General features: G+C 72.5%; 88 protein-coding genes and 2 pseudogenes. 40 read left to right on the forward strand and 50 right to left on the reverse strand.

The window, feature by feature from the left end; all coding sequences use genetic code 11:
• Together IEZ01_RS15735 and IEZ01_RS15740 are read right to left on the reverse strand one after the other, a co-directional pair.
• Positions 1-209 (reverse strand): annotated as a pseudogene (locus IEZ01_RS15735) (DUF4097 family beta strand repeat-containing protein); the annotation flags it as partial.
• Between the two features lie 219 nt (positions 210-428).
• Entirely contained in the window at positions 429-1550 is a 1122-nt protein-coding gene (locus IEZ01_RS15740) for an ADP-ribosylglycohydrolase family protein (RefSeq protein WP_019887150.1), read from the reverse strand.
• A gap of 191 nt (positions 1551-1741) precedes the next feature.
• Here IEZ01_RS15740 and IEZ01_RS15745 point away from each other — a divergent pair, with 191 nt between their 5' ends.
• Positions 1742-1936: a hypothetical protein gene (locus tag IEZ01_RS15745; RefSeq protein WP_019887151.1), complete on the forward strand. Its 195-nt coding sequence runs from the start codon at positions 1742-1744 to the stop codon at positions 1934-1936.
• Here IEZ01_RS15745 and IEZ01_RS15750 read toward each other — a convergent pair.
• A complete protein-coding gene (locus tag IEZ01_RS15750; RefSeq protein WP_189202206.1) occupies positions 1933-4542 on the reverse strand; it encodes a bifunctional FO biosynthesis protein CofGH in 2610 nt (869 codons plus the stop codon). The genes IEZ01_RS15745 and IEZ01_RS15750 overlap by 4 nt on opposite strands.
• A gap of 181 nt (positions 4543-4723) precedes the next feature.
• On the opposite strand from IEZ01_RS15750, the gene IEZ01_RS15755 reads away from it, so the two are divergent.
• On the forward strand, positions 4724-6370 hold the full coding sequence (locus IEZ01_RS15755; protein WP_229832983.1) for a CocE/NonD family hydrolase: 1647 nt from the start codon (positions 4724-4726) through the stop codon (positions 6368-6370).
• A 22-nt stretch (positions 6371-6392) separates the two neighbouring features.
• Here IEZ01_RS15755 and IEZ01_RS15760 read toward each other — a convergent pair whose 3' ends face one another.
• Positions 6393-7217, reverse strand: coding sequence for a TIGR03619 family F420-dependent LLM class oxidoreductase (locus IEZ01_RS15760; RefSeq protein ID WP_019887154.1), 825 nt, complete (start codon positions 7215-7217; stop codon positions 6393-6395).
• A gap of 88 nt (positions 7218-7305) precedes the next feature.
• Between IEZ01_RS15760 and IEZ01_RS15765 the strand changes: the two genes are divergently transcribed.
• Positions 7306-8772, forward strand: a complete 1467-nt coding sequence (locus IEZ01_RS15765) for a CehA/McbA family metallohydrolase (RefSeq protein ID WP_189202208.1) — start codon at positions 7306-7308, stop codon at positions 8770-8772.
• A gap of 116 nt (positions 8773-8888) precedes the next feature.
• Here the strand turns inward: IEZ01_RS15765 and IEZ01_RS15770 are convergent, their stop codons facing one another.
• The 6 genes from IEZ01_RS15770 to IEZ01_RS15795 form a co-directional block, all read right to left on the reverse strand.
• Positions 8889-10472, reverse strand: coding sequence for an APC family permease (locus IEZ01_RS15770; protein WP_028797647.1), 1584 nt, complete (start codon positions 10470-10472; stop codon positions 8889-8891).
• Between the two features lie 227 nt (positions 10473-10699).
• Complete coding sequence (locus IEZ01_RS15775) at positions 10700-12166, reverse strand: aldehyde dehydrogenase family protein (protein ID WP_189202210.1); 1467 nt, start codon at positions 12164-12166, stop codon at positions 10700-10702.
• Positions 12163-13890, reverse strand: a complete 1728-nt coding sequence (locus IEZ01_RS15780; RefSeq protein WP_019887161.1) for an N-acyl-D-amino-acid deacylase family protein — start codon at positions 13888-13890, stop codon at positions 12163-12165. The genes IEZ01_RS15775 and IEZ01_RS15780 overlap by 4 nt, the downstream gene beginning before the upstream one ends.
• Before the next feature lie 111 nt (positions 13891-14001).
• A complete protein-coding gene (locus IEZ01_RS15785; RefSeq protein WP_019887163.1) occupies positions 14002-15123 on the reverse strand; it encodes an LLM class flavin-dependent oxidoreductase in 1122 nt (373 codons plus the stop codon).
• Positions 15124-15219: 96 nt separating this feature from the next.
• Entirely contained in the window at positions 15220-15981 is a 762-nt protein-coding gene (locus tag IEZ01_RS15790) for an SDR family NAD(P)-dependent oxidoreductase (RefSeq protein WP_189202212.1), read from the reverse strand.
• A 10-nt stretch (positions 15982-15991) separates the two neighbouring features.
• Positions 15992-16915, reverse strand: a complete 924-nt coding sequence (locus IEZ01_RS15795; protein WP_189202214.1) for an LLM class F420-dependent oxidoreductase — start codon at positions 16913-16915, stop codon at positions 15992-15994.
• A 178-nt stretch (positions 16916-17093) separates the two neighbouring features.
• Here IEZ01_RS15795 and IEZ01_RS15800 point away from each other — a divergent pair, with 178 nt between their 5' ends.
• Together IEZ01_RS15800 and IEZ01_RS15805 are read left to right on the forward strand one after the other, a co-directional pair.
• Positions 17094-17315, forward strand: coding sequence for a type II toxin-antitoxin system VapB family antitoxin (locus IEZ01_RS15800; RefSeq protein ID WP_019887168.1), 222 nt, complete (start codon positions 17094-17096; stop codon positions 17313-17315).
• A complete protein-coding gene (locus IEZ01_RS15805) occupies positions 17312-17722 on the forward strand; it encodes a PIN domain-containing protein (RefSeq protein WP_019887170.1) in 411 nt (136 codons plus the stop codon). The genes IEZ01_RS15800 and IEZ01_RS15805 overlap by 4 nt, the downstream gene beginning before the upstream one ends.
• Before the next feature lie 44 nt (positions 17723-17766).
• Here the strand turns inward: IEZ01_RS15805 and IEZ01_RS15810 are convergent, their stop codons facing one another.
• A complete protein-coding gene (locus IEZ01_RS15810) occupies positions 17767-18993 on the reverse strand; it encodes an amidohydrolase family protein (RefSeq protein WP_189202217.1) in 1227 nt (408 codons plus the stop codon).
• A 180-nt stretch (positions 18994-19173) separates the two neighbouring features.
• Between IEZ01_RS15810 and afsR the strand changes: the two genes are divergently transcribed.
• The 3 genes from afsR (at position 19174) to IEZ01_RS35660 (ending at position 22961) form a co-directional block, all read left to right on the forward strand.
• Positions 19174-22125, forward strand: a complete 2952-nt coding sequence (gene afsR / locus IEZ01_RS15815; RefSeq protein WP_189202219.1) for an SARP-family global regulator AfsR — start codon at positions 19174-19176, stop codon at positions 22123-22125.
• 246 nt (positions 22126-22371) lie between these two features.
• A complete protein-coding gene (locus IEZ01_RS15820; RefSeq protein ID WP_189202221.1) occupies positions 22372-22596 on the forward strand; it encodes a hypothetical protein in 225 nt (74 codons plus the stop codon).
• A 239-nt stretch (positions 22597-22835) separates the two neighbouring features.
• Positions 22836-22961: a hypothetical protein gene (locus IEZ01_RS35660; protein WP_019887174.1), complete on the forward strand. Its 126-nt coding sequence runs from the start codon at positions 22836-22838 to the stop codon at positions 22959-22961.
• Here IEZ01_RS35660 and IEZ01_RS15825 read toward each other — a convergent pair whose 3' ends face one another.
• Entirely contained in the window at positions 22962-24518 is a 1557-nt protein-coding gene (locus tag IEZ01_RS15825) for a FadD3 family acyl-CoA ligase (protein WP_189202224.1), read from the reverse strand. It abuts the gene before it with no gap.
• A gap of 88 nt (positions 24519-24606) precedes the next feature.
• Between IEZ01_RS15825 and IEZ01_RS15830 the strand changes: the two genes are divergently transcribed.
• From IEZ01_RS15830 to IEZ01_RS15840, 3 genes are read left to right on the forward strand one after another with little or no spacing between them, the layout of a single operon-like run.
• Positions 24607-25755 carry a lipid-transfer protein gene (locus tag IEZ01_RS15830; RefSeq protein ID WP_019887176.1) on the forward strand — a complete coding sequence of 383 codons (1149 nt, stop codon included), beginning with the start codon at positions 24607-24609 and terminating at the stop codon, positions 25753-25755.
• Between the two features lie 10 nt (positions 25756-25765).
• A complete protein-coding gene (locus IEZ01_RS15835) occupies positions 25766-26197 on the forward strand; it encodes a Zn-ribbon domain-containing OB-fold protein (RefSeq protein WP_019887177.1) in 432 nt (143 codons plus the stop codon).
• Positions 26194-26976 carry an enoyl-CoA hydratase/isomerase family protein gene (locus IEZ01_RS15840; RefSeq protein ID WP_189202226.1) on the forward strand — a complete coding sequence of 261 codons (783 nt, stop codon included), beginning with the start codon at positions 26194-26196 and terminating at the stop codon, positions 26974-26976. Before IEZ01_RS15835 ends, IEZ01_RS15840 begins: the two co-directional genes overlap by 4 nt.
• Here IEZ01_RS15840 and IEZ01_RS34955 read toward each other — a convergent pair.
• On the reverse strand, positions 26973-27290 hold the full coding sequence (locus tag IEZ01_RS34955) for a hypothetical protein (protein ID WP_019887180.1): 318 nt from the start codon (positions 27288-27290) through the stop codon (positions 26973-26975). The two genes, IEZ01_RS15840 and IEZ01_RS34955, sit on opposite strands and share 4 nt — an antisense overlap.
• Here IEZ01_RS34955 and IEZ01_RS34960 point away from each other — a divergent pair.
• Both IEZ01_RS34960 and IEZ01_RS15850 read left to right on the forward strand, forming a co-directional pair.
• Entirely contained in the window at positions 27268-27417 is a 150-nt protein-coding gene (locus IEZ01_RS34960; RefSeq protein WP_019887181.1) for a hypothetical protein, read from the forward strand. The two genes, IEZ01_RS34955 and IEZ01_RS34960, sit on opposite strands and share 23 nt — an antisense overlap.
• Before the next feature lie 265 nt (positions 27418-27682).
• Complete coding sequence (locus IEZ01_RS15850; RefSeq protein WP_019887183.1) at positions 27683-28240, forward strand: hypothetical protein; 558 nt, start codon at positions 27683-27685, stop codon at positions 28238-28240.
• A gap of 10 nt (positions 28241-28250) precedes the next feature.
• Here IEZ01_RS15850 and IEZ01_RS15855 read toward each other — a convergent pair whose 3' ends face one another.
• Positions 28251-30587: an outer membrane protein assembly factor BamB family protein gene (locus IEZ01_RS15855; RefSeq protein ID WP_019887184.1), complete on the reverse strand. Its 2337-nt coding sequence runs from the start codon at positions 30585-30587 to the stop codon at positions 28251-28253.
• A 113-nt stretch (positions 30588-30700) separates the two neighbouring features.
• Complete coding sequence (locus IEZ01_RS15860) at positions 30701-31525, reverse strand: VOC family protein (RefSeq protein ID WP_019887188.1); 825 nt, start codon at positions 31523-31525, stop codon at positions 30701-30703.
• 303 nt (positions 31526-31828) lie between these two features.
• Here IEZ01_RS15860 and IEZ01_RS15865 point away from each other — a divergent pair, with 303 nt between their 5' ends.
• Complete coding sequence (locus IEZ01_RS15865; protein WP_040875145.1) at positions 31829-32476, forward strand: TetR family transcriptional regulator; 648 nt, start codon at positions 31829-31831, stop codon at positions 32474-32476.
• A gap of 201 nt (positions 32477-32677) precedes the next feature.
• Here IEZ01_RS15865 and IEZ01_RS15870 read toward each other — a convergent pair whose 3' ends face one another.
• The 3 genes from IEZ01_RS15870 to IEZ01_RS15880 all read right to left on the reverse strand — a co-directional run bounded on the left by IEZ01_RS15870 (position 32678) and on the right by IEZ01_RS15880 (position 34784).
• Positions 32678-33160 carry a nitroreductase family deazaflavin-dependent oxidoreductase gene (locus IEZ01_RS15870; protein WP_189202228.1) on the reverse strand — a complete coding sequence of 161 codons (483 nt, stop codon included), beginning with the start codon at positions 33158-33160 and terminating at the stop codon, positions 32678-32680.
• The gene (locus tag IEZ01_RS15875; RefSeq protein ID WP_189202230.1) at positions 33160-34335 is read right to left on the reverse strand and encodes an acyl-CoA dehydrogenase family protein; all 1176 of its coding nucleotides are present in this window, start codon (positions 34333-34335) and stop codon (positions 33160-33162) included. The genes IEZ01_RS15870 and IEZ01_RS15875 overlap by 1 nt, the downstream gene beginning before the upstream one ends.
• Positions 34336-34412: 77 nt before the next feature.
• On the reverse strand, positions 34413-34784 hold the full coding sequence (locus IEZ01_RS15880; RefSeq protein WP_189202232.1) for an iron chaperone: 372 nt from the start codon (positions 34782-34784) through the stop codon (positions 34413-34415).
• A gap of 33 nt (positions 34785-34817) precedes the next feature.
• On the opposite strand from IEZ01_RS15880, the gene IEZ01_RS15885 reads away from it, so the two are divergent.
• Positions 34818-35990: a thiolase C-terminal domain-containing protein gene (locus IEZ01_RS15885; RefSeq protein WP_189202234.1), complete on the forward strand. Its 1173-nt coding sequence runs from the start codon at positions 34818-34820 to the stop codon at positions 35988-35990.
• A gap of 104 nt (positions 35991-36094) precedes the next feature.
• On the opposite strand, the pseudogene IEZ01_RS34965 reads toward IEZ01_RS15885, so the two are convergent.
• Positions 36095-36199, reverse strand: a pseudogene (locus IEZ01_RS34965) (SAM-dependent methyltransferase); the annotation flags it as partial.
• Between the two features lie 47 nt (positions 36200-36246).
• On the opposite strand from IEZ01_RS34965, the gene IEZ01_RS15890 reads away from it, so the two are divergent.
• Positions 36247-36930, forward strand: coding sequence for a pyridoxine/pyridoxamine 5'-phosphate oxidase (locus tag IEZ01_RS15890; protein ID WP_019887194.1), 684 nt, complete (start codon positions 36247-36249; stop codon positions 36928-36930).
• A gap of 611 nt (positions 36931-37541) precedes the next feature.
• On the opposite strand, the gene IEZ01_RS15895 is transcribed toward IEZ01_RS15890, so the two are convergent.
• Entirely contained in the window at positions 37542-38288 is a 747-nt protein-coding gene (locus IEZ01_RS15895; RefSeq protein WP_019887195.1) for an SDR family NAD(P)-dependent oxidoreductase, read from the reverse strand.
• A gap of 103 nt (positions 38289-38391) precedes the next feature.
• Here IEZ01_RS15895 and IEZ01_RS15900 point away from each other — a divergent pair, with 103 nt between their 5' ends.
• Both IEZ01_RS15900 and IEZ01_RS15905 read left to right on the forward strand, forming a co-directional pair.
• Positions 38392-39024 (forward strand): TetR/AcrR family transcriptional regulator, encoded by a 633-nt coding sequence (locus IEZ01_RS15900; protein WP_019887196.1) that lies wholly within the window; start codon positions 38392-38394, stop codon positions 39022-39024.
• Positions 39025-39059: 35 nt separating this feature from the next.
• A complete protein-coding gene (locus tag IEZ01_RS15905) occupies positions 39060-39308 on the forward strand; it encodes an SCO4226 family nickel-binding protein (RefSeq protein ID WP_028797650.1) in 249 nt (82 codons plus the stop codon).
• A 15-nt stretch (positions 39309-39323) separates the two neighbouring features.
• Here IEZ01_RS15905 and IEZ01_RS15910 read toward each other — a convergent pair whose 3' ends face one another.
• A complete protein-coding gene (locus IEZ01_RS15910; protein ID WP_189202236.1) occupies positions 39324-39728 on the reverse strand; it encodes a Zn-ribbon domain-containing OB-fold protein in 405 nt (134 codons plus the stop codon).
• Positions 39728-40177 (reverse strand): hypothetical protein, encoded by a 450-nt coding sequence (locus IEZ01_RS15915; RefSeq protein ID WP_019887201.1) that lies wholly within the window; start codon positions 40175-40177, stop codon positions 39728-39730. The genes IEZ01_RS15910 and IEZ01_RS15915 overlap by 1 nt, the downstream gene beginning before the upstream one ends.
• A gap of 148 nt (positions 40178-40325) precedes the next feature.
• Between IEZ01_RS15915 and IEZ01_RS15920 the strand changes: the two genes are divergently transcribed.
• The 3 genes from IEZ01_RS15920 (at position 40326) to IEZ01_RS15930 (ending at position 44882) form a co-directional block, all read left to right on the forward strand.
• Positions 40326-41510, forward strand: a complete 1185-nt coding sequence (locus IEZ01_RS15920) for a flavin-containing monooxygenase (protein WP_189202238.1) — start codon at positions 40326-40328, stop codon at positions 41508-41510.
• Between the two features lie 263 nt (positions 41511-41773).
• Entirely contained in the window at positions 41774-43996 is a 2223-nt protein-coding gene (locus tag IEZ01_RS15925; protein WP_019887203.1) for an acetate--CoA ligase family protein, read from the forward strand.
• A gap of 61 nt (positions 43997-44057) precedes the next feature.
• Positions 44058-44882, forward strand: a complete 825-nt coding sequence (locus IEZ01_RS15930; protein WP_189202239.1) for an enoyl-CoA hydratase/isomerase family protein — start codon at positions 44058-44060, stop codon at positions 44880-44882.
• Positions 44883-45102: 220 nt separating this feature from the next.
• Here IEZ01_RS15930 and IEZ01_RS15935 read toward each other — a convergent pair whose 3' ends face one another.
• Positions 45103-45720: a phosphoribosylanthranilate isomerase gene (locus IEZ01_RS15935; RefSeq protein WP_189202241.1), complete on the reverse strand. Its 618-nt coding sequence runs from the start codon at positions 45718-45720 to the stop codon at positions 45103-45105.
• A 209-nt stretch (positions 45721-45929) separates the two neighbouring features.
• Here IEZ01_RS15935 and IEZ01_RS15940 point away from each other — a divergent pair, with 209 nt between their 5' ends.
• The gene (locus IEZ01_RS15940) at positions 45930-46520 is read left to right on the forward strand and encodes a flavin reductase family protein (protein WP_189202391.1); all 591 of its coding nucleotides are present in this window, start codon (positions 45930-45932) and stop codon (positions 46518-46520) included.
• 25 nt (positions 46521-46545) lie between these two features.
• Here the strand turns inward: IEZ01_RS15940 and IEZ01_RS15945 are convergent, their stop codons facing one another.
• Complete coding sequence (locus IEZ01_RS15945; protein WP_189202243.1) at positions 46546-47400, reverse strand: hypothetical protein; 855 nt, start codon at positions 47398-47400, stop codon at positions 46546-46548.
• Positions 47401-47514: 114 nt separating this feature from the next.
• The gene (locus IEZ01_RS15950) at positions 47515-48843 is read right to left on the reverse strand and encodes an MFS transporter (RefSeq protein ID WP_373287621.1); all 1329 of its coding nucleotides are present in this window, start codon (positions 48841-48843) and stop codon (positions 47515-47517) included.
• Between the two features lie 71 nt (positions 48844-48914).
• Between IEZ01_RS15950 and IEZ01_RS15955 the strand changes: the two genes are divergently transcribed.
• On the forward strand, positions 48915-49952 hold the full coding sequence (locus IEZ01_RS15955; RefSeq protein WP_189202245.1) for a GlxA family transcriptional regulator: 1038 nt from the start codon (positions 48915-48917) through the stop codon (positions 49950-49952).
• Here the strand turns inward: IEZ01_RS15955 and IEZ01_RS15960 are convergent.
• The 4 genes from IEZ01_RS15960 to IEZ01_RS15975 all read right to left on the reverse strand — a co-directional run bounded on the left by IEZ01_RS15960 (position 49848) and on the right by IEZ01_RS15975 (position 54478).
• Positions 49848-51104 carry an MFS transporter gene (locus IEZ01_RS15960; protein ID WP_040875510.1) on the reverse strand — a complete coding sequence of 419 codons (1257 nt, stop codon included), beginning with the start codon at positions 51102-51104 and terminating at the stop codon, positions 49848-49850. The genes IEZ01_RS15955 and IEZ01_RS15960 overlap by 105 nt on opposite strands.
• Before the next feature lie 71 nt (positions 51105-51175).
• On the reverse strand, positions 51176-52225 hold the full coding sequence (locus IEZ01_RS15965; RefSeq protein WP_189202247.1) for a Zn-dependent alcohol dehydrogenase: 1050 nt from the start codon (positions 52223-52225) through the stop codon (positions 51176-51178).
• Positions 52222-53370, reverse strand: a complete 1149-nt coding sequence (locus tag IEZ01_RS15970) for an acyl-CoA dehydrogenase family protein (RefSeq protein WP_019887219.1) — start codon at positions 53368-53370, stop codon at positions 52222-52224. The genes IEZ01_RS15965 and IEZ01_RS15970 overlap by 4 nt, the downstream gene beginning before the upstream one ends.
• 199 nt (positions 53371-53569) lie before the next feature.
• Entirely contained in the window at positions 53570-54478 is a 909-nt protein-coding gene (locus IEZ01_RS15975) for an SDR family oxidoreductase (RefSeq protein WP_189202249.1), read from the reverse strand.
• Positions 54479-54561: 83 nt separating this feature from the next.
• On the opposite strand from IEZ01_RS15975, the gene IEZ01_RS15980 reads away from it, so the two are divergent.
• Positions 54562-55488 carry a cyclase family protein gene (locus tag IEZ01_RS15980; protein ID WP_019887221.1) on the forward strand — a complete coding sequence of 309 codons (927 nt, stop codon included), beginning with the start codon at positions 54562-54564 and terminating at the stop codon, positions 55486-55488.
• Between the two features lie 187 nt (positions 55489-55675).
• Here IEZ01_RS15980 and IEZ01_RS15985 read toward each other — a convergent pair whose 3' ends face one another.
• The 4 genes from IEZ01_RS15985 to IEZ01_RS16000 all read right to left on the reverse strand — a co-directional run bounded on the left by IEZ01_RS15985 (position 55676) and on the right by IEZ01_RS16000 (position 59778).
• Positions 55676-56146, reverse strand: coding sequence for an ATP-binding protein (locus IEZ01_RS15985; protein WP_028797654.1), 471 nt, complete (start codon positions 56144-56146; stop codon positions 55676-55678).
• Positions 56147-56552: 406 nt separating this feature from the next.
• Positions 56553-57455, reverse strand: coding sequence for an acyl-CoA dehydrogenase family protein (locus tag IEZ01_RS15990; RefSeq protein WP_019887223.1), 903 nt, complete (start codon positions 57453-57455; stop codon positions 56553-56555).
• A complete protein-coding gene (locus tag IEZ01_RS15995) occupies positions 57455-58588 on the reverse strand; it encodes an acyl-CoA dehydrogenase (RefSeq protein ID WP_019887224.1) in 1134 nt (377 codons plus the stop codon). Before IEZ01_RS15995 ends, IEZ01_RS15990 begins: the two co-directional genes overlap by 1 nt.
• Positions 58588-59778: an amidohydrolase family protein gene (locus tag IEZ01_RS16000; protein WP_019887225.1), complete on the reverse strand. Its 1191-nt coding sequence runs from the start codon at positions 59776-59778 to the stop codon at positions 58588-58590. The genes IEZ01_RS15995 and IEZ01_RS16000 overlap by 1 nt, the downstream gene beginning before the upstream one ends.
• Before the next feature lie 143 nt (positions 59779-59921).
• On the opposite strand from IEZ01_RS16000, the gene IEZ01_RS16005 reads away from it, so the two are divergent.
• Entirely contained in the window at positions 59922-61430 is a 1509-nt protein-coding gene (locus tag IEZ01_RS16005; protein WP_019887226.1) for a class I adenylate-forming enzyme family protein, read from the forward strand.
• Between the two features lie 6 nt (positions 61431-61436).
• Here the strand turns inward: IEZ01_RS16005 and IEZ01_RS16010 are convergent, their stop codons facing one another.
• Together IEZ01_RS16010 and IEZ01_RS16015 are read right to left on the reverse strand one after the other, a co-directional pair.
• Positions 61437-61955 (reverse strand): EF-hand domain-containing protein, encoded by a 519-nt coding sequence (locus tag IEZ01_RS16010; RefSeq protein ID WP_019887227.1) that lies wholly within the window; start codon positions 61953-61955, stop codon positions 61437-61439.
• A 65-nt stretch (positions 61956-62020) separates the two neighbouring features.
• Positions 62021-62395: an STAS domain-containing protein gene (locus tag IEZ01_RS16015; protein WP_189202251.1), complete on the reverse strand. Its 375-nt coding sequence runs from the start codon at positions 62393-62395 to the stop codon at positions 62021-62023.
• 235 nt (positions 62396-62630) lie between these two features.
• Here IEZ01_RS16015 and IEZ01_RS16020 point away from each other — a divergent pair, with 235 nt between their 5' ends.
• Positions 62631-63209 carry a sigma-70 family RNA polymerase sigma factor gene (locus tag IEZ01_RS16020; RefSeq protein ID WP_019887229.1) on the forward strand — a complete coding sequence of 193 codons (579 nt, stop codon included), beginning with the start codon at positions 62631-62633 and terminating at the stop codon, positions 63207-63209.
• Between the two features lie 149 nt (positions 63210-63358).
• Positions 63359-64849, forward strand: coding sequence for a maleylpyruvate isomerase N-terminal domain-containing protein (locus tag IEZ01_RS16025; RefSeq protein ID WP_444545487.1), 1491 nt, complete (start codon positions 63359-63361; stop codon positions 64847-64849).
• Positions 64850-64910: 61 nt separating this feature from the next.
• Here the strand turns inward: IEZ01_RS16025 and purU are convergent, their stop codons facing one another.
• Positions 64911-65762 carry a formyltetrahydrofolate deformylase gene (gene purU, locus IEZ01_RS16030; RefSeq protein WP_019887231.1) on the reverse strand — a complete coding sequence of 284 codons (852 nt, stop codon included), beginning with the start codon at positions 65760-65762 and terminating at the stop codon, positions 64911-64913.
• Positions 65763-65829: 67 nt separating this feature from the next.
• Positions 65830-66276: an SCO4402 family protein gene (locus IEZ01_RS16035; RefSeq protein WP_019887232.1), complete on the reverse strand. Its 447-nt coding sequence runs from the start codon at positions 66274-66276 to the stop codon at positions 65830-65832.
• A gap of 169 nt (positions 66277-66445) precedes the next feature.
• Here IEZ01_RS16035 and IEZ01_RS16040 point away from each other — a divergent pair, with 169 nt between their 5' ends.
• The gene (locus IEZ01_RS16040) at positions 66446-67726 is read left to right on the forward strand and encodes an ABC transporter substrate-binding protein (RefSeq protein ID WP_028797655.1); all 1281 of its coding nucleotides are present in this window, start codon (positions 66446-66448) and stop codon (positions 67724-67726) included.
• Positions 67727-67784: 58 nt separating this feature from the next.
• Here IEZ01_RS16040 and IEZ01_RS16045 read toward each other — a convergent pair whose 3' ends face one another.
• The 6 genes from IEZ01_RS16045 to IEZ01_RS16070 form a co-directional block, all read right to left on the reverse strand.
• Positions 67785-69266 (reverse strand): hypothetical protein, encoded by a 1482-nt coding sequence (locus IEZ01_RS16045; protein ID WP_189202255.1) that lies wholly within the window; start codon positions 69264-69266, stop codon positions 67785-67787.
• Between the two features lie 124 nt (positions 69267-69390).
• Positions 69391-70575, reverse strand: a complete 1185-nt coding sequence (locus IEZ01_RS16050; RefSeq protein WP_189202257.1) for a 3-hydroxybenzoate 6-monooxygenase — start codon at positions 70573-70575, stop codon at positions 69391-69393.
• Between the two features lie 81 nt (positions 70576-70656).
• The gene (locus IEZ01_RS16055) at positions 70657-71850 is read right to left on the reverse strand and encodes an MFS transporter (protein WP_189202260.1); all 1194 of its coding nucleotides are present in this window, start codon (positions 71848-71850) and stop codon (positions 70657-70659) included.
• Between the two features lie 121 nt (positions 71851-71971).
• Positions 71972-73528, reverse strand: a complete 1557-nt coding sequence (locus IEZ01_RS16060; RefSeq protein WP_189202262.1) for a class I adenylate-forming enzyme family protein — start codon at positions 73526-73528, stop codon at positions 71972-71974.
• Positions 73525-74508: an amidohydrolase family protein gene (locus tag IEZ01_RS16065; protein ID WP_189202264.1), complete on the reverse strand. Its 984-nt coding sequence runs from the start codon at positions 74506-74508 to the stop codon at positions 73525-73527. The genes IEZ01_RS16060 and IEZ01_RS16065 overlap by 4 nt, the downstream gene beginning before the upstream one ends.
• 273 nt (positions 74509-74781) lie before the next feature.
• Positions 74782-76173, reverse strand: a complete 1392-nt coding sequence (locus IEZ01_RS16070) for an NsdA family TPR-like regulatory protein (RefSeq protein WP_028797656.1) — start codon at positions 76171-76173, stop codon at positions 74782-74784.
• A gap of 436 nt (positions 76174-76609) precedes the next feature.
• Between IEZ01_RS16070 and IEZ01_RS16075 the strand changes: the two genes are divergently transcribed.
• The 6 genes from IEZ01_RS16075 to IEZ01_RS16100 all read left to right on the forward strand — a co-directional run bounded on the left by IEZ01_RS16075 (position 76610) and on the right by IEZ01_RS16100 (position 81433).
• Positions 76610-77296, forward strand: a complete 687-nt coding sequence (locus tag IEZ01_RS16075; RefSeq protein ID WP_019887241.1) for a bifunctional DNA primase/polymerase — start codon at positions 76610-76612, stop codon at positions 77294-77296.
• Positions 77297-77343: 47 nt separating this feature from the next.
• A complete protein-coding gene (locus IEZ01_RS16080; protein WP_019887243.1) occupies positions 77344-78159 on the forward strand; it encodes an ABC transporter ATP-binding protein in 816 nt (271 codons plus the stop codon).
• The gene (locus tag IEZ01_RS16085) at positions 78156-79799 is read left to right on the forward strand and encodes a hypothetical protein (RefSeq protein ID WP_019887245.1); all 1644 of its coding nucleotides are present in this window, start codon (positions 78156-78158) and stop codon (positions 79797-79799) included. Before IEZ01_RS16080 ends, IEZ01_RS16085 begins: the two co-directional genes overlap by 4 nt.
• A 118-nt stretch (positions 79800-79917) precedes the next feature.
• On the forward strand, positions 79918-80448 hold the full coding sequence (gene crcB / locus IEZ01_RS16090) for a fluoride efflux transporter CrcB (protein WP_019887247.1): 531 nt from the start codon (positions 79918-79920) through the stop codon (positions 80446-80448).
• Complete coding sequence (locus IEZ01_RS16095; RefSeq protein WP_189202266.1) at positions 80445-80819, forward strand: fluoride efflux transporter FluC; 375 nt, start codon at positions 80445-80447, stop codon at positions 80817-80819. Before crcB ends, IEZ01_RS16095 begins: the two co-directional genes overlap by 4 nt.
• A gap of 59 nt (positions 80820-80878) precedes the next feature.
• Positions 80879-81433 (forward strand): isochorismatase family protein, encoded by a 555-nt coding sequence (locus IEZ01_RS16100; protein WP_040875515.1) that lies wholly within the window; start codon positions 80879-80881, stop codon positions 81431-81433.
• A gap of 75 nt (positions 81434-81508) precedes the next feature.
• Here IEZ01_RS16100 and IEZ01_RS16105 read toward each other — a convergent pair whose 3' ends face one another.
• Complete coding sequence (locus IEZ01_RS16105; protein WP_019887251.1) at positions 81509-82372, reverse strand: alpha/beta fold hydrolase; 864 nt, start codon at positions 82370-82372, stop codon at positions 81509-81511.
• A gap of 294 nt (positions 82373-82666) precedes the next feature.
• Here IEZ01_RS16105 and IEZ01_RS16110 point away from each other — a divergent pair, with 294 nt between their 5' ends.
• Positions 82667-82822: a hypothetical protein gene (locus IEZ01_RS16110; protein ID WP_019887252.1), complete on the forward strand. Its 156-nt coding sequence runs from the start codon at positions 82667-82669 to the stop codon at positions 82820-82822.
• An 88-nt stretch (positions 82823-82910) separates the two neighbouring features.
• On the opposite strand, the gene IEZ01_RS16115 is transcribed toward IEZ01_RS16110, so the two are convergent.
• Positions 82911-83603, reverse strand: coding sequence for an iron-dependent transcriptional repressor DtxR (locus tag IEZ01_RS16115; protein WP_019887253.1), 693 nt, complete (start codon positions 83601-83603; stop codon positions 82911-82913).
• A gap of 176 nt (positions 83604-83779) precedes the next feature.
• On the opposite strand from IEZ01_RS16115, the gene IEZ01_RS16120 reads away from it, so the two are divergent.
• Entirely contained in the window at positions 83780-84535 is a 756-nt protein-coding gene (locus IEZ01_RS16120) for an SIS domain-containing protein (protein ID WP_019887254.1), read from the forward strand.
• 150 nt (positions 84536-84685) lie between these two features.
• Positions 84686-84976, forward strand: a complete 291-nt coding sequence (locus IEZ01_RS16125; protein ID WP_189202268.1) for a hypothetical protein — start codon at positions 84686-84688, stop codon at positions 84974-84976.
• A 236-nt stretch (positions 84977-85212) separates the two neighbouring features.
• On the opposite strand, the gene IEZ01_RS16130 is transcribed toward IEZ01_RS16125, so the two are convergent.
• On the reverse strand, positions 85213-85464 hold the full coding sequence (locus IEZ01_RS16130) for a hypothetical protein (protein ID WP_189202270.1): 252 nt from the start codon (positions 85462-85464) through the stop codon (positions 85213-85215).
• 399 nt (positions 85465-85863) lie between these two features.
• On the opposite strand from IEZ01_RS16130, the gene IEZ01_RS16135 reads away from it, so the two are divergent.
• Positions 85864-87225 carry a PAS domain-containing protein gene (locus IEZ01_RS16135; RefSeq protein ID WP_028797659.1) on the forward strand — a complete coding sequence of 454 codons (1362 nt, stop codon included), beginning with the start codon at positions 85864-85866 and terminating at the stop codon, positions 87223-87225.
• Positions 87226-87443: 218 nt separating this feature from the next.
• Entirely contained in the window at positions 87444-87827 is a 384-nt protein-coding gene (locus tag IEZ01_RS16140; protein WP_189202272.1) for a hypothetical protein, read from the forward strand.
• 84 nt (positions 87828-87911) lie between these two features.
• On the opposite strand, the gene pdxH is transcribed toward IEZ01_RS16140, so the two are convergent.
• On the reverse strand, positions 87912-88541 hold the full coding sequence (gene pdxH, locus IEZ01_RS16145; protein ID WP_028797661.1) for a pyridoxamine 5'-phosphate oxidase: 630 nt from the start codon (positions 88539-88541) through the stop codon (positions 87912-87914).
• Between the two features lie 350 nt (positions 88542-88891).
• Between pdxH and IEZ01_RS16150 the strand changes: the two genes are divergently transcribed.
• On the forward strand, positions 88892-89992 hold the full coding sequence (locus tag IEZ01_RS16150) for a citrate synthase 2 (protein ID WP_019887259.1): 1101 nt from the start codon (positions 88892-88894) through the stop codon (positions 89990-89992).
• Between the two features lie 14 nt (positions 89993-90006).
• Here IEZ01_RS16150 and IEZ01_RS16155 read toward each other — a convergent pair whose 3' ends face one another.
• The 3 genes from IEZ01_RS16155 to IEZ01_RS16165 all read right to left on the reverse strand — a co-directional run bounded on the left by IEZ01_RS16155 (position 90007) and on the right by IEZ01_RS16165 (position 92825).
• Complete coding sequence (locus IEZ01_RS16155) at positions 90007-91053, reverse strand: isopenicillin N synthase family dioxygenase (RefSeq protein WP_019887260.1); 1047 nt, start codon at positions 91051-91053, stop codon at positions 90007-90009.
• 465 nt (positions 91054-91518) lie between these two features.
• Positions 91519-92112 carry a TetR/AcrR family transcriptional regulator gene (locus IEZ01_RS16160; protein WP_189202274.1) on the reverse strand — a complete coding sequence of 198 codons (594 nt, stop codon included), beginning with the start codon at positions 92110-92112 and terminating at the stop codon, positions 91519-91521.
• Positions 92100-92825 carry an enoyl-CoA hydratase family protein gene (locus IEZ01_RS16165; RefSeq protein ID WP_189202276.1) on the reverse strand — a complete coding sequence of 242 codons (726 nt, stop codon included), beginning with the start codon at positions 92823-92825 and terminating at the stop codon, positions 92100-92102. Before IEZ01_RS16165 ends, IEZ01_RS16160 begins: the two co-directional genes overlap by 13 nt.
• Between the last annotated feature and the right edge of the window lie 70 nt (positions 92826-92895).

Genomic DNA, 92895 nt, shown 5'->3' on the forward strand with positions numbered 1-92895 from the left:
GTCTTCGCCTCGGGGGCCTCGATCCGCAGGACGCCGTCGGTGTAGGTGACCTTCATCTGCTCGGCGGCCTTCACGTCGCGGCTCTTGGAGGCGTCGGCGGGACGGATCTCGACGGTGGTGTCGGTGCGGTCGGCGGCGATGAGCTGGATACGCCCCGAGGGGATGTCGAGGACGGTGGAGACCGGGGCGGGGGTGGCGAACGTCTGCATGGTGTTTCTCCTTCATCGGTGCTGCGGGCCCCTTCGGCCCGCTGCTTTCTGACAGGAGAAACGCTACGTTGCATTCGCAGGTCTGACAACGACCTTGTTGCGCGCGATCGACATAACAGCAGGTCAAGTACCAGAGATCGTTGCAGTGTTGATGACGCGTAACGCAACAACACCACCCCGTTCATTGCAATGAACTGGAAGTGAACGCTATGACCCGGGTCAGCCCCGCGGGTAGCGGGCCAGCCAGCCCGGGGCCGAGGCGGCCGGGCCGTGGAGGGCCGGGCCCTGGGTCATCTCCATGGCGAAGTCGTCGGCGAGTTCGAGGACGGTCGGGCGGCCCTCCAGGTCGGCCAGCCAGGCCGGTGGGAGCGCCGTCTCGCCGTGCAGGGCACCGAGCAGCGCGCCGGTCAGTGCCCCGGTCGTCGCGGAGGGGCCGTCGTGGTTGACGGACAGCCGCAGACCGTGGCGTACGTCCTCGCCGACGAGGGCGCAGTAGACGGCGACGGCCAGGGTGTGTTCAGCGAGGGCGGGGTCGCCGCCGCAGAGGGCGGCGATGCGGCCGGGGCCGGGGATGCCCTGCCGCACGGCGCCGAGGGCGTGCTGAAGCGCCTCGGTGACGGGCTGGTGGCCGGGGCGCGGGGCGAGTTGGACGAGGGCCCGCTGTACGGAGCCGTCCACGGTCTCGCCCCGGGCCAGCCCGTGCACGATCACCGCGAAGGCCCCGGCGGCCAGGTACGCGGCGGGATGACCGTGGGTCTGGGCGGCGCACTCGACGGCGAGCTGGCACACCAGCTGCGGCTCCCAGCCGACGAGCAGCCCGAAGGGCGCCGAGCGGACCATGGCGCCGGAGTCACGGGCGCCGGGGTTCTTGGGGGCGTCGAGGGTGCCGAGGATCTCGTCGCCGAGGCCGGTGAGGCAGGCGCGGGCGGGGTCGCGGCGGGCGTAGAGCCACTCCTCGCGGGCGAGCCAGCCGTTGTCCTTGCGGCGCTCGTCGGGGCCCCAGTCCCGCTGGGTGGCCGCCCAGCGCAGGTGGGCGCGGTGGACGTCGGTGGGCGGATGCCAGGCGCCGGTGTCGCGGCGGACCTGGGCGCGTATGAGCCCGTCGACGGTGAAGAGGGTCAGCTGGGTGGCGGCGGTGACGGCGCCGCGCCGGCCGTAGGCGGGGGCGGGGTCGGCAAGGCCCTCCGGGCCGTGGGCGGCCCGGATCTCCTCCAGCGTGAGGCGGTCGACCGCGGCCCCGAGGGCGTCGCCGACGGCCCCGCCGAGGAGGCAGCCCCGGACCCGGGACCGGAAGTCCTGCTGCTCGGCACGGCCCCAGACGGCCGTGGCTGCTGTGGTCACTGCGCGCCCCCTCCGAGGTACGTAGGTCTGGCCGCACTGTAATGGACCCGTCCGTACGCGCGTACGCCTCCGGGAGGACCCCGGCTCGGCCGCGCGGCGGAGGCGGACGGGACCGGCGGCCGACGTGGGCCGGCTCCTCGCGGAGCCACGATCGGGGGCAGTCCATGCCTCCTCCCGATCGGAGATCCCCCATGCTGAAGACGACCCTCCGGGCTGCCGCCCTGCTGGCGCTGGTCGCCGCCGTCGCGGCTCCGGTGGCCGTGGCGGCCCCCTCACCGGCGCCGGCGCCGCCTCCGGCCGCGATCACGGCGTCCGTCCTGAAGGGCGAGGGCCGGCTTGACTACCCCGTACGGGACCAGGAGGTCCGGGTCGCCGCCACGAACTAGTCCGCCGGCCGGTCCACCAGCGGCAGCAGCTGCGGAAGATGCCCGTCGGACGCCCGGGCCGCCGCCACCCGCTCCGCCGGGACCTCGCCGTAGAGCGTCGTGCGCGGCCGGGACGGGCGGCCCGCCGCCTCGGCGATGGCGGTGAGGTCCTTGACCGAGCGGTACGAGCCGTAACTGGAGCCCGCCATCCGGGAGATGGTTTCCTCCATCAGCGTCCCGCCGAGGTCGTTGGCGCCGGAGCGGAGCATCTCCGCCGCGCCCTCGGTGCCCAGCTTCACCCAACTGGTCTGGATGTTGGGGATGTGCGGATGGAGCAGCAGCCGGGCCATGGCGGTCACCGCGCGGTTGTCGCGGTCGGTCGGGCCCGGCCGGGCGATGCCGGCGAGGTAGACGGGCGCGTTGGTGTGGATGAAGGGGAGCGTCACGAACTCGGTGAAGCCGCCGGTCTCCTGCTGGACGGCGGCCAGCGTGCGGAAGTGGCCCAGCCAGTGGCGGGGCTGGTCCACGTGCCCGTACATCATCGTGGAGGAGGAGCGGATGCCGAGCTCGTGGGCGGTCTTCACGACTTCGATCCAGGTCGCCGTCGGCAGCTTGCCCTTGGTGAGGACCCAGCGGACCTCGTCGTCGAGGATCTCCGCGGCCGTGCCCGGGATCGAGTCGAGTCCGGCCTCCTTGGCGGCGGTCAGCCACTCCCGGATGGAAAGACCCGTGCGGGTCGCGCCGTTGACGACCTCCATCGGGGAGAAGGCGTGGACGTGCATACCGGGGACGCGGGACTTCACCGCCCGGGCGATGTCGAAGTACGCCGTGCCGGGCAGGTCCGGGTGGATGCCGCCCTGCATGCACACCTCGACGGCGCCGACATCCCAGGCCTGCTGGGCGCGGTCGGCGACCTGGTCCAGGGAGAGGGTGTAGGCGTCGGCGTCCGTGCGGCGCTGCGCGAAGGCGCAGAAGCGGCAGCCGGTGTAGCAGACGTTGGTGAAGTTGATGTTCCGCGTGACGATGTACGTGACGTCGTCGCCGACCGCCGCCCTGCGGACGTCGTCGGCGATCCGGGTCAGCGCGTCGAGGGCGGGACCGTCCGCGTGGAGCAGGGCGAGGGCCTCGTCGTCGGTGAGCCGGGTGGGGTCGTCGGCGGCCGTGGCGAGCGCGGAGCGTACGTCGGTGTCGATCCGGGACGGCACCATGCCGGGCGCCGCCCGCTCGCGCAGGGCCTCCCAGTCGCCGTACACCTCGTCGAAGTCGTCGCGCCGGTCGGAGGTGCGGCCCTCGGTGTCGATGGTGCGGTGCAGATCGACACGGCCGGTGGCGGTGAAGCCCTCGTCCGGCTCCTGCCAGGGCAGGCCGCGTACGGGCGCGTCCGGGACGGCCAGGCCGGTGTCGGGGTCGGCGAGCGCGCGGACGTGCGGCAGCAGACGGGGGTCGAGCCAGGGCTCGCCGCGCTGCACGAACTCGGGGTAGACGCAGAGGCGTTCGCGCAGCTCGAAGCCGGCCGCCGCGGACCGCTCGGCGAGGGCGTCGATCTGGGGCCAGGGCTGCTCAGGGTTGACGTGGTCGATGGTGACCGGCGAGACACCGCCCCAGTCGTCGATGCCGGCGCCGATGAGCCGGACGTACTCTCCGTCGACGAGGTTGGGCGGGGCCTGGAGGTTGCCGGCGGGGCCCATGATGTGGCGGGCGACGGCGACGGTGGCGACCAGGTCGTCCAGCTCCGCGTCGGGCATGCCGCGCATCGCCGTGTCCGGCTTGGCGCGGAAGTTCTGAATGATCAGTTCCTGGATGCCGTGGTACGCGCGGGCGGTGCGGCGCAGCGCGAAGAGCGAGTCGGCGCGCTCCTCGTAGGTCTCGCCGATGCCGATGAGCAGTCCGCTGGTGAAGGGGACGGAGGAGCGTCCGGCGTCCTCCAGGACACGCAGCCGTACGGCCGGTTCCTTGTCCGGTGAGCCGTGGTGCGGGCCGCCAGGCTCGGACCACAGGCGGGTGGCGGTCGTCTCCAGCATCATGCCCATGCTCGGCGCGACGGGCTTGAGGCGCTGGAAGTCGGTCCAGGTCATGACCCCGGGGTTGAGGTGCGGCAGCAGCCCGGTCTCCTCCAGGATCCGGATCGCCATGGCCCGTACGTACGCGATGGTGTCGTCGTAGCCGTGCGCGTCCAGCCATTCGCGGGCCTCGGGCCAGCGGTCCTCCGGCTTGTCGCCAAGGGTGATGAGGGCTTCCTTGCAGCCCAGTTCGGCGCCGCGGCGGGCGATGTCGAGGACCTCGTCAGGGGACAAGAAGAGGCCGTGCCCGGCCCGGCGGAGCTTGCCGGGGACGGTGGCGAAGGTGCAGTAGTGGCACCGGTCGCGGCACAGCCGGGTGAGCGGAATGAAGACGCTCTTGGAGTATGTGATGACCCCCGGGCGGCCCGCCGCCGCCAGGCCCGCGTCCCGCACCCGGGCCGCCGAGGCGGTGAGGTCGTCGAGGTCCGCGCCGCGCGCCTGGAGCAGTACCGCCGCCTCGGTGACGTCGAGCGCGACGCCGTCCCGCGCGCGCCTGAGCGCGCGCCGCATGGCGTTCGCCGTGGGGGCGTTCGGCCCGGTCGGGGACCCGGTCGGGATAGTTGTCATTCTTCAGAGCATACGAGCGCGTCCCGTCGGCGGAACCGGTGGCGTCTTCCGGCCAATGTACGGAAGAGCCGCAGAAGTCTGCGTACTCCGCGACCCATACTGAATGCCGCTCCGGGCCCAGAGCAGTGGAACTCCTCGCATGCCTTCCATGTCGCCCATCGACGGAATGGACGGATCCGCCATGACTTCTCCCGTGCAGGGCTCGCAGCCGGAGAGCCTCTACCCCGAACTCGACGAGGCCGCCCTCGCCCAGTACTTCGCCGCCCTCACGGGTGACGAGACCGCCCCTCTCGCCCCCGCCCGGGCCGCCGAGGTCGCCGAGGCCCGCGCGCTGGTCGCCCCGGTCCCGGTCCGGATCCCCGGGGCCGGCCAAGACCTGCTCGACGGCGTCTTATGGACGCACCTGACCGGCGACCGGGCCCGGCCCGCGATCGTGATGCCCTCCCCGTGGACGGACCTGGGCTGGCTGGCGTACGCGGTGCAGGCGACGCGCTTCGCGTACAGCGGCTACAACGTCCTCGCGTACACGGCACGCGGCTTCGGCCGTTCCGAGGGCGAGGTGGAGGTCGGCGGGCCGCTGGACATCGAGGACGGCAGCAGGGCCCTGGACTTCCTGATCGAGCGCACCGGCGGCGAGCCGACCCGGGTCGGCTTCCTCGGTGACTCCTACGGCTCCGGGATCAGCCAGCTCGTCGCCGCCCACGACCACCGGGTGGACGCCGTCGTGGCCCTGTCGACCTGGGGCGATCTGGGGGAGGCGTTCTACGAGAACACCACCCGGCACACGGAGGCGGTGCGCAAGCTGCTCGCCGCCGCGCAGAACGCCCGGCTGAGCAAGCGCACCCAGCAGGTCTTCGACGACGTGCTTGCCGACCGGAACGTGGACGAGACGCTCCAGTGGGCGGCCGAGCGCTCGCCGTACACCTATGTCGCCGCGCTCAACAGCCGCCAGGTGCCGGTGTTCTTCGCGCACGCCTGGCACGAGACGCTGTTCCCGTCCAACCAGACGCTGAGGATGTTCCACGCGCTGACCGGCCCCAAGCGCATCAACATGTCGATCGGCGACCACTCGGGACCGGAGATGACCGGGATCGTCGGGCTGCCGAACCGTATCTGGACCGATGCCCACCGCTGGCTCGGCCACCACCTCCAGGACGACGACAACGGCATCGACACCGAGGGCCAGGTCGTCAGCCAGATCATGTGGAACAAAGCCCTGGAGTCCCGCCCGACCTGGGCCGCCGTCACCGGCTCCACCCAGCGGCTCTATCTGGCCTCCCCCGGCGCGACCGGGGACCACACCCTCGCCGACGGCCCGGACACCGGCTGGAGCCTGTCCATCCAGACCGGCGCGGACACCCCGGCGACCGTCGCCGACGAGATCATCCTGACCGGCTACGACGAGATGGCCGGCAATCCGAAGGTGTACCCGACCGCTGCCATCAGCCGCGCCGACGCCGGGGTGTGGGTGACCGCCCCGCTGCCCGTCACCACCGGCCTGCGCGGCGTTCCCCGGCTGCGGCTCACCTACACCCCGAGCGCGGACCGCTCGACGTTCGTCGCGCACCTCTTCGACGTGGCGCCCTCGGGCAGCGCGCACATCGTCACGCACGCGCCGTTCACCCGCCTGGACGGCGAGCCCGGGGTGGCGGTGACGGCCGACATCGAGCTCCAGGCCACGGGTTACGACGTCCCCGCCGGGCACCGCCTGATGCTGGTCATCGACACCAGGGATCCGTTCTACGGCGACGCCAACGCACCGCGCGCCACGCTCACCCTCTCCTCCCCGGCGGCCGACCCGTCCCACCTCGAACTGCCCCTTCGGTAGGGGCTCAGAGGTACCGGGCGTATCAGAGGTACTGGGCGTAGTCGTCCAGGACCCGCAGCACCTCCGCCTCCCCGGCCGGCGGAAGCTGCAGCACCACCTCGTCGATGCCGAGCCCCGCGTAGTGCGCGAGCTTGCCGGGGTTCGGCATCACGGCGTACGGCACGACCTGGAGGGCCTCCGGGGCGCGTCCCGCCTTCTCCCACACCTCGCGCAGCACGGGCACGGACTGCGTCAGCCCGCGCCCGCCGATGGGCAGCCAGCCGTCGCCGTACTCCGCGATGTGGGAGAACAGCGTGGGCCCGGCGGCGCCGCCGATGAGCGTGCGGGGGCCGCTGACCGGCTTGGGGAAGGCGTACGAGGCCCGTACGGACCCGAACTCGCCCTTGTACGCGGTCGGTTCGGGCGCCCACAGGGCGCGGATGAGCGCCATCCGGTCGCGGCCGAGCTCGCGCCGCCTCGACCACTCCACTCCGTGGTCGGCGGCCTCTTCCTTGTTCCAGCCGAAGCCGATGCCGAGGGTGAAGCGGCCTCCGGAGAGATGGTCGAGGGTCGCGATCTGCTTGGCGAGGGCGATCGGATCGTGCTGGGCGACGAGGGTGATGCCGGTGCCGAGGGCCAGCCGTTCGGTCACGGCGGCGGCCTGGGCGAGGGCGACGAACGGGTCGAGTGTGCGGCCGTATTCGCGCGGCAGCTCACCGCCCGCCGGGTTGGGGGTGGCGCGTTCGACCGGGATGTGGGTGTGCTCGGGGAGGTAGAGCCCGGCGAAGCCGCGCGCCTCCAGTTCGCGGGCGAGGCGGACGGGCGTGATCGTCTCGTCGGTGAGGAAGATCGTGGTCGCGATGCGCATAGGGGCAAGGTAGGGCGTGCGGCGGTGATTTCCGAGAGATGCGGCAGGCGTTGTTCCGTCGTTCACGGCCCGCCACCACAGTGGCGGTATGACGAGCAGACGGGCACTTCTGGTGACGGGCGCGGCATCCGCGCTTACGTTGGGAACCGTGAGCTTCGCCGAGGCGGCCGCTGGGGAGGGTGACCGGACGGAAGTCGTCCGGGGCACCCTGCCGCCCGGCTCCCCCGACTTCGTGTACCTGCCGGTCGAGGTCCCGCACGGGGTCCGTGAGCTGCATGTCGCCTACGCCTACGAGCGTCCCGCCGTCCCCGCCGGCACGGCCGGGAACGCCCTGGACATCGGGGTATTCGACGAGCGCGGCTTCCGGGGCTGGTCGGGCGGGGCGCGCACGGAGTTCTTCCTGCGCTCGGACGCGGCGACGCCCGGCTATGTGGCGGGGCCGGTACGGGCCGGGACGTGGCGGATCGCGCTGGGGCCGTACACGGTCGCGCCGCAGGGGCTGGCGTACACGGTGACGATCACGCTGCGGTTCGGGCCGTCGGAGCCGGTGGTGCGGCCGGTGTATCCGCCGGAGCGGGCGCGGGGCCGGGGGCGGGACTGGTACCGCGGCGACTGCCATCTGCACACCGTGTACTCGGACGGGCGCCGGACCCCGGCGGAGGTGGCGGCGCTGGCCCGTGAGGCGGGGCTCGACTTCCTGACCACGACCGAGCACAACACCCATGCGGGGCATGGCGCGTGGGCCGGGCCGGCCGGGGACGATCTGCTGATCCTGCTCGGCGAGGAGGTCACCACCCGCAACGGCCATGTGCTGGCGCTGGGCACGGACCCGGGGACGTTCGTCGACTGGCGCTACCGCGCCCGGGAGAATCGTTTCGGCCGCTACGCCAGGGAGATCCGGCGCGCCGGCGGCCTCGTCGTGCCCGCGCATCCACACGCCACCTGTATCGGCTGCGCGTGGAAGTTCGGCATGGGTGAGGCGGACGTGGTGGAGGTCTGGAACGGCCCGTGGACCGCGGACGACGAGGTCTCCCTCCAGGCCTGGGACTCGGCGCTCGGCCGGGGCCGGTGGACCCCGGCGATGGGCAACAGCGACGCGCACCGCGACCCCGACCGGGTCGGCACCCCGCAGACGGTCGTCCTCGCCGACGACCTGTCCCGGACGGCGATCCTGGCGGGCCTGCGGGCGGGGCGCAGTTACGTCGCCGAGTCCTCGGCGGTGTCGCTGTCGTTCACGGCCGGCGACGGGCGGGGCCGTACGGCGGACATCGGCGAACGCCTCGCCGCGGCGCCGGACACCCCGGTGACGGTCCAGCTGACGGTGACCGGAGCCCCGGACTGCACGGCCCGCCTCGTCACGGACCAGGGCACGCTGCACACGGCCCCGCTGCCGCCCGCGGGCGAGGGAACGGTGGAGTGGCGCACGACCCCCGCCTACGCCACCTACGTCCGCGCGGAGGTCCGCCGGGCCCCGGTCGTGCCGGGCCTTCCGGGACCGCTGGTCGCGTTCACCAATCCGGTGTTCCTGGACGGCTCCGCGGCCTCGACAGCATGAGCGGCCCGTGACCCGGACAGGCGGTTCGTCGGTCGTGCCGCCTTCAGCGGGCTTCGGCCGGAACGCGGGCACGACGATGCCCCATGCCCCCGTCCGGGCATGGGGCATCCTCACTGTCAGTCGGTGACGACCAGGGACGGCGTCTCCTTGGTGAGGACCTCGCCGCGGAAGAAGGCGGGGCTGCGGCGGCTCATCACCAGCATGATCACTCCGCCGAGGAGCAGCAGGCCCACGCCGATCACGAAGACCGAGCCGACGCCGAGGACCGAGGAGCCTGAGCCGTAGGCCGGGTCCCACATGTCGTAGAGCGTCTTGGCGAAGACCGCGGTCAGCATCAGGCCGCCGAGGACCGGGAAGACGCCCTTGTAGACGAGGTCGCGGCCGGAGCGGAAGATCTCCTTGCGGAAGTACCAGGCGCAGGCGAACGCGGTGAGCGAGTAGTAGAAGCAGATCATCAGGCCGAGCGCGTAGATCGTGTCGATCAGGACGTTCTCGCTGACCAGGGTCATCGCCGTGTAGAAGACGCCCGTCGCGGCGCCCGCGGTGACCGTCGCCTTGCCGGGGACCTTGAAGCGGGGGTGGACCTTGGCGAAGGACGCCGGCAGCGCCTCGTACGTCGACATCGCCAGCACTGTGCGGGCCACCGGGATGAACGTGGTCTGGAGGCTGGCCGCGGCCGACGCGAGGACGGCGACGAAGAGGGCGATGCCGAGGACCGGGCCCATGACGGGGCCGGCGAGCGCGGCGAAGACGTTGTCGGAGGTCTCCGGGTTGGCGAGGCCGAGGCCCTGGTCGCCGGAGCCGACGGCCATCTGGGCGGCGACGCCGGTGGCCAGGTAGGAGCCGACCAGGACGACCATCGCGATCAGCGCGGCGCGGCCGGGCGTCTTGGCCGAGCCCGAGGTCTCCTCGTTGGTGGACAGGCAGGCGTCCCAGCCCCAGTACATGAAGATCGAGAGCGACAGACCGGCGGTGAAGGCGGCGAAGGACTGGACCGCGAACGGGTTCATCCAGGTCCAGGAGAAGTCGATGCCGGTGTCGAAGGCGCCGCTGCCCGCCTTCTGGAAGGCCATGGCGACGAAGACCACGAGTACGACGAGCTGGAGGCCGACGAGGGCGTACTGCACGTCCTTGGTGGCGGTCATGCCGCGGTAGCTGATCGCGGTGGCCAGGGCGATGAGCGTGAGGCAGGTCAGGATGTGGACGGCCTTGTTGTCGTCGAGCCCGGCCACGTACTCGCTGCCCGAGATCTCACCTGCGAGGAGCCAGAAGTAGGAGGTCGCGACGCCCGCGAGGTTGGAGAGCACGATGATCGTGGCGATCACCAGGCCCCAGCCGCACATCCAGCCGATCTTGGGGCCGAAGGCCTTCACGGTCCAGGTGAAGGAGGTGCCGCAGTCGGGCATGGCGCGGTTGAGCTCGCGGTACGCGAAGGCGACCAGGAGCATCGGCAGGAAGCCGGCCAGGAAGATGGCGGGCATCTGCAGCCCGACCTCGCCCGCGGTGGAGCCGAGCGTCGAGGTCAGACAGTAGACGGGGGCGACTGTCGAGATGCCGATGACGGCACTGCCCATGAGCCCGACGGAGTTCCCGCCCAGCCCTTTGGTACGTACGCCATGCGTGTCGCCCGTGGCGTTGACGCCCCTTACCGTGTCTCCACCCTGGGGCCGAGCCCCGGGCTGCGCATCAACCTGAACCATGAACAGGACGTTAAATGCTGCGGTTTCCTTATCCGGAGGCTTGAAATCCGAATACGAGGCCGATCTTCACCTTGGTTTTCCAGGCACGCCAGCAGCCTCCATCGATGATTGAAAGATCGACCACCGGCCGCGCCGACCGATCGGCAGGCGCAGCCGGGGAACCGTCCGATATGCGGGAACCGCAGCACTGACCGTTTTGTCCGTTTTCAAATTTTCCCGCGCCGTTTTCAGCCCGGCCACACCACCGCCTGGATCTCGCTGTACGCGTGCAGCGCGTACGAGCCCACATCCCGCCCCACACCGCTCTTCTTGAAGCCGCCGAAGGGCGCCTCCATGTTCCGGCCGACGGTGTTCACGCCGACCCCGCCGGCCCGCAGCCGGCCCGCGACCCGGAAGGCCCGCGCCACGTCGCCGGACCACACGTAGTCGAGGAGGCCGTAGTCGCTGTCGTTGGCGAGCGCGATCCCCTCCTCCTCGTCGTCGAAGGGCACCACCACCACGACCGGCCCGAAAATCTCCTCCCGCACGATCCGCATGTCGGCGGTGCAGTCCGCGAAGAGCGCCGGGGCGACGTAGAAGCCGCGCGGCAGGCCGGCGGGCCGCTCCCCGCCCGCGACCAGCCGGGCGCCCTCCTTGCGGCCCAGCTCGACGTAGGACTCGATCCGGTCCCGGTGCGCCGCCGAGATCACCGGGCCGACCACGGTGCCCGGCTCGGCCGGGTCGCCGACCTTCATGTACGCGAGGTAGCCGGTCAGCTTCTCGATCAGCTGCCCGTAGATCCCGCGCTGGGCCAGCACCCGCGTCGGGGCCGTACAGATCTGCCCGCTGTAGAACGCGAAGGTGGTGCCGATGCCCATGACCGCCGCGTCGAGATCGGCGTCGTCGAAGACGAGCGCCGCGCCCTTGCCGCCCAGCTCCATCAGCTGCCGCTTCAGGGTCCGCCCGCACACCTCGCCGATGCGCTGCCCGACGGCGGTGGAACCGGTGAAGGACACCATGTCCACCTCGGGGGCCTCGACCGCCGCGGCACCGACCGCCGGCGAGGAGCCGGTGACCACGTTGACCACCCCGGGCGGCGCACCCGCCTCCTGGAGGGCGCGCGCCATCGCGTAGACCGAGAGCGGATCCTGCGGGGCCGGTTTCACCACGACCGTGTTGCCCATGGCGAGGGCCGGGGCGACCTTGCCGGCCGGGTTGGCCCAGGGGTTGTTGTACGAGGTGATGCAGGTGACCACGCCGACCGGGCGCCGCACCGCCACGGCCCCGAACACGCCCGCCCTGCCCATCGGGCCGGCCTCGTTGATCTGCGGCGGCAGCGCCTGCTCGACCGGCTCCAGGGCGCCGCGCGCGTACCGCCGGAACCGCGAGATCCCGACCGCGACCTGCATCCCGCGCGCCGTCCCGGTCGTGGCGCCGGTCTCGGCCTGGGCGAGGACGGTGTTCGGCCCCGCGTCCCGGGCCATGAGGTCGGCCGCCCGGTCCAGGATCGCGGCCCGCTCCTCCGGCGCCGTACGGGACCAGGTGGCGAAGGCGTCAGCAGCGCAGCTGGCGGCCGCGAGGACCTGCGCCCGGCTCGCCTCGGGCGCGAGCCCGACGGTCTCCTCCGTCGCGGGGTTGATCACCTCGTAGTGCCCGCCGTCGGGCTCGACCCATTCGCCGCCGATGAACAGCCGCTCGGTCAGCCGCTCGGTCACCGGGTGCTCACCGTCCTGGTGTCCCGGCCCGAGCGCAGCACCCGGCCGGGGATCGCGCCGGTCACCTCGTCGTCCCGGACCGTCTCGACGCCGTTGACCCGCACGGAGACGATCCCGACCGCGCGCGAGTCGAGCCGGGGGCTGTCCCCCGGCAGGTCGTGGACGAGGGTCGCCGGGCCCGCGTCGATCCGCTCCGGGTCGAAGAGGACGAGGTCCGCGTGGAAGCCCTCGGCGATCCGGCCGCGCTCGCGCAGCCCGAAGAGCCGGGCCGGATCGTCGGTGAGCATCCGTACGGCCCGCTCCAGCGGCACCAGCCTGCGGCCCCGCAGACAGTCCCCGAGGAAGCGGGTGGTGTACGGGGCGCCGCACATCCGGTCCAGGTGCGCGCCGGCGTCCGAGCCGCCCAGCAGCACGTCCTCGTGCTCCCAGGTCTCCCGGCGCAGCGCCCAGGAGTCGGGGTCGTTGTCGGTGGGCATCGGCCACAGGACCGTACGCAGCTCGTCGTTGGCGCAGATCTCGACGAGGCAGTGGAAGGGGTCCTGGCCGCGTTCGGCGGCGATGTCCGCGACGACCCGGCCGGTGAGGCCTTCGTTCGCCGGGGAGTACGTGTCGCCGATGACGTACCGGGCGAAGTGCGCGAGGCGCCGGAAGACGCCCGCCTCCTTGGAGTCGGCGCGGCGCAGCATCTCGGCGCGCACGTCCGGGTCGCGGAGCCTGGCGATCCGCTCGGGGACGGGCAGGGCGAGGATCTCGCCCCAGCCGGGGATGAGGTTGAGCGCGCAGAAGGTGCCCAGCGACATGTTCATGGGGGTGAGGATCGGCATGGTGAGCGCGACGATCCGGCCGCCGGCCTTCCGCGCGCGTTCGCTCGGGACGAGCTGGCGCGGGACGCGTTCGGGCACGGCGGCGTCGATGGTGAGGACGTTCCAGTTGAGCGGCCGGCCGGCGGCGGCGCTCATCTCCACGAAGAGGTCGATCTCCTCGTCGCTGAACTGGTCGAGGCAGCCCGCGAGGATCGCCTCGATCTGGGTGCCCTCGTGTTCGCCGACCGCCTTGGACAGGGCGAGGAGTTCGGCGGGGGTCGCGTGGCGGGAGGCGACGGGCCGGCCGTCGCCGTCGGAGTGGGTGGCGGACTGGGTGGTGGACAGTCCCCAGGCACCGGCGTCCATCGCGTCGTGGAGGAGGGCGGTCATCTGCTCCAGCTGCTCCGCGGTGGGCTGCCCGCCGACGGCGTCGGCGCCCATGACGTACCGGCGCAGGGCGCAGTGGCCCACCATGAACCCGGCGTTGACGGCGATGCGCCCTTCGAGGGCGTCGAGGTACTCGCCGAAGCTGTGCCAGTTCCAGGGGGCGCCCTGCTCCAGGGCGACCAGGGCCATGCCCTCGACCTTGGACATCATGCGGCGCGTGTAGTCGGCGTCCTCGGGCCGGTCCGGGTGGAGCGGGGCGAGGGTGAAGCCGCAGTTGCCGCCGGCGACGGTGGTGACGCCGTGGTTCATGGAGGGGGTGGCGAAGGGGTCCCAGAAGAGCTGGGCGTCGTAGTGGGTGTGCGGGTCGACGAAGCCGGGGGCGAGGACGAGTCCGGACGCGTCCTCGCTGGTACGGGCTGCCGCCCCGGCCTCGGGGAAGACGATCCGCCCGTCGCGTACACCTACGTCGGCGGTGAAGGCGGGGGCGCCGGTGCCGTCGACGACGGTGGCGCCCTTGATCAGGTGATCGAGCATGACGGTCCTTTCTGCGCGTGGACACGGGCGTGCCCCGGCCGGGGCCGCCGCGGAACGGCCTCCGGCCGGGGCCGGTACGGGACGGCGGTCCGGGAAGACGCCGTCCCCGCTCTACTGCGCCGCCTGCCGGAAGCGGGTCGTGCGGTGGACCGGGTCCGTGTCGATCTTGGGGATCACGTGGTCACCGATGAGCTTGATCGTGTTCATCGTGTCCTCGTACGAGACGCCGATCGGCAGCCCGAACGACAGCTGGTCCGCGCCCGCCTGCTCCCACCGCTTGCACTGGCGCAGCACCTCGTCCGGGTCGCCGCAGATCATCAGCTCCTCGGCGATGAGGAGCTCGATGATCTCCTCGGAGTACTCGGGCAGCAGCTCGGGCCACTCCGGGATGCCCTCGGGCCGGGGGAAGGTGTCGTGGTAGCGGAAGAGCAGCGACTGGAGGTAGTTCAGCCCGCCGCCGACCGCGATCTCGACCGCCTTCTGGTGGGTCTCGGCGCAGATCGCCGTCGAGGTCACCATGACGTTGTCGTTGACGAAGTCGCCGACCGCCCGGGCCTCCTTCACCGCGGTCTTGTAGGAGTCGACGACCCACTCCATGTCGGAGACCTTCTGCACGCTGAAGCCGAGGACGCCGAGGCCCTTCTTGCCGGCCATGGCGTACGAGGACGGCGATCCGGCCGCGTACCACATCGCCGGGTGGGACTTCCCGTACGGCTTGGGCAGGACCTTGCGCGGCGGCAGGGACCAGTGCTTGCCCTGGAAGCCGGCGTACTCGTCCTGGAGCCACATCTTGGGGAACTCGGCGATGGTCTCTTCCCAGATCTCCTTGGTGTGGTTCATGTCGGTGATGCCCGGCATGAAGCCGAGGATCTCGTGCGAGCCGGCCCCCCGTCCCGACCCGAACTCGAAGCGCCCGCCGGAGAGGTGGTCGAGCATGGCGACCTTCTCGGCCACCTTGACCGGGTGGTTGACCGGGGCGAGCGGGTTGAAGATGCCGGAGCCGAGGTGGATGCGGTCGGTGGCGTGGGCGAGGTACCCGAGGAAGACGTCGTTGGCGGAGAGGTGGGAGTACTCCTCCAGGAAGTGGTGCTCGGAGGCCCAGGCGTACTTGAAGCCGGACCGGTCCGCCTGGATGACGTACTCCGTCTCCTCCATGAGCGCCTTGTGTTCCGCCTCGGGATCGGTCTCGGCACGCTTTCCGACGTATCCCTGAACAAAGATCCCGAATTCCAAGGTCTTCTCCTCCGGGGGTATTTCTGACGAGCCGTCAGATCTCGATGAGGTCGACTGTGACACCGCGCCCGAGGGCCGTCAATACCTGACGAAGCGTCAGAAGAGGCTGACCCCGGCCAGCCAGCCGCCGTCGATGACGAACGGCTGCCCCGTGATGTACGAGGAGTCGTCGCAGCTCAGGAAGAGGGCCAGGGCGGCCACCTCCTCCGGCTCGCCGACCCTCCCGAGCGGCACGAGCTTGCGGTACAGCTCATCGACCGCGCTGCGCTCGACCCCCTCGGGCCGGCTCATCGGGGTGTCGACGGCGCCCGGGCAGACGGCGTTGACCCGGATGCCCTTCGCGGCCAGCTCCACCGCCGCGACCCGGGTCAGGCCGAGGACGGCGTGCTTGGTGGCGGCGTACGCGCCCACGCCCGCCATACCGGTCAGCGCGGTGTACGACGCGGTGTTCACGATCGTGCCGCCGCCGGCCGCCTCGATCTCGGGCGCCAGCGTCCGTATCCCCAGGAAGCAGCCGACCTGGTTGACCTGGACGATCGCCTGGAACTCGGCGAGCGGCGTGGACACCAGCTCGTTGAAGCGCAGGATCCCCGCGTTGTTCACCAGGCCCGTGACGGGTCCGAAGGCGTCCTTGGCGGCGGCGACGGCCTCGGTCCAGTCCGCCTCGCTCGTCACATCGAGGTGGACGTAGCGCGCACGGTCCTCGCCGATCTCCTTCGCCAGCGCCTCGCCCTGCTCGTCCAGCACGTCCGTGAGGACGACCTTGGCCCCTTCGGCGGCGAAGAGCCGCGCCTCCTGCTCCCCCTGTCCGCGCGCCGCGCCCGTGACGACGACGACCCGCCCGTCCAGCTTGCCCATGCCGTACTCCCTAGCCTTGAAGGTGCGGAGCCACATCGGCGGCGAAGGCCGCCATCTGGTCGGTCAGTTCGCTGCGGCTCCGGGAGCGGAACCGCACCTGGATCTGGTGCACGCCCATCGCGCCGTACGCCCGCAGCGACTCGGCGAGCGCCTCCGGGTCGCCGGTCAGGGTGCGCCGGCCGGTGTCCCAGGACGCCTCGCCGACGTACAGCGGCTCGGTGATGGCGCCGACGGTGAGCGGATCGGTCACCCCGGCCTCCTCCCGCAGCTGCCGGAGCCGGGCGATCTGGCCCGGCAGCCGGTCGCGGGGATCGCCCTGCGGCAGCCAGCCGTCCCCCTTGAGCGCGGCGCGCCGCACGGCGGCCGGTGAGGAGCCGCCGACCCAGACGGGCACCCGTTCCTGGGCGGGCCGGGGCCGCTGCCCGAGGTCCTTGAAGGCGAACCGCTCCCCGGTGAAGGCGGGGTACTCCTCCGGCCCGAGGGCCGCCTTCAGCGCGTCGATCGTCTCGTCGAGCACCGCCCCGCGCCGGGCGAAGTCGGCCCCGACGGCATCGAACTCCTCCTGTACGTGCCCGGCCCCGACCCCGAGGACCAGCCGGCCGCCGGAGAGGTGGTCGACGGTGGCGTACGCCTTGGCGGTGACGAGCGGATGGCGCAGCCCGACGACGGCGACATGGCTCAGCAGCCGGACGCGCGAGGTGGCGGCGGCGAGGAAGGAGAGGGTGGCGACGGGGTCGTACCAGACCGTGCTCATGGCCCCCGCCAGCCTGCGGGGTATGGCCACATGGTCGCAGCAGGCGAGGTAGCCGAAGCCGCAGCGGTCGGCGACCTCGGCGATCTCGACGAGATCCATGGGCCCGGCCCCGGCCTCCCAGGGCTCGGCGTAGATGCTGCTCTGCGACTGGACCGGGAGCTGCATCCCGTACATCACCATGAATCCACCCCTCACCTGACGGCCCATCAGATACTTGCGGGCCCATCGTCGCCGTCGGCGCACGGTGGAGCAAGAGTCGCGCCGGAACCCCTTGGCGCGATCCGGGGCATCCGACTCGCGCGCCAATGTTGTTGACGTACAATTCTTTGTACATCCCCCACATCGACGGAGGTGTGACATGGGCGTGACCCAGATCGACATAGACGATGACGCACTGCGACGAGTCATGGCCCTGTCCAAGGCCAGGACCAAGAAGGAGGCCGTCAATCTCGCCCTCCGCTTCTACGCCGACCGGCAGGAACGCGCGGCACGCATCGGCCGTCACTTCGAGCGTGCGCGCCAGTGGGGGGCCGTCGAGGACGCGGAACGTCTGCATCGGGCGGAGAAGGACAGTCGGTGATCTACCTGCTCGACACCTCGGGCCTCGTCCGGCTGCTCAGCACCCCGGCCCTGCAGTCGGCCTGGTACGACGCGATCGACGCCGAGGCGATCGCGTCGTGCTACCCGCAGCGCGCCGAGTTCCTCTACAGCGCTCGGAACAGTCGCGAGTACGACGAGATCGCGGAGATGTTCACCGACCTGTACCCCGACGTGGCGGTACCCAAGAACGCCGGGCGCTGGATCGGTTCGGTGCAGCAGCGGATGGCGCGGGACGGCGAACACCGCAGCGCCTCGGCCGTCGACCTGATCATCGCGGCGACCGCGGCCCATCATGGGCTGACCGTCCTGCATGACGACGCCGACTACCGCACCATCGCCCGGCACGCGGCCGACCTGAGCGAACACAGCATCCGCGACATCCCGTGAGGAGAGCGGGCCCGGGCCGGAAGCCGACGGGCCCGACCCGGCCGTCACGCCCCGGGCCCCGCCCACAGCCCGTCCGCCGTGAGCCCGAGCAGGTCGATCGCGTTTCCGCGGACGATCCGCTCCACCACCTCCGGGTCGACGTGCCCCATCTGCGCCTCGCCGACCTCCTTGGACTTGGGCCAGGTCGAGTCGGAGTGCGGGTAGTCCGTCTCGTAGAGGACGTTGCCGACCCCGATCGCGTCGAGGTTCCGCAGGCCGAAGGCGTCGTCGAAGAAGCAGCCGAAGACATGGCCGGCGAAGAGCTCGGACGGCGGGCGGTGGACCTTGTCGGCGACCCCGCCCCAGCCGCGGTTCTCCTCCCAGACGACGTCCGCGCGCTCGAGGATGTACGGAATCCAGCCGATCTGGCCCTCGGCGTACATGACCTTCAGGTTCGGGAAGCGCTCGAACTTGCCGCTCATCAGCCAGTCGACCATCGAGAAGCAGCAGTTGGCGAAGGTGATCGTGGAGCCGACCGCCGGCGGCGCGTCCGCCGAGGTCGACGGCATCCTCGACGAGGAGCCGATGTGCATGGCGACGACCGTGCCGGTCTCGTCGCAGGCGGCCAGGAAGGGGTCCCAGCAGTCGGTGTGGATCGAGGGAAGCCCCAGGTGGGGCGGTATCTCGGAGAAGGCGACGGCCCGTACGCCACGGGCCGCGTTGCGGCGCACCTCGGCCGCCGCCAGCTCGGCGTCCCAGAGCGGGATCAGGGTGAGCGGGATGAGCCGGCCGTGCGCCTGGGGCCCGCACCACTCCTCGACCATCCAGTCGTTGTAGGCGCGCACCCCGAGCAGTCCGAGCTCGCGGTCGCCGGCCTCGGTGAACGTCTGACCGCAGAATCGCGGAAACGTGGGGAAACACAGGGCGGACTGGACGTGATTGACATCCATGTCCGCGAGCCGGTCGGGCACGCTGTACGACCCGGGCCGCATCTGTTCGTAGGTGATCACTTCGAGTTTGATCTCGTCGCGGTCGTATCCGACGGCGGTGTCGAGGCGGGTGAGGGGGCGGTGCAGGTCCTCGTAGACCCACCAGTCGCCGATCGGCCCTTCGTCCCCCTTCGCGCCCATGACCGGGGCGAACTTGCCGCCGAGGAAGGTCATTTCCTTCAGCGGGGCCCGGACGATCCGGGGTCCGACGTCGTGGTACTTCGACGGGAGCCGGTCCCGCCAGACGTTGGGGGGCTCCACCGTGTGGTCGTCCACCGAGATGATCTTCGGGAAGGTCTCCATGCCTTCCACGGTAGCGCTGATCTGACGGTCCGTCAGCTCCGTGGTAGCCGGATCCTGTCATGACCTTGTGCAGAGAGTCACCCGATGCTGACGCGCCCGCTCCGGACAAGGCAGACTGTCGGGGGCGAAACCAGCGACAAGACCAGGGACCAGGGACCAGGGGTGCGAGCAGGGGGAGCTATGGACCGCGACAACGGGCCACGCGTACCGGAGCAGCGGGCTCCGCTCACAGGTCACGGAAGTGACCTGCGCTTCGGTGTGCTCGGCCCGGTCCGCGCATGGCGGGACGGCGAAGCCCTGCCCTCCGGCTCACCGCAACAGCGCGCCCTGCTGGCCGCGCTGCTGCTCCGCGACGGCCGCACGGCGACCGCCGCCGAGCTCATCGACGCCATCTGGGGCGACGAACCCCCCTCGCAGGCGCTCGCGGCCGTCCGGACGTACGCCTCGCGGCTGCGCAAGGTTCTCGACCCCGGGGTCCTGGTCAGCGAGTCAGGTGGCTACGCCATCCGCACCCGCGCCGACTCCCTCGACCTGCACGTCGCCCAGGAGCTCGTCGCCGAGGCGGAGAAGGCCCGCGCCGCCGGGGACCGCACCCAGGCCCGCGTCCTGATCAACAAGTCCCTGGGCCTCTGGGACGGCGAGCCGCTCGCCTCCGTCCCCGGCCCGTACGCCGAGACCCAGCGGACCCGCCTGGAGGAGTGGCGGCTCCAGCTCCTGGAGTCCCGCCTCGACCTGGACCTGGATGTCGGCTCGCACGCCGAGGCCGTCTCCGAGCTGACCGCGCTCACCGCCGCGCACCCCCTGCGCGAGCGGCTGCGCGAGCTCCTCATGCTGGCCCTGTACCGCAGCGGCCGCCAGGCCGAGGCCCTCGCCGTCTACGCCGACACCCGCCGCCTCCTCGCCGACGAGCTCGGCGTCGACCCGCGCCCCGAACTCTCCCGGCTCCAGCAGCGCATCCTCCAGGCCGACGCCGAACTGGCCCGCCCGGTCGAACCGTCCGCCGCGCCCGCCCCCAGCCGCAACCGCCCCGCCCAGCTCCCCGCCACCGTCTCCGACTTCACCGGCCGCGCCGCCTTCGTCCGCGAACTGGGCGACCGGCTCGCCACCGCCGAGGGCTCGGTCATGGCCGTCTCCGCCCTCGCCGGGATCGGCGGCGTCGGCAAGACCACGCTCGCCGTCCACGTCGCCCACGACGCCCGCCCGCACTTCCCCGACGGCCAGCTGTACGTCGACCTCCAGGGCGCCGGGGCCCGCGCCGCCGAGCCGGAGACCGTCCTCGGCTCCTTCCTGCGCGCGCTCGGCACCCCGGACGCGGCCATCCCGGACTCCCTCGACGAGCGGGCCGCGCTCTACCGCTCCACCCTCGACGGCCGGCGCATCCTCGTCCTGCTCGACAACGCACGCGACGCCGCCCAGATCCGGCCGCTGCTGCCCGGCACACCGGGCTGCGCGGCCCTGGTCACCAGCCGCACCCGGATGGTCGACCTGGCCGGCGCGCACCTCGTGGACCTCGACGTGATGTCCCCCGAGGAGGCCCTCCAGCTCTTCACCAAGATCGTCGGCAGGGAGCGGGTCTCCGCCGAGCGCGAGGCGGCCCTCGACGTGGTCGCCGCCTGCGGATTCCTGCCGCTGGCCATCCGGATCGCCGCCTCCCGGCTGGCCGCCCGGCGCACCTGGACCGTGTCGGTGCTCGCCGCCAAGCTCGCCGACGAGCGGCGCCGCCTCGACGAGCTCCAGGCCGGCGACCTCGCCGTCAAGGCCACCTTCGAGCTCGGCTACGGCCAGCTGGAGCCGGCCCAGGCCCGCGCCTTCCGCCTGCTCGGCCTCGCCGACGGCCCCGACATCTCCCTCGCGGCCGCCGCCGCGGTCCTGGACCTGCCGGTCCGGGACGCCGAGGACCTCCTCGAAGCCCTCGTCGACACCTCCCTCCTGGAGTCCGCCGCACCGGGCCGCTACCGCTACCACGACCTCGTACGCCTCTACGCACGCTCATGCGCCGAGCGGGACGAACAGCCCCCGGCCGAAAGGGAGTCGGCGCTGTCACGGCTGCTCGACTTCTACCTGTCGACGGCGGCCGGCGTGTACGGCATCGAGCGGCCCGGCGACCGCCTGGTCGACCACCTGGAGCCCACGACCTACCCCGGACTTTCCTTCACCGACCGGCACGCCGCCCAGGACTGGCTCTACGCCGAGGCCAACTGCCTCCTCGCCTGCGTGCGCCAGTCGACCACCGCGGCCACCCTGCGCCGGTCCGTGGACCTGCTCTGGGCCTCCCTCGACCTCGCCGAGTCGGGCGCCAACTCCAAGCAGTACGAAGCCGCGGCCGCCGGCCTGCGGGAGGCCGCGCGGGCCGCCGGCGACACCAGGGCCGAAGCCCGCGCCTCCGTCACCCTGGCCTACGTCCACCATGTCTCGGGCCGCTTCGACCAGGCCGACCAGGAAGCCCACGAGGCCATGAGCCAGGCCGAGGCGATCGGCGACCCCCTCCCCTGCTGCTGGGCCGCGAACACCCGAGGTGTCATCGCCATCTACCAGAACCGGCAGGACGACGGCGAACAGCACCTCACCCAGGCCATCGACGCCTTCCGCGGCTGCGAGGACCAGGCCGGCGAGGCCAGCGCCCTGTGCAACCTCTCCCGCATCCACCTCGGCATGGGCCGTACGGACAGCGCGGTCACCCTCGCCCAGCAGGGCACCGACATGTACGACGCCATGGGCCACGCCCTCAAGGGCGCCAACGGCCGCTACGCCCTCGGGCTCGCGCTCACCCAGAGCGGACGCCTCCCCGCCGCCGCCGACCGGCTCCGCGAAGCCCTCGACGTCTTCCGCGACAGCCGCCAGCGGCTCTGGGAAGGCATGACGCTCTTCCGCCTCGCCGAGGTCGACATCGCCGCCCTGCGGCACGCACAGGCCGCCGCCAACGCCGAGATGGCGCTCACCGTCCTGCGCGGCATCGGCGGCGAATGGCGCCGGGGCAACGTCCTGACCGTCCTGGGACGCGCCCTCGACGGCATCGGGCAGAACGGCCGCGCACGGGTCTGCTGGCAGGAAGCCCTCGGCATCTACGAGGAGTTGGGCTCCCCGGAGGTCGACTCGGTCCGCGCCCTGCTGAAGCCGGTCGCGGCCGCGTAAAGCCGCCCCCGGACCGGGCCCCGGCCGACGCCCGAATCAGACGTTCATCGTTCGTTTATCGCCGCACGGCATTCTTTTCTTCAAGGATCCGTCGCGTCGGGGGGCAGACGGGTCACTGGAGAGGCCGTCGCTCCAACGCACTAGGGTGAACGGCCCCAAGAGGCCCGTCCGGCCGTCCACGGGGGAACAGCCGGGCGGGCCTCGCCCAACCCAGCGTCTGACGCACGACACCAACGGGAGAACACCATGAGCGACACCACCAACGCGACCGGCACCGGCGGCGAGCAGATCCAGACGAAGAACATCCACGCCACCGGCTCCCCGGCGACCGACGCGGTCGCCGAGAAGATCGGCATCAAGAACATCCACGCCACCGGCACCAACCCGGCCCCGGCCCCGACAGCCCCCGAGGCCGGCACGGGCGACGCGTCGACCGACAACATCCACGCGACGACCGAACCGGCCAAGTAGGACCGGCCAGGGGGGACGAAGACCTTTCACCCACGGGGTGCGGCCGCGGCGGCGCGGAGGGGGAGCCGTCGCGGCCGCGTATTTTTGGGGCTCGGTTCGTCTCCGGGCGCATGGGGCGGTCGGGCCGGGGCCGAACGCGCCATAAGTTGTCCGGAACACAGGGCAACCATCGAACATTCACCCGACCGACACCTAGGGTCATTCATGTCCGGAAACAACCCGTCCTTGCGGAGGATCGCATGAACCGCGCCAGACGTCTGCTCCTCGGCGCCCTCATCGCCGTCGCGGTCACCGCGGGCTCGGCCACCTCCGCGGCCGCGAACGTCCATGCCACGGGGCACGCCGTGACGGCCGCTCCGCGCTGATCAGCCGGTACCCCGCGCGGACCGGTCGCGCAGTTCCCCCTTGACGACCTTACCGCTCGCGTTCCGGGGCAGCGCCGTCACGAACTCCACCTCCCTCGGGACCTTGTAGTTCGCCATCTCCCGCCGCGCCCACGCGATCAGGTCGTCCGCCGTGAGCGTCGCGCCCGGCCGCCGGACCGCGAACGCCTTGCCCACCTCGCCCAGGCGCGCGTCCGGGATCCCGATCACGGCCACGTCCGCTATCTCCGGGTGCAGGCCGAGGAGTTGCTCGATCTCCGCCGGATAGGCGTTGAAACCGCCGACGATGAACATGTCCTTGATCCGGTCCGTGATCCGCAGGTTGCCGGCCGCGTCCAGCTCGCCCACATCGCCCGTGTGCAGCCAGCCGTCCGCGTCCAGGACCTTCGCCGTCTCCTCCGGGTCCTCGAAGTAGCCGCCCATCACATGGTGGCCGCGGACCAGCACCTCGCCGTTCTCGATACGGACCTCCGTGTCCGGGATCGCCCGGCCCGAGGTCCACGCGATCACCTCCGGGGGGTCGCCTCGGCGGCACATCGTCACGATGCCGCTCGCCTCGGACAGGCCGTACGCCGTGAGGACCGTCCCCACGCCCAGCTCGGACCGCAGGCGTTCCACCAGCTGGAGCGGCACCACCGCCGCGCCCGTGACGACCAGCCGCAGGGCGGAGAGGTCATGGCTTCCGCGGGCCGGGTGGTCCAGCAGGGACTGGTGGAGGGTGGGCGGGCCGGGCAGGACCGAGATCCGTTCGGCGGCGATGTTGGCGAGGACGGTGTCCACGCTGAAGACCGGCTGCGGCACCATCACCGCGCCCCGCATCAGGCAGGCGATGATGCCGGCCTTGTAGCCGAAGGTGTGGAAGAACGGGTTAACGATCAGATAGCGGTCGCCCTCCCGCAGTCCGGCCAGCTCGCTCCAGACGCCGTAGCAGCGCAGGGTCTGGGCGTGTGTGATGACCGCGCCCTTGGGCCGGCCGGTGGTCCCTGAGGTGAAGATGATGTCCGAGGGCGCGGCGGACTCGACCGCGTCGGCCCGGGCCCGGACCTCGTCGTCGCCGATGGTGTCCCCTCCGGCCAGGAAGTCCTTCCAGGTGCGGTAGTCCTCCGGCGCGCTGTCCGCGAGGACCACGACCTGCTCCAGGTCGGGCAGTTCGACCCCGGACCGGCGCAGCGAGGCGACGTACGAGGTGCCGAGGAACGTGCCCGTGATGAAGAGCAGCCGGGCGCGGGAGCGGGAGAGGACGTACGCCGCCTCCGCGCCCTTGAAACGGGTGTTGAGCGGGACGAGCACCGCCCCGGCCGTCACCGCGCCGAGGGCGGAGACGATCCAGTCGAGGGTGTTGGGCGCCCAGATCGCGACGCGGTCCCCCGGCCTTACCCCCGCCGCGATGCAGGCGGCCGCGGCCCGCTCGACGCGCTCGCCGAGTTCCGCGTAGGTGATCCGGAGGCGGCCCTCGACGACCGCCTCCCTCGGGCCGTACCGCTCGGCGGCCGACCGCACCAGCCTCGGGATCGAGCCCCACTCCAGGTCCCCGCGCATCTCCGCCCCTCCCACTTAGCTGACTATCCGTCAGATTAGCTGTAGCCTGACGCGCTGTCAGCAGCAGCGACCCACCGCGGAGGTGCCGATGCCAGGACTGAAGGACGCGACCGCGATCGTCGGCATAGGACAGACACCCTTCGCGAAGCAACTGACCGACTCCGAGAAGACCTTGGCCTGCCGGGCCATCCTCGCGGCGCTCGACGACGCGGGCATCGCCCCCTCCGAGGTCGACGCCTTCGCCTCGTACACGATGGAGGAGACCGACGAGGTCGAGGTCGCCAAGACCATCGGCGCGGGAGACGTCACCTTCTTCTCCAAGGTCGGCTACGGCGGCGGCGGTTCCTGCGCCACCGTCGGACACCTCGCCGCCGCCGTCGCCACCGGCCAGGCGAGTGTCGGCGTCGCCTGGCGGTCCCGCAAGCGCGGCTCCGGCCCTCGGCCGTGGAAGAACACCGCGGTCCAGCTGCCCACCCCCGGCCAGTGGACCCGCCCGTTCGGCCTGCTGCGCCCCTCCGACGAGATCGGGATGCTCGCCCGCCGCTACATGCACGAATACGGAGCCACCCGCGACCATCTCTTCAACGTCGCCCTGGCCTGCCGCAACCGCGCCAACCAGAACCCGGCCGCGATCATGTACGAGCGCCCGCTGACCCGCGAGATGTACATGACCGCCCGCTGGATCAGCGAGCCCCTCTGCCTCTTCGACAACTGCCTGGAGACGGACGGCGCGCTGGCCTGCGTGATCGTGTCGGCCGAGCGGGCCCGGGACTGCCGGCAGCGGCCGGTGTACGTGCACTCCGCCGCCCAGGGCCTGCCCGCCCAGCACCACGGCATGGTCAACTACTGGAACGACGACCCGCTCACCGGCCCGGCCTGGACCGCCGCCCGGCAGCTGTGGAAACAGGCCGACTTCGGCCCCCAGGACGTGGACGTCGCCCAGATCTACGACGCGTTCACCCCGCTGATCCCGCTCTCCCTGGAGGGGTACGGCTTCTGCGGACGCGGTGAGGGCGGCGCCTTCACGGAGGGCGGCGCGCTGGAGATCGGCGGCCGGCTGCCGGTCAACACCGGCGGCGGCGGGCTCAGCGAGGCGTACGTCCACGGCTTCAACCTGATCAACGAAGGCGTGAAGCAGCTGCGCGGCACCAGCACCGCACAGGTCCCGGACGCGTCGACCTGCCTGGTCACGGCGGGCGAGGGCGTCCCCACATCCGCGATCCTGCTTCGAGCGTGAGGAGCCCACGATGCTCGCACCCGTCATCGACGAGGACGGCGCCCCCTTCTGGGAGTACGCCGCCCGGGGAGAGCTGCGGATCCAGGCCTGCGCCGCGCCGGAGTGCGGCGAGCCTCGGTTCCCGCCCCGGCCGTGCTGCCCGCGCTGCCAGTCCTTCGACAGCCGCTGGCTCCGGATGAGCGGGCGTGGCCGGATCTGGTCGTTCGTGATCCCGCATCCGCCGCTGCTGCCCGACTACGCCGCGCAGGCGCCGTACAACGCCGTCCTGGTCGAGCTGGTGGATGCCCCGCAGATCCGGCTGGCCGGCAATGTGGTGGCCGCGCCGGACGCGGCGCTGAACTCGGTCGATCCGGCGCGGCTGCGGATCGGGGCGGCGGTGCGGGTCGCCTTCACCGAGATCGACGGGGTGAGCGTGCCGCGCTGGCTGCTGGAGCGCTCATGAGCGTCCGGGTGGAGTGCGACAAGAAGTCGGGGGTCGCGCTGGTCACGCTGGACCGGCCGGCGAAGCACAACGCCCTCACGCTGGAGATGGCCTCCCAACTCACTGCGGTCTGGCGTGAGTTCAGGCGGGACGACGCCGTCCGGGCGGTGGTCGTCACCGGCTCCGGCACCCGGGTCTTCTGTACGGGCATCGACCGCGAGGCGGTGGTGGAGCAGCCCTCGTCGCCGTACTCGATCGACGATCCGCTGCTCGCGATCGGCCCCAAGGCGAACGACCTGTGGAAGCCGGTGATCGCGGCCGTGGAGGGGATGGCCTGCGGCGGGGCGTTCTATCTGCTGGGCGAGGCGGAGTTCGTGGTGGCCTCGACCGAGGCGACCTTCTTCGACCCGCACACGACGTACGGCATGGTCAGCGCCTACGAGGCGGTGTACATGGCGCAGCGGATGCCGTTCGGTGAGGTGGCCCGGATGTCCCTGATGGGGACGGCGGAGCGGGTCTCGGCGCGACGGGCGTACGAGACGGGCCTGGTGTCCGAGCTGACCCCGCCCGGCGGGGCGGCGGACGCCGCGAGGAGCGCGGCCGCCGTGATCGCCGGCCATCCGACGGAGGCGGTGCAGGGGACCGTACGGGCGGTGTGGTCGGCCAGGGAGGCGGCGCGGGCGCAGGCACTCGCCCAAGCCCCGCACCTGATCGCGCTCGGGAACCTGCCGCCAAAGCGGCAGGCGGAGCTGTTCGAAGGCAGGCGCGGGGCGGGGGGCGCGGGCTTTCGGCTGCGTTAGCTCATGGTCCGGCTGGCGGTCATGACCTGGCACTTCTTGTACTCGGAGCCGTCGCCGGTGCCGGTGTAGGGGGTGCTGGCCTCGGTGCTCTTGGAGGAGTTGGCCGGCACGAGCAGGTCGTCGACGTTGGCGATGGCGACGTTGGCGGAGGGGCCGCCGATCTCGCCCTTGAACTGGACGCCGACGTCGTACTTGTAGGTGGTGGAGCTGTTGTTGGTGACGGTCAGCTTCACGGTGAGCTTGTCGCGCGTGATGAGGCAGTCGTCGATGCGGACGTCGCGCTCGGCCTTGTTGGCGCTGGAGCCGCCGGGCACGGAGACGCCGCCGGAGCTGCTGCTGTCGCTGCCGGAGGAGCTGCCGGAGGAGGAGCTGCCGTCGCTGCCCGAGGAGGAGCTGCCACCGGAGGAGCTGCCCCCGGAGCTGCTGGACGAGCTGCTGTGATTGTCGCAGCCGCCACCGCCGGAGCCGCGGGCTCCCGTCAGCGCGACCAGGGCGACGCCGAAGACGGCGATAGCACGGACATGGCGAAGCTTCATTTCAACCCCCGTTGATGTGAGTGTCCGAAAACCCGTTCTTGACGGGCGCACGACACCTTCTCATACTTCCCCGCCCCCTCCGTCCCGCGTGGCGGCCCCCACGGCGTCGGCGTAGCGTCGGAGGGGATCTACGACCGCCTGGCCGAGCCCAGAAAGGGAGGCGTCGGAGGATGGTGCGTAACGTCATCGGCGCCGTGCTGGCTGTCGTCGGCGCGGCGGCCGCCGTGTGGAGTCCGTTTCGGGAGTGGTACGACGGCCGGCACGGGCGCGACTACCGCGTCGGGGACCTGTTCGCCGGCATCACGGACGTGAAGGCGGAGCTCTGGCTCTCGATCCTGCTGCCGTTCGCCGTCGCGGCCCTGCTGACGCTGATCGGCGTCGTCCTGCGCTCCCGCCCGCTGGTGGCGCTCGCGGGCGTGATCGTGCTTGGCTTCACCATCCTGTGGATGGTCCGCGTCGGACAGGCCGAGGGCGGCCTGACGGTGGGCGCCGACGGTTCGGGCATCGGCGACGGCGCTGCGAGCGCCCTCGGCGGCGGGGCGCTGCTGCTCCTGGCCGCCGCGATCATGTCGGGCCGCCCGCGCCGCCGCCGGGACCGCCTGGAGCACCGTCCGGTGCCTTCGGGCCCGTACGAGCAGCCCCCGCACGCGCAGGAGCCGACCCGGACGATGGACACCCCGACCTGGGACGAGCGCCGCCCGCCGCGGGACCGCGACGGGCCGGTCTAGCGCCGCCGGGTCAGCGGGCCCCGGCGCCGCGGCCGGTCGCCGTGCCCTTCACCGCGTCCAGCGCGTAGACGCAGCGGTCCTTGCTGCACGCGTAGACCACACCGCCCTTGGCGACCGGCGAGCCGGTGATCTCCCCGCCGGTGGCGAGCTTCCAGCGGAGCTGACCGCCGCTCGCGTCGAGGGTGTAGAGGACGTGGTCGGCGGAGCCGAAGTGGACGCGGCCGTCGGCCACGACCGGTGTGCCGATGACCTCTCCGCCCGCCGCGAAGCGCCACTTGGGGGTGCCGGTGACCGCGTCGAGGGTGTAGAGCGCGCTGCCGCTGCCGACGTGGACGTTGCCGTTGACGACGAGGACCGGCTCCGCCGACTGGCGGGACTCGGTGGCGATCCGCCAGCGGTCCTTGCCGGTGGTCGCGTCCAGGGCGTAGACCGTGCCGAGGTAGTCGGCGAGGTAGACCCCACCGCCGGTCACGGCCGGGCCGGGGGCGAAGGCGGGCGGGGAGAGGAAGACCGCGGGGGCCTCGAAGTGCCAGCGGACGTGGCCGGAGGCGATGTCGACGGAGAGCACCCGCGTCCCGGCGGAGACGTAGACGCAGCCGTCCTCGGCCGGGGCGACCCGTACGGGCACGTTGCCGCAGGAGGCCGCGTCGCCGATCGGGTACGACCAGCGCTCCACGCCCGTGCGGGCGTCCAGCGCCTGGAGGCGGGCGTCCCGCCACACGTACACCGTGGAGCCGTGGATGACCGGCCCCGCCTCGGGGGTCTCGAAGTCGGTCTGCGCTCCGGTGACCTCCCAGAGCTTGGCGCCGTTGGACGCCTCCCAGCCCTGGACGCCGCCGCCGCGGGTGGCGGTGACGACCGTGCCGCGGTCGGCCTTGAGGGAGTACACCCACGCGTCGGTCTGGAGCCGCCAGCGCTCGGCGCCGTCGACCGCGTCGAGGGCGTAGAGCGTCGGGCCGTCGGAGGCGTGGATCCGGCCGCCGTCGACCGTCATGGACCAGGCCACGTCGCGGGTCTTGAACTGCCGCCGGCCGGTCGCCACGTCCAGCGCGTGGACCTCGAAGGAGGTGACGTAGAGCAGATCGCCCGCGACGACGGGGGTGCCCCAGACGTCGTTCGACATCCGGAACCGCCAGGGCCGCCAGGGACCGGGCTCGGCGGGCTGTCCGGCGTCCGGCGCCGGGGTGGGGGACGGCAGCGGGCGCGTGCCGGGCGCGGGGGCGGGCTCGGCGGCGCCGGGCCGGCGGATCCAGCCGGTCGCGGGGCCCGCGTCGGCCACGATCGCGGCGCGTGTGTCGGCGACCCGGGGCCCGGGCCCGATGGGCACGGCGGCGCCCGCAAGCCGTACGGGTCCGGGGGCCGCCTGGCCCGTACGGGGGTCCTCGCCGCTCTGCCAGGCGGGGCGGGGCGGTCTGGGCGGGGCCGGTGGGGTCGCGGGCGGCGGGGCCGAGGGACGGCCTCCGCGCCGCGCCTCGATCATGGCGGTGGCCCGCGCGGGCAGCCACGCGGACGCGGTCCCGCTGTCGTCGCTGCCGGAGCCGAAGAGGTGCGGGGCGAGCTGGGCCTGCAGGTCGGCGGGGGTGGGCCGGAGCCCGACCTCCATCTGCATACAGGACTCGATCAGCGGCCGGAGCTCGTCGGGCAGCCCCTCCAGGTCCGGTCCTTCGCGCAGCAGCATGAAGACGGTCTCGACGGGGTTCGCGCCATGGAAGGGCGCGTGTCCGGTGGCCGCGAACACCAGCATCGAGCCCAGCGAGAAGACGTCGCTGGCGCCGGTGACGCTGCGCGAGTCCCGCGCCTGCTCGGGCGACATGTAGGCGGGCGTGCCGACGGCCACGTTCGTCATGGTCAGCCGGGTGTTGGAGACGCCTGACGCGATGCCGAAGTCGATGACCCGGGGCCCGTCCTCGACCACGAGCACGTTCGACGGCTTGAGGTCGCGGTGGACCAGGCCCGCGCCGTGGATGGACTGGAGGGCCTCGGCGACGCCCGCGGCCAGCCAGCGCACGGCCTGGGCGGGCAGCGGCCCGCACTCATTCACTATTTCCTCGAGCGAGGGCGCCGGTACGTACGCGGTCGCCAGCCACGGCACCGCCGCCCGCGGGTCGGCGTCGACCACGGCCGCCGTGTAGAAGCCGGAGACCGCCCGCGCGGCCTCGACCTCGCGGGTGAAGCGGACACGGAACAGCTGGTCCTCGGCGAGTTCGGTCCGTACGGTCTTGATCGCCACGCGCCGGCCCGAGGCCGAGCGTGCGAGATAGACCAGGCCCATACCGCCGGCACCGAGCCGGCCCAGCACCTCGAAGGGTCCGATCCGCCTCGGGTCGTGCTGCGTCAGCTGCTCCACTTGCCTGCCACCTCCCCGTAGGGCCATGAGGGTACGGCCCCGCGCCCCCTGATTGTTCCTGTCCGAGGCGGCCGAGGCGAACCCGGGGGCGGATCGGGGTGTCTCAGCTCATATCACTCACCCTTGCCGCCCTGATCAAGGGGCTCCGGCTCGGCGAGGACGGCGAAGGCGGCGCCCTGGTTGTCGATGAGCGCGGCGATCCTGCCGTACGGCGTGTCGAAGGGCGGTTCGGTGACGCGCCCGCCCAGACGGGTGGCGGCCAGGGCGGTGGCGTCGCAGTCCTCGACGGCGAAGTAGACGAGGAAGTGGCTGGGCATCTCGGCGGGGAAGGCGTCGTTGATCACACTCCGGCCGCCGATGGCGGTGTCGTCGGCCGCCTTGCTGCCCTTGGGGGACCAGACCCGGAAGTCGATGGGTTCGCTGTCCCCCTCGGACGCGGCGTCGATATCCCGCGTCTCGTAGCCGAAGACGGACGTGTAGAAGGCGTCGACGGCCTCCTTGTCGCGGGTGTAGACCTCGGCCCAGCAGAAGGATCCCGGTGTGTTCTGGAGCTCGAAGCCGGGGTGGCTGCCGGGCTGCCAGAGGCCGAAGACGGCGCCTCCGGGGTCGGCGGCGAGCGCCATGACCCCGAAGGGGCCGATGGGGAAGGGCGTCATCACCATCGAGCCGCCGGCCGCCTCGATGCGGGCGGCGAGCGCGGTGGCGTCGGGTGTGGCGAGGTAGACGCCCCAGGTGGTGGGAAGGCGGCCGTCGCGCTTGGGGGCGAGGGCGGCGACGCGCCGGCCGTCCTTGAAGGCGGTGGTGTAGTGGCCGTAGGCCGCGCCGGGGTCCTCGCCGAAGGTCCAGCCGAAGAGCTCTCCGTAGAAGCGCTTGCCCGCTTCGAGGTCCGGCAGCTGCGCGTCCACCCAGCAGGGTGTGCCCTCTGCGAATGCGGCCATGGGCGTCCTTCCCTGGTGCGGGTCGTCACGGGCGGGTGTGGTGCCCGTCACGGTCAAGCTAGCGGCGCGGATCGGCGTACGCAGGGAGGAAAAGACCGATCAAATCGAACAAACAGCCATTTTACGGAGCCCCGCTCCAGGGTTTCCATGGGTTGTCCACCGAAGTTGTCCACAGGCTGTTAATAAGCCTTATGGGGGTGTGACGGTGTGGCGCCTGGACATCGGGAGCGGCCGGAGCAGGGGGTGCACCCCATTTGCAGTCGGCCGAATCGCGCGCCGATCACCCCTCGGTAAGCTGACGGCATGACAGGACAAGTACGCACCGTCGACGGCCGCGTGGCCGGTCGACGAGGTCAGGCGACGCGGCAGAAGCTGCTCGACTGCCTCAGCGAGATGCTCAGCTCCTCGCCGTACCGGGACGTCAAAGTCATCGACGTGGCCCGGAAGGCGGGCACCTCACCCGCGACCTTCTACCAGTACTTCCCGGACGTCGAGGGCGCGGTCCTCGAGATCGCCGAGGAAATGGCCAAGGAAGGCGCCGCGTTGACCGAACTGGTCTCCGGCCGCGCCTGGATCGGCAAGGCCGGATGGCAGGCCGCCGAGGAACTCGTCGACGGCTTCCTGGACTTCTGGAGACGCCACGACGCGATCCTGCGCGTGGTGGACCTGGGGGCGGCGGAGGGCGACAAGCGGTTCTACAAGATCCGCATGAAGATCCTGAACTCCGTCACCAACTCCCTCACCGACGCGGTGAAGGAGCTCCAGTCCAAGGGCAAGGTCGACAAGGACGTCAGCCCCGCGGCGATGGCGGGCTCGCTGGTCGCGATGCTGGCCGCGGTCGCCGGACACCAGAAGGGCTTCCAGACCTGGGGCGTCAAGCAGGCCGAACTCAAGCCGAACCTCGCCCTGTTGGTCCATCTGGGCATCACCGGCAAGAAGCCGGCGAAGTAACGCACGCGCTCTCCGCACCGCGCGGCGTGCGGACGCGCCTGCCGCAGGTCTTCTCCCCGGTCCGTCCCGTCGTCCAGTCCTGTCACGCCGACGGCGGTTCACCCTTGCGACCGCCGTCGGCGTTCTTGTGTCCGCGTTCTTGTGTCCACGTTCTGTGTCCGCGTTCTCGCGTCGGCGTTCATGTGTCCGCGGGCCGTGGCGTCACCCTTTGCGCGTGAGCCGGAAGAGTCTGATCTCCCGCTCCACCCGGGCCTGATACGTGGCGTACGGCGGCCAGAACTCCAGCACCGCCGCCCACGCCCGCTCCCGCTCCTGCCCCGTCAGCGGCTCGGCCCGTACACCGAACTCCTCGCCGTGCAGGCTCACCCGCGCGTCCGGGTGCGCGAGCAGGTTCGCGGTCCACGCGGGATGCCCCGGACGGCCGAAGTTGGAGCCGACGAGGATCCAGCTGCCGCCCGGCTCCGGCATGCAGGCCAGCGGTGTGGTGCGCGGCCGGCCCGACTTCGCGCCGCGCGCGGTCAGGACGAGGCCGGGCAGCATCCGGGCGCTGAGCATGACCTTGCCGCGGGTGAGGCGGTGCACCGCGCGGTCCATCGCCGGGACGACATGCGGGGCGATCTTCGCGAACGCCCGGGTGGAGGAGACCTTCTGGATCAGCCGGATGCCCGGCGGCCCTTGACGCATCAGGGAGCCACCACCCCGTCGGCGAAGAGGCCTGCCTCCTCGGCCGCGCGGGCGCGCAGCCGGTGGACCGGCCCGAAGAGCAGCTCGTCGGCCGCGGCCCGTTTGAAGTAGAGGTGCGCCTCGTGCTCCCAGGTGAAACCGATGCCGCCGTGGAGCTGGATCGCCTCGCCGGTGACGGTCCGCAGCGCCTCCAGGGCCTGGGCGAGGGCGAGACCTCCGGCGTCCGGGTCCCAGGCGGCGTAGTACGCCGCCGAGCGGGCGGCCTGGAGCTGGACGTAGAGATCGGCGAGGCGGTGCTTGACGGCCTGGAAGGACCCGATGGGCCGGCCGAACTGTTCGCGGGTACGGACGTACTCGACGGTCCTCTCCAGCGCCGCGGCCGCCGCGCCGACGGACTCCGCGGCGAGGACGGTGGCCACCGTACGGCCCGTGGCGGCGAGCGCGCCGGGCACGTCGGCCGGGTCGGTGCCGAGCAACTCCCCCGGGCAGTCACGCAGTTCGACCGTCGCCTGCGGCCGGGTCACATCCAGGGCGGTCTGCCGCTGCCGGCCGAGTCCTGGGGTGTCCGCGCGGACGAGGAAGAGGAGGGTGCGGCTGCGGGCGAAGCCTCCGGTGTGCGCGGCGACGAGCAGCAGGTCCGCGCTGTGCCCGTCGAGGACCTGGGCGGCCTCCCCGTACAGCTGCCAGCCGTCCCGTACCGGCCGGGCCTGGACACCGCCCGCCCGGCCGCCGCCGGCCCACTGCCCCTCGGCGGGGTCGCCGGTCAGGCCGAGTGCGGTGGCGAGGTGCCCGCCGGGGACGGCGAGCGTGGCGGTCAGGGTTCCGGCGGCGATCGGGGGCAGGAGCGCGGCCCGCTGGGCCTCGGCGCCGAGCGCCGCGATCAGCGGGGCGGCGAGGACGGAGGTGGCGAGCAGCGGCGAGGGAGTCAGGGCGCGGCCGGTCTCCTCGGCGGCGAGGGCGAGGTCGGCGGGGGTGCAGCCGACGCCGCCGTACGCCTCGGGCAGGGCGAGACCGGGCAGGCCCAGCCGTTCGGAGAGCTGGGCCCAGAGCGCGGGGTCGTAGCCGTCGGCGGTGGCGACCGCCGCCCGGACGTCACCGGGTGAGGACCGTTTGGCGAGCAGTTCGCGCAGGGTGCGGCGGATCTCGTCCTGCTCCGCGGTGAAGGCGGCGTCCATGGAGCTCCCCTCCGTATCTGACGGGCCGTCATGTTAGAGCGGGCCCGCTCAGATGCCCAGAGGCGGGGCGGGCGGGATCAGCAGACCTGGCCGGGGCCCGCGGCGGTGGCCCGCAGCAGGTCCCGTACGAGCGTGAAGTCGACCTTCTCGGTCCGGCGGAAGCGCAGGCAGCCCTTGCCCATGTCCTGGCCGGCGAGCCGGTCCGCGAAGCCTTCCCGGACGTCGGGGCGCATCAGATAGAAGGAGATGTACTGCCGCTGATTGGCGAAGGCGATCTCGGGCTCGCCGCCGGGCAGCCGGTAGGCGGGCATGCCGTACGCCATCCCCTCCTCGTACCCCTTCAGCTCCAGACGGCACAGTTCGCGCAGCCGCACGAGGACGGTGAGCCGGTCGGGCTCGACGACTTCGGCAAGGTACTCGTCGACGTCTTCGGCGCTGCTGTGGGGCATACGCGCCAGATTATCTGATGTACCGTCAGATTCATGACTGCCACCCCGCGGACTTCCTCCCGGCGGCGCAAGGTCGCCGTCGTCGGCATATCCCTCTCGGACTGCGGCCGGGTCGACGAGGCCACCCCCTACACCCTGCATGCCCAGGCCGCGCGGCGCGCGCTCGCCGACAGCGGGCTCGACCGGTCGGTGATCGACGGGCTGGCGTCGGTCGGGCTCGGCACGCTCGCCCCGGTCGAGGTCGCCGAGTACCTCGGGCTGCGGCCGCGCTGGGTGGACTCCACCGCCGTGGGCGGCGCCACCTGGGAGGTCATGGCGGCCCACGCGGCCGACGCGATCGCCGCCGGGCACGCGAACGCGGTCCTTCTGGTGTACGGCGCGACCGCCCGCGCCGACATCAAGGCGGGGCGGCGCACCTCCAACCTCTCCTTCGGGGCGCGCGGGCCGCTGCAGTTCGAGGTGGCGCACGGGCACACGCTCGTCGCCAAGTACGCGATGGCCGCGCGCCGCCATATGCACGAGTACGGCACGACGCTGGAGCAGCTCGCCGAGGTGGCGGTCCAGGCGCGGGCGAACGCCGCACTCAACCCGGAGGCGATGTTCCGCGACCCGATCACGGTGGACGACGTCCTGTCCGGGCCGGTGATCGCCGACCCGTTCACCAAGCTGCACTGCTGCATCCGCAGCGACGGCGGCTGCGCGGTACTGCTCGCCGCCGAGGAGTACGTCCCCGACACGGCGAAGGCACCGGTCTGGATCCTCGGCACCGGCGAGCACGTCTCGCACACGGCGATGTCGCAGTGGGAGGACTTCACGGTCTCCCCGGCGGCGGTCAGCGGCAGGCTCGCCTTCGAACGGGCCGGGGTGGGCCCGGAGGACATCGACTTCGCCGAGATCTACGACGCCTTCACCTACATGACGCTGGTGACCCTGGAGGACCTGGGCTTCTGCGCCAAGGGCGAGGGCGGACCGTTCGTGGAGGAGAAGGGCCGGCTGCCGGTCAACACCGACGGCGGCGGGCTCTCGGCCTGCCATCCGGGGATGCGGGGCCTGTTCTTGCTTGTGGAGGCTGTGCGGCAGTTACGCGGCGAGGCCCCGGGACTCCAGGTTCGGCGCCCTGACGGAAGCCTGCCGGAGCTGGCGGTGGCCTCGGGGACGGGGGGCTGGTTCTGCTCGTCGGGGACGGTGGTGCTGGGGCGGGGGTGAGGGCGGGACGGAAGCGGGCGCGTGCGGGGGCATCCAGAAGGCGGCGCACGCCATCCCGGTCAGGGACTACGGGACGTACGAGGTCAGCGCGGCTCCCCGGTAGGTCAGCGCGGTTCCCCGGCCGGTTCCCGTGCCTCGATGAGGAAGCGGGTGGAGTGGGCCACGAACGGCCCCTCGGCCACGATCCGCTCATGCGGCTCCCGCAGCCGGTGGGGGCGGGTGCGGCCGCGCGGGTCCGGGGGCGAATGATGGGGGCATGACCGGATCCGGTGATGACCTCGCGGCCCGTTTTCAGCAGACCCTCCGCTCCCTGCGGGTGTGGGACACGGAGCTGCCCTCCTTCGACCCGGCCGCCGTGCCCGACGATCCGCTCGCGCTGTTCCACGCGTGGTTCGTGGCGGCCGCGGAGGCCGGGCAGACCGAGCCGCACACCATGTCGCTGGCGACCGTCGACGAGCACGGCCGGCCGGACGTACGGACGCTGATGCTGCACGGCGCCGACGAGCGGGGCTGGCACTTCGCCTCGCACGCCACCAGCGCGAAGGGCCGCCAGCTGGCCGCCCGCCCCGAGGCGGCGCTCGGCTTCTACTGGCCCGCGCAGGGCCGCCAGATCCGGGTCCGGGGCCAGGTCACCACCGGCACCCCCGAGGAGGCCGACGCCGACCTGCGGGTCCGCTCCACGGGCGCGCTGGCCTCCGCCCTCGTCGGCCACCAGAGCGAGGTCCTCGACTCCCCCGAGACCCTGCACCAGGCAAGCCAGTCCGCATGGGAACGCGCCCAGGCGGACCCTGACGCCCGCTCGGCGACCTGGACGACGTACGCCCTCGCGGCACGCGAGGTCGAGTTCTTCCAGGGCGACGACCGCCGCCGCCACATCCGACTGCGCTACGTCAGCGCCGCGGGGGGCGCGGGCTGGACGCGCCACCTGCTCTGGCCCTGACCGTCGGCCGCGACGGGGACGGGCGCCGGGCCCGGTCGGTGGCCGCACCGCCTCGCCCACCTCATCCGGCCCGCCCGGCCGGGGCGGTCGGGCCGGGGCGGTCGGGCCGGGGCACGACCGGGTACCCAGCCGACAGCCGCACGGCCTCGCCCGGCGCGCCGGGCGGTCGCCCGGGCCAAGACCAGGCATCCCGACGGCAGCCGCACGGCCTCGGCCACCTCAACCGGCCCGGCCCGGGGCGGTCGGGCCGGGGCACGACCGGGTACCCAGCCGACAACCGCACGGCCTCGCCCGGCGCGCCGGGCGGTCGCCCGGGCCAAGACCAGGCATCCCGACGGCAGCCGCACGGCCTCGCCCGGCGCGCCGGGCGGTCGCCCGGGCCAAGACCAGGCATCCCGACGGCAGCCGCACGGCCTCGGCCTGCACGCCCACGGGGACACGACCGGCCGACCCCGCACACCGCCCGCAGCCGCACGAGCCCTCGCCCGATGCGCCGCCGAGGCCGGCGCCCGAGCCACCACCCGGCATCCGCCCGCAGCCGCACGGGCCCTCGCCCGGCGCGCCGGCCCGGCGGGCGCTCCGGCCGTCACACGGCGCCCGCCGCCGGCCGCTCAGGCGTTCGTGCCCGAGTCCACCGTGAACGACGCGCCCGTGACGCCCCGGCCGGCCGGGCCCGCCAGGTAGGCCACCGTTGCCGCTATCTCGGCCGGGGCCAGGTAGCTGCCCAGTGCTGACAGGCTTCGCTGGGTGTCGGCCAGTTCGCCGTCCGCCGGGTTCATGTCGGTGTCGGTGGAGCCGGGCTGCACCAGGTTGACCGTGATGCCGCGCGGGCCCAGTTCCCGGGCGAGCGCACGGGTCATGCCGCTGAGCGCCGACTTGCTCATGGAGTAGAGCACGCTGCCGGCGAAGGGCACCCGGTCCGCGAGGTTGCTGCCGATGCTGATGATCCGGCCGCCCTCCGGCAGGTGCGCCAGCGCGGCGCGCGAGCCGAGGAAGACGGCGCGGACGTTGACCGCGAGCGTCCGGTCGACCTCCTCCAGGGAGATGTCCTCGACCGGGCCGAAGACGCCGATCCCGGCGTTGTTGACCAGGATGTCCAGCCGCCCGAGTTCCGCCGCCGTCCGCTCGACCGCGGCCTCGACCGCCCGCGCGTCCGCCGAGTCCGCCTCGATCGCCAGCGCGCGCCGCCCCAGCGCCTCGATCTCGGCCACGACCTCCTGCGCCTTCGCCTTGGAAGAGGCGCTGGAGTGGGTGAGTGCAACATCCGCGCCCTCCGCCGCCAGCCGGCGCGCGACCGCCGCCCCGATCCCCCTGCTGCCACCCGTCACCAGCACGACCTTGCCCGCGAGCTCGCTCACGCCACTCCCCATTTCTATGTTGATCAGCACAGAAATGAGATCACGCCCCGACCGGCCACGTCAAGGCATATATTTACTGACCGACACAGAAAAAGGAGGGAGCATGGCCGGCCGCGGACGCCCCCGGAAGTTCGACCGCACGACAGCCCTCGAACGCGCGATGGAGGTGTTCTGGCAGCACGGTTACGAGTCGACCTCGATGACCGACCTCACCACCGCCATGGGCATCAACTCCCCCAGCCTCTACGCCGCGTTCGGCTCCAAGGAGGAGCTGTTCCGCGAATCCGTGGCGCTGTACGACGCCACCGAGGGCGCACCCTCCTCGCGTGCGCTCACCGACGCCCCCACCGCCCGCGCCGCCGTCGAGGCGCTGCTGCGGGCGAACGCCCGCGCCTACACCGAGAGCGGCCGCCCCAGCGGCTGCATGATCGTGCTGGCCGCCACGAACTGCTCCGACGCCAACGCGCCCGTACAGGACTACCTCGCGCAGTGGCGCAGGAACGGGCTCCAGGAGCTGACCCGCCGCCTGGACCAGGGCGTACGGGACGGCGACCTCACCGAGGGCGCCGACACCGCCGCCGTCGCCGCCTTCTACACCACCGTGGTCCAGGGCATGTCCGTCCAGGCCCGCGACGGCGCCACACGGGCGGACCTGGAGCGGATCGCGGAGCGAGCGATGGCGGCCTGGGACGCCGTCACCGCGCCGCCGCCGCTCATGGCGCGCACCATGGAGTGAGGGAAGGAAACAGACATCCCGGAGGTGTGGATTCCATGGGCACGTACATGGATGTCCATCGCGGCATGGTGGGCATAACGGCCGAGCAGCTCAACGAGGCGCACCAGGCGGACCTCGCCATCGAGAAGGACGAGGGCGTGCACTTCAGGCACGCGTGGGCGGACCCGAAGTCCGGGACGGTCTACTGCCTGTCCGACGCACCGTCGGCGGAGGCCGTCCAGCGCATCCATGAACGGACCGGGCACGCGGCGGACGAGATCCACCCGGTGCCGCTCGCGGTGTGACGGGAGCCCGGGCCCTCAGCGCGCGGCCGGTCCGAAGACGGGCACGGCGACGCCCTGCGGGCCCTCCTCCCGGAAGGTGGCCTCCAGGTCCATCCCGATCCTCAGGTCTCCTTCCGGGCACCCGACGATCTCGGTCATCATCCTCGGCCCCTCGGCCAGATCCACGACCGCGGCCGTGTAGGGCGTCCGCGCGCCGAACGGCGGCAGGTCGTTCCGGTGGACCACCGACCAGGTGTAGAGCGTGGCCCGGCCGCTCGCCCGCTCCCAGGTCACGCTCTCGCTCCAGCAGTACGGGCAGAACTCGCGCGGGTAGTGGTGGGCGCGCGCGCAGTCCCGACAGCGCCTGATCAGCAGCCGCCCCTCGGCGGCGGCGTCCCAGTACGGGCGGGTGAAGGCGTCGATCTCCGGTACGGCGGTCATCAGAAGAGCCCGATCGCGTGGTCGAGGGACCAGGTCTGCCAGGACATGGCGAACAGCGCGACGAGGGAGATCAGCGCCATCATCGCGTTCTGTCCCTGCTCGGCCCAGTCGTGGATCATCAGGGTCAGGTAGAGCAGGTTGAGCAGCAGGCCCCCGACGAGCGCGACGGGCGTGAGGAAGCCGACGACCAGGCCGAGCCCCAGGGCGAGTTCGGCGTGGACGACGACGTACGCCATGGCCTTCGGGCGGGGCGCGACCACCCGGTCGAAGCCGGCCCGGACCGCGGGCCACTTGTGCTTGGCGGCCACGTCGGCGGCCCAGGCGATGCCCGTGCCGCGCTCGAGCCAGCCCTTCTTGTCCTTGTGGCGCCAGCTCTCCAGCCACCACAGACCGAGGCCGATACGGAGGACGGCGAGCCATTCGCCGCCGGTGAGCCAGACGGTCTGCATCCCGGACCCCTTCCCACTCATCTGACGGTACGTCAGTTCAGCGGATGGCGCCCCGCGGCGCAAGGGGCGTGCGGGCGTGATCGATTCGCAACCGAACCCCCTCTCGGCCGAGACCCATCAAGTGAGCACGCCGTTACGCTGAGCATCCATGGACAGAACCACCGACGACAGACCCGTCTATGTGATCGGCGCGGGACCCGGCGGCCTCGCCGTCGCCGCCGCACTGCGCCGGCGGGGCGTACGGGCCGTCGTGTTGGAGAAGTCCGACGCCGTCGGCGCGTCCTGGCGCGGCCACTACGACCGGCTGCGGCTGCACACCACCCGGCGGCTCTCCGCGCTGCCGGGCATGCCCATACCCCGCTCCTTCGGCCGCTGGGTCTCCCGCGACAACCTGGTGCGCTATCTGGAGACCTACGCCGACCTGCACGAACTGGAGATAGTGACGGGCGTCGAGGTCTCCCGTGTCGAGCGGGCCGAGCCGTCCGGGCAGCCCGGGAGCCGGGGCCCGGAGTGGGTGCTGCACGCGACCGGTGGGCGGCGGCTGACAGGACGCGCGGTCGTGGTCGCCACCGGCTACAACCACACCCCCCGCCTGCCGGAGTGGCCCGGTCTCCCTTCGTACGAAGGGGAGTTCCTGCACGCGTCCTCCTACCGCAACGCCGCGCCGTACGCCGGCAAGGACGTCCTGGTCGTCGGGGTGGGCAACACCGGCGCCGAGATCGCCGTCGATCTCGCGGAGGGCGGCGCGGCGCGGGTACGGCTCGCGATCCGTACCGCCCCGCACATCGTGCGCCGCTCCACGGCCGGCTGGCCCGCGCAGCGCAGCGGCATCCTGGCGCGCAGACTGCCGGCGTGGTTCGTGGACCGGGCCGGTGCCGTACTGGGCCGGATCTCCGTGCCCGACCTGTCGGAGCGCGGGCTGCCCCGCCCGGAGACAGGGCTGTTGTCGCGGGCGCGGCAGGGGGCTGTGCCGGTCCAGGACGTGGGGCTGATCGCCGCGGTAAGGATCGGCCGGGTCGAACCGGTCGCGGCCGTCGAGGCGTTCAAGGACGGCAAGGTCGTCCTCACGGACGGCGAGCACCTCGCCCCGGACGTGGTGATCGCCGCGACCGGCTACGAACGGGCCCTGGAGGGCCTGGTAGGCCATCTGGGCGTGCTGGACGAGCGCGGCCGCCCGCTGGCGCACGGCGGGCGCAGCCCGGCGGGGGCTCCGGGGCTGTACTTCACAGGCTTCACCAATCCGATCAGCGGCATGCTCCGCGAACTGGCCATCGATGCCCGGAAGATCGCCACGGCGCTGGCCCGGACGGCCAGGACGGCCAGGAAGTCCTGACCGCCCGGCCCGCCCCACTCACACCGGTGCGTTGAACCCGCTCCAGCCGGCACCGGTATGGCTGAACAAGTGACTTCCCCCAGGGGGAACGGTCGGGCACGGTGGGGAGCATCGCGCGACCCCAAGACGGTCGGCCGACTCGAAGGTTGTGCGCGGTCACGCACAACACCTTTACCTGCACGACCGGTTCCTGACATGTCGTCAGTTCGCTAATCTGACTATGCGTCAGTTCAGTGTTGCCGACGAGCAGGAGCGGGCGGACGATGCTTGGATCAACCCACGGCACCTTCACCACCGATCTCCGCGCCCGAGTGGTCGCCTGCGGAGAGCAGCCCGGAACCGCCGTCCACGGCGTGGCCGCGGCCGAGGGCGATCAGGACGTCAGCGGCCGGCCGCTCTACGTCCCCGTCCCCGACCTGGACCGGTTCTTCCGGCCCGAGTCCGTGGCCGTCGTCGGGGCCTCCGACGCCGAGGGCCGCCCCAACACCGGGATCACCAGGCAGCTGATCGCCTGGGCGGAGCGTGTCGGGGCGCGGCTGCACCCCGTGCACCCGACCCGCGCCTCGGTCTTCGGCGTCGACTGCGTGCCGTCCGTCGCCGACCTCGCCGACCCGGTCGATCTGGCCGTCCTGCTCGTCGCCGACCCCCTTCCGGTCGTCGAGGAACTCGCCGAGGCCAAGGTGAAGTTCGCCGTGGCCTTCGCCTCCGGGTTCGCCGAGACCGGTGACGCCGGGGCGCGGGCCCAGGACCGGCTGTCCGCCGCCGTGCGACGGTCAGGGCTGCGCCTGCTCGGCCCGAACACCAACCTCAACGCCTTCGAGGAGTTCCGCGACGACCTGGACGGCCCCGCGATCGCCCTGATCACCCAGTCCGGCCACCAGGGCCGCCCGGTCTTCACCCTCCAGGAGCTGGGCGTACGGCTCTCCCACTGGGCGCCCACCGGCAACGAGGCCGACCTGGAGACCGCGGACTTCATCTCGTACTTCGCCGAGCGCCCCGAGGTCGGGGCCATCGCCTGCTACGTGGAGGGCCTCAAGGACGGCCGCTCCTTCCTCCTCGCCGCCGACCGCGCCGCCCGCCGGGGCGTGCCCGTGGTGACGGTGAAGGTCGGCCGCACCGAGGCGGGGGCCCGGATGGCCGCCTCACACACCGGCAAGCTGACCGGCGCCGACCAGGTCGTCGACGCGGCCATGCGGCAGTTCGGCGTCATCCGGGTGGACGGTCTCGACGAACTCCAGGACACCGCCGCCCTGCTGGCCCGCGCCCGGCCGCCGGCCGCGGAGGGCGTCGTGGTGTATTCGATCTCGGGCGGCACGGGCGCGCACTTCTCCGACCTGGCCACGGCGGCCGGCCTCACCCTGCCGACGCTGAGCCAGGACCGACAGGACGAACTGCATCAGTGGATACCCGGCTATCTGAGCGTGGCCAATCCCGTCGACAACGGCGGCCACCCGGTCGGCGACTGGCGCGGCCGGAAGATCATCGACGCGATCCTCGCCGACCCGTCCGTCGGTGTCCTCGTCTGCCCCATCACCGGCCCCTTCCCACCGATGAGCGACAAGCTGGCGCAGGACCTGGTGGACGCGGCGGAGACCACCGACAAACTGATCTGCGTGGTCTGGGGCTCCCCGGTCGGCACCGAGGACGCGTACCGCCGGACCCTGCTCGGATCGTCGCGCGTGGCAACCTTCCGTACGTTCGGCAACTGCATCACCGCCGTCAAGGCCTACCTGGACCACAGCCGGTTCACCACCGGCTACCGCTCCCCCTTCGACGAGGCGCCGCGCACACCGTCCCCGTCCTTCCGCAAGGCTCAGGCACTGCTGCGCCCGGGCCACCGCCTGAGCGAACACGCGGCGAAGCAGCTCCTTCGCGCCTACGGCATCCGCGTACCGCGCGAACAGCTGGTGACCAGCGCCGCGGCGGCGGTCCGGGCGGCCGGTCTGGTCGGCTACCCGGTGGTGATGAAGGCGTCCGGCGCCCAGCTCGCCCACAAGACCGAACTGGGCCTGGTCAAGATCGGGCTGACCTCGGCCAGCCAGATCCGCGACGCCTATCGCGAGCTGACCGACATCGCCCGCTACGAAGGCGTCGACCTTGACGGGATCCTCGTCTGCCAGATGGTCGAGCGGGGCGTCGAGATGGTCGTGGGCGTCACGCAGGACGCCCTTTTCGGCCCGACGGTGACCGTCGGCCTCGGCGGCGTCCTGGTCGAGGTCCTCGCCGACACCGCCGTACGCGTACCGCCCTTCGGCGAGCAGCAGGCCCGGGCGATGCTCGCCGAGCTGCGCGGGCGGGCCCTTCTGGACGGCGTCCGGGGCGCGCCCCCGGCGGACGTGGACGCGCTGGTGGAGGTCGTGCTGCGGGTGCAGCGGATGGCGCTCGAACTCGGCGGCGACCTGGCCGAGCTGGACATCAACCCCCTGGTGGTGCTGGAGCGCGGCCAGGGCGCGGTGGCGCTGGACGCGCTCGCCGTGTGCCGCTGACGGCACGTACCCGGATCGCGCCCGCCCGCATCGGACCCACCCCCATCGGAGCCGCTGGACCATGACTTCCTCCCCCGAAGAATCCACGAACTCGCCTGAGTCATTGGTACTGCACGCCACTGACAACGGCGTCTCGTGGATCACCCTCAACCGTCCCGACGCGATGAACGCGGTCACCTGGGACCAGCGCGAACGGGTCATCGCGCTGCTCGCCGACGCCTCCGCCGACCCGGCCGTGCGGGCGGTCGTCCTCACCGCCACCGGCAAGGGCTTCTGCGCCGGCGCCGACCTGCGGGGCGCGCCGTCCACCGGCCGGGAACGGGTGACCGGTGACATCGCCCGGACCATCCGGCTCGGCGCGCAGCGCCTGATCGGAGCCGTACTGGACTGCGAGAAGCCGGTGCTCGCGGCCGTCAACGGCACGGCGGCCGGGATCGGGGCGCATCTCGCCTTCGCCTGCGACCTGGTGCTGGCGGCCGAGTCGGCCACGTTCATCGAGGTGTTCGTCCGGCGCGGCCTGGTGCCGGACGGCGGCGGGGCGTATCTGCTGCCGCGTCTGGTCGGCCCGCAGCGCGCCAAGGAGCTGATGTTCTTCGGCGACGCGCTCCCGGCGCCCGACGCGCAGCGCATGGGCCTGGTCAACCGGGTAGTCCCGGCCGGTGAGTTGGAGAAGACGGCCCGCGCCTGGGCGGAGCGCCTGGCCCAGGGCCCGACCCGCGCGCTCGCCCTCACCAAGCAGCTGGTGAACGCCTCCCTGGACACCGACCGGGCCACGGCGTTCGCCGCGGAGGCGATGGCGGTGGAGACGACGATGACGACGCGCGACGCGAACGAAGGCGTGGCGAGCTTCGTGGAGCGCCGTACCCCCGACTACCGGGGGTTCTAGGGGGCCGCCGGCCCCAGGGACCGGCCGCCCCCTCAGGCACCCGGGCCGCCGGCCCCCAGGGCTGGCACTCCGGAAAGGACCCTCGGCGCCCAGTCCACTGGCCCCCGGCGCTCCGGAGCGGCCCCCTCAGGTCCCCGGCCGCCGGGCCCGCGGGACTCCGCGGACGGGACTCCGCAGATCCCCCTCACGCGCCCAGCCCCGGGCTCCCAGCCCGGGCCCCTCACGCGCCCCGGGCCGCGCGGATGAACGACTCGATCAGGTCCGGGCTCTTCACACCCCGGCTGACCTCGATACCGCTGGAGACGTCCACGCCCCAGGGCCGTACGGCGCGCACGGCGCCCGCGACGTTGCGCGGGTCAAGGCCTCCGGCGAGGAGCCAGGCCTGTCCCGGCTCCGGGAGCCGCTTGCCGGAGTGGTCCCACACCTCGCCCGCGCCCGGAACGGGGGCGTCGAGCAGCAGGATGTCCTCGCCGCGCTCACCGTGGCGGGGCACCTCGCCCCGCACGGCGACCCCACGGATGAGCGTGCGCCCCGCGGGCCGCAGGGCGTCGTAGAAGGCGAGGTCCTCGTCGCCGTGCAGCTGCACGGCGCGCATCCCGGTGGCGTCCAGCAGCTGCCGTACGTCCTCGATCGGCTGGTTGCGGAAGACCCCGACGGTCAGGATCCCCTCGGGCACCCGCTCGGCGAGGCGCCGCGCGGTGTCGGCGTCGATCCGCCGCGGGCTCTCGGCGAAGACAAACCCGATGGCATCCGCGCCCGCCTCGACGGCGGTGTCCACGTCCCGCTCGGTCCGCAGACCACAGACTTTGACGAACAAGGACGTGCCTGACGTGCCCATTTCCGCTGCTCCAAGCGCTCGCGACCGGCCGGGCGGTGTGCTGCCCCGGCCCCCACGCTAACCCTTGCGCAGGACCTCCAGGCCCGGATCGAACTCGTCCCCCGTCACGAGGAAGAGCTCGGGCCGGCCGGACTCCCCGGCGACCGCCCCCACCCCTTCCTATCTGACGATCCGTCAGCTTCAATGGAAGGGTGATGGGACACGCCGGGATGGCGGCCACCGCCGTCCGCTACCTCAGTTCGGTCGGTGCGCCGACGGCCCACGCGCGCGTGGAGGCACTTCCGCGGCCCGATCTGCGGGCCGTAGGGGAGGACGAACGGCCGCCGGTCGACCCGGCCGAGTTCCGGCGCGTCCTTGGCAACTTCGCGAGCGGGGTCACGGTGATCACCGCGTACGACGAGGAGGGGCCGGCCGGCTTCGCCTGTCAGTCGTTCGCGTCGCTGTCGCTCGACCCGCCGCTCGTCGCCTTCATGGTCGCCCGTACGTCGACGACCTGGCCGAGGATCGCCCGGGCCGGGGTGTTCTGCGTGAACGTCCTGGGCGCCGGTCAGGGCGCGCTCTGCCGGGGGTTCGCGGTGAGCGGTGCGGACAAGTTCGCAGGGGTGGACCACCGGCCCGCGCCCGTCACCGGATCGCCCCGGCTGGCCGGAGTGCCCGCCTGGGTCGACTGCGCGATCCACGCCGTGCACACGGGCGGCGACCACCTGATCGTGGTGGGCCGGGTGGAGGCCCTCGGCGCCGAGGACGAAGGCGAGCCGCTCCTCTTCCACCGGGGACGGTTCGGCCGCTTCAGCGCCTGACCTGCGCCGCAGGCGAGCGGGCCTCTCAGCGCGTCAGGACGAACCAGTCCGGCGAGTCCGGGTCGCCGACCTCGTAGACCAGCTTGGGCTCCGCCTCCGTCCCGCTCACCCGCCACGGCCCGTACCAGCAGTCCCCGATCGAGACGTGGAGCTTCTGGTCCCAGGTTTCCTCGGTGTCCTCGGCGGACTCGTAGCGCCAGGTGCCCTCGCCGACGCACCCCTCGTGGTGGGTGTCACCGCGCCAGGTGTCCAGGGGCGCCCCGGCCGCCCGCGCGGTGCCGTCCTTCTCCAGGCGCAGGGTGCCCTTGCCGTTGCTGGTCCAGATGCCCGTCACCCCGGCCTCGCCGAGGTGCGGGGGACGGTAGAGGCCGACGAGGCCGGTGGCGTACACCGCCGTGCCGAGGGCGAAGATCAGGGCCGAGACCAGCGCGCCGCCGCCGTACACCCGGCCCTGCCACTTCGGCCTGCGGCCCAACGACAGCTGGCCGCCCGCGAGATGGGCGACCAGGGCCGCCACGGACAGGCCGAGCGTCACCAGCAGCCAGCAGGCGACCGCTTCCCCGGGCGTGAGACCGAACGCGAAACGGAGCATCTCGTACCCGGCCGCCACCGGCACGGCGGCGGCGACGGCGGCCGGCACGGGCAGCCACCACCACACCTCCCGGCCCGTGAACCGCCGCCCGAGCCACTCGCCGGCCACGGTCACCAGCAGCGCGACGAGCGCGCCGACGGCCGCGAACGGCAGTCCGAAGCAGAAGATGGCGGGCATCTGCACCAGGAAGAAGGACGGGTCGTCCGGCCGCCGGTACGCCTCCTCGTCGAGTCCCGTGAAGGCCAGCACCTCGGCGGCCAGCACGGCCTCGACCAAGAGCACCGACATCGCCAACAGAAACGGCGCCGAGCTCGCGCGCCGCGCCGTCGTCCCCGTCATCCGGATCACCCCTCCCACCAGCGATCTTCCCGCCGGCGGGACGGGCGTCCGACACCGCCCCGGCTATGCCATGGCAGTCGCCGGCCGCCGCCGGATCACCAGCGCCATCAGCGCCGCCGCCGCGCACAGCGCCCCGGAGGCGTACCAGACGACGTTGTACGAGCCGAAGAGGTCCCGCGCCACACCACCGGCGAAGGCGACCACCGCCGCGCCGACCTGGTGCGAGGCGAGGACCCAGCCGAAGACGATCGCCGAGTCGTCGCCGTAGTGCTCCCGGCACAGGGCGATCGTCGGCGGGACTGTCGCCACCCAGTCCAGGCCGTAGAAGACGATGAAGAAGACCATCGGCGGGTGGACGCTCGGCGCGAGCAGCAGCGGCAGGAAGAGCAGGGAGATCCCGCGCAGCGCGTAGTAGACGGCGAGCAGCCGCCGGGCGTCGAAGCGGTCGGTGAACCAGCCGGAGGCGATCGTGCCGACGATGTCGAAGACACCGATGACCGCGAGCAGCGAGGCCGCCGCCGTGACGGGCATGCCGTGGTCGTGGGCGGCCGGCACGAAGTGGGTCTGGATCAGGCCGTTGGTGGAGGCGCCGCAGATCGCGAAGGTGCCGGCGAGCAGCCAGAACGGGCCGGTGCGGGCGGCCTGGAAGAGGACGGTGACGGCCCGTCGGGCCGCGCCGGTGACGGGCGGCGGCTTGGGCACGAACTCCTTGGCGCCGTAGGGCGCGAGGCCCACGTCGGCGGGGTGGTCGCGCAGCAGCAGCCAGACGAAGGGGACGACGGCGAGCGCGGACAGGGCGACCGTGACGGACGCGGGCCGCCAGCCGTGGTTCGCCACGATCCAGGAGAGCAGCGGCAGGAAGACGAGCTGGCCGGAGGCACCGGCGGCGGTCAGGATGCCGGTGACCAGGCCCCGGCGTTCGGCGAACCAGCGGGTGGTGACGGTCGCCGTGAACGCCAGCGCCATCGAGCCCGTGCCGAGGCCGACGAGCAGACCCCAGTAGGTGATCAGCTGCCAGGACGAGGTCATGAAGACGGAGAGCCCGGAGCCGACCGCGATGACCGTCAGGGCGACGGCGACGACCCTGCGGATGCCGAAACGGTCCATCAGGGCGGCGGCGAACGGCGCCGTCAGACCGTACAGCGCGAGGTTCACCGAGACGGCGAACCCGATCGTGCCGCGTGACCAGCCGAACTCGCCGTGCAGGGGGTCGAACAGCAGCCCCGGCAGGGAACGGAAGGCTGCCGCTCCGATGATCGTGACGAAGGCGACGGCGGCGACGAACCAGGCGCGGTGGACACGGGAGACGCCGTGGACACGGGAGGCGTGCGGGGCCGGCCGGGCGGGCGGGGGAGACAGCGGATCGGTACGGGAGTCGGTTGTCTGGGTCACGACAGACAGCTTCGGGGCGGCGGCCGGACGCGACCACTGGCCCGAATGACAGCTTTCGATAGGATCGGGCCATGGCCGGATCCCGAAAGCACCGCCCCCACCGACCGCACCGCATCGCCGTCCTCGCCCTCACCGGGCTGCTCCCCTTCGAGCTCGGCATCCCCCACCGCATCTTCGGCCGCGCGAAGGACAGCGCGGGCCGCCTCCTGTACGAGATCGTCACCTGCGCGCCCACCGCCGGGCCGGTCCGTACCGACGCCGACTTCGCCATCCAGGTCGAGCACGGCCCGGAGGCTCTGGCCACCGCGGACACGGTGATCGTCCCCGCCTCGTACGAACTGGGGCCGGTGTACGAGGAGGGGCGGCTGACCGCCCCGCTGGCCGCGGCGCTCGCCCACATCCGGCCGGGCACGCGCCTGGTCTCCATCTGCACCGGCGGGTACGTCCTCGCCGCCGCGGGCTACCTCGACGGGCGCCGGGCCACCACCCACTGGGCGGCGGCCGAGCACTTCCAGCGGATGTTCCCGGACGTCGACGTCGACGCGGAGGTGCTGTTCATCGACGACGGCGACGTCCTCACCTCGGCGGGCGTCGCCGCCGGGATCGACCTCTGCCTGCACATCGTGCGCCGCGACCACGGCTCCGCCGTCGCCAACGACGTCGCCCGCCGGACCGTCGTACCCCCGCACCGCGACGGCGGCCAGGCCCAGTACATCGAGCGGCCGCTCCCCGAGCCAGGCACCCACTCCACCACCACGGCGCGCGCCTGGGCACTCGCGCATCTGCACGAGCCGATCCAACTGCGCGATCTGGCCGAGCAGGAGGCGATGAGCGTACGGACCTTCACGCGCCGCTTCCGCGAGGAGGTGGGGGTGAGCCCGGGGCAGTGGCTCACCGCCCAGCGGGTCGAACGGGCCCGCCGGCTGCTGGAGTCCAGCGACCTCTCGATCGACCAGGTCGCCCAGGACGCCGGCTTCGGCACGGCCCAGTCGATGCGCCAGCACCTACAGGCTGCGCTCGGTGTCCCGCCGACGGTCTACCGCCGCACCTTCCGCAGCGAAACCCTTCGCAGCGGCACCGGCCTCTCCGGAGGCGTCCGGCAGGCGTGACATCCGCCGCTCCCCCACCGCGCCGATCAGCGCCAGGAGCACGGTGAGTCCCACGCCGACCATGATCGCCGTGGACGGTGCCACGACACGCAGCAGAGCACCCGCGAGGGAGCCGGTGGCGGCGTAACCGGCGCCGACGGCCGCGTACATCACCGAGTACCCGGCGGCCAGCGCGCTCGACGGGAGCACCTCACGGAGCGTCAGGTTCCGGGCCAGGCTGGAGGGTGCCTGGAGCAGTCCGGCGGCCACCAGCGCGGCGCCCATGGCGACCGTCCCGGGCAGTACGGCGACGAGTGTGACGCCCGCGGAGACACCGAGGAGCAGCACCAGGCTCTGGGTGGGCAGCCGGCCCGGCCAGCCGCGCAGCCCGTACACGAACGCGCCCACCGCCGAGGCGATCGAGAACCCGGCGAGGAGCGGTCCCGCCCAGCCGATGCCGATGGACCGCTGTTCCAGGAGCGCGGGCAGGATCAGTTCGGTCAGCGCCAGCAGGGACAGGCTCGCCGCGCCGGTCACGTACACCGGCCAGGCGCGGGCGATGAGCCGGACCGTGGACTGCCCGTCCAGGTCGTCCGGGCCCGTCTGCCAGCCGGCGGGCAGCGCCCACAGGCCGGCGACGGAGACCGCCATCAGGGCGCCGGCAAGCAGCAGCGGCACGTACGGGGCCGTGCCGAGCGCGAGGCCGGTGGCGATCGCGGGCGCGGCCGCCCAGATGATGAAGGTGAGCATCGATTCCAGGCTCAGCGCCTGGGCGACCGCGCGTTCGGGAACCATGCCGGTGAGCAGGGCGCGCGTCGCGCCGGGCGCGGAGGCGGGTGCGAAACCGGCGAGGAACGCGAACGCTCCGAGGACGACGGGGTGCGCGCCGGGCAGGAGGCCGAGTCCGGTGAAACCGGCGGCGCCGGCGGCCAGTCCGACGGCCACATGGGGGCGCGGCCGGTCGGGCCGCAGCCGGGTACCGAGGAGGGGGGCGCCGATGACCTCGCCGATGACGTAGACGGCGGCGAGGACGGCGCCGAGGGTGTAGCCGCCGGGCCGCTCGCGGACGACGAAGACCAGCGCGAGAGGCGCCATGGCGACGGGCATGCGGGCGGCGACGACGACGGCGCACCATGTCAGGACGGGCCGGGTGGCCAGCTCTCGGTAGGACATGGCCATGACCGTAGCCCTCGTACGGTCATGGCCGCCTCGGAAATTTCGCGCCGGAAGGCCGCCGGAGCGCCTCAGAAAACGAGCACTCCCCGGGCGACCCGGCCCTGGTGGGCGTCGTCCGCCGCCTTCGCGAAATCCTCCACGGGATACGTCTCGGTCACCAGCTCGTCCAGGAGGAGCCGCCCGTCCCGGTACAGGTCGGCGTAGAGCGCGATGTCCCGCTGAGGCCGCGAACTTCCGTACCGGCAGCCCAGGATGGACTTGTCCAGGAACATCGCGGCGGGCGCGAACGACGCCTCGGCGGTCGGTGCGGTCATGCCGAGCAGGATCGCCTGCCCGTGCCGGTCGAGGAGGCCGACGGCCTCCCGGACCAGGCCGGTGTGGCCCACGCACTCGAAGACGTGGTCGGCGCCGGTGGGCAGGATCTCCCGGACGGCCTTGGTGGACGGCAGGAAGTGCGTGGCGCCGAAGCGCCGGGCCGTCTCCTCCTTCGCCGGGTTGGTGTCGACGGCGACGACGGTGGAGGCCGCGGCGATCCGGGCCCCTTGGAGGACGTTGAGGCCGATCCCGCCGGTGCCGATGACGACGACGGTGTCGCCGCGGTCGACCTTCGCGCGGTTCAGTACGGCTCCGACGCCGGTGAGGACGCCGCAGCCGATCAGGGCGGCGGAGGTGAGCGGGATGTCGTCGGGGATCTTGACGGCCTGGACGGCCTTGACGACGGTACGTTCGGCGAAGGCGGAGTTGGACGCGAACTGGTGGAGTGGGCGTCCGGCGCGGCTGAAGGGCTGCCGGGGCATGCCGATCGCCTTGCGGCACATCGTGGGCCGGCCACGGTCGCAGTCCGCGCACGCCCCGCAGTTGGCGAGGGTGGACAGCGCCACATGGTCGCCCGGCGCGACATGGCCGACGCCCGGCCCGACCGCCGCGACCACCCCGGCGCCCTCGTGGCCGAGGACGACCGGCGCGGGGAAGGGAATTGTCCCGTCGATCACCGACAGGTCGCTGTGGCACAGTCCGGCCGCGGCGATCTCGACCTGGACCTCGCCCGGGCCCGGATCCCGTACTTCCAGGTCGTCGACGACCTGGACCCGCGTCCCGTCGAACACGACGCCTCTCATCGCGGCTCCTTCGGTAGGCCGAGTATCCGCTCGGCGATGACGGTGCGCTGGATCTCGTCCGAGCCGCCGTAAATGGTGTCGGCCCGGCTGAACAGGAACAGGCGTTGCAGCTCGTCGAGTTCGTACGACTCCGACCACGGGCCGGGTCCGGCGGCGCCGGCGGGCCCTTTCACCTGCATGGCCAGCTCGCCGAGGCGCTGGTGCCAGCGGCCCCACAGCAGCTTGGCCACGTTCGGCGCGCCGGCGGCTTCCGGGCCGGGGGTGGCGCCGCCGCCGAGGGTGCGCAGGGCGTTCCAGCGCATGGTGCGCAGTTCGGCCCACTGGCGGACGAGGCGGTCCTTGAGCACGGGGTCGTGGACGGCGCCGCTGTCGACGGCGAGCCGGACGACCTGGCGGAGCTCCTGCTCGAACCCGATCTGCTGGGCGAGCGTGGATACCCCGCGCTCCAGGGCGAGCAGGCCCATGGCGACGGTCCAGCCGTTGCCCTCGCCGCCGACGACGTCGTGGGCCTGGGCGAGGGCGCCGTCGAAGAAGACCTCGTTGAACTCGCTGGTGCCGGACATCTGGCGGATGGGGCGTACCTCGATCCGGCCCGGCTGGTCCATGGGGACGAGGAGGAAGGAGAGGCCGTGGTGGCGCCGGGAGCCTTCCTCGGTCCGTGCGAGGACGAAGCACCAGTCGGCGTCGAGGGCGAGGGAGGTCCAGATCTTCTGCCCGGTGACGCGGTAGGCCCCGTCCCCGTCCCGTACGGCCCTGGTCCGCAGGGCGGCGAGGTCCGATCCGGCGCCGGGCTCGCTGTACCCCTGGCACCAGAGCGTCTCGCCGCGGGCGATGCCGGGCAGGAAGCGGTCCTGCTGCTCCTTGGTTCCGTACGCGACGAGCGTCGGCGCGAGGAGGTTCTCGCCGATGTGGCCGAGCCGGGCGGGGGCGGCGGCGCGGGCGTACTCCTCGGCCCAGACGACCTGCTGGGTGAGGCCGGCGCGCCGGTTGCCGTACCCCTCGACACCCCACCCGATCCCGATCCATCCCCCCTGCCCGAGCTCCCGCTCCCAGCGGCGCGGGTCGTCCCCCGGGGGGTGCGCCCGCAGCCAGTCACGGGCCTCCTGCCGAAAGACGTCCTCGCCGGTCCCGAACCCGAAGTCCACGTACGCCTCCTGTAGTGGGGCGGTCGATTCCCCCCACCCCGCCCCTTCCCGAAACCCTGCCGGGGGCTGGTGGGGCACGCGGCCCGGGGCGGTGCCCCCGGCCCCGGGCCGATGCGGCAGCTTCGCGCCGCGGGCGCTGGGGAAAGGCCCCACGCCCGGTCGGCACCACCACGGCGCGGCAGCTTCGCGCCGCCGCCCCCTACCCGTTCGGCCGTGCGCCCTCCGCCGCCCTGGCCATTTCCTCCAGGCGGGACAGCATCGGCATCGGGTCCACTCCGACCGTGCCGGGGAGGAAGTCCGCGATGCGTTCGGGGGTCCAGGGTGCTTCCCCGTAGGCGGCGCGGAGTTCTCTCGGCTGGGACCAGACCGCGATCTTGGGGCCGGCGATCGTGTAGACCTGGCCCGTGATGCGTTCGGCGTGGGCGCGGTCCGAGAGGAGGTAGACGACGAGGGCGGCGACGTCCTCCGGGTCGCCGATCTCCTTCAGCTCCATGGGGACGTTCGCGGACATCCGGGTGCGGGCGACCGGGGCGACCGCGTTCGCCGTCACGCCGTACTTGTGGAGGCCGAGGGCCGCCGAGCGGACCAGGGAGATGATGCCGCCCTTGGCGGCCGAGTAGTTCGCCTGGGACACGGAGCCCTGGTGGTTGCCGCTGGTGAAGCCGATCAGCGTGCCGGAGCCCTGCTTGCGCATCACCGCCGACGCCGCGCGGAAGACCGTGAACGTGCCCTTCAGGTGCGTCGCGACGACCGGGTCCCACTCCTCCTCGGACATGTTGAACAGCATCCGTTCGCGCAGGATGCCCGCCACGCAGACGACCCCGTCGATCCGCCCGTACCGCGCCAGCGCCTCGTCGACGACCCGCTGTCCGCCCGCCATCGTGGAGATGTCGTCGGCGACCGCGACCGCCGTCCCGCCCGCCGCCTCGATCTCCTTGACGACGCCGAGCGCCACCTCCGACGTCGGCTCACCGCCCTCGATCGAGACGCCGTAGTCGTTGACGACGACCTTCGCGCCCTCGGCGGCGCAGGCGAGCGCGACGGCCCGGCCGATGCCCCGCCCCGCGCCGGTGACGGCGACGACCTTGCCTGCCAAGAAGTTCCCCACGCCTGGCCCCTTCCCGGAGTTTCTGACGGACCGTTAGATTTTATGGGCCCTCGGACACCCCAGCACAAGACCCAGGAGACCGGATGTCACTTCCCGCCGCGTTCCACGACATCGCCAAGCGCGTCAACAACTGGGGCCGTTGGGGCCAGGACGACGAGCGGGGCACGCTCAACCTCGTCACCGACGACGTGGTCAGGGCGGCCGCCGCCACCGTCAGCAGCGGGCTGCGTGTCCCCCTCGCGCTCCCGCTGACCCAGGACGGGGTGCAGACCGGGATGATCCCGGGCCGGGTCAACCCCCTGCATGTGATGGTGCAGATCAATCAGGAGCTGTTCGGCCCCGGCACGGTCGCCACCAGCGACGACGCCGTCACCTTCGGGCTGCAGGCGGCGACCCACTGGGACGCGCTCACCCATGTCTCGCACTCGGGGAAGATCTACAACGGCCGCCCGGCCGACTCGATCACCCCGCACGGCCGCAGCGCCTTCAGCGGCATCGACAAGGCCCGGCACATCGTCTCGCGCGGCGTGCTGCTCGACGTGGCCGCCGCCAAGGGTCTCGACCGGCTGCCGGGGGATCACGCCGTCACACCTGAAGATCTGGACGAGGCCGCCGAGTTCGGCCGGGTCATGGTCCGGGCCGGGGACATCGCGCTCGTACGGACGGGGCAGGTGCGGCAGTATCTGGCCGGGGACAAGCACGCCTACGCCTTCCCCTCGCCCGGTCTTTCGATCCGGACGCCCGAGTGGTTCCACGCGCGCGATGTGGCCGCCGTCGCCAACGACACCCTGACCTTCGAGATCTTCCCGCCGGAGATGGAGAATCTGTGGCTGCCCGTGCACGCCCTTGATCTCGTGGAGATGGGCATGCTCCAGGGGCAGAACTGGAATCTCGAAGAGCTGTCCACAGCCTGTGCACAGGAGGGTCGTTACGCCTTCCTGCTGTCGGCGATGCCCGAGCCGTTCGTGGGCGGTACGGGCACGCCCGTCGCCCCGGTCGCGATCCTCTGAACGCACGAAAAGCTCTCATGGGTGGCGGCGCGCACATGCGCACCCCGAGCACGGCACGGCGGCCGCCACCCCGCCGCGACCCGCACTCGTCGAGGGCGAAGCCCTCGTCGTCCCCTCGCAACGAATCGCTCACACAAGGGTGATCAACCGGACACGCCCCGTCAACCGTTGGTCGGGGATTTCGCCGTTACGCGTGACGTGTGACGGCGCACGAGGGCTCGTACGCGCCCGGCTCGCGCAACCGTGCGGTCACCACCGGCGCGCCCCGGTCGACCTCGCACCAGATGCTCTTGCCGGTGCCTTCGGCCTGCCAGCCCCACCGGTCGGCGAGGCCGTCGACCAGCGCGAGGCCCCGGCCGTTGGTGTCCTCGCCCTCGGCGTGCCGCTGGAGCGGCGGGCGGGCGCTGGCGTCGGCGACCTCGACCCGTACGGTCCCGGCGTCGGGGGCACCGCCGAAGAGCATCCGCAGCACGGCCGGGCAGCCCGTGTGCACCACCGCGTTGGTGACGAGTTCGGAGATGAGCAGCACCAGCGTCTCGGCCAGCGGCTCGTCATCCCCTATGCCTGAACCGGCGAGCCTCGAACGCGCCCACCGCCGGGCTCGTCCCACCTCTGCCGGGTCCGGCCCGACCTCCAACTGAACCTGAAGCACCTGCACCGCTCACACCATCCGAACCGGCGGACACATCGCCTCGCGCCTCACAGCCATCACGGAATGTGATTTCCTTGTGAGACAGCATGGTTGACGTACAGTCACCGCAACAAGCGCTTCGGGCATATTCCAGCGCGAAGGAGTACTTGTGGTCCATACTGTGCGACGCACGTTGCGGGGAGTCGAACAGAAGGGCGTACGGCGCCTTCCGCTGCGACGAGCGGCGGGCATTCCCGGCTCCGGGGCCGCCGCAGGGGCAGCACCGGGAGCACCGGGCCTCCGAACCACTCGCATCCCCGGAGCGTACCCGAGCCCGGCCCCGACTCCGGCCTGTGACGACCCCGCTTAGGACACAACCCGATATCGACCGCCGGTGACCGCGCGTCACCCTTCGGGGTGTTGACCGTCTCTCTCAGGAGGTCCCCGGGGAGGTCTCCACCGAAGTCTCCAGGAGCGCCGCCGCCGCGATCTCCTCGGCGCGCGCCGCGGGCAGCCACCGCTCGGCACGCAGCCAGGCCCGTTTGAGGTGCAGATGCACATCGGCCTCCCAGGTGAACCCCATGCCGCCGTGCACCTGCAGACAGTCCCTGGCTCCGCGGACCGCCGCCTCGTCGGCGAGGAGCTTGGCCGCGGCGATGTCGACGGGGTCCTCGGTCACGGCCGCGGCGTACACGGCGGCGCGGGCGACCTCGACCCGTACGAGCATCCCCGCGCAGAGCTGTTTCACGGCCTGGAAGGCGCCGATGGGCCGGCCGAACTGCTCGCGTTCGCGGGCGTACGCCACGGCCATGTCGGTGGTGCGGGCGGCGCTGCCGAGCTGTTCGGCGGCGGTGAGCAGGGCGCCCGCCCCGGGCGGCCGGGCCGGCCCTCGCGCGTGCGGGAGCCGGTGCAGCGGGGTCAAGGGGTCGACGGAGCGGACGGGTACGGCGCCGGAGACGTCTCCCTGAGCCACGTCCGCCTCGGCCAGCCACTCCACGAGCGGCCCGTCGGCCGTGGTCACGACGGTCTCGCCGTCGGCCGCGCCCGGTACGCTCCCCGCCGCCAGGTGGGTCGCGACCAGCGGCCCGGGCAGCAGCGCCCGTCCGGCCTCCTCGAAGAGGAGGACCGCCTCGGGCAGTCCGAGCCCGACGCCGCCGTCCTCCTCCGGCAGCCGCAGCGCGAAGAACCCGGCCGCTCCGAGCTCCCGCCACAGGGCGCGGTCCAGGGCCCCTGAGCCGACCGACGCCCGCAGCGCCTCACGGTCGAAGCGGCGCGCCAGCAGGTCCCGTACGCCCGTGCGCAGGGCCCGCTGGTCGTCGTTGAGCCGGAAGTCCATCAGCGCCCCCTCGGCAGGCCGAGGATCCGCTCGGCGACGATGTTCTGCTGGATCTGGGAGGTGCCGGCGGCGATGGTGTACGACAGCGAGGACAGCCGGTCGAGGGTCCACTCCCGGCCGAGGTCCAGCGCGTCGGGGCCGAGGACCTCGGCCGCCGTGTCGTAGAGCTCCTGACGGGCGTGCGAGTAGCGGAGCTTGAAGACGGAGCCGCCGGTGCCCGGGACCCCGCCGGTCGCCTGCGCCTCGCTGACGTTCCACTGGGTGAGCCGCCACAGCGCGCGGAACTCCGCGTTCAGCCGGCCGAGGCGGCGGCGCAGCGCGTCGTCGTCCCAGCGTCCGTTCTTGTGCGCCACGCGCGCGAGGTCGGCCAGCACGCGGCGGCAGGCGACGACCTCGCCGACGAAGGCGGTGCCCCGCTCGAAGGAGAGGGTGACCATCGTGACGCGCCAGCCGTCGTTCTCCTCGCCGACCCGGTTGGCGACGGGCACGCGCACCTCGTCGAGGAAGACCTCGGCGAACTCGTCGGAGCCGGCGAGGGTGCGCAGCGGCCGTACGGTGATGCCGGGGGTGTCCATGGGCAGTGCGAGCCAGGTGATGCCCTGGTGTTTGGGGGCCTGCGGGTCGGTGCGGACGAGCAGTTCGCACCAGTCGGCGACCTCGGCGTGCGAGGTCCAGATCTTCGATCCGGTGACGACGTACGTGTCCCCGTCGCGTACCGCGCGCGTGCGCAGGGCGGCGAGGTCGGATCCGGCGCCGGGTTCGCTGAAGCCCTGGCACCAGACCTCGTCACCGCGCAGGATCGGCGGCAGCCAGCGTTCCCGCTGCGCCTGAGTGCCCTCGGCGGCGATGGTGGGGCCGGCGTGCAGCAGTCCGACGAAGTTGGCGCCGACGTAGGGCGCTCCGGCGAGCTCGGTCTCCTCCAGGAAGATCAGCCGCTGGGTGGGGGGCGCGTCCCAGTGCACCTCGCCGTATCCGGCGTCGTACAGCATGCGCTGCCAGGTGGTGTCGTAGGCGCGGCGGGCGGGCCAGTCGAGCGGGTCGGGCCTGGAGGGCAGGGTGGGAAGCGCGCCGCGCAGCCAGGCTCTGAGGCGGGCCCGGAAGGCCTCCTCCTCGGGCGTGTACGCGAGGTCCATCAGGCAATGTCCAGGCCGAGCATCCGGATGGCGTTGCCCCGCATGAGTTTGTACACGGTCTCGTCGTCGAGGCCCTTCACATGGTCGAGGGCGACCTCCTTTGTGTGCGGGAAGGTGGAGTCGACGTGGGGGTAGTCGGTCTCGAAGGTGGCGTTGTCGCGGCCGACGACGTCCAGCGAGGCGATGCCGTGTTTGTCGCGGAAGAAGCAGCAGAAGATCTGGCGGTAGTAGTACGTCGAGGGCGGTTCGGGGATCAGGTCGCGTACGCCGCCCCAGGCGCGGTGCTCCTCCCAGACGTCGTCGGCGCGTTCCAGGGCGTAGGGGATCCAGCCCATCTGGCCCTCGCTGTAGGCGAGCTTGAGGGTCGGGAACTTCACCAGGACGCCGGAGAAGAGGAAGTCCATCATCGAGGCCATCGCGTTGTTGAAAGAGAGCGAGGCCTGGACGGCGGGCGGGGCGTCCGGGGAGGCGGCGGGCATCTGGGAGGAGGACCCGATGTGCATGTTGACGACCGTGCCGGTCTCCTGGCAGACCGCGAAGAAGGGGTCCCAGTACCCGGAGTGGATGGACGGCAGTCCGAGGTGGGTGGGGATTTCGGAGAAGGTCACGGCCTTCACGCCGCGGGCGGCGTTGCGGCGGATCTCGGCGACGGCCAGGTCGGTGTCCCACAGCGGGATGATGCAGAGCGGGATGAGCCGGCCGCCGCTGTCGCCGCACCACTCCTCGACCATCCAGTCGTTGTAGGCGCGGACGCAGGCGAGGGCGACCTCCTTGTCGTGGGCCTCGGCGAAGGTCTGGCCGCAGAAGCGCGGGAAGGTGGGGAAGCACAGGGAGGCCTCGACGTGGTTGAGGTCCATGTCCTTGAGCCGCTCTGCGGGGTCCCAGCAGCCGGGGCGCATCTCCGCGCGCGTGATGCCTTCCAGGGTCATGTCGTCGCGGTCGAAGCCGACGGCGGCGATGTTGCGCTTGTACGGGAAGTGGAGGTCCTCGTAGATCCACCAGTCGGCCGGGGGTCCGTCGGGGTCCATGGTGATGCGGTACTTGCCGCCGACGTAGGCGAGCTCCCCGATGCCGGTGGTGAGCGGCTTGGGGCCGCGGTCGCGGTACTTCGCGGGGAGCCAGGTCTCGAAGAGGTGGGCCGGCTCGATCACGTGGTCGTCGACGCTGATGATCCGCGGCAGTTCGGTCATGAGTCCCCTCCGGAGGCTCCGAATCTGATGACCCGTCAGAAGTAGGCTAGCCCCGCACCCCTGGACCGACAAGGAGCGGCGGCCTACGCTCTGCCCGTCACCTGACTGACCGTCAGTTTTGTTCGGCTCCGAGGGGACCCGCCGTGACCGACACCGCACACGCCCTGGGCACCTCCCGCACGCTCTGGGAGCTCGTCGAACGCCGCGCCGCCCTCACCCCCGACCGGCCCGTCCTCCTCCAGGACGACCGCGTGCTCACCTTCGGTGAGCTGCGGGAGCGCTCCGAACAGGTCGCCGCCGGCCTGCACGCCCTCGGCGTGCGGCCCGGCACGGTCGTCGCCTGGCAGCTGCCCACCCGCATCGAGACGGCCCTGCTGTCCTTCGCCCTGGCCCGGATCGGCGCCGTCCAGTCACCCGTCATCCCGTTCTACCGGGACCGCGAGGTCGGCTTCGCGCTGCGCGCCTCCCAGGCCGAGTTCTTCGCCGTCCCCGGCGAGTGGCGCGGCTTCGACCACACCGCCATGGCCCACCGCCTCGGCGCGCGCGGCGTCTTCGAGGCGTACGGCACCCTGCCCGACGGCGACCCGGCCGTCCTGCCCCCGCCGCCCGCCGAGGGCACCTCCGTCCGCTGGATCTACTGGACCTCCGGCACGACCTCCGACCCCAAGGGCGTACTGCACACCGACCGCTCCCTGATCGCCGGCGGCTCCTGCCTCGCACACGCCCTGCGGCTCTCCCCCGACGACGTCGGCTCGATGGCCTTCCCGTACGCCCACATCGCCGGGCCCGACTACACCGTCATGCTGCTGCTGTACGGCTTCCCGGCCGTCATGTTCGAGCAGTTCGCCCTGCCCGAGGCGCTGGAGACGTACCGCAGGCACGGCGTCACGGTGGCCGGCGGCTCCACCGCCTTCTACTCGATGTTCCTCGCCGAACAACGCGCGCGCCCCGGCGAGAAGATCATCCCCACCCTCCGGCTGCTCGCCGGCGGGGGCGCCCCGAAGCCGCCGGAGCTGTACCACTCCGTGGTACGGGAGATGGGCTGCCAACTCACCCACGGCTACGGCATGACCGAGGTCCCGATGATCACCATGGGAGACCCGGACGACACCCCGGAGAACCTCGCCACCACCGAAGGCCGGCCCCCCGAGGGGATGGAGATACGAATCGTCGACGGGGACGTACGGCTGCGCGGCGAAGCGGTCTGCCAGGGATACCTCGACCCGGCCCAGACCGCCGAGGCCTTCGACGAGGACGGCTTCCTCATCACCGGAGACGTCGGACACCTCACCGACACCGGCCACCTCGTCCTCACCGGTCGGATCAAGGACATCATCATCCGCAAGGGCGAGAACATCTCGGCCAAGGAGATCGAGGACATGCTCCACCGCCACCCCGCCGTCGGCGACGTGGCGGTGATCGGACTGCCCGACGCCGCCCGCGGCGAACGCGTCTGCGCCGTCGTCGAACAGCCCGAAGGCGCGCCCGCGCTCACCCTCCCGGACCTCACCGCATATCTGCGCGCCGAAGGGCTCTCCGTCCACAAACTCCCCGAACAGCTGGAGATCGTGGACGCCCTGCCGCGCAACGACACCCTGCGCAAGGTCCTCAAGTACAAACTGCGCGAACGCTTCTCGCCGTCCGGCCGATGACCGGACCTACGCGTCGGGCAGCGGGGTCACGTAGTACGCGGCGAAGGCGGACAGCACGTCCTCCTCGGTGATCCGGCCGTCACCGTCACCGTCCAGCGCGGCCGCCACGCGTGGCGCGATTCTCTCGGCCACGCCGAGCGCGGTCAGCGCCCGCTCGGCCGAGGCCAGGGTCAGCTCGCTGCCGCCCTCCGCCGCCACGTCGATGACCCCGTGCAGGAACGGGCGGGCGATCTCCGCGAACTTCTGCGGCTGGTCCCGCAGCCGCTTCACGGCTCCGGTGACGAACTCCGCGCGGTTGACCTTCTGATCGCCGTCGACGTCCGCGATCCCGGCCATGCCCTGCCAGAACGCCTCCGCGCCGCTGTACAGCGCCTGCCCCTTGACCGACCTGGCGGCGACACCGAAGGCCGCGAGCACGGCGGCGGCCGCGGCGCTGAAGTCCTGACGGTCGATCCAGCCGTTGTGGTCCTGGTCGAAGGTGGCGAACCGGTGGGCGATCCTGCGCTCGTACTCCTCGCTGTCCATGGCGGGAGCGTACGGCGTCGAGGCCGAATCGCGCGCCCGTTGCGCGCGCCTTTCACGCGAGGGCGTCACGCGGACAGGCGCTGCGACTGCCGGCCCGTCGCGCTGGCCACATCCGGATACACCTCGAAGAGCCGGCGCACCCCGAGCGCCGCGAGCACGCGGTTGACGTGCGATCCGTCCACCGCGCCCTGCGCCGGCAGGATCAGCCGCAGCCTGCCCCGGCACGAACGCATCAGACGGCGCGAGGCGACCAGCACCCCGACCCCGCTGGAGTCGCAGAACTGCACACCGGAGAGATCGAGCACGAGATCGTGGCGGCCGCCGGCGACGGCGTCATGGACGCGCTTACGGACCAGCGGCGAGGTCACCAGGTCCAATTCGCCCTCGATGCGCACCACGGTCCAGGCGCCCTGCACGGCTTCGTCGACGTTGAGCGTCACGGGTCCGGACCTTTCTTGGGGGTGGGACCGCACGGGAACCGGAGTCGGTCCTTCCCCACCCGCGTGCCCGGTCGGCCCCCGACGAAACCCAGTTCGCCGGGAGTGACGTTTTCCTTACCATCACCCCTCCCGGAAGGGCGTACTTGTCGTAAAGGTGCGTGCTCTGTCAGTGACGGGCACTACATTCGAAGGGAGTCGGATGCAGTCGGGTCGGGAGGGGCCAGGAGGGCATCGCATGGCGAAGGACACACCACCGCGCTGGGACCGCAGGATGCAGCAGCGGCTGGCGCGGGGTGAGGCGGCCGCGCTCGGCGAGCTCTACGACCGGTTCGCGTCGCTCGTGCACAGCCTCGCGCACCGCGTCCTCGACGACGAGGCCGCCGCCGACCAGGTCACCCGTGAGGTGTTCGGCTACATCTGGGAGAACCCCGACGCGTACGACCCCAAGCAGGGCAACCTCCGCTCCTGGGTCGCCAAGCTCACCCAGCGGCAGGCCGTGCACCGCCTGCGCCAGGCGGAGGCGGAGGTGTACGAGGAGACCGGCGAGGGCTCCGCGGAGGAGTTGGAGCAGAAGGTCCGCCGGGCCTCCGTCGCCGCCCGCGCCGACTACATCGTGACCTCGATGCCCGCCCCGCTGCGGGCCGCGCTGGAACTGGCGTATTTCCAGCGCCGCGACTACCGCCAGACCGCGGCCGACCTCGGTGTGACGGAGGACGAGGCGCGGCGGCGCCTGCGGCTCGGACTCCAGCTGCTGTCGACCGCGAACACCCGCTCCCTGGAGGGCTCTCCGCCCGGATACGGACGGACACTGTGACAGGCCCGGACGAGGAGCGCGGCCCCGACGACGAGATCCGGGGCGCGCCGCGCATACCGGCACCCAGGCCGGCCCCCGACGACTGGGCCGACCTGTCGGCCGCGCCCAGCGCGCAGACCCAGCCCCCCGAGACCGGCACGGAGCCGGGCATGTCCCCGGACCCGCTCGCGGACCTGGACGCATACCCGGCCCCGGACGTGCCGGCAGACCTGCCCGCGGACCCGTCGGCAGACCTGACCCAAGACCTGCCCGCGGACCTGGCCCCGGAGGTGCCGGCAGACCTGCCCGCCGACCCGTCGGCAGACCTGCCCCGAGACCTGGCGCCCGACTTGCCCGCAGACCAGCCCCGAGACCTGGCCCCGGACCGGCTCGCAGACCAGCCCCGAGACCTGGCCGCGGACCCGCCCGCGGACACGCCTCCGGACCCGCCTGCGGTCGCGCGGCCCTCGGCCCCGCCCGACAGCCGCACGCCGGTCGAGCGTGCCGCCGGCGACCACGCCGCAGAGGTGACACCGCGCGTTCCGCACAGCGTCCTCAAGTCGCTGCTCGGCGCCTGGGCCCTGTCCGCCTGCTCCGCCGAGGAGACCTGTGCGGTCGAGGACCATCTGACCGAGTGCGCGCCCTGCGCGGACGAGGCGCTGCGGCTGCGGGACGCCGTGGGCCTGCTCCACTCCGAGCGGGACCTCGACCTCGATCCGCTGCTGCGCTCCCGCGTGCTCGAGAACTGCCTCGGCCGCCGCCCGGCCCGTATTCCGGTGCCCTCCTGGGCCACGCCGTACGACTCCGAGACCGCCCGGCTCGACGCGCTGCTGCGGGACATCGGCGACGCGGAGTGGCACGCACCGGTGCGGCTCAAGTGGTTCGAGGGCGAGCGGCAGGTGAGCCGCCGCACGACCGTCGCCGGGGTGATGGGGCACCTGCTCCCCGTGGACGGGCTGGTCGCGACCGCGCTCGGGCTCGACGACCCGCTGGCGACGGGGCCGGCGTCCAAGGCCCCGGCGTCGTTCCCCCCGCAGTCGCCGGCCGAGCGCACCGAGGCGTACTGGAACGGCGCGTACCACCCTCCGACGCGGAAGGTCCGGGCGCCCTGGCGGGACCAGAGCCACACCCTGATCCGCACGGTCTCCTTCGCGGGCCGCGGGGTCGCCGAACTCTCCGTTCCGTACGGCGACTTCGCGCTGCCGCTGCGGGACTCCCTGCTCGACCGGGCCTTCGAGTGCTGGGTGCACGCCGACGACATCGCCAACGCGGTGGACTATCCGTACGACCCGCCCAGCGGCGCGCATCTGCACGGCATGGTCGACCTGGCCGCCCGGCTGCTCCCGGCGGCCCTCGCCGACCGGCGCCGCACAGGTCTGGCCGCCCCGGCCAAACAGCTGGTCACGGCGGGCTCCCCGGGCCGCACGCTCCACCTGGAGGTCGAGGGTTCGGGCGGCGGCCACTGGTACATCTCACTGGACTCGCCCGCCGCGGTCGGCTCCCCGGAGCACACCGTGGCCCAGGTCGCGCTGGACGGCGTGGAGTTCTGCCAGCTGGTCGCGGGCCATGTCTCGCCGGAGGAAGCGGCGGCGGGACAGGACGGGGACCGGGAGGCGATCAGGGACGTCCTGTTCGCGGCGGCGTCACTGAGCCGGCTGTAGCGCGGCCCGCCGCCCGCTGGACGGCGAGTGGCGGGCCGGAGACAGCCGGGGCGGCGGTGGCTCAGGTGAAGACGACCGTGCGGCGGCCGTTGAGGAGGATGCGGTGCTCCGCGTGCCACTTCACGGCGCGAGCGAGGGCCTGGCACTCCACGTCACGGCCGATCGCCACGAGCTGGTCGGGGGTGACGTCATGGGCGACGCGCTCGACCTCCTGCTCGATGATCGGGCCCTCGTCGAGGTCGGCCGTCACGTAGTGGGCCGTCGCGCCGATCAGCTTCACACCGCGCGCGTGGGCCTGGTGGTAGGGCCTGGCGCCCTTGAAGCTCGGCAGGAAGGAGTGGTGGATGTTGATGATCCGGCCGCTCAGCTGCTTGCACAGGTCGTCGGAGAGGACCTGCATGTAGCGGGCGAGGACCACCAGCTCGACGTTCTCCGCGCGGACCAGCTCCAGGAGCTCGGCCTCCGCCTGCGCCTTGGTGTCCTTCGTCACCGGAATGTGGTGGAAGGGGATGTCGTACGAGGCGACGAGCTCGGCGAAGTCGGTGTGGTTGGAGACGACCGCCACGATGTCGACCGGCAGCGCGCCGATCCGGCTGCGGAACAGCAGGTCGTTGAGGCAGTGGCCGAACTTGGACACCATCAGCACGACGCGCATCCGCTCGTCGGCCCGGTGGATCTGCCAGTCCATCTGGAAGGAGTCGCCGACGGCGGCGAAGCTGGCCCGCAGCTTCTCCACGGTCACGGGCGCCTCGGCCGAGAAGTGGACCCGCATGAAGAACAGACCGGTGTTCCGGTCTCCGAACTGCTGACTGTCCTCGATGTTGCAACCCGTGATGAAGAGGTAGCTCGACACGGCGTGCACAATGCCCTGTTTGTCCGGACTGGAGAGCGTGAGGACGTACTGGTCAGTCATCCCCGCAGGATGCCACACCCACGCGGACCCGACGGACGCCCGTCCGGCACGCGGACCCCCGCGGCAGTCACGCGGACCGGGTCATGATCCGCAGAACGTCCAGCGAGCGCGGCGGCGCGTCCGGGTCGTCCCCGTCGCTCGCCGCCATCCGTACGTGCGCCTCGCGGGCGGCCCGTACGGCCTCCGGCCAGCCATGGTGCTCCATGTACGCGGAGACGGGCGCGTCCGGACCGACCTGGTGCATGATCCGCAGCACCCGCAGCACGGCCACGTCGACCAGGGCGGCCTCGCCGGAGTCGCGGAAGATCGTCCCGACGTACTTCTCCGCGGACCAGCTGTCCAGCCAGGTGTCCTCCACCAGCCGGTAGACGGCGTCGGTGACGTCGCCGTACCCCTCATGGCCCGCCAGCCAGGTGTCCTGGTGGAAGGTGGGGTCGGAAAGCATGTGCAGCGCCGAGCGCACATTGCTGCGCCAGCGCCACCAGGGCATGTCGTTGTGCGGCATGCCGCCCATGGTGGAGGAGCGACGGCCGCGACGGGAAGAGTTCACCGAACCTTGCACGTTTCGATCGTACGTTCCCTTGTCGTACGCCACGCCCGGCCCCCGTAATTCACCGGGACGTCACCCTGCGTTGAATCGCCCTCACTTCGCCGTTACCCGTGAGGCGGAAATGTGCATGCCCATGACCGGTAGGCGACGCTCCTCCATCCCCCGCCCTTCCAGGACCGTGACCTCGTTGATCGCGTGTACGACGGCAGTGGCGGCCGGGGCCTCCCTGCTCACCGGCTGCGGCGTGCTCCCTGGCACCACGGGGGGTTCCAGGGAGCCCGTCACGGTAATGACTTGGGCACCGGACGGCACCAAAGCGACCAATATGCCGGGAATGCCCGCCATGGCCCAGGCGTACGCCCGCTGGGTCAACGCCAACGGCGGCATCGACGGCCATGAACTGCGCATCCTCACCTGCAACGAACAGAACACCTCCGCGGGCGCCGCGGCCTGCGCCCGGCGCGCGGTGCAGGAGAAGGTGGCCGCCGTCGTCGGCTCGTACAGCCAGAACGGCCGCGCCTTCATGGCCCCGCTCGAAGTCGCCGGCATCCCGTACATCGGCGGCTACGGCACCACCGACGAGGAGTTCAGCAGCTATCTCTCCTACCCGGTCAACGGCGGCCAGGCCGCGCTGATCGCCGGGCACGGTATGCAGCTCGCCGACCAGTGCCGCCGGGTCTCCCTCGTCCGTCCCGACACGGTCAGCGGCGACAAGATGCCCGAGCTCCTCAACTCCGGGCTGAGGAAGGCCAGCCGGCGCACCGCCGTCGACATCCCGGCCGTCGAGGACGCCGGCGAGTACATCGCCCAGGCCGAACAGGCGCGCAGCGAGGCGGGCAAGAAGCACGGCTGCGTCACCGCCGTCCTCGGCGAGCGGACGCAGAACTTCTTCGACTCCTTCCGCCGACTCCCCTCCGACGACCACGAGGTCCGGATCTCCTCCGTGCTCGGCAGCGTCGGCCAGCAGCTGGTGGACCGCACCGGCGGCTCCAACAGCGTCTTCGAGGGGGCGTTCGTCACCGGCTGGTACCCGGAGGCGGGCGACCGGCGCTGGGAGCCGATGCGCAAGGTGATCAAGGAGCACGCCTTTGCCGACAACCGCGTCGACCCCGCCGACCCGGGCGTGCAGACCACCTGGATCGCCTACACCGTCCTCAAGAAGGTCATCGAGAGCCTGAACACCGACACGGTCACCGCCACCAAGGTCGCGCGCGCCCTCGACCAGGGCGTCCGGGTCGACACCGGCGGCCTCACCCCGGACCTTCGCTGGCGGTACGAGGACATGCTCGGCGTGCCCGGCATGCCCCGGCTCGTCAACCACGAGGTGACCTTCCAAGTGGTGCGCCAGGGACGGCTGGTGGCCCAGCGGCCCGGCTTCGTCGACGTCGGCGACACCGTACGCCGGGCCCCGTAGGCGATCGGCGCGGAGGACGCCGACGGCCGGCCCCTCGGGGCCGGCCGTCACGTGTTTCTCAGAGCTGGGTCGAGGATCGCTTGGTCAGGCTGTACTTCTCCGCGATGGCGTTCCACCGCTTCGACGCGTCCCTCTTGGCCAGCGTCGCCTCACCGCTCGCCTTGTGGGCCCGCGCGGTGCTCGGGGTGTTGCGGGCCTTGCCGTCCTTGCAGCCCTTCTTGCCCTTCACCTGCAGCGCCCAGGCCGCGTAGTGGTCGTCGGCGGTGGCCGAGGCGTTCCAGGCCTTGTTGAGCGAGGCGGTGAGCGCCGCGTGGCCGGGGAGCTTGTCGACGGCGATGCCCTGGAGCCGGGTCACCAGGCTGCGGCGCTGCTCGGCGGCGCCGCGCAGATCGGTGGCCGCCTGGTCGAGGTTGGCGCACTTCTTGATGTTCTCCACCGAACGGATCACCGCCTCCCGGCTGTTGTTGCTGTCCGCGAGGAGCTTGTCGAGGGCCTTGGCCTGCGGCTCGGCCGGGTCGACGGGCTTCTTCTCGGGAGCCGCGGACGCGGCCGGGGAACTGTTGGCCACGGGCTGGCCGGTGCCCTTGTCCTTCTCGTCGTCCCCGCCGTTGAGCAGGGCGCCCGCGCCGAGACCGACGACCGTGCAGCCGATGACGACGGCGGCGATCAGCGCGACGGGTGACTTGCGGCGGCGCGGCTCGGGCTCGTCGTCGTAGTAGCCCTGCTGCGGCGCGTAGTGCTGCGGCGGCTGCTGCTGGAACTGCGACTGCCTGGGCCCCTGATGTTGCGGGTACTGCTGGTGCGGCTGCTGAGGGGCAGGCGGCACCGGCATCTGTTGGGTGGAGTCGCTGCGGAAGAGGCTGTCGAACTCCGGCGGCGGCTGCCGCTCGTCCGGCGAGCCGGGCCGGATGCCGTACGGCGCGCCCGGCGGCGGGGCGGGGATGTTCTGCGCCGGTACGGGCGGTATGTACTGGGTCGCCTCGGAGTCGCCGCCCGCCACCGAGGGCGGGGTGACCGGGCCGGTGCCGAGGAAGTGGGTGGACTCCTCGGGCCGCTCCGGGGGCATGGCGCCCGGCATCGGCCCGGGCGCCGCGCCCGGCATGGGGCCCGGCGTCGGGCCCTGCGTCGGGCCGGGCATGGCACCCGGCATGGGGCCGGCCTGCACCGGCGGGAGGTACTGCGTCGCCTCGGCCTGCGAGGACCCCGGGGCCACCGGCGGCAGGTACTGCGTCGCCTCGGCCTGCGAGGACGCCGCGGGCACGGGCGGGAGGTACTGCGTCGCCTCCGCGCCCGTCACCCCAGGCACCGCCTCGGGCGGCAGCGGCTGGGCGCCCACGGCCGGCGGCTGCGCGGGCGGCTGCGCCGGCGGAGGCGGCTGCTGGCCGCCCGGCCCCCAGGCGCCGCCCCACGGCTGCCCGCCGGCCGGGCCGGCCGCGTCGGGCACCCAGGGGCCACTGCCGTCCGAAGGCAGCACGACACCTTCGTGCGCGGGCCGCGCCGCGGGAAGCCGCGGCTCCTGACCCTGTCCGCTCTGCGTCACCGGGACTCCTACCCATCAACCTACGGAATCGTCGGTTCACGCTACCGGGTGTATCGACGGCTCCGCACACACGTGTGAGACCTGTAACAGGACGCCCCCCGCGGGCGCTGTTCACGGGCCCCGGTCACAGCCCGCGTACGCCCTGACCGCCGTGCAGCCACGCGACCGTGTCGTGCAACTCGGCGTCGCTCATGGCCGAGAGGGCCGCGTTACGCGCCAACGCCCCCTCCCCCTCCGGGTGGTAGATCCGCCGTCCCAGCTCACGCGCCACGCACTGGGTCTTCGCGGTGCGCTCGCGCCGCTCGGCGGTGTACTTCTCCAGCCGCTGCGGTACGGCGTCCGCGTCCCCGTCCTCCAGCAGGTGGCCGAGCACGACCGCGTCCTCCAGCGCCATGCAGGCGCCCTGGGCGGCGTACTGGAGCATCGGATGCGCGGCGTCGCCGAGCAGCGCCACCCGGCCGTACGACCAGTCCCGCACGGGGTCCCGGTCGCACAGCACCCAGGCCCGCCACTCCTCGCCGAGCTCCAGCAGGGCCCTGGCCCGTTCGCTCATCCCGGGGAACTCGCCGAGGACGTGGTCACGGGGCGTGGGCACGGCGGCGATCGCCTCGGTGGCGGCGTCGTCCCGGGTGGCGGCGAGGTTGAGGGAGGCGCCGCCGTCGATGGCGTAGTGGACGAAGTGCCATCTGGGGCCGGCCCAGAGCGTCACGCTGTTGGTGCGCAGCTCCTGGGGGACCTTCTCCATCGGGATCACCGAGCGGTAGATGGTGTGGCCGGAGACGCGGGGCTCGCCGTCGCCGATGAGCTGCTGCCGGATCGTGGAGCGGATGCCGTCCGCGCCGATGAGGGCGGTGCCGGTGTGGCGGATGCCGTCGGCGGCGACGGCGTGGGCGTGGGTGTGGTCCTGTTCGTAGCGGACGACGGCGCTGCCGGTGCGCAGTTCGATCAGGTCCGAGGCGCGGCAGGCGTCCAGGAGGGGCTCGTAGAGGTCGGCGCGGCGCACGACGGCGTACGGGTTGCCGAACCGCGCGCGGTACGTCTCGGTCAGCGGGAGCCGGGCGACGCGGTCGCCGGTCGTGCCGTCCATGAGCTGGAGGGCGTCGATGAAGACGGCGCGGTCGCGGACGGCGTCGCCGATGCCGAGGCTGTCGAGGGCGTGGAAGGCGTTGGGGCCCAGCTGGATCCCGGCGCCGTATTCGGAGAACTCGTCGCGACGTTCGAGCACGGTGACCCGGTGCCCGCGGGCGGCCAGGCTCACGGCCGTGGCCAGTCCGCCTATTCCGCCGCCCGCGACGATGGTCTTCGACATGAGTACGTTGCGTCCCTTCGGTGGTGGTCGTACGAAGGCGGGCAGGGGCGCCGGGACGGCAGCGCCACCGCCCGCCGGGGGTCATGTGGTGGCGCGTGCGGAACCGATACGGCTGACCACGACGGCGACCAGGCCGACGACACCGCAGCCGGCCAGCAGCCACGGGAAGGAGAAGGCGCTGATGACGGCGCCGCCGACACCCGCGGCCACCGAGATGCCGAGGAACAGCGCGGCGCTGTTCCACGCCAGTACGGCGCTGACCTGCTGCGGGAAGAGCTGCACCAGGCGGCTCTGCTGGGCCGGGAAGGCCGCGAACGCGGCGAAGGCGAAGACCAGCAGCGCGAGGCCGACCCCGACGGAGGTCTCCGCACCGAACGCGACGGCGACCGCGAACTCCAGGACGGCGAGGCCGGACAGGGCGGCGGTGAGCGTACGCCCGGCGCCCTTGGTGTCGGACCAGCGGCCGCCGAGGAAGATGCCGGCGATGGCGCCGACGCCGTAGCAGACCAGCAGCCAGGGGGTGGCGCCGTCCATGGAGCTCTGGTCGAGGGCGACGCCGAGGAAGGTGTACAGGCCGTAGACGGCCGCGGCCCACAGGCCGCAGACGGAGACGGCGACGACCGCGAAGCCCTTGGCGAAGGTGCCCTCCGACGCGCCCTCGGGCGCGGGCACGACGGCCGGCCAGGCCTTCAGATTCACCAGGACGAGTGCGGCGGCGATGACGCCCATGGCGCCGAAGATGGCCCGCCAGCCGACGTGGTCGACGAGCGCGGCCCCGATCGGGGCGCCGGCCCACAGGGCGGACAGCAGTCCGGAGACGGTCACGGCCATCCAGCGGGCCCGCCGCTCGGGCGGCGCCATCAGGCTGGTGAGGGCGTACAGCGTGGGGCTGGCGGCGCCCGCCGCGGCGCCGGAGACCACGCGGGTGATGACGACCCAGGTGTAGCTCGGAGCGAGCGCGGTGCCGAGGTTGGCGAGGGCGAACACGGCCATGGCGAGGACCAGCATCCGGCGCTGCCCGATCTTCCCCGCGAGGCTGCCGAGGAGCAGCGCGGCGAGGAAGTAGGCGACGGAGAAACTGGTGGCCATGAGGCCCATGCCGTTGGGGGTGAGGCCGTAGTCGTCGCCGATGCTCGGCATCAGCGGCGTGACCATGTAGAGCGCCAGGCCGATCATGAAGTTGGTCGCCCAGGCGACGGCCAGCCGGACGCCACCTCTGGAGGAACCGGCCGGGCTCGTCTCGGACCTCTGCCCGGCTGAAGCTGTACTGGTCATGCTCTTCCTTTCTTGGGGCTCGGTTCTCCCCTGGCTTCGCCGGGGGGACCCCCACCGGGCGCTTTGAGCGTGCGCCGACGGTCGATCGTGCTCGGCCCCCTCGTTCCTCGGGGGCCTGGGCTCACACGTGGCTGAGGCGCTCCGCCAGTTCCAGGCGGCGGATCTTGGACGTGGCCGTGCGGGGCAGGTCCGTGAGCCGGAGCTGGACGGGGTGGGCCAGGTCGGCGGGGAGGTCCGTCACGGCGGAGCGCCAGCGGTCGAGGTCCAGCGGGAGGTCGTCGCGGGTGCACAGGACCGGTACGGGTTCGCGGTCCGGGCCCGGTACGAAGACCAGCTCGGTGAGTTCGGGGAGGCGGGCCAGGATGGTGTCCTCGGCCTCCAGCGTGGAGCGCAGCGAGGGGATCAGGTCGACCTCACGGTCGAGGAGGTGGACGCAGCCGCGCGGGGTGAGGTGGCCGACGTCGCCCATCCGCCACCAGTCGCCGTCGACCTGGCGGGCGTAGCGCTCGTCCTCGCCGTAGTAGGTGAGGGCCCGGCCGGGGGTACGTACCTCGATGTGGCCGGGGGTGTCGGGGCCGGGTTCGGCCCCTTCGCGGGCGACCACGCGGATCCGCGCGGTGCCCGGCAGCGGGTGGCCCAGGCAGCGTCCGTCGATGGCGTCGGCGCCATGCCGGGTGTAGGCGCGGCCGGCGACGGGCCCGCACTCGCTCTGCCCGTACAGCTGGTGGAAGAGCGGGAAGCGCCGCTCGGACGCGGCGAGCAGCCGCCGGATGGTGCCGGGGTGGATGGCGTCGAAGGTGGAGCTGAAGTACTTGACGTGGGCGAACGGCCTGCGGGGGTCGTCGGCCAGGTGCTCCCACTCCATGAAGCTGTTGGGGTGGGTCTCCAGGAGCCCGGGCTCGGTCTTGGCGCAGATCTCGGCGACGTGCTCGGGGTCGCCGTCGCGCAGCACGATCGCGGGCATGCCGCGGGGCAGCAGGACGGCGAGGGCGAGGAAGAGCCGGGAGTGCACGAACGAGACGTGGATCAGGCAGCGTTCGGGCTCGCGGATGGCGTCGGCCAGCCGTTCCTGGGGCCGTAGCCGGCCGAGGAGGGAGCGGGCCGAGTGGACGACGAGCTTGGGGATGCCGGTGGTGCCCGAGGTGTGGGTCATCAGGGCGGGGCTGTCGGGCGCGGTCCGTACGGCGTCGACGGCCGGTGAGCCGGCGAGGGCGGCCAGGGAGACGGCCCCGGGGTGGCTTCCGGCGGGTGTCAGGACCCGGTCGGTGAGTGCGGCGAGGTCGAGCCCGGCCAGGTCGCCGGTGAGCTTGGCGGTGTCGGTGAGCAGATGGGGGCGGCCGAGGCGGCGCAGCAGGACGGCGACGGTGTCGCGGTCCAGCGCGGGCGAGAGCAGGGCGGGTACGGCCCCGATCCGGGCGGCCGCGCAGGCGAGCAGGTAGAGGTCGAAGTTGGCGCTCTTGTGCAGGGCGATGTGGTCGCCGGGGCGGACGCCCGCCGCCCACAGCCGGGCGGCCAGGTCGGCGACGTACCCGGCGAGTTCGGCCACATTGAGCTTGCGGCGCGCGTCGGGCAGGGCGTCGAGCTGGTGGTCGATCACGACGATCCCGTCGGGGCGTCGGGCGGCGGTCTCGTCGAGCAGGGTGCCCAGCCACAGCCCGGTGCGGTCGCCGCCGCTCACCGCGTGTTCCCTTCGGCGGCGGTGAGGCGCCGGGCGAGGCCGGGGAAGAGCCGCAGGGCGTTGCCGCGCTCGACGAGCAGGCGCTGTTCGTCGTTCCAGCCGGGGTGGGCGAGGATCCCGGCGACGGATTCGGCGACCTCGGGCTGCTTCATGAACGGGAAGTCGCTGCCGAAGAGGATCCGGGTGGGGTCGACGAGCCGGTCGAGGGTGGGCAGGGCGAACTCGTTGGCCGACATGGCGGTGTCGTAGTGGAGCCGCCGCAGCGAGCCGATGAGGTCGGCGGGCTGGCGGTCCTTGAGGTGGGCGCCGATGGTGGGCCCGTAGGTGAGCCGCTTGGCGAGGAACGGGACGGAGCCGCCGGCGTGGGAGAGGATCAGCTTGAGGTCCGGCAGCCGGTCGAGGACGCCGTTGAAGAGCAGGCTGGCGACGGTACGGGTGGTCTCGAAGACGAAGTCGTACAGCGACGGCGGCAGGTCGAAGGAGCGTACGTCCTTGGCGGGCGGGCTCATCGGGTGGACGTGCACCGGCACGCCGCGCTCGGCCAGTTCGGCGAGGACGGGCTCGAACTCGGGGTCGCCGAGGTAGCGGTCGCCGTAGCTGGAGAACAGCCCGACGCCGTCGAGCTTCAGCTCGTCGAGGGCGTAGGCGAGCTCCTCCTTGGAGGCGGCCGGGTCCGGCAGCGGCAGGACCGCGAAGGCGCCGAAGCGGGTGGGGTGTTCGGCGACGATCCCGGCGAAGGACTCGTTGACCTCGCGGGCGACGCGGCGGGTGGCGCCGGCGTCGCCGAAGTGGATCCCGGGGGCGGTGATGGACAGCACGGACGCGGCGATGGCGTTGCGGTCCATGACTTCGAGGCTGCGGTCGGCGGTCCAGGCGGGGTAGTCCACGCCGGGCAGCGGTACGCCGCTGGGAAGCGCCCGGGCGAACGTGTCGGGCATGGCGTGGTGGTGGATGTCGATCAGCCAGGGGCGAGCGCTCATGGGGGTCCCATCAGACAGTGAGTTCACGATTCGGAAATGAACTTCCATTCCCGAGGGCGCGCCCAGAGTGCTGATAGTTGTAAGCGGCAGCAATGATCACTTCAACAATTTGTCAGGTGCCGCGGGGCCGCTGAACCGCCTCCGCCCCCGAAAACACGGTCGGCGCGCACCCCCCGAAGGGGCACGCGCCGACCACACCCAAGGCCGCCGTTCCACCGCCGCCAACTGCCGTTACGCCGCCCGCGACTGCTGCTGCGCCGCCTGCGACTGCCGTTACGCCGCCTGCAACTCCAGCCTCGCCGTGAACTCCCGTACCGACGGCTCGTCCCCGTACGGCTCCAGCCGCTGCTGGAGATCGTCCAGATACTCCGCACCCCGCGACGACCGCAGCGACCCCAGCAGCTCCAGCGCGCGCGTGCCCGTGTGGCAGGCCTGCTCCACCTCACGCTGCTGCACCTGCGCCGACGCCAGCAGGACCATCCCGATCGCCCGCCGCCGCGCCCGCGTCTGCGGATGCCCCTCGATCGCGTCCCTGGCCGCCCGCGCCGCCGCGTCCGACTGCCCGAGATCGCGGTGGCAGTGCGCCAGCTCGTCGGCGAGATAGGCGTGGTCGAAGTGGGCGATCCACACCGGGTCGTCGCCCGCCTCCGGATCGGCCCGGTCCAGCGCGGCCAGCGCCCGGCCCGCCACCTCCTGGCACATCCGCGCGTCACCGAGCAGCGCGTGCCCCCGCGCCTCCGCCGCGAAGAACATCGCCTCCGCACGCGGCGTCACATGGCCCCGCGCACCCTCCTGCGCCGCCCGCGCCAGCTGCGCGATCTCCCGGGGATTGCCCAGCTGCGCGGCGAGATGACTCATCGACGCCGCCAGTACGTACCCGCCGTAGCCCCGGTCCCCCGCCGCCTGCGCCAGCCGCAGCGCCTGGATGTAGTACCGCTGCGCCAGGCCGGGCTGTCCCGTGTCCACCGCCATGTACCCGGCCAGCTCGGTCAGCCGCGCCACCGCCGCGAACAGCCGACGCCCCACCGACTCGCGGTACGTCCCCGAAAGCAGCCCCGACACCACACTGTTGAGGTAGTGGACCACCACCGGCCGCACATGACCGCTGCCGAACCGGTGGTCCAGATCCACCAGCGCCTGCGTCATCGCGATCACCGCCTCGACGTCCGAGACACCCACCCGCGCCCCGGCCGGCCCCGCCGCCCGCGCCACCTGCGCGTCCGCGGCCGTGATCAGCCAGTCCCGGCTCGGCTCCACCAGCGCCGACGCGGCGACCGTCGACCCCGACAGGAAGTCCCGCCGCCCCACGTCACTGCGCCACAGCTCACAGACCTGTTCGATCGCGCCGAGCACGGTCGGCGAGAACTGCAACCCCACGCCCGAGGCGAGGTTCTTTCCGTTCGCCATCCCGATCTCGTCGATCGTGACCGTGCGGCCGAGCTTCCGGCCGAGCGCCTCGGCGATGATTCCCGGCGCCCTGCCCCGCGGCTGCTGGCCACGGAGCCAGCGGGCCACGGACGTCTTGTCGTACCGCAGATCGAGGCCGCGCTCGGCGCCGACCATGTTGACGCGCCGGGCAAGCCCGGCGTTGGAGCACCCGGCTTCCTGAATCAGCGCCTGCAGCCGTTCGTTGGGCTGACGGGCGACGAGAGGCCTGGCTGCCATGACTACCCCCTGAGGCCGGTGAGCGATCACTGGCGTGATCACTGCCCGGTGAATATGCGGTCAATGCAGAAGTGTGCGCACCAATGCCGAAAGTTCGCCCGTTCCGGGAAGTTCGGGCGCTGCGGATGGTTCCGGTGGTTCCGGTCTGTTCCAGATCTTCCGGGTAGCTCTGGTGGTTCCGGATGGTTCCAGATGTTCCGGGTGGCTCCGGCCGTACCGGATGGTTGCAGATCTTCCGGGTGGCTCCGGTCCGACCGGCGGTACCGTGATCAACGACGAGATCGCCCCATCGGCGCCTCACCGGATCTGGCTACCCCACCGCCGCTCCCCGCCCGCACGCGCGCCCCCACCCGTGCACCCATGCGCCCCGCATGCAGGATCGATTGCTCCTCGCCGTGCCGTGTGACGCCCGTAACCCGAGGTGGTGGCGGGAGTTGTGTTCTTCGTGGAAGAGACCATCGGAGTCACGGAAGCCGCACAGATCCCCAAGCAGCGAGGCGAGCAGCTGCTGGACAGCGCCGTGCGGTACGCGGAAGAGCGGCACTGGGACGTGTTCCCCGGCACCTGGCTGGAGGCGGTGGACGGGGCTGAGCTCTGCTCCTGCGGCGTCCCTTCCTGTGTCGCGCCGGGGGCCCACCCGGCCAGGCCGGACTGGGCCACCCAGGCCACGGGCAGCGGCGCCGGAGCCCGCCGAATGTGGGGCAAGCAGCCCAAGTCATCGATCCTGCTGCCGACCGGCCGCACCTTCGACACCCTGGATGTCCCCGAGTCCGCCGGATTCCTGGCCCTGGCCAGGATGGAGCGGATGGAGCTGACCCTCGGCCCGGTCACCTGCACCCCCGACCGCCGGATGCTGTTCTTCGTCCTGCCCGGCGCCGCCGCCAAGGTCCCCGACCTGGTCCGCAAGCTCGGCTGGGCACCGAGCTCGATCGATCTCATCACCCGCGGCGAAGGCCACTACGTCGCCGCACCCCCCACCCGCGTCGGCACCCACGGCGCCGTCCAGTGGGTACGCCGCCCGACCCCCGCCAACCGATGGCTTCCGGACGTGGAAGAGCTGATCAGCCCGGTGGCGTACGCCTGCGGACGGGAGGCAGCGGCGGCCCGCACCCGACGACCGTAAGGTTGTCCCCGTACCACGGGGACAACCGAAAGGTCGGGGTCGGAGCCATGCGGGACCAGCATGTGAACGTGGCGGGTGGAGCGCCGGAGACGGCGCCGCCCGCCGTTCGTGTCGAAGGGCTCTGGAAGAGATTCGGCCAGCAGATCGCGGTCTCCGGCATCGATCTCACCCTCCCCGCAGGCAAGTTCATCGGTCTCGTCGGCCCCAACGGCGCCGGCAAGACCACCACCCTCTCCATGGTCACCGGCCTGCTCCGGCCCGACGCGGGCCGGATCGAGGTCGACGGACACGACGTCTGGAGCGACCCGGCCGAGGTCAAGGCCAGGATCGGCGTCCTCCCCGAAGGGCTGCGGCTCTTCGAACGGCTCTCCGGCCGCGAACTCCTCGCGTACACCGGCCGACTGCGCGGGCTGCCCGGCGCCGAGGTCGACAAGCGGGCCGGACAGCTCCTCGACGTGCTCGACCTGGCCGGCGCCCAGCACAAGCTGGTCGTCGACTACTCGACCGGCATGCGCAAGAAGATCGGCCTCGCCGCCGCGCTGCTGCACAACCCCCAGGTCCTCTTCCTGGACGAGCCGTTCGAGGGCGTCGACCCCGTCTCGGCCCAGACCATCCGCGGCGTCCTGGAGCGCTACACCGCCTCCGGCGCCACCGTCGTCTTCTCCAGCCACGTCATGGAGCTGGTGGAGTCGCTGTGCGACTGGGTCGCCGTGATGGCCGCCGGGCACATCCGCGCCCAGGGGACCCTGGAAGACGTACGCGGCTCGGCACCCTCCCTGCAGAACGCTTTCCTCGAACTGGTGGGCGCGGGTGGGCAGGACGACGGTCACAGCCTCGACTGGCTCGGCGGGTCCGCCCGATGAGCCCCACGAGCCCGATCAGCCCGACAGCCCATTCCAGTGCGGCGGGTGGCGACACCGCGGCCCTCACCCCCGTCTTCGTACGGCTCAAGCTGGCCCTGCTGCGCAACGGCCTGCGCCAGTCCTCCGGCCGTACCGTCGCCTACGTCCTGTCCGCCGTCTGCGGCCTCCTCGTCGCCGCGGCCCTGCTCCTCGGCCTGGTCCTGCTGCGCGGCAACGCCCACGCCGACGCCATCGCCCTGCTGCTCGTCGGCCTCACCGGCCTCGGCTGGGCGGTCATGCCGCTCTTCTTCCCCAGCGGCGACGAGACCCTGGACCCGACCCGGCTGGTCATGCTGCCGCTGCGGCCCGCACCGCTCGTACGGGCCCTGCTGGTCTCCTCGCTCGTCGGCATCGGGCCGCTGTTCACGCTCTGCCTGGCCGTCGGCGCGGGCATCTCTCTGGCCCACGGCGCAGCGGCGACGGTCACCGCCGTGCTCGCCGTGCCGCTGGTGCTGCTGATGTGCGTGGCCCTCGCCCGGGCCGTCGCCGCCGGGAACATCCGGCTGCTGACCTCCCGCAAGGGCCGCGACCTCGCCGTGCTCAGCGGCCTGGTGGTCGCCGTCGGTATCCAGATCGTCAACTTCGGCGCCCAGCGCCTCGGCCAGGCGGGCGGCCTGTCCCCGCTGGAACCGATCGCGGACGTGGTCGGCTGGATCCCGCCCGCCTCGGCCATCGGCGCCGTCGACTCCGCGAGCGAGGGCGCGTACGGCCGGGCCGCCGCCCAACTCCTCCTGACAGCAGCCGTCCTCGTCTGGCTGCTGCACGCCTGGCGGCGCAGCCTCGTCAAGCTCATGACCGCCCCCGACGGCTCGACGCTCCAGACCGCCGAACCGGCCCGCAAGGAGTCCGCGCGGGGCCTGTGGCAGCTGCTGCCCGAGGGCCGCACGGGCACGGTGATGGAGCGCAGCCTGCGCTACATCCTGCGCGACCCGAAGACCAAGTCGGCCTGGGTGACCTCGCTGGCCATCGGGCTGATCGTGCCCCTCTTCAACGCCCTGCAGGGCACCGGCTCGATCTACTTCGCCTGCTTCGCCGCGGGCATGCTCGGCATCCTGATGTACAACCAGTTCGGCCAGGACACCTCCGCCTTCTGGATGGTGGCGCAGACGATCTCCACGCCGCGCGACGCCTTCGTCGAGCTGCGCGCCCGGGCGTACGCCCTGCTGGTGATCACGCTGCCGTACTCGGCCCTGGTCACCGGTCTGACCGCGGCCGTCCTCGGCGACTGGACCCAGTTGCTCGACGCGCTCGGCCTCTCCTTCGCCCTGCTCGGCGCGATGCTGGCGACCGGCGCGGTGGCTTCAGCCCGCTTCCCGTACTCGATCCCGCAGGACAGCGGCTACAAGAACGTGGCACCGGGGCAGGTCGGGCTGGCCTGGATCTCCATCTTCGGCGGCATGCTGGCGGCGGCGCTGCTGTGCGCCCCGGTGATCGCGCTGACGGTCTTCCTGCACGCCGCGGACCTCCCGGACTGGCGCTGGCTGCTGCTGCCGGTCGGCACGGCCTACGGCCTCCTGCTCGCCTGGGCGGGCCTGCGCGTGGCGGCGCCGCAGGTGGCCAGGCGGCTGCCGGAGATCCTGACGGCGGTCAGCAAGGGCTGAGGCACCCGGGGGCGGGGGCGGCCCACAGCTCCGGGCCGCCCGCGCACCGACGGAGCGCGCCGCACGGAGGTGACCGCCGCTCGGAGAAAAACTCTGCGTCATCAGGTAGGAGAGGCACGTGACGAGAGAACACCCCGAGGACGACGCCCCTGCCCCCGGCCCCGAACCCAAGCCGACCGGCTGGGCGGCCGAGCCCGCCGACCCGGACACCGCGATCGATCCCTGGCCGCCCAAGCCCGGCCGCCCCAGCCGCACCCCCGCCCGCGAACAGGCCGCGATCCTCTCCGTCATCGCCCTCGGCGGCGCGCTCGGCGCCTGCGCACGCTACGGCGCCACCCTGATCTGGCCCACCGACCCGACCGCCTTCCCCTGGACCACGTTCTGGACCAACGTCTCCGGCTGCGCCGCCATGGGCGTCCTCATGGTCCTGATCACCGAACGCTTCACCGTCCACCCCCTCGTACGCCCCTTCCTCGGCACCGGCGTCCTCGGTGGCTTCACCACCTTCTCCACGGCCACCATCGACACCCAACGCCTCCTGGACGGCGGGCGGCTCGCCACAGCGCTCCTGTACGTGTCCGCCACCCTGGCCGCCGCGCTGGCCGCGGTCTGGGCCGCCGCCGCGCTCACCCGCCGGGCCGTCGTATGAACTGGCTGATGGTCGTCCTCGGCGCGCTCGCCGGCGCCCCGCTGCGGTACCTCACCGACCGGGCCGTCCAGGTCCGTCACACCACCGTCTTCCCCTGGGGCACCTTCGGCGTCAACGTCACCGCCTGCGCCCTCCTCGGCTTCCTCACCGGCGCCACCACCGCCGCCACCGTCCCACCGGCGCTCCAGCACCTCGTCGGCCCCGGCCTGTGCGCGACCCTGAGCACGTACTCCACCTACTCGTTCGAGACCCTGCGCCTGGCCGAGGCCGGCGCGAAGTTCTTCGCCGCCGCCAACGCGCTCGTCAGCGTCCTCGCCGGCCTGGGCGCCGCGTACCTGGCCGGGGCCCTGGCCACGGCTCTGCTGGGCTGACTCCGGTGAACGGCCTTGATCGGCCCGGGCGTTCACCCGCTGTGGCATTCTGGCGCTTCATGACCACTCCCGTACACGCCCTGATCGTCGTCGACATGCAGACCGCCTTCGTCTCCGGCGACCACGCCGTCCCAGGCGCCGACCGGCTCCTCAAGAACGCCGAGGATCTGATCCTCCGGGCCCGTAGCGCCGGGGCCGTCGTCGTGCATCTGCAGAACGACGGCGGGCCGGGGGCGGACGACGAGCCCGGCACTCCTGGCTGGGAGTTGTTCCTGACGCCGGAGCCCGGGGACCACGTCATCCGTAAGCCCGAGGACGACGGCTTCCACGAGACGGACCTCGGTGACGTCCTCGACGCGGCGGGCGTGGAGGCGCTCGCCGTGTGCGGGGTGATGTCGGAGATGTGCGTGTCAGCGACGGCCCGGGAGGCGCTCGAGCGGGACTACCGGGTCGTTCTGCCGCACGACGCGCACGGTACGTACGACATCCCGGCCGCGCCCGGCATCAGCGATGGCGTACCGGCCGCGATGGTCTCGCGGGTGGCCGAGTGGGCGCTCGGCGACGAGGTGGAGGTCGTGGCGCGGGCGGCGGACGTGACGTTCGTACGGCCGTGAGCCGACGCCACCCGGCCGGGTGGCCGCCGGGGCGCCGGTGGCATCGATGTCAGAGGGGCTCGGGAGACTGGTGGTTCAGGAGGTGAGGACGCCGTCGAGGAAGGGCTCGATCGCCGAACGCCACGCGTCCGGGCGGTCGTAGTGGACGAGGTGGCCGGCGTCGGGGACCTCCGCGTACTGGCCGTGGGGCAGGACGCGGACCATCTCCTGGGCCTCCGCGCGGCCCAGCTCGCCGTCCAGGCCCCGGACGACCAGCGTCGGGCAGCGGACCTGCGCGAGCGACTCCCAGTGGGCGTCGTGGACCCACGTCTCGCGGGCCTTCAGCATCTGGGCGCGGGAGAAGACCGGGCGCCAGCCGTCCGTCCGCTCGACCATGACCTCGGCGAAGAACTCACCGCGCGCGGGGTTGGGGCGCTCGACCCAGGGGTCGTCCTCGCCGAACCACTTGCGTACGTCCGCGAGCGTCGCGAACGGCAGCGGCCACGCCCGGAACCAGTCCTCCCACTCGCGCTGGGAGGCCGCGCCGAGGGCGGAGGCGCGCATGTCGCAGATGATCAGCGCCCGCACGAGGTCGGGCCGCTCGGCAGCGAGCTGCCAGGCCGTCAGGGCTCCCATGGAATGGCCGATGAGGGTGACCGGGCCGAGTCCGAGCTGCTCGACGGCGGCGGCCGCGTCGGCGACGTAGGCCTCGCGGCTGAAGGGGCCCTCGGCCGGCTTGTCGCTGCGGCCGTGGCCCCGCTGGTCGAGCGCGACGGCGCGGTGCCGCTCGGCGAGCCAGCGGGCGGTGGGCGCCCAGTGGGAGGCACGGCCCATCAGTCCGTGCAGCAGTAAGACCCCGGGCGTCGGCTCCCCGTCGCCGTGCCCCTTCGGCGGGTCCGCGAACTCCCAGGCAGCCAGGCGTACGCCGCCGGTTCCGTTGATGTCGATCCGTCGCACCATGTGCCCTGGCACCCCCTCTTCCTTGCGTCGTCGAACCCCGCCAGACTATCGAACCCGTATTCGAAAACGGGGGTCTGCCGCGTAACACCCCTCGTTCGAGTGACCGCGCTCAAGGATTGACGCCCGGCGCCGAGGGGAGATCTTCTGCGGGAGGCGGGCCGCTCGGGGAAAACGGTCCGAGGGAGCCGACCCTGGGAGCTCGGGGCTCCGGGTCGGCACAGGGGAGGACAGGCCCCGGCGCCCATCGGCGCCGGGGCTCTGCTCGTCTCCGCCTCGGGCGTCTCCGCGTCGCTCGTGTCCCAGGCGCTCGCGTACGAGGCGCTCGACTCCGCGTCGCCCGGCTCCGAGTCGCTCGTCCCGGCCTCGCTCGCGTCCGAGGCACTCGATTCCGAGTCCCTCGTCAACGTGTCGTACGTACGGGCTCATCGCAGCGCTCCCTCCCGGCCCTAGCCCAGCGTGGCACGGCACCCGGCGGGACCGCTGGGATTCCGCCGAAGGCGCCGAGGCGGAGCGGCGGCGAGGGAGCGCGGTGGCCGGTTCAGCGCTTGGCGACGAAGACGTGCGAGGCCACCTCGGCCTCCAGCTCCGCGGCCTCACCGCTGCTGCCGACCAGGACACCACCGGGCGACTCGGTCACGCTGACCACGGAGCCGGGCTGCACGCCCGCGCGGCGCAGCGTGTACATGAGCTGGGCGTCGGTCTGGATCGGCTCGCCGATACGGCGGACGATCACGGTCTTGCCCTCCGGGCCCGCGTCCAGGTCGGCCAGGCTGACCATGGAGTCGTCCAGGAAGGACTCCGTCTCGGCCTTCTCGCCCAGCTCCTCCAGACCCGGGATCGGGTTGCCGTACGGCGACTCCGTCGGGTGCCGCAGCAGCTCCAGGACGCGCCGCTCCACCGCCTCGCTCATCACGTGCTCCCAGCGGCACGCCTCGGCGTGGACCTGCTCCCACTCCAGGCCGATGACGTCGACAAGCAGGCACTCGGCGAGCCGGTGCTTGCGCATCACGCGCGTGGCCAGTTTGCGGCCCTCGTCGGTGAGCTCCAGGTGGCGGTCGCTGGCGACGGCCACCAGGCCGTCGCGCTCCATGCGCGCCACCGTCTGGCTCACCGTCGGACCGCTCTGGTCGAGCCGCTCGGCGATTCGGGCGCGCATCGGGACCACGCCTTCTTCTTCGAGCTCGAGGATGGTGCGGAGATACATCTCCGTGGTGTCGATCAGTCCGGACATACGTGCCCCTCGAGAGAAATCGTGCGTGGCCCTGGTTCCAATTCTGCCGGATACCGCTGACAACCGTGCCTCTCCGGAGGGAACGGGGGGCGGAGCCGGTATTGACAGGGCAATGGTCCAGACCGCACGGTGATCGGCGTCACGGGGGGCGGGTACGAGGAGAAGGAGCTCCGGGCATGGGCGACAGCAAGCTGGCCGACCAGTTCTTCGACGCCGCGATCGGTCTGCTGCAGAAGGTCCGCGACGAGGACGCGACGGAGATCGCCGCGTCGGGCGCCGCGATCGCCGACACCGTCGCGGCAGGTGGCCGCCTCTTCGCCTTCGGCGCCGGGCACTCCTCGCTGGCCGCGCAGGACGTCGTCTACCGGGCGGGCGGTCTTGCCCTGATGAATCTGCTCGCCGTGCCGGGCGTGGTCGGCGTCGACGTCATGCCGGCGACGCTGGGCTCCGCCCTGGAGCGGGTGGACGGCCTGGCGGGCGCGGTCCTCGACTCCTCCCCGGCGACGGCCGGCGACCTCCTGATCATCATCTCCCTCTCCGGGCGCAACGCCCTGCCGGTCGAGATGGCGATGAACGCGCGGGCGCTGGGACTCACGGTGATCGGAGTGACGTCGGTGGCGTACGCGACGGAGACGAAGTCGCGGCACGTCTCGGGTACGTACCTCAAGGACCACTGCGACATCGTCCTCGACTCCAAGATCGCGGTCGGCGACGCGGAGCTGACCCACGAGGGCATCGAGGCGCCGTTCGCCCCGGCGTCCACGGTGGTCACCAGCGCGCTGATGCAGGCGACGATGGCCGCGGCCGCCGAGGAACTGGTCCGCCGCGGCATCGAACCGCCCCTGCTGCGCTCGGGCAACGTCGACGGCGGCCACGAGTGGAACGGCCGCGTGATGTCCGAGTACCGCGACCGCATCTTCTTCCGCCACTGATCCCTCTTGTGGCGCTCCGCCGCCAGGCCCGGACCCGTTGTCGGACCTGGCGCCCGGCGACCTTGCCCGGATACCGCTGGACGCGGCCCCTGCGTGAGCCCGGCAGGCGGCCGCAGCCTGCGGGGAAAGATCAACACCTGGGGGGAGACAGTGAAACGCATCAGATCCGTCGTCGGATCCGTCGTCGCGGGCATGGCGGCCTCGGCCTCGCTGCTGCCGGGCGCGCCAGGACCGGCGCAGGCGGCGGGCGTCCCGGCGGCGCCGGTACGGGCGGGCGAGGCCGCGGTGGGCCTCCGGCCGACGAGCTCCTGGCGGCGGCCGACGCCGTGGAATCCCAACGTCATCACCTGGAACATGTGCGGGGACGCGGGCGGCATTCGGGGCGTCCACGTCGGGTACTGCCCCGGCGGAACTACCCCGACGAGAAGATCAGCGCTCTGAAGGGGCTGGTCGACAAGCACCAGGCGAACGTGGTCATGCTCCAGGAGGCCTGCGGTTACGCGCCTGGGAGCAACCCGACCCCGGCGCAGCTCGCCCTGAGCCATCAGGTGCGGCTCCAGACCGCCCTGGGCGAGGGCTGGACGGTGCGGCACGCCGTGGTAGGGCCGCGAGGGCGGCCGATCGGACGGGACGCGGTGCGCCCGCGGACACCGACCCCACCCTGCGGCCCCGCCCCCTCACGCGTGCTGCCCACGGATCCCCCGGCCGGAGAACTCCACCCGGATCGTCAGGCCGCCGCCGTGAGGGTTCGGGTGGGCCGTGGTCGTCGCGGTGTGGGCGCGGGCGATCGAGGACACGATCGACGGGCCCAGGCCCGCGCTCTCGCCGGGGGCCTGGCGGCCGCGTTCGCGCAGGCGGCGGAAGGGTTCGAAGAGCGGCGGGACGTCGCGGCCGGGACGACCGGGCCACGCGGTCTGACCGCGCGCCACTTGCGCCCGGACGCAGACGACCCGTGGGCCTTTGGTTCCCGCCGCATGGAAACGGCGGGAAGCCGGCCGGACTTACCGGCGGCCCACGGGTCGGGTGACTGCTTGGGTTTCGGCAGGTGGCCTGCCGAGGTGCACAGAGTGCGACGGCAGGCCGTTAGCCCGCAGTCACCTCACGAGTCCGAAAAGAAACCATTTTTTCGGATCACCTCCTTTCGCGTGTACCCACACCCTAGGCAACTCGTCCCGGACCCCTCAAGCGATTTATTCGCCTGTTTTTCGTCCGCCTCGTTTCCGGGGTGAAACGATTTCGGCGAACCAGCTGTGTCCTGCGTCACGTTCGAGTTGAATGGCTGCGCGTGCACCTGCACGTGTGACGCACGTCCTGCAGGGGGTTCCGGGATGAGTGCTTCCAGGAGCGAGACCGCTCAAGACGCCGGGCCCGGGGGTGAGTCTCCCGGGGGAGATCTGCTGGCCGCGTTGCTCGACGGCATGGATGCCGCGCTCTGCGCCTTCGACGCCGACGGGGCCGTCACCCACTGGAACAGAGAGGCCGAGCGGATTCTCGGGTGGACCGCCGAGGAGGCCGTCGGGCGGCGGGGGTTCGACGGGTGGGCCGTACGGAGCGAGGATGCCGAGGATGTGCACGGGCGGCTGATGGGGGTCATGCACGCGCACGGTCGACAGGTGCATGAGTTTGCGCTGCTACGCAAGGACGGCGGGCGGGTGCTCGTACGGACCCAGTCGGCCGGGGTGCGCGGGGCGGACGGGCGGCCCGCGGGGGTGTACTGCGCGTTCAGCGAGGTGCACGCGCAGATCGACCTGGAACGGTCCATCGCCCTCAGCGAGGCCCTCTTCGAGGACGCCGCCTGGGGTGTCGTCCTCGTCGACGTGGACCTGCGGCCCACCGTCGTCAACGGGCACGCCGCCCGCGCCCTCGGCGCCGGGCGGACGGGACTGCTCGGGCGGCCCCTGGGCGACCTGATCACGCAGGGCGTGGAGGAGCTGGAGAGCGCCTTGCAGTACGTCCTCGCCGAGGGCCCGCCCCGCGCGCCCGCCGAGGTGTGGGTGACCCTGAAGACGAACGACGGCGAGCGGCGCCGCTGCCTGCGTTCGGCGTTCGTACGGCTCGCGTCGCCGCTCGCCGAGGAGCCCGTACCGCTCGGGGTGGGCTGGATGTTCCAGGACGTGACCGACGAGCGGCTGGCGCAGCAGGACGCGGACCGGCTGCGGTTCCGCTTCAGTCAGCTGCACCGGGCGGGGGTGGCCGCGGCGGAGTTCGAGGATCCGATGGAGGCGGCGGCCTGCTACCTCGACTTCGCGCTGGCCGGGTTCGCCGACCACGCGCTGGTGGATCTGTGCGGCCCCGGGGAGCGGCTGCGCCGGGTCGCGTCGACACCGGCCGGTACGCCGGGCCCGGTCACGGCGGTGGTGGGCGGCGGGATCCCGGTCCGCTACCGGGCCGGCCATCCCGCGCTGCAGGCGGTGGACCGTACGGGCCCGGTACGCGCCGGTGCCCCGGTCGCCGCGCCCGAGGCGGCCGAGGCCTGGGCGGCGGACCGGTGCTGGCCGCGGGACGCGGTGTACGCGCTGTGCGTGGTGCTGCGCAGCCGGGGCCTGACGCTGGGGGTGCTGACGTTCCTGCGGTCGGCGGCGCGGCCGGCGTTCGAGCGGCCGGACGCGGCGTACGGGGAGAGCGTGGCGGCGAGGGTGGCGGCGGCGGTGGATCTGGCGGTGGCCTTGGGGCAGAACCAGCAGTACTAGCGGAACGCGGCGGGCGGAAGGGGGTCGTTCGTCCGGGAAGGGGGTGATGTGGCGGCCAACGCCGGGCCGTGGAACGGCACTTCGCGGACGCTCCTGTTCCGCGCGGATCGTAGAGTGATCACTTCATCCGACGAACGATCCGAGAGGGCACATGCTTCACACCAGCGCATCCCCCACCGCCACCAAGCGCTCCCCCCCGCCGGCGCACCGTCGCCGCCTTGCTCGGCGCGGCCGCTCTGACCGCTCTGACCACCGTCACCGCGCCGTCCGCCTCCGCAGCCGTCGCGCCTCCCGGCGGCAGCTCGTGGGACCACACGTGGTCCGGCGACGGCGTCAAGGTCTACGTGAAGGAACACGGCGACGTCATCTCCGTCTGCGACACGTCCGCCAACGGCCACTCGGCCTGGGTACTGGTCATGGACATATCCGTCGACAAGACCGCCTACGAGCTCAAGGCCACCGGCGGCAAGGGAACGTGCGCCTCGCACACCGCCAGTGAGGGCGGCCGCTACAACCTGGCGGAGAACCACAGGATCGCCCTGAACTTCGAGGGCAGGGGCCTGCAGGGCTCGTACTACGTGAGCTTCGTCAACGACCACTGACAGCCACAGACACGACGGCCCGTGCGCACCGCGCACGGGCCGCTCCCGTCCGGGGAGAAGCCGGCGACCCTGGGGCGGGCGCCGTCACGGTGAGAGGCGCTCCACCGTCCAGCCCTCGCCCGTGCGCTCGTACCGCAGCCGGTCGTGCAGGCGGTTCTCGTGGCCCTGCCAGAACTCCACCGTCTGCGGGACGACCCGGAAGCCGCCCCACTCCGGCGGCACCGGCACATGCGTGCCCTCCGGGTAGCGGGTGTGCAGCTCCTCGTAGCGGGCGAGCAGTTCCTCGCGCGTGCCGATGACCGTCGACTGGTGGCTGGCCCAGGCGCCCAGCTGCGAGCCGTGCGGGCGGGTGCGGAAGTACGCGGCGGTCTCGTCCCGGCCCGTGCGGGTCGCCGTGCCCGTGACGATCACCTGGCGGGCGATGGGATGCCAGGGGAAGAGCAGCGAGACGTGCGCGTTGGCGGCCAGCTCGTGGCCCTTGCGGGAGTTGTAGTTCGTGTAGAAGACGAAGCCGGCCTCGTCGTAGTGCTTCATCAGGACCGTACGGGACGACGGCCGCCCGTCGGGGGTGGCGGTGGAGACGACCATGGCGTTCGGCTCGTGGATGGCGACGGTCTCGGCCGCGGCCTCCTTGAACCAGCGGGCGAACTGCTCGATCGGCGAGGGCGCGAGATCCGCCACGGTCAGCTCCGTGGTCCGGTACTGCTCACGCATGTCGGCGGGGTCGAGGGCGTCGCCTTCGAGGGCATCGGCAGGGTCCGCGGTGTGCGCGTCGGCGTCGGTCACAGCCCCATCCTGCCGCAGAGGCCCCCGGCGCCGGGGGCGAGGGGCGCACCGGGTGCAGCGCGGACCCAGTCTGCCCGGCACGGGGTGCCGCTAACCCTCCTTGGGCGCATCGGCGGAGTGTGCCGGTTGTCACGCTTCCCCGCATCGGCGGGACCGGCCAAACTCTCCGCTGGGCCACTGTGGCCTCCCTACGAAGCGATGCGGGTGACCACCCGCCGCACGGGGCATCACCCCCGCACAGCCCGACCGAGTTGTCCTGGAATCTGAGGAGCCGCCTGATGTCCGACTTCGTACCCGGACTCGAAGGAGTCGTCGCGTTCGAAACGGAGATCGCCGAACCGGACAAGGAGGGCGGTGCCCTCCGCTACCGGGGCGTCGACATCGAAGACCTCGTGGGTCATGTGTCCTTCGGGAACGTCTGGGGCCTGCTCGTCGACGGGGCGTTCAATCCCGGTCTGCCGCCGGCCGAGCCGTTCCCGATCCCGGTCCACTCCGGGGACATCCGCGTCGACGTGCAGTCCGCGCTCGCGATGCTCGCCCCCGTGTGGGGCCTCAAACCGCTCCTCGACATCGACGCCGAGCAGGCCCGTGACGACCTGGCCCGGGCCGCCGTCATGGCGCTTTCGTACGTCGCCCAGTCCGCCCGTGGCCAGGGCCTGCCGATGGTGCCGCAGAGCGAGATCGACAAGGCCGAGTCCGTGGTCGAGCGGTTCATGATCCGCTGGCGTGGTGAGCCGGATCCGCGCCATGTGAAGGCCGTGGACGCCTACTGGACCTCCGCCGCCGAGCACGGCATGAACGCCTCCACGTTCACCGCCCGCGTCATCGCCTCCACCGGCGCCGACGTGGCCGCCGCGCTCTCCGGGGCCGTCGGTGCCATGTCCGGCCCGCTGCACGGCGGCGCCCCCTCCCGCGTCCTCGGCATGATCGAGGAGATCGAGCGGACCGGCGACGCCGCCGCCTACGTCCGCCAGGCCCTGGACAAGGGCGAGCGCCTGATGGGCTTCGGCCACCGCGTCTACCGCGCCGAGGACCCGCGCGCCCGCGTCCTGCGGCGTACGGCGCGCGAGCTGGCGGCGCCCCGCTTCGAGGTCGCCGAGGCGCTGGAGAAGGCCGCCCTGGAGGAGCTGCACAACCGCCGCCCCGACCGGGTGCTCGCCACCAACGTCGAGTTCTGGGCGGCGATCGTGCTGGACTTCGCGGAGGTCCCGGCGCACATGTTCACGTCGATGTTCACCTGTGCCCGTACGGCGGGCTGGTCGGCGCACATCCTGGAGCAGAAGCGCACCGGCCGGCTCGTGCGCCCCTCGGCCCGCTACGTCGGCCCCGGGGCCCGCGACCCCCGCGAGATCGCCGGCTACGACGACATCGTGGGCTGACCCCGGGGACAGCCTCAGCGGGAGAGCGCGGGCTGCCGCTCGGTGAGCAGCAGATCGGCGTGGTGCCGGGCCGCGACCAGCGGGTGGGCGCGCAGCTTGCCCTTGAGTTCGTTACGGCCGTACTCGGCGAACAGCGGGTTCGCCGGGTCGGTCGTGACGCCGGGCGCGTGCGCCGCGTACGGGAAGGGCAGCGGGTCGATCCGGGCGTCGAGCCGCGGGTTGTAGAAGAACGGCACGGAGAAGCGTTCGGTGGCCCCGGGCGGGCTCACCACCCGGTGGTTGGTCGCCAGCAGGTAGCCGTCGGTGGCGACCTCCAGGAGCTCGCCCAGGTTGACGACGAACGCGCCGGGCAGCGGCGGTACATCGTGGAAGCGGCCGTCCTCCCGCTCGACCTGGAGTCCGCCGACCTGGTCCTGGAGCAGCAGGGTCAGGAAGCCGTAGTCCTTGTGGGCGCCGACGCCCTGGTCCGCGCCGTCGCCCGCGCTGCCGGGGTAACGGACCATCTTCAGATGCGGGTGGGCCCGCTCGCCGAAGGCGTCGTCGTAGAAGCCGGCCGGGGCGCCGATCGAGGCGAGCAGCTCACGCAGGAGCCGCTCGGCGACACCGCTGAGCCGCTCGATCCAGTTCAGCGCGGCGGTCCGCAGCTGCGGCAGCGCGGCCGGCCACTGGTTGGGGCCCTGGAGCCACCAGTAGGCGGGCTCGCCCGGGCCCGGCACGTGCGCGGGCCGCTCGGCGCCGATGTCGAGCTGGTCGCGCCAGTCCCGGGAGCCGCCGGTGCGTTCGTCGCCGGTGCGGGTGTAGCCGCGGAAATGCGGCGAGTTCACGTTGTCGATGGCGAGCCGGTCGGCCTCCGGCAGGGCGAAGAAGGCCCGCATGGCGCCGAGCAGCGCCTCGGTCTCGGCGTCGGTGACGCCGTGCCCGACGAGCTGGAAGAAGCCCACGTCATGGGCCGCGCTGTGCAGCTGCGCGTGCAGCAGCCGGCGGGCCTGGGGGCCGCGGTCGGCGGCGGACAGGTCGATGATCGGGAGCTGGTGGTACGTCTGGACAGGCTGAGCAGTCATGGGGCGTCCGCGAGGTATACGGGTTCCCGGGCGGCCGCCGAGGGTGGGGCGGGGGCCACGGGAGACGTACGGAAAGGGGGCGTCGGGGTCAGACGGAGCGACGACAGCCCATGCTCGCGACGCGGAGGAAGTCCACGTGGCGGCGGCGTACGAGCGAAAGCATGCGGTCAGAGTACTCCCGGACCGCAAAACCTGAAGTGACCCAGGTCACATGCCGCGCTGGGGCAGGCGGTCGCGCCCCTCGCTGGGGAGGGCGGCGCACCCTTCCGGGGACGACGATCACACGCCCCGCCCCGTGCCGGTTCACACGCCCCGCCCCGTGCCGGTTCACACGCCCCGCCGGGACGGCGGTTACGCGCCCCCGCTGGGGACGGCGGTCAGGCATCCCACCCGCTCACGGTTCACCACACGCCCCGCCCGTCCCGGTGCACGCGCCGCTGCGGGACGGCGGTCACAACCCCTCGCTCAGGGCCGGCCCAGCGTCGCGTCGAGGATCGCCGCCCACTGCGCCACCACCCGCCCCCTGCGCGCCGAATCGTCCGTGAGCAGCGTGGCGAGCCCCAGCCCGCGGGCCATGTCGAGGAGCCCCTGCACCGTCTCCCGCACCCCCGGCACCGACTCGTCCGCGCCCAGCAGCTCCACCGCGATGCGGTGGGACTCCCGCCCCACCCGCGCCTCCAGCTCCGTCACCCGCGGCCGCAGCTGCTCCTCGTCCGACGCCGCCACCCACAGGTGCAGCGCCGCCCGGAACAGCGGCCCCGTGTACAGATCCACCAGGGCCGCCACCACCGCCGCCCGGTCCGCCCGGTCCTGCGGGGGCAGCGTCCGCAGCGCCTGCGAGCGCTCCTCGGCGACGTACTCGACCGCTGCCGTGAACAGGTCCTCCCTGGTCGGGAAGTGGTGCTGCGCCGCGCCCCGCGACACCCCGGCCCGCTCGGCGACCACCGACACCGTCGAGCCCGCCCAGCCGTACTCGGCCAGGCAGGCCACGGCCGCCTCCAGGAGCCGCTGCCGGGTCACCCGGCTGCGGTCCTGTTTGGGAGGGGTCACCACACCCATGCGGGGTCCCGTCGTTCGAGGAAGGCTGTCATCCCCTCGCGCGCCTCCGCCGAGGCGAAGAGCGACGCGGACCGCTGGACCAGGTCCTCCGCGTCCCGCTCGAAGGTTGCCAGCACCCTAGCCGTGACCAGGCGCTTGGACTCGGCCAGCCCCTGCGGCGACCCCTTGCGCAGCCCGTCCACGACCGGTTCGAAGGCGTCGTCGAGCGCCGTCAGCAGACCGATCCGGACCGCCTCGGCCGCGTCGAACCGCTCCCCCGTCAGGTAGTAGCGGGCCGCCGCCCGCGCGTCCACCTTCGGCAGCAGCGTCAGCGAGATCACCGCCGGCGCCACCCCGATCCGGGCCTCCGTCAGCGCGAAGTCCGACCCCGCCGTCGCCACCGCGACATCACACGCCCCGACCAGCCCGAGCCCCCCGGCCCGCACATGCCCCGCCACCCGCGCCACCACCGGCTTCGGCAGCTCCACGATCCGCCGCAGCAGCGCCACGAACGCATACGGGCTCGGTGGCGCCTTCAGATCCGCGCCCGCGCTGAACGTACCGCCCGTGTGGGTCAGCACCACCGCCCGCACCGCCGGATCCTCACCGCACTCCCCCAGCGCCTGAGCCAGCTCCGCCACCAGCCGCGCCGAGAGCGCGTTACGGCTGTCCGGCGCGTCCAGCGTCAGGGTGGCGATACCGCGCTCGTACGCGCGCGTGACGACCGCTGTCATACCTCTCCCCGCTCCCCTTCCCGGTCCCTCAGCTCACGGCGCAGGATCTTCCCCGACGCCGCCCGGGGCA

It is taken from the genome of Streptomyces purpureus (assembly GCF_014648195.1).
Classification (GTDB): domain Bacteria; phylum Actinomycetota; class Actinomycetes; order Streptomycetales; family Streptomycetaceae; genus Streptomyces; species Streptomyces purpureus.

Excerpts from the sequence above, each read along its gene's own strand:
- IEZ01_RS15745 (WP_019887151.1), top strand. The coding sequence starts at position 1,742 with ATGCTGAAGACGACCCTCCGGGCTGCCGCCCTGCTGGCGCTGGTCGCC.
- IEZ01_RS15750 (WP_189202206.1), bottom strand. The coding sequence starts at position 4,542 with ATGACAACTATCCCGACCGGGTCCCCGACCGGGCCGAACGCCCCCACG.
- IEZ01_RS15755 (WP_229832983.1), top strand. The coding sequence starts at position 4,724 with ATGACTTCTCCCGTGCAGGGCTCGCAGCCGGAGAGCCTCTACCCCGAA.
- IEZ01_RS15760 (WP_019887154.1), bottom strand. The coding sequence starts at position 7,217 with ATGCGCATCGCGACCACGATCTTCCTCACCGACGAGACGATCACGCCC.
- IEZ01_RS15765 (WP_189202208.1), top strand. The coding sequence starts at position 7,306 with ATGACGAGCAGACGGGCACTTCTGGTGACGGGCGCGGCATCCGCGCTT.
- IEZ01_RS15770 (WP_028797647.1), bottom strand. The coding sequence starts at position 10,472 with ATGGTTCAGGTTGATGCGCAGCCCGGGGCTCGGCCCCAGGGTGGAGAC.
- IEZ01_RS15780 (WP_019887161.1), bottom strand. The coding sequence starts at position 13,890 with ATGCTCGATCACCTGATCAAGGGCGCCACCGTCGTCGACGGCACCGGC.
- IEZ01_RS15790 (WP_189202212.1), bottom strand. The coding sequence starts at position 15,981 with ATGGGCAAGCTGGACGGGCGGGTCGTCGTCGTCACGGGCGCGGCGCGC.
- IEZ01_RS15795 (WP_189202214.1), bottom strand. The coding sequence starts at position 16,915 with ATGGTGATGTACGGGATGCAGCTCCCGGTCCAGTCGCAGAGCAGCATC.
- IEZ01_RS15800 (WP_019887168.1), top strand. The coding sequence starts at position 17,094 with ATGGGCGTGACCCAGATCGACATAGACGATGACGCACTGCGACGAGTC.
- IEZ01_RS15810 (WP_189202217.1), bottom strand. The coding sequence starts at position 18,993 with ATGGAGACCTTCCCGAAGATCATCTCGGTGGACGACCACACGGTGGAG.
- afsR (WP_189202219.1), top strand. The coding sequence starts at position 19,174 with ATGGACCGCGACAACGGGCCACGCGTACCGGAGCAGCGGGCTCCGCTC.
- IEZ01_RS15820 (WP_189202221.1), top strand. The coding sequence starts at position 22,372 with ATGAGCGACACCACCAACGCGACCGGCACCGGCGGCGAGCAGATCCAG.
- IEZ01_RS35660 (WP_019887174.1), top strand. The coding sequence starts at position 22,836 with ATGAACCGCGCCAGACGTCTGCTCCTCGGCGCCCTCATCGCCGTCGCG.
- IEZ01_RS15825 (WP_189202224.1), bottom strand. The coding sequence starts at position 24,518 with ATGCGCGGGGACCTGGAGTGGGGCTCGATCCCGAGGCTGGTGCGGTCG.
- IEZ01_RS15830 (WP_019887176.1), top strand. The coding sequence starts at position 24,607 with ATGCCAGGACTGAAGGACGCGACCGCGATCGTCGGCATAGGACAGACA.
- IEZ01_RS15835 (WP_019887177.1), top strand. The coding sequence starts at position 25,766 with ATGCTCGCACCCGTCATCGACGAGGACGGCGCCCCCTTCTGGGAGTAC.
- IEZ01_RS15840 (WP_189202226.1), top strand. The coding sequence starts at position 26,194 with ATGAGCGTCCGGGTGGAGTGCGACAAGAAGTCGGGGGTCGCGCTGGTC.
- IEZ01_RS15850 (WP_019887183.1), top strand. The coding sequence starts at position 27,683 with ATGGTGCGTAACGTCATCGGCGCCGTGCTGGCTGTCGTCGGCGCGGCG.
- IEZ01_RS15860 (WP_019887188.1), bottom strand. The coding sequence starts at position 31,525 with ATGGCCGCATTCGCAGAGGGCACACCCTGCTGGGTGGACGCGCAGCTG.
- IEZ01_RS15865 (WP_040875145.1), top strand. The coding sequence starts at position 31,829 with ATGACAGGACAAGTACGCACCGTCGACGGCCGCGTGGCCGGTCGACGA.
- IEZ01_RS15870 (WP_189202228.1), bottom strand. The coding sequence starts at position 33,160 with ATGCGTCAAGGGCCGCCGGGCATCCGGCTGATCCAGAAGGTCTCCTCC.
- IEZ01_RS15875 (WP_189202230.1), bottom strand. The coding sequence starts at position 34,335 with ATGGACGCCGCCTTCACCGCGGAGCAGGACGAGATCCGCCGCACCCTG.
- IEZ01_RS15880 (WP_189202232.1), bottom strand. The coding sequence starts at position 34,784 with ATGCCCCACAGCAGCGCCGAAGACGTCGACGAGTACCTTGCCGAAGTC.
- IEZ01_RS15885 (WP_189202234.1), top strand. The coding sequence starts at position 34,818 with ATGACTGCCACCCCGCGGACTTCCTCCCGGCGGCGCAAGGTCGCCGTC.
- IEZ01_RS15890 (WP_019887194.1), top strand. The coding sequence starts at position 36,247 with ATGACCGGATCCGGTGATGACCTCGCGGCCCGTTTTCAGCAGACCCTC.
- IEZ01_RS15900 (WP_019887196.1), top strand. The coding sequence starts at position 38,392 with ATGGCCGGCCGCGGACGCCCCCGGAAGTTCGACCGCACGACAGCCCTC.
- IEZ01_RS15905 (WP_028797650.1), top strand. The coding sequence starts at position 39,060 with ATGGGCACGTACATGGATGTCCATCGCGGCATGGTGGGCATAACGGCC.
- IEZ01_RS15910 (WP_189202236.1), bottom strand. The coding sequence starts at position 39,728 with ATGACCGCCGTACCGGAGATCGACGCCTTCACCCGCCCGTACTGGGAC.
- IEZ01_RS15915 (WP_019887201.1), bottom strand. The coding sequence starts at position 40,177 with ATGCAGACCGTCTGGCTCACCGGCGGCGAATGGCTCGCCGTCCTCCGT.
- IEZ01_RS15920 (WP_189202238.1), top strand. The coding sequence starts at position 40,326 with ATGGACAGAACCACCGACGACAGACCCGTCTATGTGATCGGCGCGGGA.
- IEZ01_RS15925 (WP_019887203.1), top strand. The coding sequence starts at position 41,774 with ATGCTTGGATCAACCCACGGCACCTTCACCACCGATCTCCGCGCCCGA.
- IEZ01_RS15930 (WP_189202239.1), top strand. The coding sequence starts at position 44,058 with ATGACTTCCTCCCCCGAAGAATCCACGAACTCGCCTGAGTCATTGGTA.
- IEZ01_RS15935 (WP_189202241.1), bottom strand. The coding sequence starts at position 45,720 with ATGGGCACGTCAGGCACGTCCTTGTTCGTCAAAGTCTGTGGTCTGCGG.
- IEZ01_RS15940 (WP_189202391.1), top strand. The coding sequence starts at position 45,930 with ATGGCGGCCACCGCCGTCCGCTACCTCAGTTCGGTCGGTGCGCCGACG.
- IEZ01_RS15945 (WP_189202243.1), bottom strand. The coding sequence starts at position 47,400 with ATGTCGGTGCTCTTGGTCGAGGCCGTGCTGGCCGCCGAGGTGCTGGCC.
- IEZ01_RS15955 (WP_189202245.1), top strand. The coding sequence starts at position 48,915 with ATGGCCGGATCCCGAAAGCACCGCCCCCACCGACCGCACCGCATCGCC.
- IEZ01_RS15960 (WP_040875510.1), bottom strand. The coding sequence starts at position 51,104 with ATGTCCTACCGAGAGCTGGCCACCCGGCCCGTCCTGACATGGTGCGCC.
- IEZ01_RS15965 (WP_189202247.1), bottom strand. The coding sequence starts at position 52,225 with ATGAGAGGCGTCGTGTTCGACGGGACGCGGGTCCAGGTCGTCGACGAC.
- IEZ01_RS15980 (WP_019887221.1), top strand. The coding sequence starts at position 54,562 with ATGTCACTTCCCGCCGCGTTCCACGACATCGCCAAGCGCGTCAACAAC.
- IEZ01_RS15990 (WP_019887223.1), bottom strand. The coding sequence starts at position 57,455 with ATGGACTTCCGGCTCAACGACGACCAGCGGGCCCTGCGCACGGGCGTA.
- IEZ01_RS15995 (WP_019887224.1), bottom strand. The coding sequence starts at position 58,588 with ATGGACCTCGCGTACACGCCCGAGGAGGAGGCCTTCCGGGCCCGCCTC.
- IEZ01_RS16000 (WP_019887225.1), bottom strand. The coding sequence starts at position 59,778 with ATGACCGAACTGCCGCGGATCATCAGCGTCGACGACCACGTGATCGAG.
- IEZ01_RS16010 (WP_019887227.1), bottom strand. The coding sequence starts at position 61,955 with ATGGACAGCGAGGAGTACGAGCGCAGGATCGCCCACCGGTTCGCCACC.
- IEZ01_RS16020 (WP_019887229.1), top strand. The coding sequence starts at position 62,631 with ATGGCGAAGGACACACCACCGCGCTGGGACCGCAGGATGCAGCAGCGG.
- IEZ01_RS16025 (WP_444545487.1), top strand. The coding sequence starts at position 63,359 with ATGTCCCCGGACCCGCTCGCGGACCTGGACGCATACCCGGCCCCGGAC.
- purU (WP_019887231.1), bottom strand. The coding sequence starts at position 65,762 with ATGACTGACCAGTACGTCCTCACGCTCTCCAGTCCGGACAAACAGGGC.
- IEZ01_RS16035 (WP_019887232.1), bottom strand. The coding sequence starts at position 66,276 with ATGGGCGGCATGCCGCACAACGACATGCCCTGGTGGCGCTGGCGCAGC.
- IEZ01_RS16040 (WP_028797655.1), top strand. The coding sequence starts at position 66,446 with ATGACCGGTAGGCGACGCTCCTCCATCCCCCGCCCTTCCAGGACCGTG.
- IEZ01_RS16050 (WP_189202257.1), bottom strand. The coding sequence starts at position 70,575 with ATGTCGAAGACCATCGTCGCGGGCGGCGGAATAGGCGGACTGGCCACG.
- IEZ01_RS16055 (WP_189202260.1), bottom strand. The coding sequence starts at position 71,850 with ATGACCAGTACAGCTTCAGCCGGGCAGAGGTCCGAGACGAGCCCGGCC.
- IEZ01_RS16065 (WP_189202264.1), bottom strand. The coding sequence starts at position 74,508 with ATGAGCGCTCGCCCCTGGCTGATCGACATCCACCACCACGCCATGCCC.
- IEZ01_RS16070 (WP_028797656.1), bottom strand. The coding sequence starts at position 76,173 with ATGGCAGCCAGGCCTCTCGTCGCCCGTCAGCCCAACGAACGGCTGCAG.
- IEZ01_RS16080 (WP_019887243.1), top strand. The coding sequence starts at position 77,344 with ATGCGGGACCAGCATGTGAACGTGGCGGGTGGAGCGCCGGAGACGGCG.
- IEZ01_RS16085 (WP_019887245.1), top strand. The coding sequence starts at position 78,156 with ATGAGCCCCACGAGCCCGATCAGCCCGACAGCCCATTCCAGTGCGGCG.
- IEZ01_RS16095 (WP_189202266.1), top strand. The coding sequence starts at position 80,445 with ATGAACTGGCTGATGGTCGTCCTCGGCGCGCTCGCCGGCGCCCCGCTG.
- IEZ01_RS16100 (WP_040875515.1), top strand. The coding sequence starts at position 80,879 with ATGACCACTCCCGTACACGCCCTGATCGTCGTCGACATGCAGACCGCC.
- IEZ01_RS16105 (WP_019887251.1), bottom strand. The coding sequence starts at position 82,372 with ATGGTGCGACGGATCGACATCAACGGAACCGGCGGCGTACGCCTGGCT.
- IEZ01_RS16115 (WP_019887253.1), bottom strand. The coding sequence starts at position 83,603 with ATGTCCGGACTGATCGACACCACGGAGATGTATCTCCGCACCATCCTC.
- IEZ01_RS16120 (WP_019887254.1), top strand. The coding sequence starts at position 83,780 with ATGGGCGACAGCAAGCTGGCCGACCAGTTCTTCGACGCCGCGATCGGT.
- IEZ01_RS16135 (WP_028797659.1), top strand. The coding sequence starts at position 85,864 with ATGAGTGCTTCCAGGAGCGAGACCGCTCAAGACGCCGGGCCCGGGGGT.
- pdxH (WP_028797661.1), bottom strand. The coding sequence starts at position 88,541 with ATGCGTGAGCAGTACCGGACCACGGAGCTGACCGTGGCGGATCTCGCG.
- IEZ01_RS16150 (WP_019887259.1), top strand. The coding sequence starts at position 88,892 with ATGTCCGACTTCGTACCCGGACTCGAAGGAGTCGTCGCGTTCGAAACG.
- IEZ01_RS16155 (WP_019887260.1), bottom strand. The coding sequence starts at position 91,053 with ATGACTGCTCAGCCTGTCCAGACGTACCACCAGCTCCCGATCATCGAC.
- IEZ01_RS16160 (WP_189202274.1), bottom strand. The coding sequence starts at position 92,112 with ATGGGTGTGGTGACCCCTCCCAAACAGGACCGCAGCCGGGTGACCCGG.
- IEZ01_RS16165 (WP_189202276.1), bottom strand. The coding sequence starts at position 92,825 with ATGACAGCGGTCGTCACGCGCGCGTACGAGCGCGGTATCGCCACCCTG.